The following is a 115,343-nucleotide window of genomic DNA, read 5'->3' as shown; positions in this document are numbered from 1 at the left end:
GAAAAGAATAAAAAGGAAGGACAAAATTGCAATGAGGATCTTTTTTCCCTTAGATAGATTGTATTTCATGATTGAATTTTCGAGTCAGTTTAAAGATAACAGAATACAAAGTTAAAGAATAAAGCTTATCCTGTAAAGATAAATATCTTGAAAAATTCTGATTTTTATTAACTTAGATAAATCGAACTAATCCTTTTAGAATGCAAGAATACAGTCGTCGATCAATTCGATTGAAAAATTACGATTATTCACAAGAGGGCAAGTATTTTATCACCATTTGTTGTCAGGATAGAACCTGCCTGTTTGGCAAAATAGATAAAGGCGAAATGATATTGAATGAGGCGGGTAAAATGATCGAAAGCGAATGGTTGGCATTAAAAAGTCGGTTCCCCAATATAGTATTAGACGAATTTGTCGTGATGCCCAACCATTTTCATGGGATATTGGGTATCGTTGATAAAAACGCGGTTGTCCCAACGAATAATAACGTAGAGACGCCACTCGCGGGCGTCCAAAATAATAAAACGGGGAAACCGGATATAGGGCAACCGCAAGGGTCTGCCCCAACCGGGATTACCCCAACGATAAAAACCAACCCGACCGTAGGAAATATTATAGGGGCGTTTAAATCGATAACCAGCGTCGAATATATTAAGGGGATAGAAACCAAAAATTGGAATCAATTCAAGAAACGATTATGGCAGCGGAATTACTGGGAACACATCATCCGAAACGACGGGGCATTTGATAGGATATCAGAATACATTCAGAATAATCCACGAAAGTGGAATGAGGATAAATTAAATTAATATCATTGGAATAGCAAAAGCCGTCAGAATCAATATTCTGGCGGCTTTTATAATATTACTCCTGCGAATTTACAATCTGCAGGTATCGAGTTAGAGATTGCAAATCCGGGCTAGCAAGCTTGCATTTTTTGATGATTCGCAATCACTAATCACTAATGGTCAATTTCAACCACCACAGGACAATGATCCGAATGCACTACATCGGCAAGAATTGAAGCGCCTTTTAGCTTCTCTCGCAAGCTTTCGCTCACCATATGATAATCGATGCGCCAGCCCAGATTTTTACCACGAGAACCCGCTCTGTAGCTCCACCACGAATATTTGTCGGCCGACTGATCAAAAACTCTGAAACTGTCGATAAATCCTGAGGCGATAAATTCAGAAACCCATTCCCTTTCTTCAGGTAAGAAACCCGATACGCCTTTCTTTTTCTCAGGTTTATTGATATCAATTGGCTTGTGACAAATATTGTAGTCACCAGCAATGATCAGGTTTGGAATCTCCTTTTTCAATTCCTGAATATAGCCATGGAAGTAGTTCAGCCAATTCATTTTATAATCCTGACGAATACCTCCCGTTGTTCCAGAAGGATGATAGGTTGACATCACTGAAAAACCATCGAAATCGGCACGGATAGCACGTCCTTCCACGTCGAATTCCTCATTATCAACACCAATATAAATATTATTCGGTTTGATTTTAGTCAGAATACCCACACCTGAGTAACCCTTCTTCACTGCTGAATGCCAATAGCAATGGTAACCCAGCTCCTCAAAAAGATGAGACTCGATTTGCTCTGGCTGCGCCTTGGTTTCCTGAATGCATAGAATATCTGGATTTTCGGCCTTTAACCAGCCTACTAAATCTTTACTAAGTGCGGCACGTATGCCATTTAAGTTATAGGATATAATCTTCATAATCGGATGATAATTTTATCAGACAAAGCCCATTTTGAACCTCATATTGAATTTACAAAAGCTAAAAGTAAGAAAAATAGATCGAGATCGAAATACAAATAAGTATTAAGAATAAGACCTTAAATTTTAGCATAGATTTCGATTATCAGTTATCGCTGAGCATAGTAGAGATATTGCCTTGGAAAACCACAAACTCACTCCTTCATTAATTCATAATCAGCTTTCTTTACTTTCTTTGTGAGATGAAGTCAAATCAATACGAAATGATTCTTGATGCCATAGAAAAAATGGGCATCTCTAAAACGGATATCGCCAGAAAGCATACTTCTGCTTACGATGAATTTCATGTACGTGGAAGAGCAGTAAGTGAAGAACTTTTTTTCCAAATAGAACTGATAAATGATTCTCAAGTCTTGGATTTGGGGTGTGGCTTGGGTGGTACTTGTCGAATGCTTGCTGAGAAATACGATTGCATGGTTCATGGAATTGACTATTCTGAACAACATATCAGTACAGCGAAATCTCTATCAAAACTGACTGGTTTCGAAGCCAAAACTGAGTTTATTCAAGCTGATGCCACACAAATGCCCTACTCTTCTGATCATTTTGATTTGGTCATCACACAACATGTACAAATGTGCATAGCTGATAAGGATAAACTCTACTCAGAAGTTGAGCGAGTACTAAAAAAAGGGGGCCATTTTATCTACTACGATGTGCTTAAAAAAAGTGATGAAGCCCCGACCTTTCCCCAGCCTTGGGTGGATAATAAAGTGTACAGTTTCCTGATTTCGTCTCACGAATTAGAAAATAAACTTTGTTCACTCGGCTTCAAAAAAATCGCATCAGAAGACCAAAGTCAAAAAGGCTTAAACTTCCTGACTAACTTTTTAACTCAAGCAGAAGAGAAACCAGCCATACTCACTGGTCAGAAAATCCTAATGGGCGACAATTCCATTGAGAAAATCACGAATCTTTATCAAGCCTTAAAAGATGGAATTATTGGTTTGGAAAGTGGGACTTATGAATTATAAATTTAGAATTATAAGTTATGAATAAGATAATCTGAGAGAATATCTTCTGACTTTTTGACCTTTAGGACTTTTCGACTCTAAATGAAAAAAGTGGTGCATGCATCAAGCAAACACCACTTTGGTATTTTATTTATTTAGAAGGATCAATGAGCTTCGAGCCAGTTCTCTCCTACTCCCATTTCTACGGTTAATGGAACGCTAATTTTAACTGCATTTTCCATTTCTTCACGAAGAATGCCTTTCATTTGATCAAGTTCAGATTTTAAGCAATCAAAGTTCAATTCATCATGTACCTGAATCAGCATTTTAGACTTCATACCTTCAGCTTTCATACGATTACTGATACCAATCATCGCCAACTTAATCACATCAGCTGCAGAGCCCTGTACCGGTGCGTTAATGGCATTACGCTCAGCAATCGATTTCATCATACCATTGCTTGAGTTGATGTCTTTTAGATAACGACGACGCCCTTTAATAGTCATCACATATTCACTCTCGCGCGCATCATTAATTGATTTATCCATAAAGGCTTTAACGCCTGGATAAGATTCAAAATAACCATCGATTAAAGCCTTACCTTCCTTACGTGATATTCCAAGATTCTCAGCCAAACCAAAAGCTGAGATACCATAAATAATACCAAAGTTTGCAGATTTGGCCTGTGAACGCATGTCGCTAGTCACCTCCTCAATGGGAAGTTTAAATATCTTAGCCGCTGTGGCCTGATGGAAATCGGCAGCGAGATTAAAGGCATCAATCATGGCCTGATCCTGACTCATATGCGCCATTAGACGCAACTCAACCTGAGAATAGTCAGCCGAAAGGAAAACATGGTTTTCATCAGATGGAATAAAAGCCTTTCGAACGTAACGGCCTTGGGGCGTACGAATCGGAATATTCTGAATATTCGGATTTATAGAACTTAAACGACCAGTTGCAGCTTCAGCTTGCTTAAAGGATGTATGAATTCGTCCCGATTTCTCATTAATATAAGTTGGCAGAGCTTCCACATAGGTTGAAATCAGTTTTTTCAATCCACGGAAAATCAGAATTTTTCCAATAATAGGATGTTTGTCTGTCAGCTTGCTTAGCACTTGCTCCGAAGTAGAATACTGCCCCGATTTGGTTTTCTTGGCCTTAGGATCGAGTGCCATTTTCTCAAAAAGAACCTCACCCAATTGCTTAGGCGAAGCCACATTGAATTCCTGACCAGCCATCTCAATAATTTCTTTCTCAATGCCATTCACTTCGATATTCAATTCAACGGCGTAGGCTTTAAGCATAGGCACGTCAATTTTCACACCCGTGAACTCCATATCGGATAGAATCAACAAAAGCGGCATTTCCATATTATAGAACAAATCCAAAAGTCCCGTATCTGTCAATTCATTTTCCAGGGCTTCAACCAATTCTAGATTAACTAAAGTCTCTTCGCAATATGTATCGTGCTTGATCGGTTCGGGTTCCAACATCAGACTCAGCTGAGCTTGCTTCTTCTTCTCAGGCTTCTCCTCTTCCATTAATTTGTAATGGATCGTGTTTTCGGTAATATTCGCCAAATCATGTTTTAATTCAGGTTGAATTAAATAATGAGCAATCATAGTATCGAAAATCGCACCTTTCAATTCTACACCGCACCAGCGCAAAGCCAAAATATCACGTTTGATGTCGTGAGCAATTTTCAGAATTTTTTCATCTTCAAAAATGAATTTGAATTCCTGAGCCACTTTTTTTGCTCCAGCAGCATCCTGTGGAAATGGAACGAAAAAAGAACGGTTATTTTTGAAAGCAAAGGCTAATCCTAGAATTTGTGACTGATTGGGATCAACATCACTCAAAACGGTTCTAAATGAGAAGGATTTTTGCACACATAAATCGGCTCTCAAATCTGCTCTAACTGCCGCATTATCAAGCACAAAAAACTGAGAATTAAGATCTTTAAGCTCTCTAAGAATAACTTCTTTCTCTTCTATCGTGCTCTTACCCATAGATTTCGCACTGTGAGATGAGACCATATCGATATTTTCTATCGATTTGTTATTTGCATTTAGTAAAACCCTTTCCCTCAAAGAGAAGAACTCCAATTCAAGAAAAACACGTCCCAGAACGTCTTCGTCAATATCTATTAATCTGAATTTTTCTTCAACATAATCGATAGGCACATCCAATGCGATTTGAGTTAAAACTTTCGAAAATCGTACTTGCTCTTCTGAATTCACGATATTTTCTTTCTGCTTCCCTTTCAGCTTATCGGTATTTTCATAAATCCCATCGATAGATTTAAAAGTAGCCAACAACTTCTGAGCTGTTTTGGGACCAATACCTGGACAGCCTGGAATATTATCGGCAGAGTCGCCCATCAACCCCAAATAATCAACAATCTGCTCTGGCGTTTCAAGGCCAAAATTGGCTAGAATTTCCGGGACACCTAAAACTTCCGTTTCGTTTCCCGATCGACCTGGCTTATACATGAAAATATTCTCACTCACCAATTGGGCATAATCCTTATCAGGCGTCATCATATAAACAGTGAATCCCTGCTTCTCAGCTTTCTTGGCCAAAGTTCCAATCACATCATCTGCCTCATAGCCTTCAACCTCAATTTCAGGAATGTTAAAGCCTTTAATAATTTGTTTGATATAGGGAAGCGAATTTCTTAAATCATCTGGCATGGGTGGTCTATGAGCCTTATACTCTTTAAACATTTCGTGACGAAAGGTTTTACCTGCCGGGTCGAAAACAACGGCAATATGAGAAGGCTTTTCTTTCTCAAGTACATTCAAAAGCGTATTGGTAAAACCCAACATCGCCGATGAATTAATTCCCGTTGAAGTATAACGTGGATTCTTGATAAAAGCGTAATAAGACCTGTAGATCAAAGCAAAAGCATCAAGTAAAAATAGCTTTTTCTTAGGATTACTGTGTGATGAGTACATATTTTGTATGTGTGTTAATGACTACCTATTCTCTATTAAGACCAACAAAAGTACGAGAATTATTTTGAGGCTTCGTTTTGAGCAGAAATATTATTGAATCTCTTTTAACCAGTCTTCAATCTCTTGAAGAATCAAATTTTGTTTTAATTCTTTTCTGCAGAATTGACTTGCAAACAGAACAAGTTTTTTAGAATTTGATAATTCTAAATCTGCAGCACAAAAGTTACCAAATCGAAAAGCATCAAGAGTTAAAGCATCTTTCAAAATTCTAAATGAGAAAATGGCTTCATCCTTATCTTCTATCTGATATTGATTCATTTGATTAGGCATATCATCGATACTCAAAGTATGGCTCTCAATTAAAAATCGGCACAAATCGTGCTGAAAACTTTCTTTTCCTAAGAACTTCTTCTCTCTTATTTTGTTATAGGATTTAAGTCCTGGGGTCTGCCCCATCAGTTTTTCTCCTCGACCAATATCCAGAACCAAGGCGCTGAATTTGAGTGCTTGACGAAGTTCATCACTAATCTTTTCAAAGTCGCAAATTTTATGAACCAACTTAAAAACTCGATAGGCGTGCTCAATGCCATATATCCCCTTTGGGAAAAGTGCGAGTAAAGGATTAATAGGTTTTATCTGATCGAAATTAAAAGGGCCTGCAATCATCTTGAAATAAATATTAAAAAAAACGGGTACAAAAAAGTCCGGTTTTGTACCGGACTTCAATTTATATATTTTCTTTCGAATTAGTTATCCTCTGCAAACCATTCAGCAAAAGAAGTTGCTGTCTCGTGCAGTTTTAAAGAATGTAAACTCACATCTACTGGTAATCGCTTCATGATTCGCCCAGCAAAGTCAGCAATCATATTCTCACAAGTTGGTTGATAATCGAAAACAAAGAATCTTTCAAACATCTGAGGAATATTAAGTTGCTCGAGCATGGGTGTTTTATCACTTAAAACAACAGCATGATCCAATTTATCTACAATCTCAACATTCACGATTCTTTTCAAATCGCCGAAATCCATAACCATCCCAAGTTTAGGATTATTTTCATCGGCAATCGGTTCGCCAATTACAGTTACATATAAGATATAGGAATGTCCGTGAATATTTTTACACAAGCCATCGTAATTCCATAGCGCGTGCGCCATCTCGAATCGAAACTCTTTAGTTAGTCTAACTTTTGCCATTCTTTAAATCATAAAAAAAACCAGGATTATCTGGTTTTTAATTTCTATCCATGTGTACAATTGCTGATACAATCAACAATATTACTTAAACTACAGTGTTTTAGGAAATAATAAGTATTCTTTCCTTCACGTTTTGATTGTAAAACGCCCTTATCTTTAAGAATACCTAAATGATGTGAAGTTGTTGATTGTTCAATATTCAACAACTCATGTATCTCAGTGACCGTTAGCTTCTTACCATCATCAAGATAGCCTAAAATTGCAATTCTCATTGGATGAGCAATTGCCTTTAGCATATTGGCTGCTTGTTCTAATTTTTCTGGTTCTAATTCACTAATTTTCATACACTAAACTTAAACTTGTATCTAATAACTATGCAAATATATAAATATATTCCGTTAAGAAAGAACAGTCTCATATCGAAATAGTTAAATTTGTTACTTTGATCCTAATTTATGGGTATTCTGAATAGGATTTCAACTAAAATGTGTTGTATAATACTTTTTATCATGATTCTGTTATCTAGTTTTAAAAGATATATTTTGAGGTTTGAACTTATTTAATATCCTTCTCGATAGAAATATATCTATATTAGATTCTAGAATTTTTCCGTACCCATTACCATACATCTATATTCCAGAATACTATTTGCGAGAAAGCTATGAGAATTGTTTTTGCCCTATTACTATGTCTTAGTTCCTACATGAGCTTGGCTCAAAACTACAGAGTTAAAGATTTTGATCTCCCTTTTAAGAATCCATACGCTAATCGTGATTCCATGGTTTATGAAGTAGGTGACAATCTTAAACTCACCTATTATAAACCCCGGCTTACTGACATTTTCGTCAATTTCGCTCGTGATATGCGTGATTTCAGTCATGTAATTACACGAAAAGAAACGCTGCCCTGGATGGCAGGTATTGCTGGAACGACGGCACTTATGGTTGTTTCAGACAGACAAACACTGAATACTAATCATGATTTCATGAATTCCATAGGAATAGATGGAGAAAAAAAATATGGAAAATCAATTAAGCTTGGGGGGGCCGAAGTTCTTCAAATCCCTAATAATTTGAACACTTTTCTCTATATGATTGGAGAAGGACTTCCCAGCATTCTGATTGGGGGTGGATTCTATATAAAAGGAATGACAAGCAAGGACTACAGAGCCTTGCAAACGGCAAATCAGTTGATGGAAGAATTTCTTTCAATGGGCGTTACCTGTCAGCTAATCAAGCATGCAACCGGACGACAGAGCCCTTGGCGAGCCTCCTCAGGAACAGGACGCTGGGATTTGTTTCCCAACCAGAAAGATTATATGAAAAATGTATCCAACTACGACGCTTTCCCCTCTGGTCACATGGCAACCATGATGTGTACTGTTACTATTCTCTCATCAAATTATCCTGAATACAAACTGATTAAGCCTATTGGTTATGGTATTATGGGAGCTGTTGGTCTGGCTATGATGCACAACGAAGTACACTGGTTAAGTGATTATCCATTGGCAATTGGCATTGGTTATGCTATGGGGAAAATCATCTCGCAACGTGGTCGAAGAGTGGAATATAAGAATAATAAATACTCTGAATTCCTTAATAAAATTTCGGTATATCCTAGCTATTTCAGCTCGAAGTCATTTGGAGTAAAATTGGTATATCATATTTAAAATGTGAGAGCCTGTAGTTATTCTATTTCTTTTAAAGACTTCGACATCTGAAAATTTACATTTATTTTTAGTTGTTGATTGCTCTAAATTTTTACCTTTGGTTGCTATGACAAAAGCTTCTACACTTAACACGATTAAGGCTCCTATTAAAAAAGAGTTAAAAGAATTTGATCCCTATTTCCGCGATGCTATGCGAACTAAGGTTCGTCTGCTTGATATTATCAATCAATACATCATCAAACGAAAAGGTAAAGAGATGCGACCTATTTTGGTGTTTCTAGCTGCTAAACTATGTGGAGAAATCAATCAGTCAACATATATAGCTGCCACGCTTACTCAACTTTTGCATACAGCAACTTTAGTACACGACGATGTTGTTGACGAAGCTTATGAAAGAAGAGGGTTTTTCTCGATCAATGCCCTATGGAAATCGAAAGTTGCCGTTTTGGTTGGCGACTTTCTTTTATCTAAAGGCCTGTTAATTGCTTTGGATAATAATGAATTTGATCAACTCAAGTTTGTTTCTGAGTCAGTAAAAGATATGAGTGAGGGAGAGCTGTTACAAATTGAGAAATCGAAAAAGCTTAATATTACTGAAGACCTCTACTTTGACATTATCTACAAAAAAACGGCTAGCCTGATAGCTGCCTGTACACAATTGGGCGCACTATCGGTAAATGCAGATGTTGAAAGCCAAGAAAAAATGAAACAATTCGGGGTTTATTTAGGGATTGCTTTCCAAATTAAGGATGACCTTTTCGACTACGACAAACAAGCTGCCATTGGAAAACCGACAGGTAATGATATTAAGGAAAGAAAGCTGACTCTACCCCTTATTTATGTTTTAAGAAACTGTTCTCCTGATGACAGAAAATGGGTGCTTAAAAGCCTTAAAAAACACAATAAGGATAAAGCTCGGGTTCAGGAACTTATCAAGTTTGTAAAAGATAAGGGTGGTATTGAATATACCCGAGAAAAGATGTTGGAGTACAAAGCGAAAGCAGATGCTATCTTAATGACTTTTGCAAATTCTGAAGTTAAGGATGCAATGATAGCTTTGGTTAATTATACCATTGAAAGAAAAAAATAAAGGTAACTTATTTCTTTGGAACTGTGAATGAGAAGCAACTTCCCTTTCCCCCTTCGCTTTCAACCCAAATTTCACCATTATTAATATCTATGAATTCCTTACAAAGAATCAAGCCGAGACCTGTACCTGTTTCCATTGCTGTACCTAGACTTGAGTACTGATTATCCAAATGGAAAAGTTTTTTTTGGTTATTTTTGCTTATTCCTTTACCATCATCTTTTATGGAAACACAATAGTGTTTCTCTTTCTCAATCAGAAAAACATCAATATTTCCATTCATATATGTAAACTTGACTGCATTTGCTAATAAATTTCTGATGACTGTATCAATCATATACTTATCGGCAAAGACATATTGACTTGTTTCTGCCTGGAAATTTAAATGAATCTGTTTTTTATGAATATTGGCTTGTATTAATTTGATATTTGAATCAATTAATTCTACCAGATCAAACTCCTGAGGTTGCCATTTTATACTTCCCCTTTGCGATCTTGACCACTCTAAAAGATTTTCGAGCAAATCATAGCCTTGACAAGCCGATGCATGAATAATCTCTGCAAATTCCTGAATTTCTTCTTTTGTAAGATCCTCAGAGTTTTGTAAATACTCAGAGAGTGTTCTTAAAGATCCAAAAGGATTCCTAAGATCATGAGCTATAATTGAGAAGAACTTATCCTTCGTTTTCAAGGCTTCTTCTAAAGCTTTTTCACTCATTGTTCGCTTTGATACATCGCGAGCAACAGCCAACAAATAGGGTATTTCATCTTCTGTATCAAATTCAGGAATAAGCTGCCATTCAAAATCAATATCGCGTCCTTTTGCTTGAATCGAAAAATCAATAACATCGGTAATACCTGATTCAAAAACCTTATCCATTTCTTCTTCCCACAATAAACACAAATCGTCAGGAAATCCCATTTCCTGGTGTGTTTTGCCAATAAAATTTTGTGGAGGAATACCTAAAACTTGCTGAGAAGCGGAGTTTACAAATACGTGACGATGTTCTCTATCGAAACGCATCACTAAATCATTTGCATTTTCAACTAAAGTACGAAAACGAATCTCACTTTCCAGAAGCTCCTTCTGAGCATTTAGACGCTCTTCAATATTTCTGAAAGTAACAAAAAATACGGTTTTACTATGATACCTTATTGGAGAAGAGCTAGATTCAACAGGTATTAGTTTGCCAGATTTAGAAATTAAATCTGTTTCAAATATAGCTCCTTTATCTCTTTTTATCTGACAAGCTCTTTCATCAAAAGAAAGTGAATTTGTTGGGTCATCAATATCGAAAATCGTCAATTTTGAAAATTCTTCTTCAGAATATGAGAGCATCTCACATAGCTTTTTTGTAAATTTCAAAATACGACCCTTACAATCTATGATCAGAAGCGCATCTCCAGTCGACTCAAAAAGTTGTTCGTAAAAGAGATCTGTTTCTTTTAAAGTCAACTCAAAGGGTTCTATAAGATTTGCAGGAGTAATAATGCTCCTATTACAAGGTCTATTTTTATTTGAGAGTTGTGGCTGAAGAAAATACCAAACTAATTTATTGGTATTGTCAGTAGAAATTGTACAGCCATCACAAGGCTGATTCAGGTCACGAAACGCAGAATAACATTTCTGTACTTTAAGTTTATTTTGGGGCTTACCAATAAAATGATTCGATTCATTATTTACTGAAAGCAAATTAAAGTCACTATCAACAACTCCAAACAGTTCTGAAAATGACTTGTAGTCAGAAGAATGAGACAGCTTTACAGATCCAGCTTGTGCTAATTCTAGCCTTTGCTTGAGCTCAAGAATCTCGTCCTCTAACATTCTGATTTTACTTTCTTCTTTCAGATTTATATCTAATTTCATTAGATAGAAAATTTATTCAAACAACTTAAATTATTTGATTTTTAAACAGTTCGTTATTTACTCATCGATATAACAAAATTAATCAGTAATAGTTAGAATTATTACATCTTAAACGGATTAACTATTTACTATAAGCTGATAAATTTTAAAGATGAATAGACATATTTAAATGCTAAACTGATATTTAAACCAAGAATGAAGTTACATAATATTTCACAAGAAGCAAGTTTTCAGTTCAATTATTTTGTTAAGACATAAAAAAACCGGAATTATCCGGCTTTTATCTCAATTTACATAAGTGTCAGAATTAGAAATACTTAATCTCCTTTTCTTCCCCTGTCTCCAATTTATGGATCTCGGTCAACAGACTATTAGCTAGACTTGAAGCTCCAATTCTAGACCATTTATTATTCAACCATGCCTCTCCTAAGTTGTTCTTAGATATGGCGTAAAACTCAATAGCATCCTTAGCTGTTGAAATTCCACCAGCAGGCTTAAAACCAACCATACGGCCTGCTTTTTCATAATACTCAGTAATAGCTTGAGTCATGATATAAGCTGCCTCCAGAGTTGCATTAACAGGTACTTTACCAGTCGAAGTCTTGATAAAATCAGCACCAGCCTCCATTGCTAGAATAGATGCCTTACGAATATTCTCTGCAGTCTTAAGTTCTCCTGTTTCAAGAATAACCTTCAAATGTGCATCGCCGCAAGCTTCTTTCTGAATAGCAATTTCATCAAATACCGTTTGATAATGTCCTTCAAGGAAAGCACCAATTGATATCACAATATCGATATCGTTAGCTCCCTTTTCAACGGCCATTTTACATTCCAATGCTTTAACTTCAACGTATGATTGAGAAGATGGGAAAACACCTGCTACAGAAGCTATTCTAACGCCCTCAGCTTTTAAGTTTTCATTCAATGTAGGTACCTGGTATGGATATACACAAATAGCGGCCACATTTGGCATGTCAAAATCATTCTGGAAGTTATTTACATTGTCAGCAAAACTTTTAGCCTTTGCGTGCGTGTCTGTCGAGTTCAGTGTCGTTAAATCGATCAAAGAAAAATTCTTCTTAAGATTCTCAACTGTGTATAAAGATTTGTAATCTCTATCAACAATTGTTTTGACATTTGCCTTAACTTCTGCATCGCTAATCTTAAGATCGTATGATTTTAAGATTTCTAAAATGTCTCTCTCCATAATGTATATAAATAATTAATAACCAGTTGCGAATCGTTATTCGCTGATTTTTCCATTAATACTCTCAGCCTAAACGGCATAGAATATTTTCTTTCAAGTCACAAAAATAGGATAATTTTAGTTGATCCCCTATTTCTATTAATTTATTTGCAATTCGCAAGTTTATTTAAGCTTATCATTATTCAGATGTCGGGTCTTATCCCGATTCGTTTTCTTTTCTATATTCTTTTTGAAAGCCTCGGTCAAATCAACCCCAGTCTGGTTGGCCAAACAGATCAGTACCCAAAGCACATCTGCCATCTCGTCGCCTAAATCCTTATCAGCATCACTAGCTTTAAAGGATTGATCACCATATTTCCGTGCAATCAAACGTGCCACTTCCCCAACTTCTTCTGTTAGAATAGCCATATTAGTCAACTCGCTAAAATAACGCACACCGTATTTTTTAATCCAGGCATCGACCTGCTCTTGTGCTTCTTTAATACTGACATCTTTCATGAGTTATGAGTTATGAGTTATGAGTTATGAGTTATGAGTTATGAGTTATGAGTTTATAGGTGCAAAGTTCGGATTTCATGGGCAAGTTTGAAACTGATTCATATGAAATTTCGTATTTACTGCAATCAAGCCCGACCGCACACAAAGCTATGTATCAGCAATTTAATGTATTGTCATGTTTTTCACACCATCACTTTAACAAATTGCCAGATCAGCTAATCATCACATCATCGAATCACCGCATCAACTATTCTTTGTTTTTGCTATCAATCGTTATGGTCACAGGGCCATCGTTAATCAAAGCCACTTGCATTTCGGCACCAAACTTTCCTCTCTGAGGTATTTTGCCACTCTCCTTCTCCAAAGCTGATAAAAATGATTCGTATAAGGGAATTGAAATGTCTGGCTTTGCGGCATTGATATAGGAAGGTCGATTGCCTTTTTTGGTGCGGGCATGCAGGGTAAACTGACTAATGGCTAAAATATCGCCTCCTACTTCTATAAGTGATTTATTCATAACGCCGGCTTCGTCGTCGAATATTCTCAGACCACAAATCTTCTTGCACAACCAATCGATATCCTCTTGTCCATCGGCATTTTCTATCCCTACCAGAATTAGAAGGCCCTTCTCTATTTCTCCGATTATCTGGTTCTCAACTTCTACTGAAGCCCGATTCACTCTCTGTATAACAACGCGCATTTTCTAAATTTTAAATTCTCGTTTAGCAAAGTTAAATTTTTGCTGATTTATAAATAGAAAAAGAACATAAACCTACTATTAAAATCAAATCTTAATAAAGACAATCCGATTTTATTGAGCATATTTGTAATAAGTAATCGAAAAAATATGCTTGATGATTTTGGACTTCCTTACTACTTCTGAATCCAAAATCAGATCTCCAAAATTATAAATACGACATGTTCTACTATATCAGCAAAAGCAATCAAGCCGCCTTCAATCAGGCAACAGAAGAATACTTTCTTAAAAATTTCGATGAGAGCTTCTATATGCTCTACCGCAACAAAGCGGCAATCGTTATTGGTAAACATCAGAATGCTTTAGCTGAAATCAATTTGGATAAATGTGAAGAAGAGGGAATAGAAATTGTTCGTCGTCTTTCAGGTGGTGGGACTGTTTTTCATGACGAAGGAAATTTAAACTATTGCTTCATCAGCAATGGAAAAAAAGGCGAACTCATCAATTTCAGAAAGTATTCACAACCCGTCATCGATGTGCTCCAGACTTTAAATGTGAATGCTAAATTCGAAGGAAAGAGTGATTTAACCATTGATGGCTTGAAATTCTCAGGGAATGCCTCCCATATCTACAGAAACAAGGTGATGCAACACGGCACCATGCTTTTCTCAAGCGATTTGAGCCGCTTAAATAGCCTGTTGAAGGTTAATCCACTAAAGTTTCGTGACAGGGGTGTTCGTTCCATTAGAAGTCGTGTAACAAACATCAGTGATCACCTCTCCACTCCTCTAAGTATTGAAGAACTGCAGAACAAAATTATTAATCACGTTCAAAGCCAATTCCCAGAAGTTAAGCCCTACGAACTGACTGAAGAAGATCATCAAGCTATTCAAAAGCTGATGGAAGAAAAGTACCTGAAGTGGGAATGGAATTTTGGCTACTCCCCAAAATACAAATTCGAAAGACTCATCAGTTTCCCCAACGGCAATATTCTGGAAGTGGAACTTGATATAGAAAAAGGACGCATCGTCAGATCTGAAATTCTGGGTAATTGTATTAAAATGGGAAATATTAGCGAGCTGGAAAATAAACTACTCAATATCCCCCATCACAAGGAAAGTTTGCTTCTGGAACTGGAACAAATCGATCTAAATGAGTATTTCTTAAATTTAGAACTTAACGAATTAATCAGAGCCATCTTTTAGCCAATTATTTACTGGCTAAAAATATCATTTATTACTGCAATTAGAATATCCTAATTAAAATGTTTCCAGAGCTTTAAGGCTTTTGCTTTACCTATACATTTTTCAAGATCCTCCAAACTCGATTTTTTGATATTTTCTACCGATTTAAAGGTCGCAATCAAGCTTTGCTTTGTTTTTGGGCCAATTCCAGACACTTCATCCAGTTCAGAGGTAATAAAAGCCTTCGATCTCTTCTGTCGATGAAAGGTAATGGCAAATCGGTGAGATTCATTTCGTAAATGCTGCACCACTTTCAAACTCTCTGAATTCTTATCGAGGTACAAAGGATAAGGATCGCCCGGGAAGAAAATTTCTTCAAGACGCTTAGCAATACCTACGATCGCAATTTTTCCTCTTAAGTCTAGTTTTTCAAGAGCATTCAAAGCAGCTCCCAACTGCCCTTTCCCACCATCAATCACGATCATCTGAGGCAATGACTTCTCCTCTTCTAACAAGCGCTTATATCTTCGGTAAATGATCTCTTCCATGGAAGCAAAGTCATTGGCACCAACGACTGTTTTAATATTAAAATGTCGGTAATCTTTTTTGTAGGGCTTTGCATTTCGAAAAACCACGCAGGATGCCACCGGATGAGTCCCCTGAATATTCGAATTATCAAAACACTCAACATGAACAGGCAAGTCTTTCAAGCGAAAATCCTTTTTCATACCTTCCAATATTCTGTCGGAATGTTTCTTTGGCAGTATTCTCTCCTGCTGTTTCAACTTCTCCTGTCGGAAATATTTTACATTACGCAATGACATGTCAAGAAGCTTCTTTTTATCGCCCCTTTGCGGAACTGTAAATCCAATATTCTGCATAGACATATCCAGATGGAAAGGCACGATTATTTCTTTTGCCGTACTTATCATTTTTTGTCGAATCTCTATGATTCCCATCAATAAAAGTTCCGGATCACTCTCATTCAATTTCTTTTTAATTTCAATGGTATGAGCCTGAATAATGGCACCACTCACGACTTTTATAAAATTGACATAAGCCGTATCGTCATCGGATAAAATTGAATAAACATCAATATTATCAATCGTAGGACTTACAATCGTTGACTTGCTCTTATACTTCTCCAAAAGATCTAACTTCTCCTTGACTTTATGAGCGTCTTCATATTTGTAATCGGCAGCTAGGATCTGCATCCTTTCATTCAGAAAATCAGTAACCACTTTAATATTCCCTTTGAGAATATGGCGAATCTCTGCTATAGTCTGACGGTATTCTTCGAATGATTCTTTACTTACACAAGGTCCCTTACAATTACCAATATGATATTCAAGACAAACCTTAAACTTACCTTGGGAGATACTCTCTTCACTCAATTTAAGATTACATGTTCTTAACTTATATAGCGAACGAATTAAATCCATAAGGGTTCTTACCATGCGAACACTGGTATAGGGTCCAAAATATTCAGATCCATCTTTCACCAACTGTCGGGTGATAAAAACTCTAGGGTAAGTTTCCTTTTTTATACAAATCCAGGGGTAAGATTTATCATCCTTTAGGAGGATATTGTAACGAGGCTGATGCTTTTTAATTAGGTTATTTTCCAGAAGAAGCGCATCCTCCTCCGTTTCCACAACAAGGTGTTTGATATCTGCAATTTTCTTTACCATCACATTCGTTTTGGCAATATCATGCACCTTATTAAAATAAGAAGCGACACGTCGTTTTAAACGCTTGGCCTTTCCTACATATATGATCTTTTCCTGCTCATCGAAAAACTGATAAACGCCTGGCTTCTCTGGTAAGGCAGCAACCAACTCTTTTAAGCGAACAATGTGTTTGTTTTCTATCACAGATAATAATTTCTAATGAATCCGCAAGCAATATAAACAAGACTATTCACAATACAAATCAATCAATTTAAATTGCTCAACATCAAATAAGCCTTTATCTGAAAGTTTCAATTTAGGTATAACAAGTAAAGACATAAAAGCCAGCGTCATAAATGGGGAGTGGAAATCACTTCCAAAGCTTTTCGTAAAATCAGACAAATCTTTATAGTTTTCCAATAAATCTTCACCTCTTTTGTTCGACATTAAACCTGCTACATCAAGCTGGACTGATTGACATTCATCATGCTCGCAAGCAACCATCCCACCCTTCATAACAATTAGTTTATTTAAGGCTTTTAACAGATCAGCATCATTCGTTCCTACAGCAATAATATTATGACTATCGTGGGCAATACTTCCCGAAATGGCGCCCTTCTTAAAAGCAAATCCTTTAGCAAAACCGACAACTGGCTTATCATTACTATATCTACTCATCACGACAATCTTGAGCAGATCCTGCTCCGTATCCGAAACAAACTTTCCATTTTCAGTTTTAGGGCGTCCATTTATCCAGCCAGTCAAGAGATCTCCGTAATTAACTGTCATCACATGCACATCGCAGTCTCTCGCTTCAAGTTGAATATCCTCGAGTTCTATTTCTTTACGATAAAAATTGTTTAAAAGGATCTCATTGTGGCTATCGAAGAACACTTCTCCTTCTTTATAGATACATTCTCCTTTCATATAAGAAGACTTCACTTGAAATGAATCAAAACTGTCAATTACAATGAAATCTGCAGAGTCTCTCACTTGAAGTAATCCTAAATCAAGGCCATAATGTTTGATGGCATTATAAGATCCTGCACGTAATAAATTAATTATATCACAGCCTTTCCCTAAACCCATACGAATTAGATTATCCATATGTCCCTTTTCGAATAAATCATCAGGATGGGTATCGTCCGTACACAACATGACACGATCAGAATGCGTTTCAATAAGAGAATACAAGGCTTCAAAATCTTTTGCCGCACTTCCCTCTCTAATCTGTATCATCATACCAAGATGAATCTTATTCAGAGCTTCTTCTAAGGTGGAACACTCATGGTCGGCAGAAACGCCAGCGGCGACATATTTTCGCAAATCTTCACCATTAACACCAGGCGCATGCCCATCAATTTTCTTCCCTAAGCGCTTGGTGGCGACAATCTTTTTCATGACATCCAGATCGCCTCGAATCACACCAGGATAATCCATAACTTCCGCCAAGCAGACCACCTCTTCCCTTTTCAACAAACTCTCAACCTTATTAGGTCCCAATTTAAATCCAGATGTTTCAAAGGGTGTCGCAGGAACACAAGAAGGAACACCAAAACGAATTTCCAGTGGTGTTTTTGCTGCGTCATTTATCATGAAGTCAATCCCGATCTCTCCCAATACATTTGCAATTTCATGGGGATCGGTCACAATGCCTAAAGTTCCTTTCCTCACAACCAAATCTGCAAATCGACTTGGTATTAAAAGTGAACTTTCAATGTGAACGTGGGAATCAACTAAACCAGGGAGGATGTAACAATCCGGAGCATCCTCAAGCTCATTAATTGAATGAATCAGGCCATCTCTGATTTCTAATTCACCCTTAAATATTTTCCTCGACACAACATCGACAATATTCCCTGCTATAGTAAAGTTTGATTCAGCCATATCTTTCAGTTTTCAAATTACAATACAAGATACTCAAGTATCCAATTAAAAAAGAATAGGAATTAAAATACGCTTGATATTTTTCATACTAATCCTTTATACTAAAAGCTCGAAAACACCTATCTCATAATAAAGACGAGGCGTTTTCGAGCTCTCAGAGGACATTTCTTTCTCAAACACCCTATGCGTTCCACGTGGAACATTAGCGCCCCATAAGGACTAAAAGCACGTTGATATCACTTGGAGAAACCCCTGGTATACGTGAAGCCTGACCTATGGTTTCAGGTTTAATTTTATCTAATTTTTGACGCGCTTCTGTCGATAAAGATTGCAAACTTGTATAGTCAAAACGATCCGTAATAACAATTCTCTCAAGTCGTATCAGCTTATCGGCAATTAGCTTTTCTCTCTCTATATAACCAGAATACTTTATCAGGACTTCTGCTGCCTCAACAATCTCATCTCTCCTATTGGGGATTGATTCCAAAAGCTCCCTTAGAGGAAGAATAGTATCAATAAAATCAATAATATGAACCTGTGGTCTTAAAATGACATCATAAAATTTCATGCCTTGCTTAAGCGGACTCGTTCCCAAATCTTCAAGAACGGCATTTATATATTTGGGTTTCACACCAAATTCTTTACAGAAGTCGATAAGCTTGTTTCTAAATTCAATTTTTTCAGTCAATAAATCCATTCGTTCCTGACTAGCCAATCCTAATTCAAATGCACGTGGCGTTAATCTCACATCTGCATCATCTTGTCTCAGGAGAATTCGGTATTCGGCTCGTGAGGTAAACATACGATAGGGTTCATCCACGCCTTTAGTTACCAAATCATCAATCAAAACACCAATATAGGCTTCATCACGTTTTAAGGTAAATGGATCACGATTTTGCACCTTTAAACTCGCATTTATACCTGCCATCATACCTTGTGCTCCTGCTTCCTCGTAACCTGTGGTTCCGTTAATCTGGCCTGCAAAGAAGAGGTTCTCAATCAACTTGGTCTCCAAAGTGTGAAACAACTGCGTTGGAGCAAAATAATCGTACTCAATAGCATAACCAGGACGATACATTTTCACATTCTCTAAACCAGGTACTTTTCTTAGGCCATTTAATTGAATGTCCCAAGCTAAACTTGAAGAGAAACCATTGATATAATATTCATGTGTGGTTTCACCTTCTGGTTCAAGGAATAAAAGATGCTCCTTTTTTTCTGCAAAGGTGGTCAACTTCGATTCAATACTCGGACAATATCGAGGCCCTGTACTCTGAATGGTTCCATCGTACATTGGAGATTCTTCAAATCCGAGTTCTAACTCTGAATGAACTTCAGGATTGGTATAAGTAATATAACAAGGTCGCTGAATGAGCTCCTTATCTACATGATTAGTTAAATATGAAAACTGATGGAAATCCTCTTCCCCATCCTGTCTCTTCATCACTGAAAAATCGATACTTCTTGCATCAAGACGAGCTGGTGTTCCTGTTTTCATTCTACCAACTTCGAAACCAATAGATTTTAACTGCTCGCTAATTCCCAATGAAGCTGGTTCTGAAGAACGACCGCCCATTTCTTGTTTACGCCCAACATGCATCAAACCATTCAAGAAAGTTCCATTGGTTAAAACAACTGATTTCGATTTGATATCGATTCCCAGTTTCGTTTTAACACCAACCACCTTTTCATTTTCAAAAAGAAGACCTACTACGGCATCTTGCCACATGTCTAAATGATCCGTATTCTCAACAACCCTTCTCCACTCGGCAGAAAAAACCATTCGATCGCATTGTGCTCTTGGACTCCACATAGCAGGCCCTTTAGAACGATTCAGCATTCTAAATTGGATGGATGATCTGTCAGTGACAATACCTGTATATCCTCCCAGTGCATCAATCTCTCTCACAATTTGCCCTTTAGCAATACCACCAATAGCAGGATTACAAGACATTTGAGCAATCTTATTCATATCCATGGTGATAAGAAGCACCGAGGATCCCAAATTGGCAGCTGCCGTTGCGGCCTCACAACCTGCATGACCAGCACCAACTACAATAACATCATATTCTGCTAACATATACGCTTTCAGTATTTTACGACTATAATCCTCATGAGGTCATGGGGTAATACATTATATATCAACTCTTTAAACATCAAACAAAGACAGTGTAAAAAGCTAATAATCAATTTTTTAATTCGAAAATTTCACAAACTTAATGAATCTTGGAAAGTAAAGCTAATGATTCATCTTCCTTTTGGGTCATTATTTCCTGATCCTCATCGCACTTATCATCAATCCCTAGCAAGTGTAATACACCATGTACAATCACTCGGTGCAGTTCTTCGAGAAAATCAACCTGATATTCTTCAGCATTATCACGAACGGTATCAACAGAAATAAACAGGTCTCCCGAAATGATATCCGCAACTGTATAATCAAAAGTGATGATATCAGTGAAGTAATCATGATTTAAATGCTCACGATTCATCTCCAACAAATAATCATCGGAACAAAAATAATAATTAATCTCCCCTATCTCGCATTCGAAATTCTCTACGACTTGAGAGATCCACAAACTGATTCTTTCCTGATTGATTTCAGGCATTTCAGTTTCACATGTACTGTAACTTATCTGCATTGATTATAGATTGAAAACCATTTTAACATGTCTACCCTCAGCACTATAATGTACTGAATCGGCTAAATGATTCATCAAAAATACACCTCTTCCATGGATTTTCTCAAGATTTTCGGGAAGAGTTGGGTCTGGAATGCATAAAAAATTAAATCCATCACCTTCATCTTTAATAACACAGGATATACAGCGTTCACTTACTTGAAAGCGGATAGATACATTTTTTTTATGATCGAGCTTATTGCCATGTAAAATGGCATTGTTCACAGCCTCAAGAACTGCTAATGAAATTTTCTCGCGAGCATCGGGGCTGATTTTGTAATGTGACGACAAGTTACTAATTAGATTCTCTACGCGTTTCAAATAATCAATGCGTGAAGGAAGCTTTATTAAGTTATCTGCTTTTGCCATCGTTTAATCGAATAAGGTAGTCTAAGTAAATTTTGTTGTAGTAGTCTATGAGTTTCACGTTCGAATCATTAAACAAATCATCGAACTCAGGATCTATTTTCTTATACTTAAAAATTGCTTTAGGGTTACTCAATTTATGATTTAACCCCGATTTACTTTCTCTTTTCTTATCAAAATCTTTCTCTCGCGACGAATTTTCAGCTTCCAACAATCGTGTCATTATCTTATTCTGACGAATAAGAGTCTGCTGATTAATTGAGAAATTAGAAATTTCAATTTCAGTTTGCTCCATCATTCTCATCACTTCTCTCAAAACTTTTTCTGTTTGTTCACCATGCCCACCATGTTGAATCATTTCATTCATCTTTTGACGGAACATCTCTTGCTCACGCAAATATTTCCCCATCTTCTCACCCTCTTGTCCAGGTTTACCTTTTCCATCTTTCATGCCCTGAATCATCTGTTCAAGCATCTTTTTTAGAGATTCCTGCTGAGATTTCATACCAGAAAATGAAGGCTGATTACCTTTCTTATCTCCCATTTGGCTACCTGGCATACCATTGGCCATTTGCTCCATAAGCTGCTTCAGAGCCTCTGACAAGAAAACTGCCAGCTCATTTATTTCTGTCATAGACTTCTGCTGAGTCACCCTCGCTTGATAGACCCTACGACTATTCAACTCATCAAGACTTTGATTCAATAAATTCTCCAAATCAAAAATTCTATTACCGATTAGAGCAGCAACCTGAGGTGTACGGCTCGACAAAGACAATAAAGAATCTTGTAATAATTGATACTCTTCTTTCAAAAGCCCTTGTCTATCTATGATACTGACATATAATGGGTTCTGATAGTTGATTTTTTGCAAATCTAAAATAAGCTTTTCTTGTTGAAAAGAAAAATCTATTAGGTTATTAAGTAACTTACTTAACATATCAGAGTCTATACTCATCTGCATAGACATGCTTCCAGCCATCGCTTTTGAGAGTTTCTGAGCCATCTGAGATTGTTTCTGGGAGCTTTTATTCAGACTCTTTCCAGCCTTACCCATATTATTCTCACGAAGTTGATCCAGACTTTCTTGCATGCTCTTCTGAATCTCATCTTTTTCACTTTCGAGATCACCAAGCTTATAAGGTTTTTGGATTTCGGAATTTTTCTTCATCATATCATCCAAATCCTTTTCAATACGCTCCCATTTCATTTTTGCACTAACTTGTTCCCGAATTGCAGTCTCTTTATCTTTCCTCTTAAATTGAGAAAGTGCTTTTTGCTCTTCAGCTAATTTTTCTAATCGGGCAGAAAGTTGCTTCACACCCAATTCAATTTCGTAGCGCTCTAATAATTGTAGATTTCGATCAAGCTGTTTCTGAAAATCGTCCATAGACATTTTCAATTGATTTCCCAGTTTATTCATTTTTTCTCTATCCAGCTCTTCTGCCAATTTATTGAACTCATCAAAAAGATTTTTTAATTCGTCATCCAAAATTTTCTCCATTAGCTCTTCAATCTTCTTTTGTTTGTCGAGAAGCAAGGAATCTTGCAATCCTGCCGCTTTCATAAGCTGATTTTTACGGGCATTATCCTTCTTAATCTCTTTTAAGAGATTCTCAAGATGGTTTTTCTGTGCTTCAATTTCCTGAAACATCTGATTTTGTTGCCATTGATCACTTGAATCATCCAATAAACTCTTCTGTAATTTATGGACTTCCTGCTGAATAGATTGACTAATTTCCTTTCCTTTCTCCATTTTACTAGTCAAACTGTCCTGAATGTGAGAATTCAGTTCAAAAACCTGTTCAGCGTTTGGCAAATAGTAATTTAGAAAATCAGACTTTGTACTTTTAGGTTTATTGATGGCATCGTTATCGAACACTTCAAAATAATATTGCACTCGACTTCCTTGGGCTAAATTGGCAGAAGAAAAATCGAAGGCAAAATAAAATTCCTGGCGATTTATATTTTTTTGAATCGGCACTGATAAAAATTTAGCCGACTCTCCTTCGACTTCATAAGCAAAACGCAATTTGCTAAAACCATAATCATCTTTTATCACCCCCTTAAAATAATAGGCAGCTGCATTCAAAGAATCATTTTGCATACTGATACCAATACTTGGATATTGATCGGGTAAAGCTTCCAATTGATAACGAGCATATATCGCATGATCATACTCACTATTGGCAAGAGATATTTCGTAGGTATCAGACTCAAGAATCGTTTCGGCGAACTGCAATTTAGAATCAGCTTGAGCAATAGATTTATCCATTTTCATAAAATGGAGACTAAGCGTATCTGCATCGTAAGCCTCTATAAGCCATTCTAATCTCGATCCGACAGGAAAGCTTACATCACCAATTTGGCTTTCAATACGAGAAGATAAACCGGTATAAAATGGCGGATTGATCTTAATTTCCAACTTATCTAATACTGGCTTCGATTTTACACGTAATTGGTAAAAAGGTGATTTCGTTTTGCCAGATTGAAGTGCGAATGAAATTTCAGAATTAATATTACGAAACTCATAAGTAAAAACACCAGAATCGTTATCTAGCATCAAATATTTTTGTCCTCCAAAAAGCAATTCTACTGATTTAGGATAATATTTCCCTTCCGTTCGAACACGCAAAAGATAATCCTCTCCTTTTTCAGCAACCAAATCGCTCTCAACCAAAAAATCAAAATCGGCAGGAGCCTTAAAATTTTCTCGAAAATGGACGAGGCGCTGACCACTAGATGGATAAAAGTCGGGAAAAGCAATGTAAATAATCACGGAAAGAATCAAAACACCAATAAGGTACTTGAAATAGATATAAGCATCCTTAAAAGAGATACTTTCTCGAAAAGACAAAAGTTTTAAGCTCGAAATTCGTTGGTTGATACTGGCAATAAGCAGTGCATTATCTTCAGGATTCTGCAAAGCATTTTCGTTTAGCTCATAGGTATTTAACAGACGATCTTCCAATTCGGGGAAGTGAGCAGAAATGAGAGAAATAGCCTTGCGGTAAGAAATTCGAGAACCTTTATTTATGAGTCCCCTCAATGGGAGGAAAATCAATCTAACAAAAACAATGAGTTGTAAACTAGCTCCTATAAGAACTAAAATCGTTTTTATTCGTGCAGAAAGATAGAGATGGTATTCGAAAACACTTAAACTCAGATATAGCACAATCAAGAAGAGAATTGTAAGTAGGAGTCCTCTTAATATTTGAAACTGATAATACTTCCGGATAAAATTATCCAGTTTTTCAATAAATATATCTTGATTGGATTCCATTCACTTGAAAATAGTTAAAAATATTAAGGGGCGAAAATTAACTACTTCTTTAAAAGCCAAACAGAAGGATTCAACTTATTTGTTTCCTTCCACATCTGAAATTTCAATACGGTTTGATTTTCATTTTCATCCGTATAGATCACACCAATTGATTCTTTAGCTGCAACATAGTCACCTTTCTTAACGGTTACTTTAGCTAAATTAGAATAAACCGTCATATAATCGCCATGCTTAATGATAACAACCATATTCAATCCGGGCATTGATAAGATATGAGTGACTTCACCCTTAAAAATTGATCGGCAAATGGACTGAGGTTTTGTCGTTATATCAACGCCATCGTTGTTTACCCTTACATGTTTTAATACAGGATGAGCATGTTGTCCAAATTTCTGAGAAATGAAACCAGTGGCTGTCGGCCAAGGCAGATTTCCCTTATTTTGGCCAAAATTAGCACCTAAGGCTTTCTCTTCTGGTGTTAAACCATATTCACCTCCAATATTTTTTTTCTTTTTTGCTAGTCGAGCCTGTTCTGCGATGATATCACGGATCATTTTCTCAAGCTTCTTATCATTCTTTTGCTGAGTCGCCAAGTTCTTACGAAGTGTTTTCTCTTTCTTTTTCAATTGAGAAAGCACATCCGATTGTTGCCTTTTCTGAGATGATAAATTTTTCGAGGCTTCTGTATTTTGAGTTAAAAGAACCTGCTTCTCTATTTTAGCAAGTTTTAATCTATCTAGCTTTATATCTAAGTCAACTTTAGTTTCAACCAATTGCTCACCTCGTTTACGAGTAAATTCAGAGAATTGTTGCAGGTATTTATACCTCATATAAGCTTGGTTGAAATCTTTTGAAGCAAATAGAAACATGAGCTTATCACGAGAATTCTTTTGACGGTGAGCGTATACAATTAGCTTCTCGTACTGAAGCTTTAAATCATCGTACTTCTTTTCTAGACTTGAAATTTCCTTATTCGTTTTACCAATTTTAGAGTCTGTAAAATCCAATTCTTTTTGGATATTAAGAATCAGATCCTCTTGAAGCTTAATCTTCCTATTGAGGACCGATAAGAGTCCTAAACTAGATTTCTGCTGCTGCTGAGTACTTTGCAAAAGCTTTTGCGTATAGGCTATATCCTTAGCATTCTGCTCCTTTTGCTTCTGAAGTTTGGATATATCTTGCGCCTTTACTGAACCATTCAGCAGTAAAAAAAAGATAATGAAAAATAGAATTGACTTCTGACGTTTAAGAAATCCCATAGTTTATTCTGGATAGATTCTTTTAAATTTGCTTGAGAGCTTAAATGGAAACTTAAGGTCTTGATTCAATACAAGCTTATTATATTTCAACTTACAAGATAAGGATTGTGTTGAATCCTTCACCTTAAAAACTAATTCACTTGGAAATTTTTGTCCTTCCACATTGATAAAGTCACGATATTTTAAGGTCATATCCCTTTCCTCACCAAACAGTCTGACCAAAACATCAGTAATTTTCATTAATGATGGATCTATTTCGAAGCGTTGATAATTGAACTTATAAAGCTTTTCATATTTATCTTTTCTCAATTTTCTTTCAACCTTCGAGGCCTTATCAGAAATAAATACATACTTATCGTCGATCACTTTTCCTTTAAAGTTCCTGACAAAAGGACGTCGCTTCTCATAAAGCTCATTGAGTTGAAAGATCTCATTTGTTAGAATACTTTGAAGGGTATAAAAATCAACATCCATATTAAGTTTATCCGATAAGTACAGGAAATCACTTTCCATATACTCCTTCTTTAAACGATCTATCATTTTGACAGAATCAGGCGTAATATACATCCTAGCGACTTCAAGGATTCCAGTTGGTGCATTTATTTGCACCATGATAATACTGTCTCTTAATATTTTGATTGACCCTCTTACATTCTGACTCTTTCCCTTTGACTCATAATGTGCAGAAAAGCGCTTTATAAAGAGTGTTTTGTATAATAAACTACTATCCTGAATCAGACTATAAAGCTTATTATCACTCATCCCATGTGCTCGTTTTTGACCCAGGTCATAGGTCGATTTACACGAGAACTGCAGGAAGACTAAAAGCAGAAATGCAATACCAAGCAGGCTATTTTTTGTGCGGAATATGCTCATCATACTATTCTGGAATTACCCCTGTTTTAATCTTTTCTGATAATTGCTTTGATCCTTCACCAATCTTTTTAGCATTTTGCCATTCGGTCATGGCCGCTTCCTTCTCTCCTAAACGAAATAGAATATCACCATAATGCTCAACAATTACAGCTGACTCACGTCCTCCAAATTGAAGGGCTTTTTCCATAGCTCTTTTAGCATCAGAGAAAGATCCTAATTTAAATAAAACCCATGCATGAGTATCTAAGTAAGTTGAATTCTCTTTCTCAATTTCAACACATTTAAAACTCATCTCCTTGGCTTTTTCCAATTTCAGGTCAAGAACTGATAAATAATAGCTGTAATTATTTAAAACGATCACATTATCAGGATCAAAAAGTAAAACTTCATCATAAGCCTTAAAAGCTTTCTCGGTATGACCAAGCTCGTATTGTGCATCTCCCAAATAGGTTAAGAACTGAATTCTCATGGCTATATTTTCACCAACGTAGTTGAAGCCAGTCGTCAAGGATTTAACGGCTGTTTCATAATCCTTCTTTTGTGCTGCAGCAACACCATTAAAAATATAAAGCATGGGTTGAGTAGGGAAATATTTTATAGCCTCAGCACTATCATCCAACATACTATCAAAGTCTAATAATTCATTATTAATAAACATCAGTTCTTCCCATACAACGTAATTACTTTTATCCTGCTGAAGGACTTTTCGAAGAAGTTTACGTGCTCCAGCACTATCCTTCTGACGGCGCAGATAATCGGCATAAAGTGCATTGACATGAATGTGTTCAGGATGAACCTTAAGCAATAGATCTAATAACGATTTTAGATTCTCATCAGACAACTTATTTTCTGAATCCACCATAATAACCCCCATCAAATATTGAATCTTTTTATCGGGGTTAACCATATCACTAGCAAAAGCTTTTTTTAAAGAGTTCAAAGCCATCTCCTCTTGCTTATCCTTACGGTAATATTCAGCCAAATAGAAATGGACTAAACCATTTTCAGGAGCAATTTCAACAATCTTTTGATACTGAGCTAATGCCTTATCATCTTCGCCATCTTGGAGATACATATCGGCTAAAAGACCATAATTTTCAATTTTGAAAGGAAATTTCTTCACTAATTTATTCAACTCAGCATAGGCATTTTTTCTTTTACCTAAACGCAGATAAAGAGCATGTTTATTAATACTTATTTGCTCATGAACGCCTAGCTTCTTTTCTAGTTTCTGATACACCTCAAGAGCTTCTTCAAATTTCTCAACAGAGGCATATAATTCAGCTTGTATATGATAAAAATCATCACGTTTAGGAAATTGGGAAGCCAATTTTTCATAAACACCACAAGCTTGTTCAATCATGCCCTTAGCCTTGTAAATACCCGCTAGCTGAACCTGATACCACATATTTTTTGGCTGGAGGGCAACTGCTCCACGAGCCAATTCAAGTGCCGAATTAAAATTCTCCTGACTGATATAAATATTAGCCAATTCATAGCGAACAACAGCACTGGTTTTATCCAACTTAAGGCAGGTCGCAAACCAAGAAATAGCTTTTTCATATTCGCCGAGCACAAGAGCTTTCTCACCTTCATGAAACGCATAATCAAACTCAAGACGCTTCTGTTCAGTTAGCTCTACTTTACTCTGTTTTTTATCCTTTCCCTTCTTTTGTCCTAATGCAGCAAAAGAACCAAACATTAGTACTCCAGCAAGCATATAAACTATAAATTGTCTTCCCATCATTAATTTATGTATTTCAATTCGATAAAGCTCTTATATACAAATCGATTCTGAGACCTGAATTTACAGACCTCAGAATCAAGACTTTTATCCAATTAATTAGCAATTGGTATAATCACCAACGCTGTATTCTTTTGCTTCCCCAGTGACTTCAACAAAATTTCCTAACATAGAATTTTTGATATGACCACCAGCAATTTTTGTATTAGTCTGAACGATAGCATTAGAAACCAAAGAGTTCTCAATTAGAGAATTATTGCCTAAGGATACGTGAGGTCCTACTACAGAATTCTTGATCACCACATTTTCTCCAATATAACACGGAGGAATAATCACTGAATTTTCATTTACGAAAGTGTCAGCAACTAATTTATCATCTTTATGATATTCAAGTATACGTTGATTTGTATTGACAGTTGCATCTTTATTGCCACAATCCATCCACTCAATCACCTGGCCAGGAACAAATTTAAGCCCTTTATTCTTCATATTCTCAAGAGCATCAGTTAACTGATATTCTCCATTTACAACGACCTTATTATCTAACAAATACTGAAGTTCTGATTTCAGATTTGCACCATCTTTAAAGTAGTAAATACCAATAATAGCAAGGTCTGAAACAAATTCTTGTGGTTTCTCAACAAAGTCCGTAATACGATTATTATCGTCCATTTTAATCACTCCAAAAGCAGATGGATCCTCAACCTTTTGTACCCAAATTACTGAATCAGCTTCATTATCTAAAACAAAGTCAGCTTTAAATAAAGTATCAGCAAAAGCAACAACAACCTTACCATCAAGAGAATCTGCTGCACAGTGAATAGCATGAGCCGTACCTAAAGCTTCCGTTTGATAATAGATGCTTGCCTTAGCATTTAGGTCAGAAGCAATCTCCTTCAATTGATTTTCAACTTCATCACCAAAATGCCCAATGATATAAGCGATTTCTTCAATTTCTTCACCAGAAACCTTGGCAATTTCTTCTAATAAGCGTTGTACAATTGGTTTTCCTGCAATAGGAATAAGAGGTTTTGGTACCGTTAAAGTATGTGGGCGCATGCGCTTTCCCATTCCTGCCATTGGAACAATAATCTTCATATTCTTTCTTAGTTTTTTTTATAATGTTTTAATTATGCCAACCCCAAACCACACAAAACAGGGGTGATATAAAGGCAAAATCAAAGTTACTGAATAAGTTCTAGTAAAAATGAGCATTAATATTTATTAACGCTTGCTTGATTAGTAATCTACAATTAATGATGATCGATTAACAATTGGTAATTAGAATAAGACTGAGAAACAGCTGGATTGCTAAATGGTTTAATTGATAGAATACTAAATACATCGCATCCCCTCATTACCACATCATCACATCCCTTAATCAACACATTACTCTTTACCTGTATGTCCGAATCCACCAGCAGCACGTACGGTTTCTTCCAGCTCTTCAACTGCTTCCCATTCTACTGTAGCATGGGCTGCAATAACCATTTGGCAGATACGATCGCCATCATTAATCTCAACCATTGAGTTAGATAGATTCGCTAAAATTACTCGAATTTCACCTCGATAATCTGCATCAATCGTACCAGGCGTATTCAAAACAGTAATGCCTTCCTTCAAAGCCATACCGCTTCGTGGTCGAATTTGAGCTTCATAACCAGCAGGCAACTCAATAAACAAACCTGTAGGAATTAAAGTGCGCTCAAGAGGTTGTAATATCACCTTTTTGCTAATATTAGCTCTCAAATCCATACCGGCTGACAAAGCTGTACTGTACTTCGGTAAATCGTGCTTCGATTGATTAATGATTTTAACCTTCATCTTTATATTTGTTTAGTTTTTAATTTATCATCCAACAGATTGCGCTAATAAACGCAGATCTTTTAAAAGTTTCGCCTTTATTCCCGATACTCGGACCCAGCATAGCTGGCCTATCCTTTTACCCTCCTCACCACATGCCATAACTTCTCTTTCTGGAAAACAACAACTAAAAATAGAATAATTAATGGAGTTTTAGCCAACATTTTTAGCCAATGGTTATCGAAAACAATATGGGTACTCACAAAATAAAGGGACATACCCAAAGCAAAATAAGTGACAATTCGCTTTAAATCGTAAGGTATAGGATAATACTTTTGTCCAAGAATATAACTCGTTATTGTCATAAAAATAGAACAAACCAAAATGGCTACAGCCGCCCCATAATAACCAATCTTTGGCACGAGAATAATATTCAAAGTCAATGTTATTGCTGCTCCTCCAAGAGCCATATAAGCTCCAAATCGAGTTTTATCGGTAAGCTTGTACCAAAGTGATAAGGAAAAGAAGATGCCCAAAAAGAAATTGGCTAAAAGAACCATAGGTACGATGTCCAAACCATCACGATACTTAGGACCGATTAGTATTTTAACAATATCGATATAAAAAATAACCCCCATGAAAATGAGCATTCCCAATATCACAAAATACTTCAGCACATCGGCATAGAGCTTCTTGCTATTTTCATCTTTGTTCTGGGAAAAGAAGAAGGGTTCGAAAGCAAAACGAAAGGCTTGAATAAAAAGAGTCATAATGACTGCTAACTTGAAATTAGCACCATAAATACCCGTTTGAGACAAAGCCTCACTGGCATCAGAAATCAGCTTTGGCATTAGCATTTTATCCACATTCAGATTAATCTGTGCAGCAATACTTACCACCAAAATTGGAGACGTATAAGTAAGCACTTTACGAAGCAAGGCCGCATCGAACTGCCATTTGATCTTGACCAAATCGGGTATTAGTAGGATCAAATTAAAGAGCGATGACACAAACCATGCAATAAAGATATAACCAATACCAATCTCTGGATTCCATATTCGAGTCACACCCAATTCAGGAAACCAAGCATTTAGCTTTGGACAAAGCAGAAGAAAGAATAGATTCAAACCTAAATTTATTCCAATATTACAAAACTTGATAAAGGCAAATCGCAGAGGTCGCTTCTCTTGACGCAACTTAGCAAAGGGCAATGATGTTATGGCATCAAAGGCCAATGTCAAGGCTAAAAGAATGACATAGTAAGTTCTATTAGGTACATTTAGAAATGACGAAATAGGGTCCATAAACAAAAGAACTGCCCCTAAAAAGATTAGGCTAGTTGTCAATACAGAGAAAAATGTGGTTGAATATACTTTAGCCTTATAGGTATCGTCATTGGCAAACCTAAAATACCCCGTTTCTAAACCATAAGTTAGCATGACCAGAGTTATGGCAACGTAGGCCATTAGGTTTGTCACAATACCATACTCCTCTGTAACGAATAGAATGGTATAAAGAGGCACTAAAAGCCAATTTAGCAGTCTTCCGAGAATAGAGCTTACGCCATATATGGCCGTTTCACCTGCAAGTTTCTTTAATGGATTCAAAATATCTTCTTTGGAGTTAAAATCATCTTTATTTTTAAAAGGTATTGCCTCAGTCAATCAGAACAAGATACTGAACATGATAATCTTTAGAGCAAGCTTTACAAGAAGACAAATATAGCGAAAATAAGGATTGTTCTAGATTGAAATATAGAATTGGAATAATGAAGCTGTAGCCCTTTTAGATTGAAGAAAGTTTTGAATCGTTTAGTTCGTAAACAAAACCCCCATCTAAGAATTTTGTTCACCAAAAGACTCATAATAACCAACTAAAAATTGCTCCACGTGGAGCAATTTTTGAAAAATGAATCAGACTCATAAGTCGTTATTTAAATTTTATATAAATAACGTCGCAGCAAACGTTTTCGGGAACACTCTATAACGTTTGCGCCCATATCTGCCTGAAAATCACTTTCAAGAACCATATTTAATACTCATCTTTGTGGTGTACGCGTTTAAGGAACGTTTATGTTAGTGTTTGTTGTTTAAGTATTTTGTGAACATCCCGATTGGTACTCCCAGTCGGGATGTTTCATTTTATATTACTCATACCTCAAGCTATCCACTGGATTCTGTCTCGCATTTCTTGTGAAATTTATGATGGTAACAAGTGCAACTAACAATAGAATAATCAAGCTACAAATCAAGAATATTCCCCAATGAAGTGGTAATTTATAGGCAAAATTCTGCATCCATAAACTGGCTGTTAACCAAGCTCCAATAGCTCCAAGCATTACAGCAGGAATTGCAATTACCTCAACATCCCACAAGAAGACTTTTAAAATATTCGAAAATTTAGCTCCGTTTATTCTTCGAATAGCCAATTCTTTACGCCTTCTCACTGCCTCGTTGGTAGTGTAACCCAATAGACCAATTATTGTAATTAATAAGATAATAGCACTTCCTGCCATCATCGCATTTCGAAATCCACGTTGCTGTGTATAACCCTTTTCTTGTTCTATTTCAATGCTCTTGATATTGGCATCTTTAAAAAGAAGTGCCTTGTTAAATACCTCTCTTATTATATTCATCATTCCAGCTTGAGTATCAGGATATATTTTTACCAATATATTGAAGGAATAGGATGGGTATTTTATAGCTCTCTTAATAAAATTCGATTCAGATAGATAGAAAAATACCGCAGGACGCGTATCCGGATTAGCCTTAGAATTCATTGTAAAATCAGAGAATACCCCTTGTATATTTTTATTCTTATTGCCATGCCCGGTAATTGCGATCTGTTTACCAATAACCCCATCTTTCAAAATATTGTGAAATTTCAACATATCAGCACATTTCTTACTTATAAGCATGTCGTCTCCTAGCGTCTTCCCATTCACGAAACCATCTCCTTCGATAAGAGGAATTTCTAATATGGATAGATAGTTGGCATCAATAGAATAGAAATCTGCTACATTAAATAGCTCCCTCTGATTATCCATAGACCGAATATTGTTTCCCGATTGAAAAGAAATAGGTAATTCCTCACCAAGTCCCACAGTTTGTATTTCAGGCATCGATCTTAATTCATGTAAGACTCTCGCTATTTTACTCCCATCCATACCACTGGTTGATCCATAAAATATACCTTCGGCCTGATAACCGTGAGAACTGTTTTTCATATTAGAATATTGCAAGCTTACAATAACAAGCATGGAGAGAATGAAAGAAGCGCCGACAAATTGAAAGGATAATAAAATCAATTTCCATTTATTCTTTTTCTGCTGATAATGACGAAAGGCATTGGCTACAGGAATACGAGAGAAAAATCGAGCTGGTAAATAACTCATCAGTATCACCATAAGCATTAATATCCCCATAAGCGGCACAACTACATAAGGGTTTAATACGGACACTAATTTATGGCCAACCTGTCTCTCGGCTGCTGGTTGTAAAACCATAATCATAACAAAAGCAGCCAATAAGGATATCAAAAATAAAAGCACTGATTCAGAGAAAATAATCTGTCGTAAATGCCTAGCATGAGCACCAAAGGTTTTATAAATAGCCGATGATTTCGATCGTTCAACCAAAACACTTAAAGTCAATAAAATATAGTTAAGTAGAGAAACAAACAGAACAGCAAAAGCAATGGTACTCAGAATTAGAATTATGTCTTTTAAGTTCTCGGTATAAATTTCCTTAATGGGTTTGAATGTGTATTTCAAAACAAATCCATCATTTTGTTCCTCAATTTTAACAATATCCTGATGGACTTCTTGCATCTTTCTAACTGCGGGAGCAAGACTTTCGGGCTTAACTCCAGGGGCCAATTTCATACAAGCATAATAACGATCGTTACCCAGCCAATTGTTTGTGCCATCACCCATAAAACACGCTGTTGAAACCATCGAAATCAAAATATCGTATTTGTAATTTGTATATTCTGGCAAGGCTTCAAACACACCTTCAATAGTCAATTTCTTACCTGGATATTCCTTTAACTCTATGACTTTTCCAATTACATTATCTCCGATATTTTCAGCAATTTTACTTGAAATCATACAAGTCATGGGCGACTTAAGAATTTCTTCAGGATTTCCTTTAATCATTGGTCTGGGAAGAACATCAAAGAGATACTCATCTGCCAAAACAAACTTAGCCTCATAGCTTTTTTTATCCTCTGTGTAAAAAACTGAAGAACCTATAGCATTTAGACGCGTTGCTGCTTCAACTCCCGGAACTTCAGCTTTTAATCCAGGGGCTATTGCACCACTCACATAATGGCGAGATTCAATTTTTTCAGATGATTTATCCCTTTTAAAATTTGAATCCACCACATAAATACGGTCTGAATCTGGATAAAAACTATCAAAACTGTAATAATAGAATACCTCCGATAAAAGTAAAATACCAAATGCCAAACCTGTGGCTAATGATATGATACGAGCCGCACTATGCTCCCCTTTACCGAACAAACGACGAAATGCTAATTTTAAAAAAATCATAAATAATATTTCTTTAATATTTGAATTATACAATCTCAACCTATTACTCATACCTCAAACTCTCAACAGGATTTCTCGTTGCCGCTCGCCACGATTGAATCGAGACTGTTAGCAGAGCAATTCCCATAGCTATAAGCCCGGCTAACACAAAAACCCACCAACTAAGTTCTGTTTTATAGGCAAAATTCTCGAGCCATCTACTCATGGCGTACCAGGCAATAGGACAAGCAATGATAAAAGCTATCAACACTAGATTAAAGAAATCTTTATTGAGCATTTTAATGATTTCATGAGTTTTAGCACCATTGGCTTTTCGCACTCCAATTTCTTTAATTCTTTGTTTGCCAATAAAAAGAGATAAGCCCAACAGGCCAAGACTAGCAATTAATATGGCAATAAATGCGAGCATCCCAATTGTTTTAGAAAAACGGATATCTGATTGATACAATTCGTTTAGTGCATCATCCGTAAAAGTAATTTCGAAAGGATGACCATTTTCGAATGATTCCCATGTCCTTTTTATTTGAGCAATGGTGTAGTGAATATTTTTTGTTGAAACACGAATGATCATTTCTCTGCCCGAAGAAGGAGATAAGCTCAACAGCATAGGCGGAATTTTTTCTTTTAATGAGAACATATGAAAATCGGCAATAAGCCCGTGTACAATTCCAAAGCTTGTTTTTTCTCCAATAATATCGGTTAGTCCCAATGCTTTGGCTGCAGATTTATTCACCAAAACTCCTGATTGGTGCTTGTCTACCTGAAAATCTTCGCCCATAAGTAGCTTAATTCCCATAGCCTTTGCAAAATCATAATCAACAAATAATCCAGAAACAGAAACGTCCTCATCTGGTCGATCAACTCGTTTGACACCAACAAACATTTTATTGTTTGTTGGGGGAAGCCACATGGCAGAACTAACAGATTTTACTAACGGAATCTTCAGCAACTTTTGCTTTAATATGTCTTTATTACGGTTTCCAATATCTACACTTACCAATTCCTCTTTGGCAAAACCTAAATCGATATTAAATGCATATCGTACTTGTTTTTGGATAACGATGGTGCAGGAGAGTAAAATGATAAAAACCAGTATTTGAAATACAATCATTCCTTTTTGCAAAGTGAATTTTTGGTTTTGACCTTCTTTTGCACCCTTAAGCATATGGGTTAGCTGCGATTGTTTGAACCTTAAGAATGTGGCAAATGCAGTAATTAAACCGGTAACTAAAGTTAAGGCTATAAGAATACCGAACCCTACAAGAAAGTTTGAATCGATTTGTAGCTGATAAGATTTTCCAAGCATCTCACTAATTACGGGTAGAGCTATTTGAGCAAAAACAATAGCAATTGGCAGGGCAATAATCGACAACGAACAATAATCGATTACTAATTGCTGAAGGATATCTTTTTGAGAAGCGCCATAAGTTTTTCTTACTGCAAAGCTTTTTAGTCGTGTAATGGCCTGAGCTAAGGCTAAATTCAGATAATTTATGCAGGCTATAATTAAAATCAGAATACCTATAGTACCCAATATAAAGAGCATTTTTAGATCTCCAGAGTCGGTTCTATGATTGTCGATATATCCGCCTGACTTAAAATAAACATTGTTTAACGATTGAGCTGATAGCGTATATTTATTTTTACTATTTGAATATTCCTTTCCTAATTTTAAAAGCTTCTCCTGAAATAGAGGAATTGAAACAGAAGATTCTAATAAGAAGTAATTGGTAAAGAACACACTTGCCCATGCCTCTTTCATACTTTTTAAATCCACTTCATCTTCGCTGGTAATAATGTTTTTTTCTAAATCGTCAAATGCAATATCTGTATTTACTATAAAATCTGATCTAACGCTTGTGTTGTTGGGTATATCCTTAAAAATAGCAGCAACTTGCATATCATATATCAGGTTGTTTAATTTCATTTTTAAAGACTTACCAATAGGATTTTCACGACCAAAGTATTTTTTCGACATCGAAGAGCTCAATAGTATATGATGCTTGGTTTCTTCAAACCCATGTAAATCTCCTTGCAAAATATCAATGCCAAAAACAGTAAAAAACGAACTATCGGTTCCTATTACTGATTGTTCCTCGATGTACTCCTTATTTTTCTGAAATTGTGTGTTATGAATGTTATACTGATGTGTAGCAGCTTTTACTTCCGAAAACTTTTCCTTTGCAAGTTGCCCAATCTGATATGGTGTAGTTGCCCAGTATTTGTTCTCAATCTTATTATAATTTAATACTCTATAAATACGATCTTTATTTTTGTAATAACTATTGTAATTCAATTCGTTTAGGATGAATACCAATACAATTGTCACAATACTTAAAGCTAATATCAAACCCGTTAGGCTGATAAGTGTATTTACTTTTTCTGATTTAAACCGTCTTAGGCTAATCATTATATTTTGATTGAATCTCATAATCTTATCATTATTTTATTGCTTATTCATACCTCAAACTCTCAACAGGATTTCTCGTTGCTGCTCTCCACGATTGAATCGAGACTGTTAACAAGGCAATTCCCATAGCTATTATACCCGCCAAGGCAAATATCCACCAAGAAAGCTCTATTTTATAGGCAAAATTTGCCAGCCATTTATCCATGACATACCAAGCTATTGGAAAGGCTACAACAAAGGCAAAAACTACCCATTTAAGGAAATCTTTATTAAGCATTGTGATGATTTGATAGGTTTTGGCTCCGTTTACTTTGCGAATTCCGATCTCTTTGGTTTTTCTCGAAATGGTGTTTAAAACCATTCCTAGCAAGCCCATAATTGACAAAACAATGGCTAACAGAGAGAATGCACTGATCAACTGAATCTGCTGTTGTTCCTTTTTATAGAATTGTTTGACCTGGTCGGTTAGTGTATAAATATTTACAATCACATCTGGCGATATCTTTTTGAAAAATTCAGCCATTTTTTTTCTAATTTCATCATTGTTGAGTCCAGTCGTTTTAATGGCAAGCAAGCTCATATTTTGAGGATGTTGCTGAAGAATGACCATAGGCTCAACCTGAGAATGAAATGAATGACCGTTGAAATCCTTAACAATTCCGCGCACTTTAAACCCATTAAACACTTCGCCCACTTTTAGATTATATTTTTTTGCCGCAGACTCGTTAAATATTATGTTGTTTTTACGATATTCATTAAAGTCTTGTCCATCAATAAATTCGATTTTGAGAAGATCCAACATTCCTTTTCCAGTTAATAAGCCATCAAATTGAACTTCATTGTTTTCATACATAAAACCAATTGATACGTTTGTCATGTTGGGAGGAATCAAAAGGGAACCCGCTGTAGATATAACACCAGGTATTTTTTCAATTTCGTTGGTAATTGACTGATGTTTCTTACTTAATTCACGAGAGTTAAGTTCACAAATAATAATATTTTCAGTTTCAATATTCTTGGAACTTGTCTGAGCATAATGCAACTGTTTCTTTATTGTTAGAACACCAGTAACAAGAATAATAAAGATTGCAAAATGTATACTTAGAACTGAATTAGTCCAACCTTTCCTTTTCGATGAATTCAATTTTATTCCTTTAATTAGATCAACTGAAGATCGTCTTGTAATAGTTAAGCCGATTATAATACCCGAAATTGACCCTGTTACAATCACAACCAAGAATAACAACAACCATGATTGCCATATCATAAAAACGTCTACGTTTAAAGTACATTCAAGCGTCTCATTTATAAAAGGAAATCCAAGAATAACAACCAAGGTAGCAGGTAACAAACTGATGACTGACAGCATATTTGATTCCAACAAAACTTGTTTAAGAATACATTTAATTGAAGCACCCATAGCTTTTTGAACCCCAAAATCTTTCAGGCGATTTTCCATTTTTGCTTTCGTCAGAAACACGTAGTTCACAATGGCAATCAGTAGAATAAATAGGGAAATGACAAGTAAATATTTCAGTTGCGTAGGGTTTCCTTTTCGAGTTTCAATTCTTTCATTTAAATCAGATGATTGCAGGTAGATATCAGTAACAAGTTGTAAATCGTAATCCTGCTCCTTCCTCGTTTCATTAACAGTTTTGTTTTTATATGTTTGCATATGACGCAAAACGTTTTCAGGCTCAGATTTTTCATTTAATAGAAGGTAGGTTTCAAATAAAAAATGATCCCAGTCTTTAAAAGACTCAGAAGAACGTCTGTATTCCTCTAAATGTCGTTGACTACGCCCAATGGATTCTATTATTAAATCTAAATGACAAATGAAATTGGGATATAATCTAGAATTTTGAGGGAAATCTTCATACACCCCGCAAACCGTTAGTGATAAAAATTGATTGTTGATCTTTACCTGAAGAATCTCATTAATGGGATTAACCTTTTTAAAATACCTATTGGCTGTTGAAGCAGAAATACAAATTTCTCTTTCAGAGCGGGAGGCGTATCCTTGAATAATTCTAATACCTAAACAAGCAAAGAGAGAAGTATCAGCATAAGCGAATCGTTTGTCCTTCACCAAGTCATTTTGAGCGTTTTTTAACTCCACATCCGAATCCTGGAAATACCTAAAGTAGTTATCAACAAGGGGTATTTCCGCTTGTACTGTACTACCCAATGGGTAAGAAGTTAGACTCTCAGATCCTTGCAAAACCCGATACAAGTTCTCTTTTTTAGGAATATAGTTATCGAAAGAATTCTCGTGAATATAAAGTAAACTCAATAAGAAAACGCAACCCAAACCAATCCCTAATCCAAGTATACTGATGATAGATTGCACTTTGTTCATTAGGATACTACGAATCGATAATTTAAGGTTAATTGACCAGTTCATATAAAGTATTTAATCAGTTAGTGTCGTGATAATATTTTACTTCAATTCATTTTATTCATACCTCAAGCTCTCAACAGGGTTTCTTGTGGCTGCTCGCCAGGATTGAATAGAAACCGTCAGCAAAGCAATACCCATGCCTATAAGCCCTGATAAGGCGAAAATCCACCAACTGAGTTCTGTTTTGTAGGCAAAGTTTTGCAGCCATTTATCCATGACATACCAAGCTATTGGGCAAGCTATGCTAAAAGCTACAACAACCCATTTTATAAAATCAGTATTAAGTAATCGTAGTATTTCTAAAGTAGATGCCCCATTTACTTTCCGTACGCCAATCTCTTTAATACGACGATGCGACGAGTAACGCGCCATGCCCCACAATCCTGCAATGGTTAGAAAAAGAGCAATACCCATTGTCCACAAGGCAAGTATTCCTGATTGTTCTTCGTCCTTGTATAGAGCTTCGTAATCTTTATCTAAAAATCGATATTCAAAAGGATAATCTGTTTCATTGGCTTCCCACTGTTTACGTAGTATGTCTATAACTACTTTCATATCTCTCCCTGTAGTTTTTACCATGAGAGGCATGCCAGCCCATATATCACAGAAACGGACATAAACCTGAGGGTCAATTTTTTGATTGAGCGATTTGGTGTAAGCATCTTTTACCACACCAACAATAGTCATCGGTTTTCTAAATCCTACTTTAATGGATTTTCCGATATAAGGTTTTTCTAAATTCAACAATTCAGCTGTTTTTTCATTTATCAAACAATCAGAACCAAAACCTTTGCCAAGTGCATCGCTCAGGGTGTTTTCACCCTCAATCACCTGCAAGCCATAAACCTTAAAATAGTTGTGTTGCATTTGTTTTATTTCTGCTACAACTTGTTCGTCAGGCGTTTCGGCTTTAGAAATAGAATTGCCTTGCCACCATTGCAAAGTCGTACCATTAGAGACGCAGGTTGCTTTTACAAAAGGGCTTCTTTCCAGCTCTTCTTGTATACTGCTTATTTTATTTACATAAGACTCTGGAATATTGATATAAACCAATTGTTCCTTATCAAAACCCAAATCAGCATTGTTTATAAACTGAATTTGCTTGTTGATGAAAAAGACTCCAGTAAGCAAGGCCATTGAGACTGTAAATTGGATTATTACCAAACTTTTTTGTAGCGCAATAATACGTTGTCCTTTAAATCGTCCTTTTAAACTTTCTAAGCTGTTAAATCCCGACATGTACAAGCCTGGTATTGCGCCTGAGAAAATACTTATAAACAGTCCTACTCCTAACAACATTATCCAAAGTTTACTATCTGAAAAATCCAGTAACAAATTATAGCCGATAAACTGACTAAAATAGGGCAATACAGCATGAATAATCAGCAATGCCAATACGCTAGAAAAAAAAACATACAAAAAGGTTTCACCCATAAAATCCATGATGATATTTAAGCGTTTAGCCCCATTTACTTTTTTTAAACCAATAGCCTTAGCTCGTAAAAATGAAGCAGAAATAAAAAGGTTTATAAAATTAACACAAGCTATTAGTAAAATAACAATACCAATAATCAGGAAAGTAACCAACATAGAAGCATTAGTCGTTCGAACACCAGATTCTGCTTCAAACATAAAACCTGATGTTAGGTGAATAGCTTGCAATGGCTGTAAAAAATAGTCTATATCCCCTTCTCTATAGAAATCGCACGAAGTCACACTATACTGCTTAATTTTTTCACATAAAAATGCTTGATTCGTATCCTTAGCCAACTTAACATAGGTCATGTAATTATCTCTATTTCCCCATTTCCCATTGTCAATTTCAGGGATGCTCTGTATAGGAATTAAAGCATGAAATTTTAAATGCGTATTAGATGGTAAATTTTTTAATACTCCAACAACTTCGCGCTCTCCCATATAGGAAATTACTCTACCTAATGGGTTTTCGTTTGGAAAAAATTGATTTGCTGTAGTTTCATCAATAATAATGGAGTTGGGGTTTTGAATAAAAGCATGGGCACTTCCTTCTTTAAATTCATAATTGAAAAAATTGAAGAAGCTAGTATCCACAACATTAATATACTTTAAGAAATGTTTTTTACCACCATATTTCACCAATTCCCCTTTTTCACTAATAATTGGTGAGATACGAACCGCCTCTATAACTTCAGGAAATAATCTCTTGATGTTTTTCCCTAAGGGGTTAAACTCACTACCCAATATTTTAGACTCGCTACCTAAAAGAATTTTTCGGCAAACTCGGTAAGTATTATCCGAATCTTTATGAAATTTGTCATAAGATGTTTCGTTTACATACCATAAACCAATAAGCAAACTCACGCTAATACCAATAGTTAAACTGCCAACTCCCAATAGAAGACTTACTTTATCTCGAAAAAAAACTCTTATGTATGTTTTTATTTTATTCATTTCGTCTCATTTAACAATTTGTGGATTGTGTTTTTTTTAATTGCTCTATCTATATGGTAGATAAATATTTTACTAATCCAATTAATTAAATCCCTAGCTCCAATTAATTCGATACTATATCAACTAGCAGCAGATTAACTAGCCACACATTGACTAATTATCCATACCTCAAATTCTCCACATGATTTCTCGTAACTACCCACCACGACTTAAGCGAAACGGTTAAAAGAGCAATTCCCATGGCAATGAATCCTGCCAAAGCAAAAATCCACCAGCTAAGTTCTGTTTTATAAGCAAAGTTTTCAAGCCATTTGAGCGTGCTCCTCAACCAAAACCTCTTCAGTAACAACCTTTCCATCAAATAAATTGATAATTCTATGAGAATAACCCGCATCTTTTATAGAGTGAGTTACCATAATGATAGTCGTCCCTTCTCTATTTAGTTCAGTCAATAATTGCATCACTTCCTGTCCATTTTTAGAATCAAGATTACCTGTAGGCTCATCGGCAAGTATTAATCCTGGGTTAGAAACTACGGCTCGAGCTATAGCGACACGCTGTTGTTGTCCTCCTGAAAGCTGTTGTGGGTAATGTTTTGCACGATGACTCATATTCATTCTATCAAGAACCTTGGTTACCATCTCCTTGCGTTGCTTGCTACTAAATCCCTGATAAACTAAAGGCATTTCAACATTCTCGAACACATTCAGCTCGTCAATCAAATTAAAACTCTGGAATACAAATCCCACATTACCTTTTCTTAAGTCGGTGCGCTGTCCTTCTTTTAAACCAGCAACTTTGGTGTTATTGAAAGTATATTGGCCTTCAGAAGGATTATCCAACAAGCCTAAAATGTTTAGGAGGGTGGATTTTCCACAACCCGAAGGGCCCATAATGGCAACGAACTCCCCTTTTTTGATCCTCAAATTGATGTTATTCAGAGCTAATGTTTCTATTTCACTTGTCTGAAATACCTTCGATAAATTTTCAATTGTTATCATTTTTTTATTTTTTAGAATAAGCGTATATAATTATGGGATTTTAATAATTCGTGTTAAATAACTTTATCAATTATTAAGCAATACATTCATGATAAAAGAACAAATATGTTCTTGGCAATCTTTAATCACAGGCCAGAAACTTGTTGTTTCTTTCAGCCTTTTTTCACTTTAACCTTTATCCTTACTTCACTTTATACTTGAGTTATTTAAACTCAATTCTATCGTTATCACCAAAGCTATCGTAATTATTTCTTATCACTTTTTCTCCAGCTTCTAAACCTTCCAATACCTCGAAGTATTGAGAGTTTTGTCTGCCAATTTTTATGTGACGTTTTGTAGCATAAGTACCCGACTTATCTAGAACAAAGACCCATTGACCACCAGTACTTTGAAAAAATCCTCCTCGAGGTAATAAAATGGCTTCTATCGGCTGTCCCAACTCAAGTTTTATATGATAGGTCTGCCCTGTTCTAAGATTCTCAGGAGACTCTCCATCGAAAATGAGATCTACTTTAAAGCGACCATCTCTAACTTCAGGATAGACTTTTTTTGTAATCTGCTTGTATGTTTTTTCATTTCGTGTGAAGGTACTAGAGAGCCCTCTTCTAACTCTATCGATATAATGCTCATCGACATCAGCCACAATTTTAAAATCGTTTAGAATATGCAACTGACCAATACGTTGTCCACGATTTATCGATTGACCAATTTCAACTTCCAGGCTTCCTAATTGACCATCGGCAGGCGCTTTGATATTCAAATTTTCCAAGCGTTGCCTTACCATTTCCAAGTTTTGTTTCATATTCTTCAAACTACTGTTCATCTGCAGTTTCTGATTGGCTCTAAAGATGGAATCCTGAACCATACGCTGGTATCTCAAATCTCTATCCCGACGCGAAAAATCATAATTTTCTTTTGAAATCAGGAAATCCTCCTTGGAAATAAAACCCTTTTCAAAAAGCATTAGATTCTGTTCATAACGTCGCTTTTGTTTGATAATGTCAGTATCGATACTAAGCAATTGCTGTAGGTTATTAATCTTCTGTTGCTCCATACCTATAAGCGTATTTCGCAGCTCGTTCGACTGATAAGCTAAGGAAGATTCTGTATTAAGAATTTGCAGCTTAAGATCGTTGTTGACCAATTTGACAATCACATCACCCTTTTTTACTGTTTCACCTTCATCAATCAGTTTTTCGATAACCTTACCTCCTTCTTCTAAATCCAAATAAATAGTCGTTTTAGGCTCTACCATTCCAACGATAGAGATATAATCCTTAAAACTCCCTAGGCTAACCTCAGCAATATCAAGTTTATCTTCTTCAGCTCGAAAGGTTGAAGATTCCGCACCAAATATCATTTTAATCGACAATCCTAGTACTAAAACAACAAGCAAACTAATATAAATATGCTTGGCTTTCAAGCCTTTTTTCTTTGTGATTTTTCTATCCATCGACATACTTAATTCCTCTTTTAATTAACCAATCTAAATATCATATTGATTTACATATTCACTCAATACCAATCTTGTGCCAAGTCTTATAACTATTGCTCAATTAGAACTTTATCTCAGTTATCATTAATTAAGGTGTCAAATAATTAGACAGAGCTTGTCCAATTTTTTGAAAAGATTTCTACTTTAGATAAAAATTTGAAGATGTTTTATAGAAAACACGAAAATCATAGCCAGAATGAAAGAAGCTAAAATACTAGTTGTTGACGATAATAAAAGAATACTCTCTGCTTTAGATTTATTGTTATCAAATTCCTGTAAAAAATTAAAATGCATAGCAACTCCCAATATTTTGGTATCCGAATTGAAATTAGATAATTACGATGTTGTGCTTTTGGATATGAATTTTAAGGCTGGCATTAATACCGGTAATGAAGGTATATATTGGTTGAATCAAATTTTGGAATATAATTCAGGCATAAGTGTGGTGATGATTACAGCTTATGGTGATGTTGAGTTGGCAGTAAAGGCCGTTCGTTCTGGTGCTGTCGATTTTGTATTGAAACCCTGGGAAAATGAAAAAATGTTAGCCACTATACAAATGGCTTGGAGACTTAGTCATTCAAAAAGAGAGGTGAAAAAATTACGCCTAAAGGAGAATGAACTCATTTCAGAGATAAATCGAACTAAAAATCAACTGATTGGGAGTTCTTCTGCATGGAAAACAGTGATGGATTTGGTTGAAAAAGTAGCCATCACAAAAGCAAATATATTGATTACTGGTGAAAATGGAACCGGGAAAGAACTCGTTGCAAGAGAATTGCATCGACTCTCCAATCGGGGTCAAAAAGTAATGGTCACCGTCGATATGGGGTCCATTGCAGAAACTCTCTTCGAAAGTGAATTATTTGGTCACAAAAAAGGCGCCTTCACCGATGCCCACAGCGACAGAATGGGAAAAATTGAAGCGGCTAATGAAGGGACACTTTTCTTAGATGAAATTGGTAATCTATCACTTCCTATGCAAGCCAAACTTTTATCGGTATTGCAAAACCGATCGTTAACTAAACTGGGTGAGAACACGCCCATAGATGTCGACTTACGGCTAATATGTGCAACAAACTGCAAGCTTAATGAAATGGTAAATGAAGGAAAATTCCGTCAGGATTTACTCTACAGAATGAATACCATACAAATTGAACTCCCCCCCCTTCGAGATAGAAAAACAGATATTCCAGAGTTGGCAAGATATTTTACCAAATTGTATGCCGACAAATACAACAAAAAAGGTGTGAGCATCTCTTCTTCTGCCATTAATAAATTACAAAATTACGCCTGGCCTGGTAATATAAGAGAATTGCAGCATGCCATCGAAAAGGCAGTTATTCTTAGCAAGAATCACGAAATAGGATCTAACGATTTTATTTTTAAAATAAATGAGTTCACTAAAGTAGAAGCCTATGGAGGAACGCTTGAAGATATGGAAAAAAAACTCATTGTAGCGGCCATTGAAAAACAGATTGGTAACCTTAGCGCAGTTGCATCACAACTGGGGATTACCCGCCAAACCTTATATAATAAAATAAAGAGATATGGCATATAAATACTACAATAGCATTCTCTTTCTATATCTAATTGGGCTGATCATTTTCGCTGGAGGAATAGGTTATAGCTTCGCAAATCAGAACTACTATACTTTTACTTTAGGACTAATGATAGAGCTGTATATAGCTTGGAAGTTTATTCACTTTCTGAACAAAACTCATAAGCTAATGAACTATTTTATTCATGCCATTAAAAATAATGATACCACGCTACATTTCCCTAAAAAATCAAATAATAGAATTATAAATGAATTACATCAAAGCCTCAATGAACTCAATACAATCTTACATGATGTACAAGCCAAAAGCAAGATAAAAGAGACATACTTCAGTGAGATTCTTCAGCACATAGCCACGGGAGTAATCGTTCTCACCGACAAGGGGTTTGTAACTGAGGTCAACTCAACAGCTCTCGAACTAACAGGCTTACAAACCTTAACTCATATTAGTCAGCTTAAGCGAATCGATTCAATATTTATGAATGCCCTATCTGACTTAAAAAATCACCAAAAAAAAGTACTGGATCTAATCACAAATAATGAGCGTATTCAAGTAATTACAAGGTGTACCATTATACGCTTAGAAAATGAAGATGTGAAACTCATCACGATGCAAGATATCCGTGGTGAATTAGAACGTAAAGAGATCGATTCCTGGGTAAAACTGATTCGTGTATTGAGTCACGAAATTATGAATTCTCTCGCACCAGTCACCTCTATATCACAATCGTTGAAACGTATATGGGAAATAAAACACCGAACAGAATCCAATAGTCCCTTAGATATGGATGTACAAAAAACCGTGGATGGATTAGGCGTAATTTGCCAAACCAATGAAGATTTAATTCATTTTGTACAATCGTATCGTATGCTTTCAAAGGCTCCTGAGCCACAACTAAACAGTATTCAAATACATGCCTTTTTCGATAGATTAAATATTCTACTTTCTCCAATTAAAGAAAGTTTTGTTGGAGAACTTAAACTACAAAGACCTAAGGCTGATTTTAAATTTATTGCCGATGAGCAAATGATGGTTCAGGTTATTATTAATCTGGTTAAGAATGCTGCGGAAGCCTTCATCCAGAATGATTTTCCACAAGACAACACTGCTAATATTATAGTTAATGCTACCAAAAAAGGAGAGAAAACTGAGATAAAAATCAGTGATAATGGCTCTGGTATTCCTGATGAGATTTCAGACGAAATATTCATTCCCTTTTTCACAACTAAAGAAAATGGATCTGGTATCGGCTTAAGTCATTCCAGACAGATTCTTCGAGCTCATGGAGGTAGTCTACTGTGTCAATCTAAGATTGGAGAAACGGTATTTACAGTGAGGTGGTAAAAAAGAAGATTAGTGATTTTCAATTAATAATTGATAATCACTAATTCAGATATTATCTTAGTGATTTTCCAAAAGGAGTTAAGGCAAAACCAGCCAACTTAATATGTTGAGCCGCAAATGGAATACCAATAATTGTGATCGCAAATAGAATAGCAAATACCAAATGAGTTAAGGCAATCCAAAAACCACCGAAAATCAACCAAAAAATATTTAAAATAATACTCAAACAACCTCCAGCGCTCTCATTAGGCACAACCTTTTGTCCAAATGGAGCTAAGCCAAGTACGGATAATTGAATAGCCTTTAGACCCAAAGGAATTCCTACAATAGTACAACACATCAGTACACCCGCAATAATATATTCCAAGAAGATAAAAATACCTCCAAAAATAATCCAAATAATATTTCCTATAATACTCATGATGTTTACGATTAGTAATGAACAATTAGTGATATGTGATTAATGAATGTTCTGATATCTGTTGTAGGTTTTTAGTCAAGCTAAATTAAAGTTTGTTCAAAACCTGCTAAAATTTTAAACTATGAATTTATCCTGTTCGCGAAATTCCTTTAAAACTAATGAAATGTTTTTTTACAAGCTATAACTCAAACCCAAATGTAAAACAAAATCTGGTGAGGTATTAATTTTTACATCTTCAGCAAAGCCCCCCGTTAAAATCATTTTTTCACTCAGAATGAAATCAGAACCCAAAAGAAATTGCATTCCATAGTCGCCTAGTTCTTGAGTTAAGGAGTTCTTATAAAACCGGGAATGATAATCGAGCTGCATTTTAGGAGCTAACCATTTATTTACTTTTACCGCCAAGCCTAATGAAGCAAAAGCGATATCATTTATTTGCATATCCTCCAATAAGGAGCCTCCTCCAACACGCAAATAACCAAATGAATAGAAAAAGTAAGCAGGTCTGGGACCGACACCAATAGCTTGACCTGCAAACTGCACAGAAAAATCAAGGGTTCCACTGCCAAGTAACTTAAATTTATCAGCATTATTCATCTTTAAGTAGGCACGTAAGGCCATAGAATGTGATTTCTGATCCAAGAGCTTAAAACCCAACTCAAAAGAGACATCTCCTACTCCAAAAGAACTTTCATTGATATTAAAGAGTGATTTACCATCCTGCATATAAGCATAAAGTATCCCATCTACTGGGGTATTTGCACGCGCTCCTCCTGTCAATCCAAGAAAATCATGAAATCCATTGATACTTGAATCCATAAAACCTGTGGAATGGTTAATAAAAGGCACATTCAAACCAATCTCGAATCGAGGACTAATACCATAACGTGCTTGCAAATCAAAACGTGCCATTTCACCATCAAAGTAGACTATTTCGTTTGAACTGATTGCATTAGTACTATTACTCGACAAATTAAATATGGCCGAAATTGAGAGTTTATTTTTAGAAACTATATGCCCCTCTTCTGCGTTAGGGATGCAAAAGTAATGAATTAAAGGACTCTGATTATGAGAGGGAAAGGGTTTAATATTCGTCTGTGTAAAACCAACTAATGAACTCAAACAAAAAATAAAAAAGCATAGTAATCGAGTCATAAGGCAACAAATCATTTTGATAAAACACTAACAAGATAAAATAATATCCTGAATGGCTTAATAATCAAAAAAGGAAAAAATTTGAGTAGACAAAACAAATCCTCTGTAAAAATAACCAGAGGATCTGCAGTTTAGCTAGTCGTGTCTTAATTATAGTCTTAGTTGTTATAGAAATTTCAATTTAGAGATTTAATAGTATAATTAATAACAATGTTAATTTACGAAAAAATAATAAAACATAAAAATTAAATACATAACAAATATCCTTCCTGCCAGATCACGTCATATAAGCTAATCATAAAATCAAGTTTTCAAAAAAAAAATAATTTTAGATAATGAAGCCATATTCATTTTTTATAGACTTAAACTAAATATACAAAACAATTTTCTCTATCGTATGTATTTAAAGTGTGATTTATCCAAAAAATAATTGCAGTTTAGAATCGATAAAATCTAATCAATAACATATTGAAACTTAATTTTAAAATACAAAATCAATTTACAAACTGGGGTTATAAAAGAAACATTATCACAAAATACATCAAGTATTTAAGTCTGAAATTCATCTACAATATTTACATCTAAACGACACATGAAATTTACAAACAGAAATAAAATTAGAATTCAAAACATTGTGATGAGTGTTCAATAATCATAGATTAATAAACAATTTAACTTGATAAATTTAACATTGAACCATTTTTTTTTTATATTTAGCATTGAAAAATCAAAGTCTAAAATTCTAATATGAACAAAATTACACTTCTCAATATTGAATATTTACGTCCTCAAAGAAGAATCGAAACCTATGAATTGTTGTTGAAAGACGAGAAAGAAATTTGTTACGTTTATAATTTTGAAGATAAATACTACCGTTATTTTAGAACAATCCGATCACTGACCAACTATTTAAAGGATAGAATCGAGCCAAAAGTCAAATTTAAGGAAAAGACTAAACTGACAGATTACCTATTACATAAGAGTATCGTACCAATTGAAGAGATTCATAAAGAGCTCTATTCTGCAGAGGAACTCTTAATGCCCATTTGCGAAAACTAAGGCTGCTGATCCCATGACACCTGCATTGGTCTCAATGGATGAAAGTTCAAGTTTCATTTTACCTTTTAAAACTGAAAGAAGGTTCTCCTCCATATGATAATAGGTTGGTTTCAAAATTAAATCACCTGCTCTGGCTAATCCTCCTGAAAGAAATATGGCCTCCGGATTATTCATTGCTGCAATATTGGCAAGAGCTTTTCCTAATAATCGCCCTGTATATTCGAATGACTCAATCGCAAGCTTATCACCACCATAAGCAGCAATAGCGAGTTTTTTAGCCGATATTTTATTATAAGGGATATCTCGAAGGACTGATTTTTCATCATACTTAGCTAGAAACTTACTCACGGTCCTTTTAATCCCAGTAGCCGAGACATAAGTCTCCAGACAGCCTTTTCGTCCACAAGAACATGAACGCCCCTGATCACGGATAATAATATGCCCCATTTCACCAGCATAGCCCTCGTTCCCAATATAAATTCTTCCATCCATCACTATACCACAACCCAGGCCTGTACCAAGAGTCACTAAGATAAAATTGGTCATTCCCTTTGCTCCACCGTAATACATTTCACCCAAGGCTGCTGCATTGGCATCATTAGAGAGTATAACCGGTAGCTGCAAATGATCTTCTAGGAGTTTAGCTAAAGGAAGATGTTTATCCCAAGGCAGGTTGACAGCATGCTCAATACAGCCTGTAAGAGAATTCGCATTCGGAGCGCCGACACCAGCTCCAACCAATTCGTATTGATCTGAAAAAGCACTAAAATTAGACCTAATATGCAAGGAGAGTTCGCGAACAAAATTCTCGAAAATAGGGTAATTGGGGGTATAAAAAGAAGAATGAAAAAGGCAAACACCAGCCTCAGTTACGAAACCGTAAACGGTATTCGTACCACCAATATCGATCCCAACTGCTAGTTTTTGCATAACCTAATCTTACGTTCCCAACTAATTTAGATTAAAAGCGTGAGATGAACAAAGGAAAACAAGGATAAAGTATCGAAACAATAAAGTGTAAAGGATAAAGGAGGAAAAGGTTAAAGAGTTGAAAATCCAGACACCTCAATCATACAATCGAAACAATTCAGCAAGTCAGCCCTGTTAGAAATGACCCATCGCTGATTACTAATTGTCAATTAATCATTTAACCACGTGTTCCTTCAAAAGTGCCTTTAATGGATTAAAAATACGCTGAAGTAAACGTTGATCCTCAGTAATAATTTCGGCAACTCCTTCAATCTTTTGAGCGAATTTTAATTCTTTTCCATAGCTAGTTATAAGCCCATTAGTTAACTCAACGTCTAAGCTATAATTGTCGCCATCAGGAACCTCAGAAATTGAGCGTATACTGCCTTCGAGCATGCCAAATTCCATATAGGGGTAGTTATTAAGCTTAATATTGACACGTTGTCCGAGTTGTACCTTACCAGAACGATTCATTCCTAAATCAACACGAACTATAATTCGAGTTGAATCCGATGGAAGTACTGTAAAAACCTTTTCACCTTGTTTCACATTTTGGTTAGCTGACCAAAATCGATTGAAACTAACTGCACCTGTAATTGGTGATTTAAGCAGATAATTCTGCTCCCATATATCAATCTGAGCAGTCAAATTATCATAGGCATGCAAAATCTGATCAAGCAATTCCTTTCTTTTATTTTCTTCATCCAAATCCAAGTCAATAATCGATTGATCCACCTCATTAATCTGAATTTGAGTTGAGGAAAGGGTTGAACGTGAACCATGAAAGGCATAGCTTTGTTGTAGATATTCCTTCTCCGATTGCTGATAATTGGCTTTTGAAATCACTCCTCGGGTATAGAGCAGAGAATCCCGATGGAATTCTTTATACACAATTGCCAACTCCTTCTCTAAAATATTTCGCTGTTTGTATTGACGATTGTAATACATGCGATAGTTACTTCTTTTCTGAATCAAAGAAGCTTTCTTTTTTTCGTGATATTGAAGATCGACAAAACGGCTATAATCTGTACAAGCCTTTAGATAAGCGTTAAATGGAGCTTGCACCTCACCCAAACGATAATTTTTATCGACAAATTCGGGTGTCATTTCATTCTTCCCATCAAACTGAGGAATCTGATTATTAAGCTGTTTACGTAATGAGAAAACATCTTGCGAATTCGCTGGGTTTTCAATAACAGCCAACAAATCACCAGCCTCAATCAGCTGATTATCGCTCACTTTTAAATCTATAATCTTACCATTTACACGAGCAATCAACTCTGCAGGAGGATTCTCTGTCGTTAAAACAAGCTTCGAGCTGATAATCTCCGGATAAGAGAAAAACCAAGAACCGATTACTAATATCAGCACGACAAGAAACACTAATCCTGAACCTACACGAACGATCCATGATGGCATTTTCCCTAGAATCTCTTGAACGGACTCCGAGCGCAATTCTATATTTGTATCTTGTTCCATATTCAACGGTATACTGGTTTCAAAAAGCGATGTACAATTAGTGATTATCGATTAGTGATGAGTAATTATTAATCACTAATTGAAAATTACTCATCATTAATTAATCTTGGTTTTGTTCATATTCAATCTTGATGTCTCAATGATCTTATAAAGTATCTTAAGGATACTCTCACAATCCTCAATCAATGAATCGAACATGACAACATCAATATAATCAGTATCCTTTAATAAACGCAACCAATAATGCGTTTCGCGAGCCTCCTTGTACGATATATTCAATTTGACAACGAAATCTTTCTGAGAACTCCCTCCAATAGCTTCTTCGGTATTAGCACCAATTGAGGTACCACACCTTAAAATTTGTTTCGAAAGAACATACTCCTTCTTTTCATTTTTAAGATATTGATAGAGCTTAATAATCCGAATACTAAACTGATAAGACTTCTCCTGTATTAAATTCTTTTCCATGAATATAGTATTGATCCATAACCACTAATTGATAATTACTAATTGCCCAGTTCTAGTTGATTCTTAACCAATTCGTAATAGCGACCTCTCAATTGAGTCAAATCCTTATGGCTACCATGTTCCACAATTTGTCCTTTATCCAGAACAATGATCTTATCGGCATTTCGTACCGTGCTTAAACGATGGGCAACAACAACAACCGTACGTCCCTGATTGAACTCATCCAGATTTTCCATGATAGCCCTTTCATTATTGGCATCAAGAGCATTGGTCGCTTCATCAAAAAATAAGAATTCCGGATTTTTATAAACGGCACGAGCAATTAATATGCGCTGTTTTTGTCCCTGACTCAATCCATGGCCATTAGCCCCAATCTTGGTGTTGTATCGCAATGGCAAACTGTCAATAAACTCATGAATACAGGCGACTTGCACCGAATAAAGCAATCTTTTTTTATCAATGACTTCATCACCAACCGCAATATTCTTAGCAATAGTATCCGAAAAGATAAAGCCATCTTGCATAACCACACCACAGTTCTGACGCCACATGGCTGAGCTGTAATTTTGAATGGAAACCCCACCTAAATTAATCTTCCCCTTGGTTGCTGGATAGAATCCCAACATAAGCTTAATCAAAGTTGTTTTACCGGAGCCAGAAGCACCAACAATAGCCGTTGTTTTACCTTTTGCCACGTGCAGATCAACCTCATTCAACACCATTTCGGAATGTGGTCCTTCGTATTGAAAGCTTACTTTTTCGATATGAATGGATTTATCTTCAGGCAATTCAATTAACTTTTCATCCTTATCCAATTCCTCATCGTCCATTTCATGTATCTCTCCCAAACGTTCAAGAGAAATCTTAGCATCCTGCCAGGAATGAATGAACTGAACCAAATTATCAATTGGCGAATTCAATTGACCAAGAATGTACTGAACCGCCAGCATCATACCCAAGGTCATACTACCATTCACCACAGCTTGCGCTGCTAAAAAAGTGATAACAATATTTTTGGTTTCATTAAAAAAGACCGAACCCGATACCTGATACTGGTTCAATGCCAGTCCTTTGGTACGCACCTGAAAGAGTTCAGCCTGAATCTGTTCCCACTCCCATCGCTTCTGCTTTTCGCAGTTGTTCAGCTTGATTTCCTGCATCCCAGTAATCAACTGAACCAATGAATTCTGATTACTCGATAGCTGTGCGAAACGCTTGCCATCCAACTCCCGACGCTTTTTCAGGAAAAGGTTGATCCAAATAATATAAAGACTAGATCCCAAAAGGAAAACAGCGAAAATAGTCATGTTATAAATAGCCAATACCACACCGAATATCAACAAGTTCACCATGGAGAACAGAATATTCAGAGTCGAGGAAGTCAGGAAATTCTCGATACGTGTATGGTCTTGTATACGCTGTAAAAGATCACCAATCATCTTGATGTCAAAGAAACCAATAGGCAGCTTCATCAGCTTGATTAGGAAATCGGAAATCAGAGAAATATTTATGCGGGTAGAGATATGCAAGAGTATCCAGGAACGAATAAACTCAACCGATATACGAGAGATAAAAAGCACCATCTGTGCAATCAGCACCAAATAAATAAAACTCAGGTTCTGCGTATTAATCCCGATATCCACCACCGACTGCGTGAGGAATGGAAAAATAAGCTGCAGCATACTTCCGAAAAGCATGCCCAGGAACAATTGAAAAAGGAACTTTTTGTAGGGCTTAAGGTAGCGTAAAAGAAAAACCAGGCTCTTTTTCCTGCTCTTGCTCTCATCCTTGGCTTTATAAAAATCAGGTGTAGCCTCCAACAATAAACACAAGCCTTTCAATTCACCATCAACCTTAGTCGAAGCCCAAGCCTTAATAAACTCTTCCTTAGTAAATTTCAATAAACCCGAAGCTGGGTCCGCAACATGAACGATAGTTTTATTCTTCTTTTTCTCGATTTTATGAACCACCACAAAATGCGCTTGGTTCCAATGACAAATAGCAGGTAGTGTTGCCTGCTCGGCCAACTGCTCAAAAGTAATTCGTACCCCCATACTACGAAAACCAATACTCTCAGCCGCATCGGCAATACCCATCATCGATACCCCTTCACGGGTAATGTAGGATTTATCGCGCAGCGATTGCAAGCTATATGTTTTACCATAAAACTTCGATATCATGCGCAGGCAAGTGGGCCCGCAGTCCATGGCATCGAGTTGACGAAAGTGAGGGAATTTTTTTTTCATAGATCAGGACCAGTCTTTTACAAATCAATTGATTATAAAAAACATGTGTTTAGTAAAGCTTAAAAATATAGCTGAAAATTGAATTTCCAGCTATAATTTAGAAAGTATTTTATGGTCAAGTTCAAAATCTGATGGATAAACAAGCCTAACAAGGTGGTAAAATCATTAATGTCTAATAAAAAGAGAATCTGGCAAAGGTTTAACTCCAATTTCTACTCTAGCCTTATTGGTTTTCTCTTTATCATCTATATGTGGCATGCCAAATTGAGAACCATACATAACTCGCTTTGAGTTTTTTGCCCAATAGTATTTATCCAAAATAGTCAATAAAATTCCTTCTCCTAATTCCCCTTTTTCAACTAAATCAGCAAAGAAATTCAGATATTCTTCATTGTTTACAAGCATGTGTGGGTTATGCAGCATCACTGCAAAGAAAGCTGACTGGACACATTCTCTTTTGTAATTATTCTTACCCAGCAATTTATCACTTGGCATGCCATGTGTTTTAACAAACTCAAAAATGCGATAGAAATTTGAAGAATCAACGCACTGTATCAAACGCATTTTATTCTTGAACCCCTTAGAGGTTCGCATTCCTTGATCGAGACCATAAATTTGTGCTAACTCAAATGCTAAACTATCCTGAATAGCCACAATACTATCACTTACATATTCCGATTTTTCTCTATCACTAGCCTTCCCCTTAATACCAAAAGATAGTCCAAGGATCGCGGCAAATAATATAAAAAGGGAAACTCGACTTGTTATTCTATTAATTTTCATTTCTCATCAGAATTTCGTCAGCATATTAATGGTATAAATATGCGTGTACAATCTGTTTGTATTTAATTTTTCCCAAAAGTAATCCTTACTCTTGCTACAAATTGCCTTGGTCTGAGGTTAAACTCGTTATACACCATACTCAGGCTTGAGTCGTAGGTAGAATAGACATATCTATTATTAAAGATATTTCTGCACTCAAGCAAATAACTTATTCTACTTCCTTTGGGAGTATATGAATAGGTTAAATCGGTAAATAAAGCCTCTTGAGTATCATTTACTGAGTGGTTAAGAACAGAATACTCAGGGCGAAGCTCTATCCATTGTCGGGAATCTAAATAATAACAAATCCGGGCTTTGTGTTTTTGTTCTATCGACTTTGTTTCATTGCCATTGCTTGCCTGCTTATTGGTACTTAAGGAAAAGTCGTAGTCTAAAGCTAAGAATTGCCACTTATCAAAACTCATTTTGAAAGAATTGCTATACATATTTATGTCAAAATCCTTTAGGTCACCACTCAACAGATAATTCGATTTCTGTTTCATGAAAGAGCTTTTATAATCTAAATTCAGATGCATGTTATGCCAGTAATAAGATATTTTTCCCGATATCAGATCGCTAGTAGAACGATTGGCTTTAGCTATTAGACTATAAGAAAATACACCAGGAGAAATAATCTCTGTATCTGTCATAAAATCTTTGTCGGTTTGTTTTTTGTTATAAGATAGGTTTGCAAATACACCACTTATAGAATTTCGATAGCTTATATAAATGTTTGCTGATTTCCTTTTATCACCATCTATTTGTGCCACTCGGCTTCGCATTGTTCTATGGTCGTATACAACATTGCCTTGCATCATTCTATTAGGGTCGCCAATGCTTTCAGAACTTCTTAGGTTTATTTTACTTGAGATATATGAATTCCATTGATAACTTATAAATAATCTTGGTTTGAATAATAAGTCATTCTGTTTTATTCGAGATTTGTATTGTTTGTCTTCAAAATCCAGATAGGAGTAATCTAAGGGCAAATCCAGAGTCATTTTCAGCTTTCGTCCTTCGTATTTTATGCTAGGCTCGAATAAGTAATTGGTCTTATCCCACAATATATTATTCTGTAATAAATTGTAGTCTAATAAATCTTGTCCCGAAAACATAGATGTTTTTAAATCCTGTCTTTCGTAATTGAATCCTATTTTTGATTGGAGTACAAAAGATTTCACCGATCGCCCAAACTGAATATGATTCCTGCTAACAATACTAGTATTCTTTAAATTCTGATGACTTACAGACAAATCATTTCCATAATCTAAGACGTTGGGAAAAACAGAAGGACTAAAAAACAAATCTTCGTCGCTTTCGTTAATATCCACTGAGGAGAAAACGGTGGCAAAATTCTTTTCAAAAGGAATGGTGCAGTCAAAAATATTATACAAGCTTTTATGAGGTGTTTTAGCTTCAATAATTTGTTGCTGATCACCTGTAATAATCGCCTTGGCTTTATCTCTGTACTGAATATAGCCTAGTTTATTATTCAGATAGATGGAAGATAAGTTCCTCTTTAGATTTAGGTCGGCAAAAAAAGATCTATTCTTAAAGTTGTTCACAAACTTTTCATTAGTCGTAAACAAAGCATCATCTAAGAAATAAGTCGTTTTGTTTCTCTTTTGTTCTTCGATATGATCAGCTAGATAAGCTGTATTTATTTTTAATTCCGACTGATTATCCAATTTTCGAAGCGCATTTATGCTCACAAAATTGGCATCGTTCATCAGAAACCTACTTTTGTTTACTTTGGGATAGAATAAGGCGGGGAGCCCCAAAAAGGTAGATCTATGCTTTTCCATCCCTTGTAACTCTCCGTCTTTAAAGCTAAGCGTATTGATATTACTTGAAAGATCATCGCCAATATCATTGGACTGTATTGAGCCTATGAACTGATACTTTTTAGAGAACATCATAGGCGTTATATTGACATATCGCCCCAATGGTTTGTAGGCAGCACCTAGTTGTGCTGTACCTGTAAAAGCAACCGATTTTTTTAGTTTGATATTTATTGAAGTTTGATCCGTAGAGATCTTGTTCTCAAAAACCTTTTTACTCTGGTGATTATGCAAGACCTCTACAGCAGCAACAGCCTTATGAGGTAAATTCCTATTAGCTAAACTATAGCGCTCTTCTAACAAATCAGAACCTTCTATATAATACTTCTCAATTTCTCGTCCCTGATAGGTGATTTTACCATTGCCAGCCAAATCGAAACCAGGCATACGACTTATAACATCGCCAATGGAGAAATCTCTTTTCTGAGCAAAAACGCCAGCAATATAAGTCGTCGTATCGCCTTTGCTGAAAATAGGCGTAGAGCGCACACTCACCTCTTTTAGTTTCTGAATTTGCGCTTTTAGTTTAATATGATACGCTTCCTGTTTGTTTACCAGAAGAATGCAAGTGTCCTGATAGGAAAGCGAACGCATACGTAAAGTCTTTCCTATATAATCTTCCGAATAGTTCAATTCAAAATACCCCTTAGTATCGCTAATGCAATAAGTAAGGAATTTTTTGCTGATAGAATCATTATGCAGGCTGACAATTATTCCTTCAACAGAGTTCTTTTTATCCGATTCTAAATAGCCTTTAACAGTAGACTGAGAGAATACAAATGAACTAATAACTAATAAAACGAGAGAGAGTAGAATCCTTATCATACTATACTAATATCTTTCTATAAAATTATTAGTAGCTCTAATATTTCTTAACATTCTTGACTCTCCATCAGGACTACTATGTTGAAGATTAGGATTGCCTCCATATTTCATATATAGACTATTCACATATCGTTTAAAAGCTTTGGTGAATCCTTTAGCAGTAGTTTCAGATAAATAATTATCCTCTATAAAAAACATTTCACGATTATTTCTTGAGTTTTTCACTTTATAAAGCTGAAAAATATGTTCCTTATGGGTATCAGCAATACGTACAATCAAGCCAGGAAGACCTAAAAACTTATAAGGTCCATCGCTTATTGGTATCTCAGGAGTATACCATGCTATATAGTCTCTACCCCCATAGCTACATATAGCTTTTTGGCAAGCATAGCTTAATATGGTCGTATCTCCCTTAATATGTTTCCAATTAAATGAGGGCGTTTCAATTACACTTAATGAAGTTTTTGAGTCTAAATCGCCTATAAAATTAACTTGCCCTATATTTGGCTGATCTTTATAAACATAATACTGACATAAGATTCCAGTAGAACTTCCTTTGATTCCAGAGGCGACTTTAGTAACCGCTAATCTGAGACTGAGATCTTTAAATGCAATCATTAACGAATCTTTTAAGAGCTTGTTAACACTAGTAAATTTTGAGTGCCTCTTACCTACTTGGAGTACCATTTCTTGATATTTCTCACTACCAGAATCAGTAGAGTCTTGCTGGTAGTTATAATCGTAATAAAACTCGTTTGCTATGGTATCCATGCTAATGCGAACAAAACCAGGATCATTAGCTTGAGAAAAGCCAAGGCATGGCAATAAGAATAAAGCAATTTTAATAAAAAATCTTATCATATTGTATCAATATCTTTCTATATAATTATTTTTCGCACGTATGTTTCTTAAGGTTTTCGATTCACCATCTGGATTTGAATAGCTTATATCTGTATTACCTCCATATTTTCGATACATATCTGCAATATAAACCTTCATGGCTTTTGCAAAACCTTGCGGTGTTGAATTCTGATATTGATCCTCAACAACATTGATTATAGAAGTACCAGCATTACTATTTTTCACCTTGTACAACTGAAAAACATGTTCTTTTTTAGTGTCTGCTATACGAACTATTAGGCCAGGTAAACCCTTAAATTTATAGGGTCCATCACTAATAGGTATCACCATTGTATACCAAGCTACGTATTTCCGTCCTCCAAAATTACAAGTAGCTTTCTGGCAAGGATATTTAGCAATAATAGTGTCTGAATTGGTTTGTAACTTCCAATTAAAATTTATTGACTCGTCAACCATAACATTCACTTTCGGACCCAAACCTCCCTTAAAATGGATATTCCCTTTATTCGGATAATTTTTAAATAATGTATACTCACAAAAACGATGAACTCTTAAGCCACTAATTTTGGTCCATATTTTTGAAAACCCGGCAGCACCTAAATCTCTAACAGTATAAAGCAATGAATCTGTATATAAGATATTAACACTTGTGAATTTTGAAGAATGCATACCAACTTGAAGTACCATTTCTTGATATTTTTCACTATTAGAATCGGTTGAATCTTGTTGGAAATTATAATCGTAATAAAATTCAGTCAACACACTATCAATTTTTATATATTTCTGAGTAAATACCGTGCTTGATAATAATATCAACCACACTAAAACTGCATATTTTTTCATATCTAAACTATTTGAATAGAGTTAAAGAATCCTTATCATATTGTATCAATATCTTTCTATATAATTATTATTGGCACGAATATTTCTTAACATTTTTGCTTCGCCATCGGGGCTCGTATGCGTTATACTATTATTACCACTATATCTTCGATACAAATTGGCAAAATGAACTTTCAGAGCCTTAACAAAACCCCGTGCAGTTGAAGTTTGGAATTTATCTGGTTTTGTATAAATTAAAGCCTTATTACTCATACAATTTTTAACGCGATGTAGCTGAAAAACATGTTCCTTTTCGACATCGGCAATTCGAACAATTAAACCAGGTAAACCATTAAATTTATAAGGTCCGTCACTAATTGGTATTTCCATAGTATACCAGGCTTCATAATTTCTTCCTCCAAAATAACAGGTAGCTTTTTGACAAGTGTACCCCAAAATACTAGTATCTCTAACTTCTTCTAATTGCCAATCTAATTTTATTTCCTCATTTACCCCTAAGTTTATTTTTGAACCTAATTTTCCAATAAATTGAACACTTCCTTTTTGAGGGTAGTTTTTATAAATAACATACTTACATAAACTACTTGTTACGAATCCACTGATTTCAGGCATGATTTTAGAAAGTGCAACCATTGGATCTAAATCTTTATACACAAAGAGTAATGAGTCTTTGTAAAGGGTATTTGTACTCGTAAATTTTGTATGTTTTTTGCCTACTTGCAATACCATTTCCTGATATTTTTCACTGCTAGAATCGGTCGAATCTCGTTGGAAATTATAATCGTAATAGAATTCCTTTACAATAGTGTCTACTTTGACAAAATCTTGTCCAAAAACAGAGATCGACAATAATAGTGACCATACTAAAACACAATACTTTTTCATACCTAAAATGGTTTTAAGAGAGAGAGAGTTTCTCTTTAGTTATTTCAATTAATTACAAACTGCATCGAGAAGAACTTCCAAATCCCCCATAACTTGTACAACAGATCCTCAGGTCTTAAGAGTAGTATCTCCTAATACATATACAGTTCTCAATATTAATACCTTTCTATAAAATTATTTTTAGATCTGATATTTCTCAAGGTTTTTGACTCACCATCGGGATTTGAATAGCTTATATCGGGATTACCTCCATATTTTCTATACAAATCAGCAAGATACACTTTCACGGCTTTTGCAAAGCCCTGAGCAGTGGTTGTTTGTAGTTTTTGGGCTTTTCCATACATAGGAGTCATATCTTTACTATAATTCTTGACCCCATAGAGCTGAAAGATGTGTTCTTTTTCGACATCGGCAACTCGAACAATTAAACCTGGTAAACCTTCAAATTTATAAGGACCATCACTAATAGGAATCTCAATGGTATACCAGGCTTCATAATTTCTCCCTCCAAAGCTACATGTCGCTTTTTGGCATGTGTATCCCAAAATACTAGTATCTCTAACTTGTTCTAGCTGCCAATTAAAATTTATTTGCTCATTCACCATTATAGTTGTTTTTGCACCTAGTTTACCTACAAATTGACTATTCCTTTTTTGGGGGTAATCTTTATAAACAACATACTTACATAATATATTTTCCCTTAACCCATTCATCTGAGGCCATACTTTAGAAAACCCCACACCTGCTTCTAAATCTTTAACTGTGAAGAGTAACGAGTCTGTTAAAAGAGCATTTACACTTATAAATTTTGAATGGTTAGTACCTACTTGGAGAACCATTTCCTGATACACTTCACTTCCCGAATCAGTGGAATCTTGTTGAAAATTGTAATCGTAATAGAATATACTCTTAATTGTATCTATAGTGATACGTTCTTGGGCTGACACACAACATGTAAGCATTATTAGTATTAATGCTAAAATAGACTGTTTCATAACTATCTATTAATAATTTAATTTTCAAAAAGGAGTTGTTTATGTAGTTAAAACAACTCCTTTAAAATTTACTTATCCACCACAAATGACATCAGCCATTTCCTTTGCATTATCGGCCATTTCTTGTCCAGAATCTCCACAAACCAAACCATAACCACCTTTACCACCTCCACAGTCAACACTTGCCGTGATACAAGCTGCATTAGCACTTTTAGTAGCTCCTAAACTTAAAAAAATGATTCCAACAACACATAACATTTTTAATTTCATAACTTAAATAATAAATCAGCATAGCTCCATTTCCCACACAATTGCCAATTGTACGAGTCATCTCATTTTAGTAGCTTTGCCTTTGTTAAGAGCTGCAAAGCTTACCAAGTCGCTTCCGGGTTGAGAATTGATTTAGATCTATTTTCCCGGGGCGGCTTTTTTATTTATATGTTACAAGAAAATTACTGGTTTAATTAATTATCTGTGCACAGACCGTAATACTATTCATAACACATAAACATTCGATTATTTTAAATCGTGAACGAATATATGATAAACTAATTTAAAATCAAAAATCCCGCCCCCCATAATATTTACCATACAAAAAAGCTTATTTATCAGCATTAAAAGTGCATTAATCATACACAGGGCAGTAAAAACAGCGTCTTCAGGCAAAGGATAATAAGTCTTAACTGAAAATAAAAATACAGCTTCAATATTTAATTTATATTAAATACAGGTAGCATAACAAAAAAACATGTTTCACAATACTGATAAATATCATATTTACTTATTATGAATCACATCTTGTAGTTTATTTCGAGAAACTATAAGCCATAAAAAAAACGGACTAAGCTTGTTGTCTTAGTCCGTTTTAATCGTATAATATTGTAGAATCACAAGAACAAGGAGCCCATTTCAAAAAAAACACGTCCCATCGGAAATTAATAGCTCCCATCGGGTTTCGAATGGCGTATATTGGTCAAATAATGGCGTCCATCTCACTTTTGTACCGCCCATCGGGTTTGGAATGGCTCCCATCGGGTTTTTAAGCCTCCCATCTCGATTCGACTCAACCATCGCGGGGCTTCCAGAGGTTTTAAGCTTCCTGTGCTTCCTCTTTTTTATTCTTTTCACGAATTGCTCGGAAATAAGCACTAGCATACTGCTCTGCTTTCTCTTCATCTTTCCAAAACAAGAAACGCCCTGCTTCACGAATGGCATCAACAGCCTCTTTAAGATGTGTAAAGGCACGATCGCGCATGTCTTTATCAATTTTAAGATTATCGTCTCTGTCACCATTTACTTTACCCAGCAACAAACCACCTTGCTCAGCCAATTCCGTGGCTCTATCAAGCTTTAATAAATCGAAACTCACACCTTCCAACTGTGTCGGATTATTTTTACCCAGCATGGCAAGCTCCGATAAATCCTGAATCATATCTGCATTTGTCGATCCTTCGGCAATTCGGTGTACAATATCCATTAAAGCACTATCCTTTCGATAAGCATATCGGCAGAAATGCAACAGTTCGTCGCGCAGTTCAAATCCCTCCGCCGATATCAGGCTCCACTGCTTTTCAATTTCCGATTTTGCTGCAAAAACCTGGGTCCAGCGAGTCTGCGAATAACGCAAGCCACCTACTCTAATGGGTAAACTCTCAATTAATGTAATATCTACATCAGTGCTCGCAAACTTGTCTTTGTCGCGTGTCGCAATTTCGTACAAATACATGGCTTCGTTGTTAGCTACATCAACAGGTAGATTAGGCTGTTTTATTGCCTCTTGGCTAATAGCATCGTAAATTAGCTTAAGACTGTCAAAATTTTCTTTATCACTCATTTTAAATAGAATTTTGGGTTAAAAAATATTTTTATGACAACTGAAAATAATCATAATAAACATACAATCCAAAAAACAATGATTCTAAAATAATTTTAATGATTTGATAATGGGGCTATAACATTAGGCATCTGTTACAGCCCTTGCATGCATTTGATAACCGTATACAGACGTTCATGCATTTCATAACCGTATACAGACGTTGCATGCATTTCATAACGTATACAGACGTTGCATGCAACGTCTCTAGTATTTATTCCAATTTTTGGGATTATCGATAATATATTTCGAAATACGATCGTACGCGCCATCATCTCTAATAATATGATCGTGAAAACGGCTCTGCCACTCAAAATTGGGATTCACTTTTCGGGCATCGCGGCTTACCGCCGATTTATAGGAACGAATGATGCTGGCCAGGGAACCTCGCTTGGGCGAAATGGCTGCCATCCGTACAGGCGTTGCATGCAACGCCTCTCCAGTAATATCTGCATGCAACGCCTCTGTAGCGGAATTGGCGGGATTGGGGGAATGGGCAATTTCGATAATCATATGCACATGATCGGGCATCACCACAAAGGCATGCAACTTTACAAATGGAAAATGATCGGGAATTTCGAACCCATACTTTTCTGATAACAGGCCAATCTTCGATAAATTCATTTTTCTATCGGACACGCTGCCAAAAAAACGCCGCCTATTATGGGTACAAATCGTAATAAAATAGAAACCTTCGTTGGAATAATACCACCACCTTGCTCTGGCTGATGGTATGCGATATTTGTTTTTAAACTTATCCATATATTCAATGTGATATGTGTTCAAAAAGAATTGACAATAGATCGAAGCTATTCTTTTCGAATCGGATAACTAAAGTTAAAACTTCCCCCTTTAAACACCTCATATAAAAAAAGCATCATCTTGATAAGATAATGCTCCTTTTTGCCTTTAAAATTTCACCTGAATTATTGCTCCATAAACAGATCTTCTTTCAGCCTTTCGATTCTCGATTTTGAGAAGTCACGAATAGATGCTGATAATAGATCAAGTCCTTTCTTCTCATCTATATTATCAAACACTTGCTGGTAATATTCCAGAGCTTCTTTCTTTCTGTTTAGAGCATCGTATTGCTCAGCAATTAAAAACAAGTAGAACTTCTTTTTGGGATTGAGTTTGTGAGCAATTAAGTAGTTATCTAATGCCTTCTGATGTTGCTTTTTATCAGCGTAAATAACACCCTTCTCTTTATGAATAATCGAAAGAATAGACGAGTCGGCTTGCATCAATTTCAATGATTCATCAAAAAGCTCCAAGCCCTTTTCAGGCTTAAAAAGATGCGTCTCTGCCATGGCCAAATAAAAAACGACCTTCACATCGGTACTATCTATCTGATAGGATTTATTTAAAAGCTTTAGAGCCTTATCAGATTTCTGAAACTTTTGAAAAAGAATACCTGCATTACGCATGGTATTTAAAGTAGAGTCTCCCAAACTTAAAGCTTTGCTATATTGGTTGAGCGCTTCTATTTCCTTATCCAATTTAATAAAAGCCGATGCAGCAATTTGGATAAAGCGGATATTCGTAGAATCTTTTTCTAAGACTAAATCACAAATATCGAGAGCTGATTCAGGATCGACTTTCAAATAAACACGAGCTAATTTACTATTGGTCTCATAGTCTAATGGGTTCATGTCCATAGCCATTTCGTAAAACTTAATCGCATCGTCGTACTCACCTAAATGATTGTAATTATCACCTAAATGAATCCAATAAAATATCTGGGAAGCATCGTTATTTTTCCCTCTATGTAAGAGGTTAATAGCAGCCAGTCGTTCTTTAGAGAATTCATGAATTAAAACCCTTTGTTCGAAAGTCCTAAAATCAGGTCTTTGTTCTTTAAGCAAGGTATCTAATTCGCTTTTAGCCTGATGATACATGCCCTGCAAAAAATAAAGATTTGCCAATTCACTTCTAATCTCCAGCTTGTTTTCACAAGATTTGAACGCCGCTTTTAAAACCTCTAAGGCATCTACATTCTGACCTTGCTCAACTAAGGCATATTGTTTCCAATAATAGGCTTGGTAATTACTTTTATTAGCTTGTATCTGCTGGCTAGAGGCAGTAACTAAGGTCTTCCAATCTTTCTTTTGCCAGAGCTCCAGTAATTCAGTAGTCTGAGCAAAAAGTGAGAATTGAAGGCAGCTTAAGATGATTAATAAGTTTAGGGTCTTCTTCATGATAATTAATTGGGTAGTGAGAATTGGGTTAACAAAATCAAATCTACTACTTTTGTAGTAGAATCAAAATTCAGATAACATTTTTTAACATAGTTTGAGAAGTAAGAAAGAGAAACGAGTGAAGAAGTGAAAGTGTAAAAAAATGAAGAAAATACATAAAAGGGAAAGAAACCACCCGCAACTTGATACTTGATACTTGATACTTGATACTTGATACTTATTAAGTAAAAGCACCATCCGAATAAACGAACAGTGCTTTAGTATATTTTGGGCTTATGTATATCTGTGAACTAAAAATTTACTCTTAAATTGTAAATCGATAATCCTTAATCACTAATTAGTAAACGCCTCCAACTCTTTTGAGAGAGCGAACATCAACAATCTTAATTTTTCTGCCTTTAATCTCTATGAGACCATCGTTCTTAAATTCTGATAGCAAACGGATGACTGATTCGGTAGCAGTACCTACCATATTGGCAAGTTCTTCGCGAGTTAATGAGATTTGAAGCGTATTGTCCTGAGCTAAGCCAAAGGTTTCCATAAGCTGCATTAAGACCTCAGCTAAGCGCTCTCGAACCGATTTTTGTGCAATATCAGTAATATAACTATTGGCTTGTCCAAGCTCCTTACAAGTCATCTTAATCAACTCCAATGAAAAATCAGGGTTTTGTTGAATCAACTTGGTTAAAGTATCGCTAGGAATAAAACAAACTATTGCATCCTCAATTACCTTTGAGGATGTACAGGCTGGTTCCTGACTCAAGGCCGATCGAAAGCCTATAATATCGCCAGACTTTGCAAAACGGATAATCTGTTCTTTCCCTTCTAGGCCCGTTTTAAAAACTTTTAATACGCCTGAATAGACAAAATAACAGCCACGTGCAGAATCCCCTTCGGCATATATGACCTTACCCCTTTTCAGCAATTCACATTCCTCTTCCCAAAAAAGAAGATTCATCTGATCGCTACTCAAATGCTTAAATGTTTTTGCGAAACATTCGGCTAATTGATCACAATTGGGGAAAGTTTGATTCTGATTCATTTTCAAAGCTATTAAAATCTAAAAAACTAAATTTTCAACACACTCAAAAAAGCCCATTAAACATACAAATTAGGGATCTGAAAGATCATTTTAAAATGGCATTTCGAGTCCTAAATGGGCAGATAAATATAGCAATTTAACTTCGAGAAAAACAAGCTCGAAAACTTTACTTAAAAAAAAATCCCGAAAGCTTGTAAAGCCCTCGGGATCTATATATTATGATTATGTATAGTCTAGAAACCTGCCGCAGAAAATTGCTCAAGGAAACGAATATCATTTTCAAAGAACAAACGGAGGTCCTTAATTCCATACTTCAACATGGTAATACGTTCAATACCCATACCTAAAGCAAAACCAGTGTATTTCTTACTGTCGATATTGTTAAGATCCAGAACATTAGGATCAACCATACCACAACCCAAAATTTCTAACCATCCTGTACCCTTACATACATTACAACCATCACCTCCACAAAGCGAGCAAGTTACATCAACCTCGGCCGATGGCTCCGTAAATGGGAAATATGATGGACGTAAACGAATCTCTGTTTTTTCTCCAAAGAACTCTTTGGCAAAATAACTAAGCGTTTGTTTCAAATCTGCGAAAGAAACATTCTCGTCGATATACAAACACTCAATTTGATGGAAAATACAGTGAGCTCGAGCCGAAATAGCTTCGTTACGGAACACACGCCCTGGAGTTAAACAACGAATTGGCAATTCCATTTCAGACATATCATGAGCCTGAACCGATGATGTGTGCGTACGTAATAAAATATCTGGATTCTTCTCGATAAAGAAAGTATCCTGCATATCACGTGCTGGATGCTCCTCTGGGAAATTCAAGGCTGAGAAATTATGCCAATCATCTTCAATTTCTGGTCCTTCAGAAATAGTAAAACCTAAGCGAGAAAAAATCTCTATAATTTCATTCTTAACCAAGGACAATGGGTGGCGAGAACCTAACTTGACTGGATCAGCAGGAAGACTTAAATCTAAACCCGACTTGTCAAAATCAGAATTTGTAAAACTATCTTTCAGTTCATTTACCTTATCAAGAGCAGTGGTTTTCAACTCATTTAAGAGTTGTCCAACAGCCTTCTTTTCTTCATTTGGCACATTTTTAAAATCGCCAAAAAGAACAGCAATTGTCCCTTTTTTACTTAGATGTTTAATTCTGAATTGCTCTACCTCGTCGAGATTAGTCGCTGTAAAAGCTCTTAATTCCTCTAATAATTCATTTATCTTACCTACCATCATTGTATTGTTTAGTCAACCAAATAGGGCGGCGAAGTTACAAAAGATTGTTGAATTTTAATAAAGTACAAAGCTAAGTCTCGACATAGAAATCAAGATAATGATAGAAATATATAAGCTGAAACAAATTTAGGTGTGAAAAATGACTTTCAATATTGTAAAATTCGAACCTTCATTTTCACATCCAGATTGGGTCTATCGTATTGATCCGTTTTTAAATTTGCAATTTTATCCATCACATCGAAACCCGAAATAACTTCACCAAAAACCGTGTAGTTTTTGTCTAAATGAGGTACACCACCTACTGTTGTATAGGCTTTTTTTTGAGCCTCAGTAAAAATTAACTTATCGGTTGAGCTTTCGAAATCAAAACTAATGTTTGACTTGATTTTATCTGCAATCTCTCTAAATTCCTCAACCTTTTTCAACTTCTTTAGCGAGTCGAGTAACTGACGCTTTTTAGGTGTTAGATATCGCTTAACAATCTGTTTTTTCAAAGGTACATTTACAGCTTTTTCCATAGTCGTTAATTCTTCCATAGTGTAAACTCTACCGTGAGTAATATAGAATTGAGAAATATCCGATTCTTTAAATACATTAACCTTATCAGGCTGACGAGCGGCTGCCAATGCACCCTTTTTGTGAAAATATTGCGGAGAGAATTCTGACTCAATGGTTCTATTCGAACTTCCATAACCAATCTGTCTACCAGGCGCAGCATTCCTTGAATCCTGAGAACCTCCCTGAAGTACAAATCCCTTTATCACCCGATAAAATAAAGTTCCATCGAAATGCTTATTTTCGATCAACTGCAAAAAATTCTTACGATGCTTAGGCGTTTCCTTGTAAAGCATCAATTTCATATTACCCAAATTCGTTTCGATCAATACAATTGAATTTGTACGATTATCCTGAGCAATTAATTCTCCTTTTGAGCAAAAAATGAACAATAGGACAGTTAATAATAATATTTTCTTAATCTGAGTCATGCCGAAATTTAACTTTGTCAATCCAAAAAAACAAAAAAGCTCCGAATGTTCGAAGCCTTTTCCAAATTTATAATCGCAAATTGTTTATTGAACAATCGTAACCTTCATTTTCATATCCTTTAGTGGACGATCATTACCATCAGTTTCCTCAGAAGCAATCTTATCAATAATATCTAGGCCCTCAATCACCTCCCCAAAAACCGTATAGGCTTGATCAAGGTGAGGAATTCCCCCAACCGTGGAGTATGCTTCCCTCATTGGATCAGTTAAAACAAGAATTTGAGATTTAGAAATTGAATCAATGTTATGCTTCATCTCCTCCATTTTAGTGTTGAATTTATCAAATTCACCATCCTTCTGTAACTGAGTCAACTCATCCTTATATTGAGCTCTTTGATTCTCAAAAATAGCATTCGCCCGTTTCTTATTGATACTAACAACCAGTGCCTCCAAAGCTTCAGGCTCATAAACTTTTCCTTGAGCGATATAAAACTGAGATCCCGAAGATTCCCGTTTAGGATTAGCACTATCGCCTTCGCGTGCAGCAGCAATCACGCCTTTTTTATGAAATAAGTTAGGGTGGAATTCAGCTGGAATATCATAACCTGGTCCACCTTCGCCTAACATCGTACCAGGTTTTGCCCCCTTAGAGTCAGGATCACCACCTTGAATCATAAAACCATCAATAACTCTATGAAAAAGAGTTCCATCGAAAAAACCTTGATGAGCCAGCTTGATGAAATTATCACGATGACCAGGTGTTTCATCATACAATTGGATTTTAACAGCACCGTATTCCGTATCGATCTGAACAATGCGATCTTTTTTACCAAGCTTAACAGGAGTTTTACAAGAATAAGCTCCTGCCAAAAGAAAAATGAAACTTAGAGTGATGAGTTTGTTCATTGTTTAATAATTAATGATTGTGTTTGTGAGAATTTAAGATCCAAGATAAGCGTTCTCTTTGAAGTATTCTACAATAGACGACATCAAAAGTAATTCTTCTTTCTCCTTTGAAAAAGGAGGTATCATTTTATTTTTTTTGAAGATTGGCCACTTATCTTCATCATAGCCTTCTATCGAGTAATAGTTCCATTTCATCAACAAGCGACAAGTTGCAAGATTAATTAGAGCCATTTTATCATCTTTCGAATAAGTTTCTTTGAAGCCTTCTTCACGCTCCTGAATGCCAATTAGCAGTAAAGTTCCATTTAAATCGGCATCAACATTAAAATCTTCAGAAATTTTATATAAAAGTTTATTCCAGTCACTTTCTAAATTATTATCCATCTAATCAATTTTTTATGAGTCCTAAAAGTAGAGTTTTTCAACAAAAACCAAGGGTTCAAGAGACCTTTTTTTAATTTATTTTCATTTAGGGCTTGCGTATGAAAAAATTCCCTCCTATATTTGCATCGCAATTAAGGGAAAGGGCGATTAGCTCAGTTGGTTCAGAGCACTTGGTTTACACCCAAGGGGTCATAGGTTCGAATCCTATATCGCCCACAATTGTATAACATACACACAGTCTTCTCGGGCGATTAGCTCAGTTGGTTCAGAGCACTTGGTTTACACCCAAGGGGTCATAGGTTCGAATCCTATATCGCCCACAATTGTATAACATACACACAGTCTTCTCGGGCGATTAGCTCAGTTGGTTCAGAGCACTTGGTTTACACCCAAGGGGTCATAGGTTCGAATCCTATATCGCCCACACCGAGAAATAAAAAGGAAATTTTCGCATGAAAATTTCCTTTTTTTATTTTACACTCTCTAACAAATATGTTTCTTGAGTCCAGAATAATTCCCCCTTCAGCTTAAAGCCATAAATCTCAAAAAAACTTAATATCAAATTAAAGCAATGCATGTGCCCATAACACTGGTTAGCCTTTTAAATATTTATGTCAATATGAGAAAAGGATTTATCCATTTATCAAAAACTATATTTTTTTTACATATATTTACATTCACACAAATAAAACAATAATTCATCCGTATTTTAAACAACTTCGTCACATATTTGTTGGGTAATATATAAGTTGTTTTTTCAATCATATTATGTATAAATTACAGAAAAAACCTAATTTTTAATTATTTATAACAGATTGATAATTCGAATAATACAAGCGTTAATTAATTAGTTTTTATTTTTTTTTCGTTTTACTGGGTTACTTTTTGCAAAAAGAAGGAATAAAGAGGTAGATAACATGGATTACACAACAGAAGCAATTCTAGAAGGAATTGGAATGAGCAATAATGATGTATTGAATTACATCTATCGCAAGTTCTTTCCTGATACTTGCAGATTCGTTGAAAATAATAGTGGAACCAGTGAAGACGCACGCGATCTTTTTCAGGAGGCTATCATTGTAATCTTTCGAAAGATGAAGAAAGCACCTATAGTGCTGACTTGTAACTTTAGAACGTATATCTACTCTGTATGCCGACTATTGTGGTTAAAAAAACTTGAGAAAAGGAATGATAATCTTGACATTATCCAATCAGACGTAGTACTCGACCAACAGGTTGATGATGTAAGTTTATCTTACGAGCAAACTGAAAAGTACCGTCTGTATCAGAAGCATTTTAAACGTTTGCCAGCTGATTGTCAGGAAATCATGAGACTTTATCTTGAGAAAGTATCTGCAAAAGAAATTGCAAAAAAAATGGGCTTTGCCGGAGAAGATTACGTGAAATCTAGGAAATATAAGTGCAAGCAAACACTTATAATGAATATTAAAAGCGATAATCAATTTACCGAAGTATGATGGACGAAAAAAACTTTGATCGCATAGATAATTATCTAGACGGTCTGCTTAACGAAAATGAAATCTTAGATTTTGAAAAAGATCTAATGGATGATCTTGACCTGGAGATGGAACTAAATCTTCATAACGAGATTAACGAGGCAATTATGGAAGAGGATGTCATGGAGCTTAGAAGCAAACTTGAAGCTATTGATATTCCTGCTCCTATTGAAAAACGCAAAGCGAGATTCCAAGGTAAATGGAGGATTGCTGCTGCTTCTATGATTCTTTTTATTGGTATGGCTGGCATATATTCTATGCTTGGCAACAAACCATATTCCAATGAAGAAATATTCAGAAACTACTACAAGCCCTACGGTATTGTAATCAATACTCGTTCCGCTTCTGATGCTGATAATGCAGATAAAATTCTGGAACAGGCTCTTAAATCCTATGAGTCTAAAAATTATCGTGCTGCTTTATCATTATTCCAAACCATACTAGATAAAGACAGTACCAATTTAACGAGTAACTTCTATTCCGGTATTTCTAATATTCAAGTACAAGAATACCCCAAAGCGAATAAGAATTTTATTCGAGTATTAAAACACAAAAATAACCTGTTTATAGAGCAATCTGAGTGGTATTTAGGAATTTGCTACCTAATGACTAACGAAAGAGAAAAGGCTAAGGAAACTTATAGTGCTATTGCCAAAGGGAATAGTTTCTACAGAACAAAAGCCAAAGAGATTCTCAACAAACTGGAATAAATCGATTCGTCATACTATCGTTAATATACAAGGATTGTTCTTTTCAGAACAATCCTTTCTTTTGTATCCGACTTATTGAGATTGGTGTTTTAATAAGCAAATAAGCCGTTTTATCGAAGCTTTAAGTAATAAGGTCTCAGTCTATAAATTAATTCTTCTAGGAGCTTAAAAAGAGAAGTAAATAGATTTTAAACTAAATCGAACTCATCCAGAGTTTGTTCGTGAATATTTTTAGAAGACGAGCGTTGCCAAATGAAGTAAATACCTCCAAATAGAAGAGATAGTCCCAGAAACATCAAGATCTTATGAATCATACTGAATCTGAACAAGGTTTCTTTATCACCAATAACAACATAGCCCGACCAAAAGTAAGGATGCGATTTAAATGCATCAGCTGTTTCAAGATATTCCAGTTTAGCTTGCTGGAGAGCAACGTCCTTAGGAAAACTTTGAGCCAAGTACTTATAAAATGAAGACATTAAAGTCGATCCTGATAAATCTTCCACAGTCCAAAGTGTCATGATTAAACTTGGACAACCCGAATAGAAAAAACCACGTGCCAAACTCATAATACCCTCTCCCTTAAGGAATTTTCCGTTTCCTGAATTACAAGCACTCAAGACAATCATCCTGGCTTTAAGGTTCATATTGTAAATCTCATGAGCATTCAATAAACCGTCATTAAAAGTATCTCCTGTTTGAGTAAAAACCAATTTTGAATACATGGGATTATCATCATCTAAAATGGTATGCATGGCTAAATGAAGAATGTCAAAATCCTCAGCTTTTTTCTTAAAATTCGTCTCAGAAGCAAGCTCATCAGTATAAGTCTCACCTGCAAATATCTTAGAAATATTTTCAACCTCTACTTTAGCTCCAGGTAAAGGAAAAAGATTGTTGTTACGAATATTTCTGGTTGTTAGAATTGAATCGCTCAAATTATTATAGGACGGAGCAAATGCCAAATGTCTTTTTGATGATGGTGTTGAAAATCCTTTATTAGGTCGCTTGTAAGCAATCGTAGCTGAGTTTTGATAACTAATAGGATTATGACGTATCAGGTAATCCAAATCACGGTAATTCAAACTCTCAGGGTCTCCTTTTTGCTTCAACAATACACCAAAGGGGACATAGGCCATTTTACCTTCGGGGACTATGATTAAATGCTTATTCAGAATAACATCTTCATAAGGTTCGATTACAAATTGATAAAGCTTATGAGCTGCAGAAATATAATCCTGATGATATTTCATACGATTACCAAAAAAATCATTGGTCTTTAAACAGCTTAGAATATTAGTGATACTTTTCTCAAACTCACCTTGTTTTAGGCTCACTTTTTTCATTTCGAAAAGATCAGAACCAATAGCAAAAGAATACAAAGTTGAACCAGATAAGGCATATTCAAGCAATATTTCATCTTCTTTCAGCTGCTTTTGCAGTTCTTCTACAGAAATGCCTGCACTAGAGTATTTAATGGCATAGTAGCTTGGGTGATCTGTCTCAAAACGCTTCACCATTTTCTCATAGTCGACATTCAGACCAAATAAAGTATAGCGCCAATTAGCGACAGAGTCTTGCCTAGGATGAAACTGCTTTCTCTCCTGATAAATCTTATCACGGTAATCTGCAATATCTTGTTTTAATTGATGCTCCAAGTTTTGAAGATCAATAGGAATACCCCCAATTAATTTAGCGTCGACATCATTTAGAAAGTGACGTAAACTAGATGCCTTAGCGCTTTCCGAATACCTAAAAGCTTTCTCCTTATAAATTGGATTACCCGTGATTTCAAACAAATCTGCAGCCACCTCAATAGCTGAAGAAAAGGTTTCATTCTCGTTGGCACTCAGTGCCAACTTTGATTCTTCATCCTGATAAGCAATTCGAATTTGATCAATAATATCAACACACAAATCGAATGTATTCAAGGATGCTTTAAGATACTTGACTTGTTTTGATTCAGCATACAGCTTCTCTAATGTTGTAGCCTTGTCATTTATAATATCAAATGTCGATAACTGACCATCAATTTGCTGTATATTGGGATTCTGCTCAAAACCTTCTCCATGAAAGTCATAGGTGCTTGACACAAGTGCTTTTTGGTAATACTCTAGGGCTTTAGTATAGTCTTTATCCTTGAAGTACAAGCCACCCAAATTTTTCAAACAATGAGCCGTGTCAGGGTGCTTTAATCCAAACTTATCTAAATAAATTTTGTAGGACTTATTTAAATATTCTTCAGCCAAAACTCCATTTTCCTTAGAAGAATGAAATATGGCATAATTCAAATAAAAGTTAGCCAAATCGGAATTACCATCCCCATTTAATTTAATCGATTCATCAATACTCAATTTAAAATAATGATTAGCCTCTTTATCGTAACCCAATTCCTTATAACAATTACCAATATTAGTGTAACTCACAGAAAGATTTGTAGCATTCCTTGCTTTCTTAATTTTTAGTCCCTCAAATAAATATTTGAGAGCATTATTATAGTCCTTATTGTTCTTTGAAACCAGACCAAGGTTATTCATTATTGGATCTTTCCAGCGTGAAGCCGAGGGATTCTTTTCGATAATAAAAAGAGCAGCCTCATAAAATTTTTGTGCCTTTATATTATCTTTCAAATTAAGATAAATATTTCCCACATTGGCATATACAGGAGCTAGTTTACCTGATAATTCTCCATAGTTCTTTTTACAAATAATCTCAGCTGAATTAAAAGAAACCAATGCATCTTTAAATTTTCCTAATTTTCGAAGTGCAACTCCATAATTGACTTTATATCGATATAAAAGCTCAATATTATTCAACTCACTTTCGTCAATACCTTCTTCAGCTTCTTTAAAAAAGATCTCCGCCCCCTTATAATTTTGAGAAAGCAATTCATTTACGGCCTTATTTAGTATAACGAGTAAGGAAGAATCTGCAGATGTTGTCACATCTGATTGAAGAGCTTGAGATGGTTTTGATGCTTTTACGTGAAAATTGAATCCGCAACACATAAAAAAGCATGCAGTAATCAGTATATATCGAAATATTTCTTGTTTGATTCTCACTTTGGGGGAGATAGTTTAAAAAACTGAATACGTAACAAATAAGTTCGTGAAATTATGAAAAACATAGAACTTATTTATGTTTTTGAAATAAAACTTTCTGTTTCTGGATTACTTCTACTCTTCCAAAGAAATAAAGAGACGAAAAAGGAAGGCAAACTCATACTTTTTACTGAGAACTATGAGTAACTGGTTTTAATCTTATTCTGCTATCAACCTTTTTCACTTGCCCATAGGCTATTCGAATTTTTCATCTTTTCAGTAAGTTAATGGCAATTTTGATATGTATGGCGAATATTTCTGAGGCCTTTCCTACTCTCTTTCTTGAAACATCCTTGAATATAGTAAGATCCAAAATCTAATAATGTTTGTTCTCAATTCGCCAACGATAATGGACTCCCCTTGTAATTCTTTTATTTTTATTAATAAACCTGATATTTAATATTTTGAGGCGAAAAGTGACTTAAATAGGTTTTATTCTAAGTTCATGATGTCAAGAGTTTGTTCGCCAGTCTTTTTAGATGTCGAACGTTGCCAAATGAAATAAATGCCTCCAAACAATAAAGTAAGCCCCAGGAACATCAAAATCTTATGAATCATACTGAATCTGAACAAGCTTTCAGTATCACCAATGGCAACATAGCCCGACCAAAAGTAAGGATGCGATTTCAAAGCATCGGCAGTATCCAGATATTCCAGCTTGGCTTGCTGCAGAGCAACGTCCTTAGGAAAACTTTGAGATAAGTACTTATAAAATGAAGACATTAAGCTAGCCCCTGAAACATCTTCCACAGTCCAAAGTGTCATGATTAAACTTGGGCAACCCGAATAGAAGAATCCACGAGCTAAACTCATAACACCCTCACCTTTAAGAAACTTACCATCTCCCGAATTACAGGCACTCAAAACAACCATTCTGGCTTTAAGATTCATATTATAAATCTCATGAGCATTCAATAAACCGTCATTCAAACTATCACCTGTTTGGGTGAAAACTAACTTTGAATACATCGGATTATCATCGTCTAAAATAGTATGCATGGCTAAATGAAGTATATCAAAACTCACTGCTTTAGCCTTAAAATTCGTTTCAGAAGCCAATTCATCCAGATAGGTTTCACCATTGAATATTTTAGAAATATTCTCAACCTCAATTTTAGCTGCAGGCAGAGGATAAAGCTTGTTGTCATGAACTTGTCTGGTTACCAGGATTGAGTCGCTCACATTATCATAGGAAGGCGCAAAAGCCAATAGTCTTTTGGATGAAGGGACAGAAAAACCCTTTTCAGGACGCTTGTAAGCAATGGTAGCTGAGTTTTGATAGCTTATTGGATTGTGACGTACCAGATAATCCAAATTACGATAATTCAAGCTCTCAGGGTCTCCTTTTTCCTTAAGCAATACGCCAAAGGGTACATAGGCCAATTTACCTTCAGGAATAATAATTAAATGTTTATTCTCTATAAGCTCTTCGTAAGGCTTAATCATAAATTGATAAAGCTTATGAGCTGCAGAAATATAATCCTGATAATATTGCATACTATTACCGGAAAAATCATTGGTCTTTAAACTGGTTCGAATATCAGTAATGCTTTTCTCTAATTCCCCTTTTCTTAGAGGTATTTTTTTCATTTCGAAAAGATCAGAACTTATAGCAAAAGAATACAGGGTGGAATCCGATAAGGCATATTCAATCAGGACTTCATCATCTTTTAATTGAGCTTGTAGCTCTTCTACAGAAATACTTGCATTATCATACTTTAAGGCATAATAGTCTGGATGTTCCTTTTCGAAACGCTTCACCATTTGCTCATAATCAGTATTCAGTCCAAAAAGAGTATGTCGCCAACTCGATATAGAATCCTGAACCGGTCTAAGCTGTTTTCTCTCCTGATAGATCTTATCACGATAATCAGCAATATCTTGCTTTAATTGATGCTCCAAATTTTGCAGATCAATAGGAATACCTCCAAATGTTTTAGCATCGACATCATTTAAATAGTTACGCAAACTAGATGCCTTAGCTCTTTCGGAATATCTAAAAGCTTTTTCTTTATAAATCGGATTACCTGTAATTTCAAACAATTTGGCAGCCACCTCGATAGCGGAAGAAAAGGTTTCATTCTCATTGGCACTCAATGCCAACTTCGATTCTTCATCCTGATAAGCAATATGGATTTGATCTATAATATCAACGCACAAATCAAACGTCTCAAGAGACAATTTTAAATACTTAATCTGATTTGTAGTACCATACAACTTATATAAGGCGGAGGCTTTATCATCAATGATATCAAAAGTGGTCAATTGACCGTCTACTTGCTGGATACTAGGATTCTGATCACATTCTTCACTTTCAAAGTCATAGGTGCTAGAAATAAGCGCTTTTTGATAATATTCTAATGCCTTAACATAGTCCTGGTCTTTAAAATACAAGCCACCTAAATTTTTCAAACAATGAGCCGTGTCTGGATGCCTCAATCCAAATTTATCTAAATAAATTTTAAAGGATTTATTTAGGTATTCTTTAGCCAATGCTCCATTTTCATTAGAGGCATGAAAGATGGCATAATTCAAATAAAAATTTGCCAAATCAGAATTTCCCTCTCCATTCAATTTGATGGATTCCTGTACACTCATTTCGAAATAACGATCAGCTTCCTTACTATCCCCTAGTTTATCATAACAATTGCCGATATTATTATAGCTGGAAGAAAGATCTTTCACATTTCTTTTTTTCTTTATGTCAAGACTTTCTAACAAATATTTGAGTGCTTTAGTAAAGTCTTTATTGCTCTTTGAAACCAGACCAAGATTACTTATTATTCGATCCCTCCAGAATGAGGCTTCTGGGTTTTTATCAATAATAAAAAGAGCCGCCTCATAATATTTTTGTGCTTTTAAATTGTCTTTTGAATTAAAATAAATATTCCCCATGTTTATGTAGACTGGAGCTAATTTACCAGAGGATTCTCCAAAATGATTCTTACAGATACGTTCTGCCGAATTAAAAAGGGGAATTGCATCTTTAAAGTTCCCCAATCTTATAAGAGTAACCCCATAATTAACTTTATATCGATATAAAAGCTCATAATTCTTTAAGTCACTTTCACTAATCCTACTTTCTGCTTGCTTAAAGAAACTCTCCGCTCCCTTATTATTTCGAGCACGTAATTCATTGACAGCCTTATTTAGTATAATGAGCAGAGTCGAATCAGCAGATGTTGTCACATCTGATTGAAAAACTGGTGATGGTTTTGATGCTTTTGCATGAAAGGTCGATCCACAAAGCATAAAAAAGCATGCCGTAATCAGCAGATATCGAGATATTTCTTGATTTTTTTTCACTGTAGAAAAATAGTTTTAAAAAGCTGAATGTGTGATAAATAGGCCCTGCAAAATTATTCAAAACATAGGACTTATTTATGTTTTTGAAAAAAAACTTTCACTTTCTGGGTTACTTTTTATCCAAAAAGGGAATAAAGGGATGTAAAACGATTCCAATATTCACTTTATAATTTAAATAACCATGGAAAATTTTGAAATTCTTAACACACAGCAATTATTAGAAGTAAAAGGTGGTCATAATGAGCTAACTCAGAAAGATATTGTTGAAGAAGCTATTGTTTAATTTTTTTATTAATTTTCCAAAACATACTATGATGAATAATTTCGAGATTATTAGCGCAGAGCAATTACTAGAGGTAAAAGGTGGACATAATGAACTAACTCAGAAAGATATTGTTGAAGAAGCAATTGTCTAGTTAACCTTTTGAATAAAGTGATACCCTTATTATCACAAACTCTCACAATAAAGTACCATTAGAAAAGATTCCTGAATGGATAAACGTCCGACTTACTGCGAGCTTGAAGAACAGTTAGCAGAGGCATTACAAAGAGCAGAAGGAGCAGAAGATATAAAGAATGCTTTCCTTGCGAATATTTCACATGAAATACGCACGCCCATGAATGCCATCATTGGAGCATCGGACATCCTGAGAGACGAGTCACTAACTAATGACGAACGAAATGAATTTGCTTCTATCCTGAATATTAGCAGTCGTTCACTTCTCGATTTACTCAATCGAATTATAGATTTATCACAACTGGATTCGGGCATTATGCAAGTCGAGGAATCCGAAATTGATCTGGAAGCTCTTATCATTAGGTTATATACCCTCTACGAAGAGAAGATAAAAGTTCTAGGTAAAGACATTACAATTAATTATCAAGTCAATTGCATTAATCCCAATATACTAATTGATGGTGAAAAGCTGGAGAAATCAATCAGCTACCTACTGGATAATGCCATTAATTTTACTCAATCTGGAGAAATCCAACTTTCTTGTTCCTTGCAAGACGATCAGAAGATTAAAATCTTTGTGAAGGATACTGGCGCTGGGATTAGTTTAGAACAACAGCAATCAATCTTTGAAAGATTCAATCAGGTTGATAATTCATATACACGTAAGCAATCTGGTGCTGGCATTGGTTTAAGCCTATGTTCTCGTTATATGAAATTGATGAAAGGTTCTATAAAACTTGAGTCCGAATTAGGTAAAGGCTCAATTTTTCACCTAAATGTTCCCAGCCAATACAATTCTGAAGAACTTGAAACTGTAGAATCTACCTCGAAAATTCAAAGCAAAAATACGTTTTTAAAATAATCAAAAGCAACACACATCCCTTCTATCCTACCTTTTTACTAATCGGTTCATATTACTGAACTGGAATATTTAATACCTCATTATCTGTACATCAAATTTCTTATCTTTAATTTCTAAACGAGATTAAATAGAGAAAACATGCCTAATAAGAAAAAACTTGTCGTACTTTCCGGAGCTGGAATTAGTGCTGAAAGTGGTTTAAGAACTTTTCGTGAAATGGGAGGCTTATGGGAAGAGTACGATGTTATGGAAGTCGCAAGTCCTCAAGCCTGGGAAAGAGATCCCGAACTGGTTACTCGCTTCTATAATGAAAGACGAAAACAACTTCTGAATTGCCAGCCCAATAATGCTCACCTACTTCTACATGAGCTTGAAACGTATTTCGATGTTGAAATCATCACGCAAAATGTAGATGATTTACATGAAAGAGCAGGCAGTTCAAAGATTCTGCATTTACACGGAGAACTCAAAAAAGCAAGAAGTACGATAGATCCTGATCTTATTTATGAATTAGATAACTGGGAACTGACATCAGAAAGTCGATGTGAAAAAGGATCTCGCTTAAGACCTCACATCGTTTGGTTTGGAGAAGCTGTACCTGCCATAACAGAGGCTTCAGTTCTCGTTTCTAAAGCTGACATACTTGTCATTGTTGGTACATCAATGAATGTATACCCCGCTGCTGGTTTAATTGATTACGCACCCTCTCATTGCCCAATTTATATTATAGATCCTAATGAAGTTAATATGTCTTCATATGGTCAACGCACTTTCATAAAAGAGAAAGCAAGTATTGGCATGAAAAAACTATTCAAGTTGATAGTCTCACAATCTGCTTCGAAATAATTATATATATTAAAATGAGAGCTGTTCATAAATATGAACAGCTCTCATTTTTAGTAGTAACTTAATTTATATTCTATAAATTAATCCTGATACTCATCTTTATTTGAAGTAGCAAAATCACGAGCAGACTTTAGAAGATTCCCTGCATATAATACCAGATTCTTAGTCTCACTTAGGACTCCTAAGAATAGAACCGAATTTCTTGTTCCAACCTTCTCGGCCTTAATTCGCTTAATTTGTTCCTTTCTGAACCTCTTAATTGATTTCAATAAGCCTTCTTGTTCTTCAAGTACAGAGTCAATATTTACTAATCCATAATCCCTATCATTAATAATCGCGTTAATATGCGTAAAGAATTGAGATAATTTTGCTTGAATAACATTCAATTCTTCAATTTGTTCAGCCTCTAAAGCTTTATGGTTATTATCGATATACTCGTAAACAGGTTCCACAATAAAGCTTATTGCATGGGCCATCTCACGAAGATAATCGATTAACTGAACATAGAATGCTCCCGAATAGACACTGTCTGCTCGAAGAATTTTAACCATAGAAGGCACCTGATTTTTAATTTTCTTGACTTCAGAATTTAACTTATTCACCTTCTTTGAACATGCCTTAAGATTTGCTCTATCTTCATAAGCCAAACCCGTAATCATCTTACCAAAAATAGCTGGGATTTTAGCAGTCAAAGAAGAAACAGCATAAGTACATTGCTCTGCGGCATCGCCTTTTATAATTAATGAATCGTTGTCTACAGAATCATTTGTCTCATTTTTAAGCTTATGAGCCCTATGTGAACGAATAACAAAGAATATAGCAAGAACTAATAATCCAAAGATTGCATAAGCACCAAACCAGTTTATCAAATTTGCAAAGATAAAGGCAGCAGTGAAAGCACTAAATGCAGTAAAGAACCAACCTCCGATGACTGTAATCACACCTGTAATACGATAAACAGCAGAATCACGTCCCCAGGCTCTGTCAGCCAATGACGTACCCATCGCAACCATAAAAGTAACGTAAGTCGTAGAAAGGGGTAATTTTAAAGATGTACCAATTGCAATCAAAATACTCGCTACAGTCAGGTTTACTGAAGCTCGAATCATATCAAAAGCTGGAATATCCTTTTTATCAATATTAGCAGCAGCTGCTGGTTGTACAAAACTCTTATTAATGCTTCTTTGAATACGCTCTGGTAAAATACCTCTCAAATGACTATTGGCTGATAATGAACGACGTACTATTAAACGACCAAAATAAGAAGAGCCAAAACGCTCATCGCCTTCATTTTGATTACTTAAACTCAATTCAGTCTCAGTTACTGTTCTTGCTTTCTTCGAAAACCAAAGAGTAACTGTCATAACTAAACCAGCAATTAGCAAAAGATAAGTTTCGGTTTGAACTTTTCCCGTTAGCATTTCCATAGTAAAGCTATATGGATCACCAGAACCACTTGCAACGAAAGCCTGGAATGATTTAAATCCTGCCAATGGGACTCCAATAAAGTTAACCAAATCATTACCTGCAAAAGCCATAGCCAAAGCAAAAGTTCCTACTAGTACAATAACCTTAAGGATATCTAGACGAACTAGCCATACCAATAGTTGCAAGATAACGCTCCACCCTACAAAACAAAAAGCTAAAATTGTAAATGTATTCGACTTGATCCAAACAAGCGCATCTTTCGATATAAATGAAGATCCCTTTGCTCCTTTAATCAAGATAAAATAGGTGATAGCAGTAATAGCAAATCCACCAAAAATAGCTCCGAAGTATTTAAACCTCTTATCATATTTATAGGTAAAAATAATTCGAGTAATATATTGAACCAAAGCTCCGGCAGAGAAAGCTATAACAACACTCAAGAGTATACCCGTTATAATGGCTAGCGCTTTCGCAGAGTTAATATAGCTACCCAAATCTGCTAGGGTTTGATCAGAGTTCATAATTTTTACCAAGGCAACAGCAACTGCAGCACCAAGCAATTCGAACACAATAGAAACCGTTGTAGATGTTGGTAGACCAATCGTGTTATAAAAGTCTAAGAGAATAATATCCGTTAACATGACGGCAACAAAAATGATCATGATTTCAGCAAAGTAAAACTGATCTGGGTGAAAAATACCCTTTCTAGCCACTTCCATCATACCACTAGAAAATGTTGCTCCAACAAGAATACCCAAACTGGCAATTATCAGGATTGCCCAACGTGGAGCTGCTTTAGAACCGAATGCCGAATTTAAGAAATTGACCGCATCGTTACTCACCCCAACAATTAAGTCAGAGATCGCTAGCGCAAAAAGCACAACAACAAGTATTAAATAAAAATTATCCATGTTTTTCGATTTGTAAGTTCGATACAAATCTACAAACAGTTGAAATGAAGGGTGTTTCCTAAATTTTACCTTTGTGTTAATTTAAGGTTAACAGCAAGATATAACTACATTTTTAAGGACAATAAAAATTAAGATAGAATCCAATCAACAGCAGCTTTTTCCGTACTAAAAGGCTCTGATATATAACCTTCATCTTTTGTTTTAAACAAAATAGGTATTACAAGATCTTTAGGATCAACAGAGATTAATGCAAGCTTAGTCCCTCTAAAAACATCAATATGTTTCTTGTAAAAATTTGATATATCGACAAATCTCTCCACTTTAAAATTAAAAGTTGATTTTCTAAAGTCAAGAATAAATCCCTTAATATCACATGGAATTATATTATTGTTAATAGCATGCTCCCAAGAAGAAAAAATATCTTCTAAGCTAATTGGTCCATAGTAATACTTATAAAGAATATTTAATTCTTCGTTAAATTCATATTTATAAAAGTCCTTCATTAGGGGCTGGGGTTAGTCATTTGGTAGTAAGTAATAAGTTCCCAATAAACGAAAAAAAGCTCACAATAAATCAGTTTATTGGGAGCTTTTAAAAAACTTTCACAAAGAATATTTTATCAAAATTCAATCCAAATTAAACTTCTTTATCTCTTTCTGTTTTATTAAGTTCAACCAAGAAATCTGCGGTCGCTAAATTCAAGGCAATGGGCACATTATTTAATACAGCTGTTCTGATTAAAGTCTGAATATCGTGCTCATGACCGTGTGGGGTTTCAGCATCAATCAAGAAAATAACTTCATCAACTTTACCTTCTAGTATCTGAGCAGCCAAAAGAATATCTCCTCCATTGGGGCCATGACCAAATCCTTCAACTTCAAGATCTAAAACAGAATTCAATAATTTTGAAGTATTTGTAGTCCCAATTAATTTGTGCTTTTTTAATTCGTCCATATGACGTTTCACCCAAGCTAACATTTCACTTTTTTTTTGGTTATGAGCGACTAAAGCAATTCTTTTCATACGTTATATTATTAGTTTTTTGAATTTATCGAATATCGGGTTTCAAATAATAAACTTATCTATTTGAAAACGGATGATGGTTTTAATTTAAACTTTAAAATGCCATCCAAAAATAATTACATTCCGCATAAAAATAGATATTCTAAAGTTAAATAATGATTATTATCGCTTTGGGGTTTAGCGAAATCTCTTATATTTGTTAATAATTTGATTTGCATTATATTAAATTTGCATCCATATGAATACAAAATATAAGATCCTATTTATTACATTCCTTTGTTTAACTATTGGGATGAGTGCCTGTAAGGAAGAAAAGAAAACCTTAAAAAACCCAAAGACGACAAAAAAAATCGTCAAAGCTAAGACAGAACAGAAAAAGCCTACTGAGAAAGTTGTTCCTAAAGAAGTCGTTAAAAAAGCTATCAATAAATATTTCTTGATTTCGGCAAGTTTTAAAAGTCAAGCTAACGCAAAAAGAATGCAATCTAAGCTTCAGCAAGAAGGTTATGATTCTCGGATAATTCCTGCACCAAATAATTTTTACCGTGTGTCATATAAAGAATTTTCTAATCGTACCGAAGCATTCAAAGAATTGAGAATAGCACGATTGACCGAAGGACGAGAAAGTGTTTGGTTGCATATAAAGCATTAACTATATTTAATTCTATGAAGTCGTTAAAATACAGCTTAATTTCACTTATATTAATCCTATCAGCTTGCAGTAAAAAAGAACTGACAAAACTTGATGGAACTAATATTGTTGAGCTTACGGCAAATAGAAAAGTACCTAAAGCGCCTTCGCCCGAAAGTCAACAATTATCCAAAAAATTCTCGTTAACTCAAATTCTTGAGAACAGAGCCTTGTTCAACTACCATATTGTTGGAGGAAGTAGTAAGAGGAAAAATACGGCTCTTAATTTAAGCCAGCAGCTTTATAAAAAAGGATACCCTTGTAGGGTAATTGAAACAAATGGTAAATACCGAGTTGTTATCCAATCATTCTCCAATAAAAAGGTAGCCGTTAGGGAATTAAAAAGATTAAAGAAATTGAATCACAAACCTGATTTGTGGATTTTAAAAGAATAATAAAGAGCTCATATGAGCTCTTTTTTTTGTGCTTTGATTTCTCAATATTAAATTCCTATTGAAACAAGAATGTCCCCCCGACTACTACAAATCCTAAAAGAAAACCTGCATAAATTTGAGTTGGCTTATGTACTTCCAATTTCAAGCGTGAGAAGGCTAAAAAACCTGCTGCCAAAATAGCCATCATAAACATGCTGCGTAGCGAAGTAGAAAAACGGATGGAGAATGTAAAGATTAAAGCACATAAACCACCAATACCTGCCATATGCAGACTTATCTTCCACCAGTAAGAGATTATCAACAGTAAGGTCAAACTAATTATACCTGCAAGCTGTAAACGTGCGAATATATTTGTTCCAGGTAGCTTCATCAAAAGATAAAAACCCAAACTATAGGATAAAATAGCCAAAGCCAAAGGAATCATTCTATCCTTACGCTCGGTCAAACTATAACTACTGATAAGTGAATACGATTTTAATAGAGGCAAACAACTAATCGGTAATAATATGGTCGTAATAAAAACAATCATATATATAGCCTTTACCAATGTAAATGGTGTAAAATCGAGGAAAGTATTGGAATGAAAAATTAAATAGATGGCATATAAGGGCATTAGCATAGGATGGGCAAGCCCCAATATAATTCTGGAATAGTTCATGGAATTCAACTGTTTTTTTAGAGTTCTTTTCTTAATCGCGCTACAGGAATATTCAACTGTTCGCGATATTTAGCCACTGTTCTTCGAGCAATTAAGTAAGATTTTTCTTTAAGAATTGCAGCCAGCTTATCATCGGTAAGTGGTTTTTTCTTGTCTTCATTATCGACACACTCTTTAAGAATATTCTTAATTTCACGAGTAGATACTTCCTCACCTGTATCAGTTTGTAAACCTTCAGAAAAGAAATATTTTAATGAAAATATACCAAAATGTGTTTGAATATATTTAGAGTTTGAAACACGAGAGATCGTTGAAATATCCAAAGAGGTTAGCTCTGAAATATCTTTCAAAATCATCGGTCTTAATTTCTTTTCGTCGCCCTCTATAAAATACTCACGCTGAAAATCTATAATGGCTTTCATGCTCAGCATTAGTGTGTTCTGACGTTGACGAATGGCATCTATAAACCATTTCGCAGAATCGAGCTTTTGTTTGACAAACATCACAGCCTCTTTCTGTTCCCGTGACTGATTATCCTTATTGGTAGAATAATCGTGAATCATATCAGCATAAGATCGATTGATATGCAAATCGGGAACGTTGCGAGAATTCAAACTCAAATTTAATTCACCGTCTTGCTCCTCGAGAATAAAATCAGGAATAATGGTAGGTGAAGGCTTAGACATAGGGTTGACAAAAGCGCCACCAGGTTTGGGATTTAATTTTAAAATCTCATCTACAGCACATTTAAAATCGTCATCATCTAAATTTAAACGATTCTGAATTTTATCGTAGTGCTTGCGAGTAAATTCATCGAAATATTTTTTAAGAATCTGATGAGCTATTTTCACATCTGGATTGTGAGAGCCCTTACGTTTGATTTGAAGCAGTAAACATTCCTGTAAATCGCGAGCACCAACACCAACTGGATCAAAATCCTGAATTATATGTAGTAACTCCACCAATTCTTCAAAACTTGTATTTATACCTGTTGAAAAAGCCAAATCATCAACAATACTATCAATATCGCGACGCAAGTAGCCATCTTCATCTATATTACCAATCAGATATTCGGCCAAAGCAGCTTTTTCAGGTGTTAGTATTCTTAACCCCAACTGAGATACTAATTGTTCATGAAAGGTTGTCCCTCCAGAGAAAGGTATATCCTCGTGCTTATCGTCTTTAGAATAGTTTTGAGCTGCTAATTTATAAGAAGGGGTGTCATCATCGTCCATATAATCCTCCAATGAGAATTCTTCCTTATCCTTGTCTTTTACTTCATGCTCTTCTTCCTGATAATCCTCCTGAACGGCTTCGTCACTTCCACCTTCGTCAAGAACAGGATTTTCTTCCAACTCTTTTTTTATTCTTTCTTCAAGTTGAAGAGTAGGAAGCTCGAGAAGTTTGATCACCTGAATTTGTTGAGGTGATAACTTTTGTAATAATTTTTGTTGTAGGCTCTGCTTCAGCATATATGTACTTAACTGTTGTCTATAATATAGGATATTTATAAATTGTAGATTGTTTATACAAATATCAAACCACAAAAGATAAATGAATTAAATAAAGGTAAATATACAAGCAGAAAGACTGAATAAAAAGACTTTTAACAGAAAAGTTTAACACAAAAAAAGTCGGCTCTAAAAGAACCGACTTGAATATATGCTTGTGCTATATTTTTAAAATTCAGCATTTTTTGGTGTACGTGGAAAAGGAATTACGTCGCGAATATTACCCATACCTGTAACAAACAGCATCATACGCTCAAAACCTAGTCCGAAACCTGAGTGTGTTGCCGTTCCGAAACGACGAGTATCTAAATACCAATCCATATCTTCAGCAGGAACACCCATTTCTTTCATACGAGTCGTTAATTTATCGTAATCTTCTTCACGTTGCGATCCACCAACAATTTCGCCTATACCTGGGAATAGAATATCCATAGCCGCAACGGTTTTACCATCATCATTCTGTTTCATATAAAATGACTTGATCTCTTTTGGATAATCAATCAGAATCACTGGTTTTTTGAATTTCTTCTCAACCAGATAACGCTCGTGTTCCGATTGAAGATCAGCACCCCAACCATCAATCACATATTGAAATTTCTTATTCTTGTTTGGCTTAGAGTTACGCAGAATATCGATAGCTTCAGTGTAAGTTAAACGAACAAAGTCATCCTCCAATACAAATCTCAACTTCTCGATCAGTTCCATTGATTGCTCATCCGCTTTTTTGCCTTTTTCTTCTTCCTGAAGACGCTTGCTTAAGAATTCAAGATCGGTCATGCAGTTATCTAAAGCATATTTAATTAGATACTTCAAAAACTCCTCGGCCAAATCCATATTGTCAACGATATCGTAAAACGCCATTTCTGGCTCAATCATCCAAAATTCAGCAAGGTGACGGGTTGTATTTGAGTTCTCTGCACGGAAAGTAGGACCAAAAGTGTATATTTCACCCAAGGCCATAGCGCCTAGCTCACCTTCCAGCTGACCAGAAACCGTAAGATTAGTTTCCTTACCAAAGAAATCTTCCTTATAATTAATGCTTCCATCCTCGTTTAAAGGTGGATTTTTAGGATCTAAAGTTGATACTCTAAACATTTCACCAGCACCCTCGGCATCAGAACCGGTGATAAGAGGTGTGTGCATATAGAAGAAACCCTTTTTGTTGAAAAACTCGTGCACAGCAAATGCCATAGCATGACGAATACGGAATACCGCTGAAAAAGTATTAGTACGGAAACGTAAATGTGCCTTTTCTCTTAAGAATTCTAAAGAATGTTTTTTAGGCTGCAATGGGTATTTCTCAGGATCCGATACACCTAAAACTTCAATTTCAGTTGCCTCTAATTCTACTGATTGTCCACTACCTGCCGATTCAATTAATTTTCCATTAACCGAAATAGCAGCACCCGTCGTAATCTTCTTTAACAAGTCCTCATTAAAACTAGGAACATCAACAACGATCTGAATATTATTAATAGTAGAACCGTCATTCAAAGCAACAAAATTAATTTGCTTATTACCACGCTTGGTTCTTACCCATCCTTTAACATTTACTTCACTGCCGTACTCTTTCGAAACTAACAGATCTTTGATCTTAATTCTTTTCTGTTCCATTTTTATTCTGACTTAATGAGATAATACGCATCGGCTTAAAATAAGAAAACCGATAACAAGGCTACAAAAATATAAAAATGCATTCAATTAAGCTTAGTTACATAGAATTAAATCATAAAAAGCTTAGGTGAACAAGTCTCCTTAAATAAAAACAAATCCGAATATTAAAGATAAATATCACTAAAAGGAAAGATTATCTAAATGATTGATTTATTGAATCTAATTTGAGACTTAGTAAAATTTAATATGGCTAAATCTTGATTTTTTAATCAGATTAGTACCTTTAGAAACTTAGAACTATACATTAAACCTATGATTCAAAACAAGTTAATCCATTCCATTAAGGAAAGTATTCAAAATAACTGGGAGTCTCCAGCCTTTACCAACTACCAAAAAGATAGCCTGAGTTTTAAAGAAGTCGCTCAGCATATCCAATGGCTTCATATTCTCTATAAAGAGATGGGCATAAAAAAAGGAGATAAAATTGCGCTTATTGGTCGTAACCTAAACAATTGGGCAGTTACTTATCTGGCCACTGTCACTTATGGTGCTACCATTGTTCCAATTCTCCCAGATTTTAACTCTGGGGATATTCATCACATCATCAATCATTCTGAAGCATCTTTACTTTTTGCAACAGAGAATATTTTTAATAAAATTGATGATTCAAAGATTAAAAAGATAAAAGGGATTCTCTCATTAAACGATTTTTCGCTACTCTGTACTTCTTGTGATAAATTAGAGAAGACTTTGAAAATTGCCCATGAAAAAGCAAGCAAAAAGATTTTAGATAAGAATCAGTTGGAATATGCCGATCCTAAAGAAAATGAGATAGCAGTTCTCTCATACACATCAGGAACATCTGGTTTTTCAAAAGGCGTTATGCTAACTTATCGAAGTTTACATTCCAATGTACAAATTGGTTTCGATCATATCGATTTGAGACCACAGGATAAGGTTGTTTCATTTTTACCATTGGCACACGTTTTTGGTTGTATGTTTGAATTCCTTACCGAGTTTTGTTGTGGGTGTCATGTGGTTTTTCTATCACGCGTTCCTACCCCACAACTTATAACCAAAGCTTTTCAGGAGGTTAAGCCTCGACTTATTTGTTTGGTGCCATTAATCATGGAGAAAATATATAAGAAACGTATTTTACCTGCTTTAGAGAGTCGTCGTGTAAAGCTAATGCTAAAAGTTCCTATACTGGAAAAGAAGGTTTATAAAAAAATTAGAAATTCACTTATAGAAACTTTTGGCGGCCAATTTATCGAAGTTATTATAGGTGGTGCTGCCTTAAGTAAAGAAGTTGAAGATTTTCTTAAAAAGATAGATTTTCCATTTTCCATTGGCTATGGAATGACAGAATGTGGTCCATTGATTAGTTATAGTCCTAGTGGTAAATTTCGCCCCCATTCATGTGGTCATGTCGTCGATAGAATGCAAGTGCGAATCGATTCAAAAGACCCCTTAAATATCGTTGGTGAAATACAAGTTAAGGGCGATAATGTAATGACAGGTTATTACAAAAATACGGAAGCCACAGCCGAGGCTTTAACAAAGGATGGCTGGTTAAAAACAGGCGATTTAGGTGTCGTTGATCAAGATGATGTAATCTATATTAAAGGCCGAAGCAAAAACATGCTTTTAGGTCCATCGGGGCAAAATATCTATCCTGAAGAAATAGAATCTATATTAAATAATTTACCTTTTATACAAGAGTCAATTATCACCGACGATAAGGATCACAAATTAATTGCTCTGGTTTATCCAGATTATGAAGTTTGCGATGCAGAAGGTTTAACAAAGGAGGAAATTCAAGAAGCTTTCGAATCAGACCGAAAAATTTTGAATAAGAATCTTCCAGCTTATATGAACGTATCAAGGATAATTCTTTTTCCTGAAGAGTTCGAAAAAACACCAAAACGAAATATTAAGCGATTTCTTTATACAGAGATGTATCACTAGAAACTAAATTCTAATCGTTTTAATAAGCAGCTGCATTTTAAATGTAGCTGCTTTTTTTTACCTTAAAAAGGGATAAATATTAAAATCTAAAATGTATTGAAAAATTTAAAAAAACTCAAAGATAAATGCAACCTTTTTATTTAAAACAAGTATAAGCATTCATAAACCTTATTAGAATTATACATCAGAATATGGTTAGTATTAAAGTTAATAGAGAACATTGAGTATCGTTTTTATTTTTTCATGCAATAGAGTACATATGATTCTAATAAGCAAGTATTTACAACAGTTTTTGAAGAAATCAACAGTTTTGTTCACATTTAGTTAACATACTGTTGATTTTTTCTTATTAAATATTCGAAACAATTCTTAGGATATTTAATTAAGCATTTCCTATGAAAAAAATATCCCAACTAACCAATTTTACTTTTAAGTACTGAAATTAGATCTTCCAACAGCTTATCAACAATCTGTTAATAGTAAACTAGCGAATTCTTTTCAGAAAAATACGTTATCAACAGATTGTTCATAACACCCATAAAACGCTCTAAAACAAAAGCCCTATATTAACAACCTATGTTAATAGCCTGTTATTAGACTTATTTACTCCTAAAATCCTATAAAAGATGTTTTCAATTACCAACATTATCAACAGGATATTATAATCATCATATTTTTTAGAAAAATTAAAAAAAAGATAATAATATAATAAGTGTTGATAAAGGGATAAGAATGGTGAATAAAGTCAAATTTGAAAAATTGAGGTTTTCTCCAAATTGAAAAAATAATAAGCCCCAAAAAAAGCTTTCTAAAATCAGTTATATTTGAGGTGAAACTAAATTGAGAAATTGAATTTGAAAAAGAAATTTATATTGATGAATTTAGTATCTTGCATAACACTATTCTAAACTGAACAAAAGAATGAGCTGGGAAAATAGAAACTTTAGATTACTATTGGTGGAAGACAACAAACTGAATCAAATTGTTGTGAAGTTTAGTTTAAAACGATTTGGTTACGAAATTGTAACTGCCAACAATGGTATTGAAGCTATAGAGGAATTTAACCAAGGCGAATTTGATTTTATTCTGATGGATGTAATGATGCCTGAAATGGATGGTTTAGAAGCAACCGAACACATCAGAAAACTTGAAAAAGGCAAAGATATTCCAATTATTGCCCTTACTGCTGATGTGATTACAGCAACTGCGAATAAATGCAAAGATAGTGGTATGAGTGCTCATATGTCAAAACCTTTCGATGTAGAGAAACTTTTTGAAATCCTGGAAAGTTTAAATCTATAAATAAATAACACGGATAATTTTTATCTCATTTGTGATTTTATATCGAACAAATGAGACTATTTTTGTGCTTTGCAATATACAGTTTGCTAGCTATTTTAAACTGCTTTTATACAACACTTATAAAATGGATGATAAGCTCGACATAAGAAATCAAGACATTAAGGATAAGGAGATTGATGTCGATCAACAATTAAGACCCTTACGTTTTGAGGACTTTAGTGGACAACAAAAGATTGTTGAGAATCTTGACATTTTTGTGAAAGCAGCTAAAATGCGTGGAGAAGCTTTGGATCATGTTTTACTTCACGGACCTCCAGGTCTAGGTAAAACAACTCTATCGAATATTCTTGCAAATGAATTGGGAGTTGGCATTAAAATCACATCTGGTCCTGTTTTAGACAAACCTGGAGATTTGGCAGGACTTTTAACCAATCTCGATGAGAATGATGTTCTTTTCATCGACGAGATACACCGTTTAAGCCCCATAGTCGAAGAATATCTGTATTCCGCAATGGAGGACTTCAGAATAGACATTGTGATCGATAAAGGACCTGCAGCGCGTTCAATTCAATTGGAATTAAATCCATTTACCTTGATTGGTGCTACGACTCGTTCTGGCTTATTAACATCACCTCTTCGTGCTCGTTTTGGTATCAACTCACACTTAGAGTATTACGATATGTCTATCTTAACACAAATTGTAAAACGATCAGCTAAAATTCTGAATGTTGAGATTACACATGAGGCTGCTGGAGAAATTGCTTCTCGAAGTAGAGGAACACCTCGAATTGTAAACGCATTACTGCGTCGTGTACGCGATTTTGCACAAGTGAAAGGAAATGGATCTATTGATATCGAAATTACTCGTTATTCACTTGAAGCCTTAAATATTGATAAGCATGGTTTGGATGAAATGGATAATCGAATTTTAACGACCATTATAGATAAATTTAAAGGTGGACCAGTGGGGATTACGACCATTGCAACTGCTGTAGGCGAAGACAGTGGTACGATTGAGGAAGTTTATGAACCTTTTTTAATTAAAGAAGGTTTTATAAAAAGAACGCCTCGCGGAAGAGAAGTGACAGCACTTGCTTATTCGCACTTAGGTAAAAATCGTTTCGATGAACCTAATACCCTTTTTTAAACCAAACAGGTAATTACATAATAAAAAATAAATTGATGTCTAAAATACGCTCAATTCTTTATACTTTGGCAACTATATTAATTATTATAGGTGCTCTTTTTATTTTACAAGATGATGCTTTCGGTATTATTTTTCTTGGTTTAGGATTGGTTTTAAATATCGTTTATAGAGGGATAAATTTAGATCTTAAAAAAGTCGCTTATTTTCATTGGTTAGAACTTCTTAAGCTTGGTAATATGATTTTTATGGCTGCAGCTTGCTTGAGTTTTGTTTTTGAATCAGAACAAAAATTTAATCTTTTGATACTTTCAATTGTCTTAGATTTATTGGTGAATATGAAAGAGATTTCTTTTAAAAAGAAAATTTAATTATTTGTGTATTTACCTTCTCAAAGAATATTTAAGCATTAAAATACAGCGGGAGTCTAGTCAGTTTATCTGATTATGACTCTCTTTTTTTTTTGCTAATTATTGGGAGTCTTTTTTATATGAAATTATCAAAACACCTTCAATCATTATTAATAAATAAGCATTAATTTAGAAAGTCTTGTTTATTAAATTAAACTTCATGATGGTTTAAATAATATAATCTTAACCATTACTTAATATAACAAATGCAAATGCTCATTTATTAATTCTAATATTTGTGTCAGAAAAGATTCTTAATATTATCTTTATTTTATATTGACATTAATCTGATTTTAGACTCATTTATGCAAATAATATCTTCTAAAAAAGTCAATTTATTGATGACACTTTCCAGTGCTATTATCATCTTAATTGAATTTTTACTTTACACATATATCGAAGATAAAGCTTTGGTACTTTTCACCAGCTTGGTTCTTTTAAGCGGTTTCATGTTTCTCATATCTCGCTATTTAATTCGCCGATTTTTATACTCAAAAATTAGAATCCTTTATAAAACAATTCATGATACTCAATTTATAGATAGGGAATTTGTTGACAAAGTGAAGACGATTGATATTATTTATGAAGCTGAAAAAGAAGTTAGAGAGTGGAGTGAAGGACGTGGCTCATTACTCATGCAAATGAAACGCCAGGAAGAATACCGAAAAGAGTTTATTGGAAATGTATCTCATGAATTAAAGACACCTATTTTTAATATTCAAGGTTATATTTTAACACTACTTGATGGTGGTTTGGAAGATAAAAATATTAATCGATTATATCTTGAAAGAACAGAGAAGAGTATTAATAGAATGATTGGGATTGTTAAAGATCTTGAATCTATTTCGAAGCTTGAATATGGAGAGTTAAAATTGATACCTGAACGATTTAATATTATTGATTTGATAAATGAGGTTGTGGAAACACAAGAAATGCGTGCGCAAAAGCATAAAATTAAAGTTGTATTTTCTCAAGCAAATGCTATTCCAATATATGTAAATGCGGATAAAAAAGAAATATTTCAAGCCATGGTTAATCTCGTTGTAAATTCCATAAAATATGGAAAGCAAGGTGGTAAAACACATATTGAAGTGATGGAGATGGGCGATAAATATTTGATTGAAGTCAGAGATAGTGGAATAGGTATCGAGAAAGATAATTTACCTAGAATATTTGAACGTTTTTATCGAGTAGATAAAAGTAGATCGAGAAATATGGGGGGATCAGGATTAGGTTTGGCTATCGTCAAGCATATTATTGATGCTCATGAGCAAAGCATTAATGTGAGTAGCACTTATGGTGAAGGCACCAGTTTTTCGTTCACACTAAATAAGGCAACAAATACTTAAGCATCTAAAATATTTGATATGGAAAATAGTGACTATAAAATTTTACTTGTCGATGATGAACCAGACATTTTAGAATTCTTAAGTTATAATATTAGGAAGGAAGGATTCCAGGTTGAAACAGCTAGTAATGGGATTGAAAGTATAGAAATTGCGAAAAAATTCCGACCCCATCTGATTATTTTAGATGTAATGATGCCCGAAATGGATGGGATTGAAACTTGTGATAAATTGAGAGAAATGCCTGATTTTTCAGATGTTTTGATTACATTTTTAACAGCGAGAAGTGAAGATTATTCTCAAATTGCTGGTTTCGATGCTGGAGCAGATGACTATATTAGTAAACCAATTAAACCTAAAGTTTTAATATCTCGAATTAAAGCCATGTTGAAACGTTCTAATCGATCTAATGCAACTGCACAGAATGAAGAAAATACTATAAAGCAAATTGGACCTATTGCTATTGATAAGGAACGTTATTTGGTTTTAAAAGATAATGAAGAGCTTTCTTTACCTCGAAAAGAATTTGAATTGTTGTGTTTATTATCATCTCGTCCACAAAGAGTTTTCACTCGAGAGGAAATTTATAATGGCGTTTGGGGAGAAAATATTATTGTTGGTGATAGAACAATTGATGTTCATATTCGAAAATTAAGAGAAAAATTAGGTGATAATTTGATAAAAACGGTGAAAGGTGTCGGTTATAAATTTGTAGATAACGAGTAGATTTTCCTGGGTAAATAATTGAAAACCTTAATTTATATAAAGATTAAAAATAAATTAAGGTTTTTTTATGCAATAATGTCAATTTAGGCTTGAGCCAGACAAGCGATACTGACTTTGATTTGATCTGTTTCTAATAACCTTTGAGCGCACGCTTCGAGAGTAGCGCCAGTTGTGACCACATCATCCACTAATAAAACATGTTTATTTTTTATTTGTTCTGAAGATTTTAAAGCAAACACATTTTTTACATTTAGCCATCTTTCAATTTTATCTTTTTTAGTTTGCGATTCCGAATGAATATTTCTTACGAGTACATCGACAAGTAATTTAGAATTCATTACTTCTGCCATGCCTTTTGCAATCATTTCTGATTGATTGTAGGTTCTCGCTTTTTTCTTTTTTGGATGGAGTGGGACAGGTATGATGAAATCAATATCTCTATACTCATCTGAATTCATTAAGGTATTTCCAAAATGCCTTCCAAGTTCAATACCTATTTCAGCTTGTCTATTGTATTTTAGTTTGTGTATGAGTTTTTGATATTTACTGCCTTTATTAAAAGTAAAAAATGCGGTGGCATTATTAATTTTAACACGGCCTATGAAAATTTCAAAAATGGGATTTTCTTTATGAAAATGAAAGTTTGTTTTAGGTAATTGAAAGAGACAAGATGTACAAATAACCTTTTCACCTTTAAATAAATAATTACCACAAGCTGCACAGTTTAGAGGGAAAAATAGGTTTAAAAAGTCCCACCACGTACTTGTTATATAATACCTGTATGCATTCCATTTTTTATAACGTGTTTTAGGTGGCATATGAAATAAGTTTCAAGCCCTTTTCATCGTTAAAAGACTTATTATTAGCCATAATTTAAAAATATTATTTAAATAAAAAAAATGGTTTTGTTGGTAATGCCCTGATAAACGCACTTTTAGCACCTTATTGATAATCATATTATTGTATTGATAGGAAGAGTTTTTACTTATAATATATTTAAAAGAGGCTTGATATCATTTTTATCAAAATTGCCTATTTCAACTAATCTTGATAGCTTTGTTTGATTTTAAATCTTAATCAGAATTAATAGAATTGGTGGCTAAGTCAGAATTAAATAAAGAAAATCAATACAGCTCAAATATAAGTGCCTGGGAGGAATTGAAGGACTACTTAAATCGTAATCGTTACGGATTAATGGGAACTTTGGCTTTTCATATGGTCTTACTTATTATTTTGTTATTATTTAAGCTTAATTCACCCATGCGTTTCGTAGAAACTGAAATTACCTTAGCCATTCCTGATGATATTGTGCAACAAATAGAACAGGAAAACAAACGGGTTGAGGAAGATAAAGTTGAGAAACAAAAAGATAAAATATCCAGTAGTGTTGATGAAATGCTAAAGTCAATAGCAGTCAATCAGGATTTAAAAACTGAGAATAGGAGAGAACGAACAGCGCAGGATATCGATAAAATGATTGATGATATCAAACAAGAGTTGGATGGTTATGAATCTAATGAATATGGTGCTAGTCAAAAAGATATCGATGCATTCAAGCGTGATAGTGCTCAAGTAGCTAAAGAACGCAAAGAGCAATTAAAATTAGATTCGCTAAAAAATATAGAGTATAGTGGACCGAGTAGTGTTTTTTATAGCTTGAGTGGACGACATAAATTAATTCTGCCGATTCCAGTTTTTAAATGTGAAAATTCGGGTAGGGTTCGCGTAGAAATTACGGTGAGTCGACAAGGTAAGGTGATAAAAGCTAAGGTTCTTGAAAAAGAATCGGATACCAGAGATGAAAACCTATACGAAGCTGCTTTGAATGCGGCTTATCGATCTCGATTTAATGCAGATAATAAAAGTCCTATCAAGCAAGTGGGAAGTATTACTTTCAACTTTGTTAAGCAATAAATAAGATTTCTATATTTGGACTTAAAAGTTTGTAATTTAGGCACTACATTTTTTGAAATTAGAACAAATACTTTTTTCATACTACTGAATCATTCTCTCAATAAATTGAGTATTTATAAGAAATGATTAAATTCGGACTTCATTCTTAACATCAAATAGCATAAAATATGGCTTTATTCCTTTCATCTAAACTTCGAAAAGCAGCAAATACTTCAATACTTGAAGAAAGAAAAAATCAGCTTTTGAACGACCACGAAGAATTTATTGCTTTTGAAGATTCTGAGGATTTACAGAAATATATAGAACTTGAAAAAGAGGTTAATTCCGAAGATTTTAAACAAAATAGAAAACAAATTGAAGCTAAAAGCTTTAAAGGTAGTGAGCTGGAAAGAAAAGAAAAGGAGCTTAAGCGTCTTTTAAAATCGAAACGCTATAAAATTTATTCGTCTGTTAACGATGGATCTGAACTTTTATCTTTTGAAAAAATGAAAGAGTCAGAAGATCTTGTAAGATATATGGAATTACAAGCTGATGTTAACTCTGGGAAACTGACAAAAAAAGAAGATAAAGAAACTTGGTTACTTTATAAGAGTTTAAAAAAGTCATCAGAAATAAGATCTTATTTTAAATTTAAACACTCAAATAAGCATAAAATTTACTTTGAGGTTTTAGCTTCAAATCTATTGCAGGAGATTGAAGATTTGAAAACCGAATTAGCTTCTGAAGAATTTGTATCAGAAAAGGATTATTTGTTAGATAAGAAGCGATTTGAAAAATCAGAGGCTTTCAATAAATTGATTACTTATAAAGAATTGAGTGAAACAGAATCATTAAAAAAATATTTTCAATTCAAAAAGAAGAACGATTTTCATTTGGTTAAAGAATGGGAATTGACTTTTTTTGAAGATTTTGAAGGTACTGAGCTAGATAAGGACAAATGGATGACTCGTTATTATTGGGGTGATGTATTAATGAATGATGATTACGCTTTACCAAGCGATGCTCATATTTTTTCTGAAAAGAATATCAAAATATCAGACTCTGTAGCTCGACTTGAAACTCGAAAAGAGAAAGCTCAAGGCAAAGTATGGGATGCAAAATTTGGTTTTATACCAACTGAGTTTGATTATACTTCAGCCTTAATTAGTACAGGGAAATCTTTCCGTCAGAAATATGGTTTATTCGAAGCTAAAATTAAAGTGAGTGATATTAAAAATGTGATGCATGCATTCTGGATGCTTTCCGATACAAGCTTACCACATATTGATATTGCAAGAACTGGTAGTTGTGGAAAATTATTTCCAGGGCAAATTACAGGATCTGAAGAGAAACCTTTGGTTAAGCAAGCAAAAATTAAAGGTCTAGACTGGACAAATGATTTTTTCATTTATTCTTTAGAGTGGGCTCCAAATAAATTAGTTTGGAAAATAAACGATGTGGTTGTTTACACTCAAACTGAAAATATTCCTCAAGATCCTATGTATCTTATTCTGAGTTCGGGTGTTATTAATCCAAAGTCGGATATCAATTCAGTTATGGAAATTGATTGGGTTAAATGTTACCAGAAGTTTTAATATTGGATTTATAATCTACTAGAATATAAAATGCCCAAAACTCAAACGAGTTTTGGGCATTTCTTTTTATTCTATATAGACTTATTTTTGTCTTTTTTCAGCTAAACGATAAAGTCTGTGTTCAACCTGAGTTGAAATTCTAAACATCACAGGTGCAATAATCAATGTAAGGAAAGTGGCAACGGTTAAACCGAAAATCACAGTCCAGGACATTGGTCCCCAAAATGCAGTACTATCACTACCGAATGATAGTTGTGGATCGAATTCACTAAAAAGGGTTAAGAAATTAAAATTCATACCAACTGCAAGTGGTAATAAGCCTAATACTGTTGTAATAGCTGTAAGCAAAACCGGACGTAAACGCGTTTTACCTGCTTGAGCAATACAATCAATTTCTTGTTGTGGTGTCAAATATTTTCTACCTTCTAAGTCGGTATTCGCTTTTTTCTCTTTTCTTAGCAAATCGATATAATCGACCAGAACAATTCCGTTATTAACCACAATACCTGCCAGAGATATAATACCAATACCTGTCATTAAAATAACGAATGGCATTTGGAAAGTACCTAAACCAAGGAATACACCAATGGTACTAAAAAGAACTGTAATCATGATGATTAAAGGCTTAACAGCTGAGTTAAATTGAGTTACTAAGATTAATGTAATCAATGCTAAAGCAATCATAAGAGCTTCCGCCAGGAAGGCTGATGTCTCATCTTGTTCTTCTTGCTCACCCGTTAGTTTAAATGAATAAGACTTGGGCATATTGTAGTCAGCCATTAACTCTCTAATACGAGTATTAATAACATTGGCATTAAATCCTTCAACAACATTAGAATAAATAGTTACAACACGTTTGTTTTCTATACGGTTGATTCGTTCATATGTTGATCCATATTTATAGGAAGCAACCGATGAAATAGGGATCTGTATAAATTTATTATTTACAGGACTCATCAGAGAAATTTTTTGATTCATTAGAGCTGGAACATCGTATCGATATTTATCGCTTAAACGTAGCATGATATCAAACTCATCCTCACCATCCTTAAATTTAGAAACCTCTAAACCATATAGTGAATTACGAAGTGCACTTGCAACTTGACTGGTTGATAAACCAAATCGACGAACCTTATCTCTATCGATATTAATCAACATTTCAGGTTTTCCCTGATCCAAATCTAATTTTAACTCTTCAATACCTGGAATTTTATCAGCATCAAGCATTTGTTTGATGTCATTTGAAATAGTCAATAACTCTTCAAAATCATCACCAGAAACTTCTAAGTTAATTGGATTTCCAACTGGAGGTCCACTATCATCTTTTTCAACAAATATCTTCGCACCAACAAACCCATTAAGATTTTTAGATATGAGTTTCATAATTTCAGATGTACTGTGTCCTTTTCTATCTTTAAATTCAACAAAAGAAACTGTCGTTAAAGACTTGTTTGCAGCGCGACTTGATTCAAACATACCACCTTTACCTGATCCAACATTGGTTGCTACAGAACGGATTATATCCTGATAAGGCTCAAGAGTATTCTTGACAATTTTCTCTACTCTTCCAGAAATCTCATCTGTTTTATGAATATCAGTTCCCAAAGGCAATTCCATTGTTACATAAACAGATTTAGGATCATTATCTGGAAAGAAAACAACAACAGGGTCACTTCCAAAATAGAAAGATATTGATCCGACCATTAATACAAATGTGGCAAAAAAGAAAAGTAGAGGACGGTAGCCTTTAAGAGCAAATCGCAAACTATTCTCGTATACATTTTCAAGTGTTACCAACATTTTTAATTGGAACCAACGCGCAAAAGGTCTTAATGCTAATAAATTAAATAGCATGACAATTGCGATACAAACTAAAATATTAGCAACGAAATAACTTGTAGCAATATAGAAAGGTATTGAAATTGCGATAATAATAGAAGCAATTGTAATAACCCTTTTGTATTTCAATTTTGCTTTAATGTTATCAATCTTAACAAAAGTTGCTGTAAAGACTGGATTCAGAATTAAAGCAACAAATAATGATGATGTCAGAACAATAATCAAAGTAATTGGCAGATATTTCATGAACTCTCCCATAATGCCACCCCACATTAATAGAGGGAAAAAGGCTGCAACAGTTGTTGCTGTTGACGATATGATTGGGCCAGCAATTTCACTCACTCCTCTTTTAGTTGCCTCGAGAGGAGGGAGGCCTTCTTCGTGGAGTCGATAAACATTCTCGACGACGACAATGGCATTATCAACCAACATCCCTAAGGCCAGAATCAGAGAAAAAAGAATCATCTGATTAATGGTATATCCCATTTGACTTAGAACTATCATTGAGATAAACATCGACATAGGAATAGCTAAACCAGAAAATAATGCATTTCTTAATCCCATAAATAAATACAGAATAAGAACAACTAAAATCATACCCATGATAATAGAATTCTCCAAATCACTAATCATACCACGAACATCTTCAGAAGTATCGTTGGTAACTGTTACGGTTAAGCCCTCTGGTAAGAATCCACTTTCTTTAAGCTCAGCAATAATCTTATAAATCTGATCGGTAGCTGCCAGAAGATTTTCGCCACTTTTCTTACTCAACGAAAGTGAAACTACTGGGTTGTTATTTAAACGGGAAATTGAAGAAAGCTCTTCATACCCATCAACAACTTCGGCGACATCTTTAAGGTAGACTACTTTATTATTTGTGACTTTTACAATGGTATTTTCAATCTGTTTCATTGAGGTGTAGTCGGCCGATGTGCGAATACTTCTACGTGTATTATCGGTAATTAAAGTACCCGCACTCATGGTTACATTTTCGTCACCTATTGCTGTTTCTATATCTTTAAAAGCAATACCGTTGGCTTCCATTTTGTGCAAATCAGCGTTGATTTTAATTTCACGCTCATCAATACCCTTAATGTCAGCTTCTGAAACTTCAGCTAATGATTCAAATTTGTCTTGTAGTTCTTCAGCAAAATGCTTTAAGTCATCTAAGCCGTAATCTCCAGATAAGTTAACATTCAGAATGGGAAAATCAGCCATATCAATATCTGCAACAACTGGATCGCTTGGTAAATCATCAGGTAAGTCACTTAATGCTTTATCAACTTTATCTTTTGTGTCTTGTAAAGCTTGTTTAACTTCAATATCTGTATTAAACTCTACTATAATTAAACTCAGATCTTCAAAAGAAGCAGAGGATAATTTCTTGACATTTTTTAAAGATTTTAATTCCTTCTCAATAGGTCTTGTCACCAGGTTTTCGATATCGACAGGTGAGTTACCTGGATATGGTGTAGAAATTGAAATATTTGGAATAACGACTTCAGGGAATAACTCCCTTGGCATACCCATGTATGAAAATAAACCATACAAACATAAAAGACCAGTTAGAATAAAAATGGAATTCTTGTTCTTTAAGGCTGCGAAGGTTGGCTTAAACTGTCTTTGTTCAGTTTCGGCAGGTGTGTTTTTAGTATTATCGTTCATCTTTATATTATTGTGTACCGATAGGATCGGGATGAAATTCGAAAATTATTAATACGGTAATTATTTAATATTAATAAGTGTACCGTTAACGACTTGTGAAAAACCTTCAGTAATAATTAAATCGCCTAACATAAGTCCTGATTCAATCATAGAAAGGTTGTTGTAAGTTTTAGAAACATCAACGTAAACCTTTTTTGCAAACATTTTCTTATCCATTTTCTCAGCAATATACAAGTAGTTCCCTTCGAAATCTTTCTTAATAATAATAGAAGGCACGACTAATGCTTCGTTTTGAACAAAATCGCGAATTTTTATAATTGAGATAAGGTTTGGTTTAATAATCTGACCTGGGTTTTTTAAATTCACACGAACCTTAAAGCTTCTATTTGCAGGATCTATAACATTCGAAGTACGGTAAATCGGTGCTTCAGTCTGGTAATTAATAGCAGGAAAATCTAATTGAGCATTTCCACCAGCTTTTATAGAATTCAGATAAGTTTCAGAAACATCGCCTTCAACGTAAACGCGATTGATATTTACAAGTTGAGCCAGTGGGGTAGAAGGACCAGCCATTTCGCCTTTTTTCTGGTGAATTTCATCGATAATGCCATCGAATGGAGCACGAACAATGGCTAAATCTTTTTGAGCTTCAAGAGCACTTAGTTTACTTTTTTGTGCTTCCAAATTAGATTTAATAGTCAGGAATTCAACTTCAGAACCAATTTTTTGATTCCACAAACGTTCTTGTCTGTCGAATAGAGTTTTACTTAAAGCCAACTGCGTTTTTAATTCATCTATATCGTTTTGGAGTTTTGAGAAGTTTAGTTGTGCTATCACATCTCCTTGTTTCACATGCTGTCCTTCTTTCACATCAATTGAAATAATATTTCCTGATGCTTCAGGTTGAATGGTAATGTTTTTATCAGCTTCTACATTTCCTGTAATTTGAATGAAGTGCTCAAATTTTGAAACATTCAATTTTTCAATATTTACGTTTAGAGCAATTTCTTTCTTAGGTCCTTTCTTAACTTCAGATTCAAGTTTCGAAATTTTTTCTTTCAAAAGATTCAATTCAGTTTTGTATTCTTTTAGCTTTTCTGTTTTGTCTTTATTTTCGTCAACATTTTTGGCAGAACATGCAAACAATAATGGAATAAGACCTGCTATAATAAATTTTTTCATCGTTTTTGTATTTTAAAATCAGTTTTCAAACTTGAATAAGGATTCTGATTTTTTATAAGTGTAAATTGATTGTTAGATATTAAAGTTTGGAAACCTATAATTTCCCCAAAGCTTTATCGAATGCAACTTTTGAATTTAATAACTGAAGTGTTGATCCAATGTAAGCCGAATGAGAATTCAAATACTGTTGTTCATTATTCGAAAGTTCAGTGCTAGTGGAAACTCCTTCGTTAAACTTAACCAGAGTTCTGTCGTAAATTCGTTTGGCAATTTCCAAACCTTTCAGGTCGTTTTCGTAATTATCTTTAGCATTCATCAATGAGTTATACGAAATGCTCAAATCTTTTTTAAGACTTTGTTCTGTATTGTATTTAAGATCTTCAATTTTCTTATAGTTGATTTTCTCTTGTTTAATCTTAGAACGACGATTAAAGCCAGTGAAAATTGGCATGCTCATTTTTAAGCCAATCATTGATGATTTAAACCATGGCACATTGCTTTTATAGACATTAGAAGCATCAGTACTTGTATTTTTACCATAGTTGTAAAAAGCTGAAAGATTAGGAAGATAGCCTGATTGTTCGTTTCTAATGATTAATTTTTGAGCATTAAGCTGAGTGCTTACAATCCTATAGTCGATATGATTTTCGAGATCTAATTCGGTCGATTCTGTTTTAGAAATCAGAAGTGGGTTTATGAAAGCTTCTAAATCATTTTTAAGCTCAATCTTTTTCTCTATATCATAACCCATGGTAAATTTTAACATGATAAGAGAATTTGATATTGCTCTTTTAGCATCTGACAATTGATTTTCAGAGCGCTTAAGCATTAACATCACCTGATCGACATCCAATTCTTCACGAAAACCATTTTCGTAATAAGCTTTAGTTTCGAAATGAGTTTTCTTGGTGATCGTTACATTCTCTTCAATGGTTTTGTAATTTTCTCTAGCTATTAAAACATTATAATAGGCTTGTGCTACAAGATCTTTAACTTCAATTTCTGATTTTATTTTTGTGTTTTGAGATAATTGCACAAAAACCTTGGCAGCTCCAAGTCCTACAATATATGAACCATCAAAAATCTTTTGATCAACATTAATTGTAGCAGAACTCGCATAGGTTTGTCCGAACTTCACAGGAGTATATTCACCAGCTGTACCGCCAAAAATTTCAGCAGGCAATAAACTTACTGCAATATCCAGGTTTTTTGTATAGTCAGCGCTTGCTTTTACTTGAGGTAAACCAGTCGAAATCGCTTCCCACACTTTTTTCTTAGCCACTTTTAAGTCGTAATCGTTGCCCTTTACCATAAAGGAATTTTCTAAAGCATAGTTTTGGGCTTCCTGCAAACTAAATTTTGTGAGATTCTCAGTTTGGGCTTTCAGGCTCCAACTTGAAAATACCAACAAAAGAATGCTCGCAATTTGTAGGATATTCTTCATTTGTTGTTTCATTATTTTAGTGGTGATTTATTATCTTTTTAGTTAGTATTTATTATTCTGAAATTTTCTTCAGGTATTCAATACCTTTTATACTACAAATACCATGTAAATGATATAGGGTTAATTCTCTATGAAATATTCCTGAAAATTTATCATCTCCACAATAACTCTCCAGTTCTTTATTCCAATGATTTAGATAAAAACGAATTAATAGATTTGAGATGATATCGATATTAAAGTCATCTCGATACAAGCCTTCTTCAATACCTTGATTCAAGTTTATAAGTAGATCCGCCTTAAATAGATCTATTTTTTTTGCTTTGAATACTTTAGCAAGCTCCGGATGATATTTATTCAAATCGTATTCAAATGAATGATGTGGATTTTTTAAAATATCCAGAACAAATTGATGGAATTTCCAATAGCAGTCTATGGCATTTAAATCTTTATGTTGTTGAGATTGAAAATCGAATCTAGGGTTGTTTAAATCCCACTCTAATACGTGTTCAATTAATTCATTCTTGTTTTTAAAATATTGATAAAGTGTTTTTTTTGAAATACTTAGATTTCTAGATATATCATCCATGGAGATGCTTCTCGTACCACATTGAAAAAATAAGGCGTGAGCTGATACTAAAATTTTTTGTTTTAAACTTTCCATTCGGCAAATATAAAAACTAATATAAACTTGGGAAACTATTAAACCTCTTAAAGTTTCCTTGGTTTTGCATGAATATGATAAAATGAGGATATCATTTCTTATACAAACTCATATCCATAGTTCTAAGGATGTTATCTGAATGTGAAAATAGGAAGTATCTGAAAAATTATTTCACTCTTTTAGGTGAAAAGGGAATAATAATCGGTAAACGGGTTGAGAATTCTATTTTGTTAATCTAACTTTTAGTGAATTGGCCGTGTTCGTTACATTAAATCCTCTGGCTTTCCAGTTTTCGATCCCTTCTTTAAGGGCGAAAACCTTATGTGGATATTTTTCTGCGATTAACCAACTGGCTTTCTGACTTCGTTTTCCATATTTGCAATAAATTAAAATCGGGCGCGAAATAGGTATCGTATCTAAAATGGAGAACAATTTTTCAGATGTTTCGGCAAATATAGCACCTGGAATATGACCTTCCAGATGATCAATAGTTCTGCTGACATCTATTAATAAATGATTGTTATCCTTTAAAATTAGGGATTGAAATTTCCTAGCACTCACTTTTTCAAACTCAATTTTTTGTGCCTGACTTGTGAGGTTAAAAAGTAGCAGTAGAATGCCTATAGGTATTAAACGTTTTATAATGTACACGATTTGTTATGGCTTAGAGTTTAAAATGTCTTCAATCTTCTATAAAAAAGAAATCTGACATCACATCATTTGAGATAAAAACACCCTTGTCCGTAAGAATAATATGTCCGTTTTCTATCCTCACATCATCACTTTCAATAAATTTATCAGCTTTTTCCAGACAATTTCTATGGTATTGCTCACCAAACTCACTTTTCACGACTTCTAAATCTAATCCCCACATGGTTCTCAAGGATGTTAGTACATAGTCATTAAATTTATCGTTGAAACTGAGTTCTTCATATTCTGAATACTCCTCTCCTTTTTCAATTGCATTCATGTATTTTAGATTGTCGGATATGTTCCATTCCCTTCTGTTTATATTATAAGAATGTGCTGATGGGCCTAAGCCTAAATACATTTTTTGTTGCCAATAGCTACTATTGTGCTTCGATTCTAAACCTAATTTACTGAAGTTTGATATTTCGTAATGTTTAAAGCCGTGCTTCTTGGATTCAGAAATAAGAAGTTTATATTGAGCTAAACTGACCTCCTCGTCAACTTCCTTTATAATTCCTTTTTTCAGTTTGTGAGTAAATACTGTATTAGGATCATACATTAAATGGTATGAGGAAATATGCTGTATATTCAGTTCAAATACCTTTTTAAGATTCTCTTCCCATTTTTTTAAAGTCAAGCCTGGTACACCATATATTTGATCGACAGAAATATTATTGAAGCCATAATCTTGTGCTCTTTTAATTGCATCATATGCTTGTTGGCCAGAATGACGACGGTTCATCAATATTAAATCTTCATCGTGAAAAGATTGAATACCCACCGATAGCCGATTGACTGAAGTTTTTTTTAAATCTTTAAGGTAGTCGTGAGTTAAGTCATCAGGATTAGCTTCTAAAGTGATTTCAGCATCGTCATTTATAATAAAATGTCTTTCAATTTCGAGAATCAAAGATTGAATTTCCTCTGGCGAATAAACCGATGGCGTGCCTCCACCAAAATAGATACTCTCAATATTTTTTCCTTCTAGGTAAGCTTTTCTGTCATCTAGTTCTTTTTTTAAACAAGCCAGCATCCTCTCCTTAGCTTGTAGGCTAATGCTTTTATGAAAGGCACAGTAGTGACAGAGCTGTTTACAGAAGGGGATATGAAAATAGATACCTGACATATGGACTTGATTAAGAATTTTAAAATGAGATCGTTAATTTCAGAACGATTGCGAGTTTATTATATTGTATCAAATCAAATTTGAAACGATGGTGCAACATTAGTTAAAAAATGTCGTCTTTCAGATAGTTGATACCAACCAAATAAAGATTTTTTGTTTCAGCCCGATTGCTCGGGGTAAAAATATTTAGCATGAATAAGTTAAGAAATATCATGACAAGTCTTGTAGCATTACTATTGATTTTTGCAATTAGTACACCCGTTTTTGCTGATGGCGTTAAAGGAAATGGAAAGCTTAAGACTGAAGTACGAGAAGTAAGCGATTTTTCGGGTATTAAAGTGAGTGGTGCATATACAATCTATCTTACTCAAGACGAAAATTGCAGTCTTAAAGTAGTCGCTGATGAAAATGTTCAGGATCTCATTAAAACGGAGGTTCGAAATGAAGTTTTATACATTAAAAATGAAGACGATATTCACGATACAAAAAAAATGGAGTTATACATTGGCTTTAAATACTTACGTTTTATAAAAGCGAGTGGTGCAATTTCTTTAAAAAATGAAAACAGTTTGAAATTTGATGAGCTCGAAATTGAGATAAATGGAGCATCTTCTGCTAAGCTTGAACTTACAGCCAACAAGCTTTCTATTGACAATAGTGGGGCATCATCAATTAGTTTAAAAGGATCGGCTAAAGAACTAAATATTGATATATCAGGCGCAGGTAGTGTAAATGCAGTTGATTTAAAAGCGAGTGAAGCTCGAATTGATATTAGTGGTGTTGGAACAGGTAAAGTTTATGTAGAGGATAAACTTAAAGTGAGTATTTCGGGTATTGGATCCGTTAAGTATAAAGGTGATCCTAAAGTTACTAGTGATATCTCGTTCTTAGGAGTGCTTCGAAAGTTGTAAGAATTTTATAAAACTCCCTAAAGCCCCCTATGTTTAAAAAAGTTAAACATAGGGGCTTTTTATGCAAATGTTATTGGGTTTTGAAAATTCTTCAGCAACTTTATAGCTAACTTAATATAGAAGTTGATCATCTTAATCAAAACTGTAAATTTATAGTATGGGTATTAATCTGTTTATTCGAAATATTATCTGGGCAATTGTTATTTTTGTTTTATGCTCAGTACCTGGCGATAGCCTTCCCCATACCTCCATGATTGAAATCCCTCATTTCGATAAGATCATTCACTTTGGGTTATTCTTTATTATGGGGATATTTTTGATTGCAGAATTACGATACCAAACAAAATTAAATAGAATTAGTATTGCAATATTTACTTTTCTATTGATCGCTATTTATGGTGGGGCGATTGAGATATTACAAGAACGTTACTTTATTAATAGAAGTGGTGATATTTGGGATCTTTGCGCGGATGTTGCTGGAGGAGTTTGTTCTGTTTTCATGTTTCCGATCCTAAAAAAACAAAAGGACTTACTTTTGAATCGTAAGCCCTTTTGTAATTATTCTTTTCTTAAGAAAATCTTATAAACTGATATACTCTTCAGTTCCTTCAATTTCTGTAATTAGTTTACCAACAGTTCTGTCGTTAAACAAATCGTATAGCTGTTGACGAATACCACCAAACTGACCGTGAACCGGACATGGGGCTTGATTGTTAGTGTCTGTTTTACATGGACGCATACCAATTAAACAATTCTCAAACATATCAAGTCCGTCAACAATCTCAACGATATTCATCAAGCTAATTTCCATAGGATCCTTACCTAAACCAAATCCACCATGAGGTCCTTTGGTGGAACTTAGTAGTTTTTGACGAGCTAAGCTTTGAAGAATTTTTCCTAAAAAAGGAGTTGGAATGTCCAGATCTTCAGATATCTTTTTAATTCCAATTTTTTTACCATCCTGAGCATGTAATGCTAAATAGATAACTGATCGGATTGCGTATTTACAAGTATTCGATAACATTCTTATTCTTTTCTAATAATAGTTCACTAAACATGACAATTAAAAAGCGATATCTGCTTTTTTCCTTGTATTATGATTGAGTCATTTCACTTCTTTATATTAAGAAGAAATTACCCAGCTGGGCAAATATAGGAAAATTAAAAGATTAATAACGCATCTCTAACTCTGTAATTCTCAATTTATCATGATTCTTAAATCCTGACATCATAAAGGAATATTTATTTTACAGCAATTTTGTCAACTCTGTTTTGGTGTCGCCCACCTTCGAAATCAGTTGAAATAAAAGTTTTAGCAATAGCTTCTGCTTCTTCGTAAGAAATAAATCGAGCTGGCAACCCACAAACATTCGCATTATTATGCTGACGTGCTAGTTCTGCAATTTCAGCAGTCCAACAAAGTGCCGCACGAATGCCTTGATATTTATTAGCAGTCATTGTAATGCCATTACCACTTCCACAAATTGTAAATCCGAAGTTGAATTCCTTATTTTCTAAAGCTTTAGCCAAAGGATGAGCCGTATCAGGATAGTCCATGCTATCTTCTGAATGACAACCAAAGTCTTTAACTTCATGACCCATTTGGGTGAAAAATTCGACCAATTGGTTTTTATATTGAAATCCAGCGTGGTCACAAGCAATTGCAATTTTCATACTTTTTCTTTTGTATTTATACACTAATAAAACAAAATGAGGAATCTCCTAAGCTTTATTAGTGAACAAGATAGGTTTATTATAAATGATTGTTATTTAGATGGCAAAAGTAGTAAAATATGTATCAAGGTAGATGTGTTTGGTAAGCATTTATCTAATGAAAACCAATATTGGTGGATTTGTTGCGATTTAGAAACAATTAATATTGAATACCAACACAAATCTCTTGTTGAAATCTTTTTTCGAAATAGAGAAATCATTTAAGTCATCTTTCCTATTTTTGTTTCATGATTGATCAATCAACAGTACAAAGAATTTTTGATACAGCTCAAATTGACGAAGTCGTTTCTGATTTCGTAACCCTTCGAAAACGAGGCGTTAACTTTTTGGGACTGTGTCCTTTTCATAATGAAAAATCACCATCATTCACCGTTTCTCCAGCCAAAGGTATTTATAAGTGCTTTGGTTGTGGTAAAGGTGGAAACTCGGTTAATTTCGTGATGGAGCATGAGCACCTCGACTATGTTGGAGCTTTAAAATATCTTGGTAAAAAATATCATATCGATATTGTCGACGAAGAATTGTCGCCAGAACAAGAACAAAGAAAGAACGATAGGGAGAGTATGATGATTGTCAACTCTTTTGCGCAAAAATACTTTTCAGAGAAACTTTTTCAGAGCGAAGAAGGTATCGCTGTTGGGATGAGTTACCTGCGTGAGCGTGGTTTTCGAGAAGATATTATAAAGAAATTTCAGGTTGGTTTCTGTCTCGACAGCTGGAATGCTTTTTCGGAGCAAGCAACTCAGTCAGGTTATAAAAAGGAATTTCTGGTTAAAACGGGTTTAAGTATCGATAAAGAAAAAGGAATGATCGACCGTTTTAAAGGGAGAGTCATTTTTCCGATACATGGAATTGCGGGTCGAACACTTGGTTTTGGAGGCCGAATTTTAAAGAAAGATCCCAAAGCGGCTAAATACCTTAACTCTCCGGAGTCCGAAGTTTATCATAAAAGTCGTATTCTATATGGTATCTATCAGGCCAAAAAGAGTATTGTTCAAAACGATAAATGTTATTTAGTTGAAGGTTATACCGATGTATTGTCATTTCACCAGGCAGGAATAGAAAATGTAGTAGCTTCATCAGGAACAGCCTTAACTGCTGATCAGATTCGATTGGTTAAGCGTTTTTCTAATAATATGACCATTATATATGATGGTGACCCCGCTGGTATCAAAGCTTCGCTTCGAGGAATTGATTTGGTTTTGGAACAAGAACTAAATGTAAAGGTTCTCTTATTACCTGATGGGGAAGATCCGGATTCATTTTCAAGAACGATGGGTTCAACGGAATTGACACAATATATAGAGAAGAACGAAACCGACTTTATTGTTTTTAAAACCAATTTGCTTCTAGCAGATGCTAAAAACGATCCGGTGAAGCGTGCTAATCTAATTATTGATATTGTCCGTTCAATCGCCATTATTCCTGATAATATTGTTCGTTCTGTATACGTGAAAGAATGCAGCAACATTCTAAATGTTGATGAACGTGTGCTATATACCGAGATTAATAAGATTAAGGGACGTTTGCAGGAAGAAGCCTGGAAAAATGAAGAACGTTCAAATATTGAACTTCAGGCACAAGAAGATTCTATAGTCAATCAAAGTATTATCCGTGCTGATAATGATTGTGATTTGGAAGAAAGAGCCCTGATTCGTTTATTACTTAATTTTGGGAAAGAGGAACTGTTCACTCAGAAGAATGAACAGGGTGAGGAAGAGATAATTCTGGTTGGTAACTATATTGTCGATGAACTTGAACGTGATGAGTTAACCTCTGTAAATGGAGCTTACCAGCAAGTATTTGATGAATACATGAAAAATAAGCTAGATCCGAATTTCGAATCTAAAACCTTTTTTAGAGATCATACCGATTCTAAAATCGTTCAGCTTGCTGCTGATATTATGAGTGAGCCCCACCAATTGAGTGGGATGTGGACCCGTAAGGATAGTTATATCGAATCAGAGGAGATGAAGTTGAAGGAGATTGTTCCCAAAATTGTAAATGAATATAAAGGCAAAAAGGTGAAACTTCTGATTGAAGAAGTGGTACAAGAAATGCAAAAAGTTCAGGAAACTGGCGATTCTGATCGATTGATGGAGTTGATGAAACAAAAAATGGTCCTTGATCAAATTAAGAATGCTATATCAAAAGAATTAGGGAATAGGACTGTATTTTAATTGACGATATATAGGCTGGTATTTTTAAGATACTAGCTTCAATAAAACGAATATACTTATGAAGACTGTATTTATAGAAGATCAGGGGCAGATTGACGAAATTATAAAATCATGCGATCTTTGTCATTTAGGGGTTATCGATACTGAGGGAAGACCTTATGTAGTACCAATGAATTTTGGTTACCTAGATGGTTATATCTATTTACATGGAGCTAGCTTTGGATTGCTGATTGATTCATTAAAAAAGAACCCTGATGCCTGCCTAACATTTTGTACCGATACGGTATTAGCATATCAAAATGTAGAAGTGGCATGTAGTTATAGAGTAAAAGGTAAAAGTATAATTGCTCGAGGTACTATAGAGTTTATTAATGATTACGATCAGAAAGTAGATGCTTTAAATTCAATGATGGCCCAATTTACCGATAGAAAGTTCACTTATAACTCTCCTGCAGTTAAAAATGTTGAGGTTTATCGAATGAAGATGGATGACCTAACAGCAAAAGAATTTGGTAAGTTTAATGACCAAACTTTCCCCTGGATGAAGAAACATGGACGATAAACAGTACGGTTTATACGCTTCTGTTCTCATATTCAAGACTTAAGATTTTATTCTGAGTGTTTTTTAATTTGAGATAGCCTATAAAGCTAAAATAATACATACATGAGAATTGATTTTCTTTTTTAAAAGGGTAGACGCGAGTCCATCCTTTTCTTTTTTGATTATTTGTGTAATACATAGGCTCCCAACAGCGCGTAATTGTTAGAATTATTCCCCTGGGAAATCTTTTTTCAAATAATATTTACTGTCAGTCAGTCGCTTAAGGATTAATTCAAATAAACTTAAAAAAATCATTAGGAAAGTTGGGAATATAAAGTCTATATTTGCACTCGCTTTAAGAGAGAGGCGTTGATCTTTGAACCGTTTGTAAGTATTGTAAACACTGAGTAATCTTGGTAAAAAACAATTAAAAAATAAACGAAAAAAGATTTGCAGTTTAGGAATTAAAGTTCTTATATTTGCAGCCGCTTAAATAGCGAAAAAGTTCTTAAAAGTCTGGTAAAGGAAAACGACGAGAGTTGAAAAAGGGAGAGAAAATATTTCTCAAAATAAT

95 protein-coding genes and 3 tRNA genes (1 of these 98 running past the window's edge) are annotated in these 115,343 nt (G+C 34.8%); 32 read left to right on the top strand and 66 right to left on the bottom strand.

Annotation, left to right across the window (positions count from 1 at the left end):
* Nucleotides 1-69 carry the 5' portion of a DUF748 domain-containing protein gene (locus DWB61_RS00480; protein WP_125028840.1) on the bottom strand. 2,121 nt of this gene lie to the left of the window's left edge, so the window shows 69 of its 2,190 coding nt (coding positions 1-69); its start codon is at nucleotides 67-69; the stop codon falls past the left edge of the window.
* A 131-nt stretch (nucleotides 70-200) separates the two neighbouring features.
* Here DWB61_RS00480 and DWB61_RS00475 point away from each other — a divergent pair, with 131 nt between their 5' ends.
* Nucleotides 201-809: a transposase gene (locus tag DWB61_RS00475; RefSeq protein ID WP_125028838.1), complete on the top strand. Its 609-nt coding sequence runs from the start codon at nucleotides 201-203 to the stop codon at nucleotides 807-809.
* A gap of 152 nt (nucleotides 810-961) precedes the next feature.
* On the opposite strand, the gene DWB61_RS00470 is transcribed toward DWB61_RS00475, so the two are convergent.
* Nucleotides 962-1,726 (bottom strand): exodeoxyribonuclease III, encoded by a 765-nt coding sequence (locus tag DWB61_RS00470; RefSeq protein ID WP_125028836.1) that lies wholly within the window; start codon nucleotides 1,724-1,726, stop codon nucleotides 962-964.
* 242 nt (nucleotides 1,727-1,968) lie between these two features.
* Between DWB61_RS00470 and DWB61_RS00465 the strand changes: the two genes are divergently transcribed.
* Nucleotides 1,969-2,760 carry a class I SAM-dependent methyltransferase gene (locus tag DWB61_RS00465; protein WP_125028834.1) on the top strand — a complete coding sequence of 264 codons (792 nt, stop codon included), beginning with the start codon at nucleotides 1,969-1,971 and terminating at the stop codon, nucleotides 2,758-2,760.
* Nucleotides 2,761-2,903: 143 nt separating this feature from the next.
* Here the strand turns inward: DWB61_RS00465 and polA are convergent, their stop codons facing one another.
* The 4 genes from polA to DWB61_RS00445 form a co-directional block, all read right to left on the bottom strand.
* Nucleotides 2,904-5,699, bottom strand: coding sequence for a DNA polymerase I (gene polA, locus DWB61_RS00460; RefSeq protein WP_125028832.1), 2,796 nt, complete (start codon nucleotides 5,697-5,699; stop codon nucleotides 2,904-2,906).
* A gap of 90 nt (nucleotides 5,700-5,789) precedes the next feature.
* A complete protein-coding gene (locus DWB61_RS00455; protein WP_125028830.1) occupies nucleotides 5,790-6,365 on the bottom strand; it encodes an HD domain-containing protein in 576 nt (191 codons plus the stop codon).
* A gap of 80 nt (nucleotides 6,366-6,445) precedes the next feature.
* The gene (locus DWB61_RS00450) at nucleotides 6,446-6,892 is read right to left on the bottom strand and encodes a 6-pyruvoyl trahydropterin synthase family protein (protein WP_125028829.1); all 447 of its coding nucleotides are present in this window, start codon (nucleotides 6,890-6,892) and stop codon (nucleotides 6,446-6,448) included.
* 44 nt (nucleotides 6,893-6,936) lie between these two features.
* Nucleotides 6,937-7,236, bottom strand: coding sequence for an ArsR/SmtB family transcription factor (locus DWB61_RS00445; RefSeq protein ID WP_125028827.1), 300 nt, complete (start codon nucleotides 7,234-7,236; stop codon nucleotides 6,937-6,939).
* Nucleotides 7,237-7,553: 317 nt separating this feature from the next.
* On the opposite strand from DWB61_RS00445, the gene DWB61_RS00440 reads away from it, so the two are divergent.
* Nucleotides 7,554-8,561, top strand: coding sequence for a phosphatase PAP2 family protein (locus DWB61_RS00440; protein ID WP_125028825.1), 1,008 nt, complete (start codon nucleotides 7,554-7,556; stop codon nucleotides 8,559-8,561).
* A 106-nt stretch (nucleotides 8,562-8,667) separates the two neighbouring features.
* Complete coding sequence (locus DWB61_RS00435; RefSeq protein WP_125028823.1) at nucleotides 8,668-9,651, top strand: polyprenyl synthetase family protein; 984 nt, start codon at nucleotides 8,668-8,670, stop codon at nucleotides 9,649-9,651.
* A 7-nt stretch (nucleotides 9,652-9,658) separates the two neighbouring features.
* Here the strand turns inward: DWB61_RS00435 and DWB61_RS00430 are convergent, their stop codons facing one another.
* The 4 genes from DWB61_RS00430 to dtd all read right to left on the bottom strand — a co-directional run bounded on the left by DWB61_RS00430 (nucleotide 9,659) and on the right by dtd (nucleotide 13,920).
* Complete coding sequence (locus DWB61_RS00430) at nucleotides 9,659-11,515, bottom strand: PAS domain-containing sensor histidine kinase (protein WP_125028822.1); 1,857 nt, start codon at nucleotides 11,513-11,515, stop codon at nucleotides 9,659-9,661.
* A gap of 307 nt (nucleotides 11,516-11,822) precedes the next feature.
* Nucleotides 11,823-12,722: a deoxyribose-phosphate aldolase gene (deoC, locus tag DWB61_RS00425; protein WP_125028821.1), complete on the bottom strand. Its 900-nt coding sequence runs from the start codon at nucleotides 12,720-12,722 to the stop codon at nucleotides 11,823-11,825.
* Between the two features lie 162 nt (nucleotides 12,723-12,884).
* Complete coding sequence (locus tag DWB61_RS00420) at nucleotides 12,885-13,220, bottom strand: nucleotide pyrophosphohydrolase (RefSeq protein ID WP_125028819.1); 336 nt, start codon at nucleotides 13,218-13,220, stop codon at nucleotides 12,885-12,887.
* Between the two features lie 247 nt (nucleotides 13,221-13,467).
* Entirely contained in the window at nucleotides 13,468-13,920 is a 453-nt protein-coding gene (dtd, locus tag DWB61_RS00415; RefSeq protein WP_125028817.1) for a D-aminoacyl-tRNA deacylase, read from the bottom strand.
* Nucleotides 13,921-14,138: 218 nt separating this feature from the next.
* On the opposite strand from dtd, the gene DWB61_RS00410 reads away from it, so the two are divergent.
* Nucleotides 14,139-15,122: a lipoate--protein ligase gene (locus DWB61_RS00410; RefSeq protein WP_125028815.1), complete on the top strand. Its 984-nt coding sequence runs from the start codon at nucleotides 14,139-14,141 to the stop codon at nucleotides 15,120-15,122.
* Between the two features lie 50 nt (nucleotides 15,123-15,172).
* On the opposite strand, the gene uvrC is transcribed toward DWB61_RS00410, so the two are convergent.
* From uvrC to DWB61_RS00320, 18 genes are all read right to left on the bottom strand, one after another.
* Nucleotides 15,173-16,975 (bottom strand): excinuclease ABC subunit UvrC, encoded by a 1,803-nt coding sequence (gene uvrC / locus DWB61_RS00405; RefSeq protein ID WP_225423338.1) that lies wholly within the window; start codon nucleotides 16,973-16,975, stop codon nucleotides 15,173-15,175.
* 42 nt (nucleotides 16,976-17,017) lie between these two features.
* Nucleotides 17,018-18,658 carry an adenine deaminase gene (ade, locus tag DWB61_RS00400; protein ID WP_125028814.1) on the bottom strand — a complete coding sequence of 547 codons (1,641 nt, stop codon included), beginning with the start codon at nucleotides 18,656-18,658 and terminating at the stop codon, nucleotides 17,018-17,020.
* Nucleotides 18,659-18,860: 202 nt separating this feature from the next.
* Nucleotides 18,861-20,738, bottom strand: a complete 1,878-nt coding sequence (gene mnmG, locus DWB61_RS00395; RefSeq protein WP_125028812.1) for a tRNA uridine-5-carboxymethylaminomethyl(34) synthesis enzyme MnmG — start codon at nucleotides 20,736-20,738, stop codon at nucleotides 18,861-18,863.
* 136 nt (nucleotides 20,739-20,874) lie between these two features.
* Entirely contained in the window at nucleotides 20,875-21,300 is a 426-nt protein-coding gene (gene ybeY / locus DWB61_RS00390) for an rRNA maturation RNase YbeY (protein WP_125028810.1), read from the bottom strand.
* Between the two features lie 3 nt (nucleotides 21,301-21,303).
* The gene (locus DWB61_RS00385) at nucleotides 21,304-21,708 is read right to left on the bottom strand and encodes an ATP-binding protein (RefSeq protein WP_125028808.1); all 405 of its coding nucleotides are present in this window, start codon (nucleotides 21,706-21,708) and stop codon (nucleotides 21,304-21,306) included.
* Entirely contained in the window at nucleotides 21,692-24,985 is a 3,294-nt protein-coding gene (locus DWB61_RS00380; protein ID WP_125028807.1) for a DUF4175 family protein, read from the bottom strand. The genes DWB61_RS00385 and DWB61_RS00380 overlap by 17 nt, the downstream gene beginning before the upstream one ends.
* 41 nt (nucleotides 24,986-25,026) lie before the next feature.
* The gene (locus DWB61_RS00375; RefSeq protein ID WP_125028805.1) at nucleotides 25,027-26,244 is read right to left on the bottom strand and encodes a murein hydrolase activator EnvC family protein; all 1,218 of its coding nucleotides are present in this window, start codon (nucleotides 26,242-26,244) and stop codon (nucleotides 25,027-25,029) included.
* 3 nt (nucleotides 26,245-26,247) lie between these two features.
* The gene (locus tag DWB61_RS00370) at nucleotides 26,248-27,006 is read right to left on the bottom strand and encodes a DUF4292 domain-containing protein (RefSeq protein WP_158614339.1); all 759 of its coding nucleotides are present in this window, start codon (nucleotides 27,004-27,006) and stop codon (nucleotides 26,248-26,250) included.
* 118 nt (nucleotides 27,007-27,124) lie between these two features.
* Nucleotides 27,125-28,867 (bottom strand): tetratricopeptide repeat protein, encoded by a 1,743-nt coding sequence (locus tag DWB61_RS00365; protein WP_125028801.1) that lies wholly within the window; start codon nucleotides 28,865-28,867, stop codon nucleotides 27,125-27,127.
* A gap of 96 nt (nucleotides 28,868-28,963) precedes the next feature.
* Nucleotides 28,964-29,962: a sugar phosphate nucleotidyltransferase gene (locus tag DWB61_RS00360; protein WP_125028799.1), complete on the bottom strand. Its 999-nt coding sequence runs from the start codon at nucleotides 29,960-29,962 to the stop codon at nucleotides 28,964-28,966.
* Nucleotides 29,963-30,253: 291 nt separating this feature from the next.
* Complete coding sequence (gene dut, locus DWB61_RS00355) at nucleotides 30,254-30,688, bottom strand: dUTP diphosphatase (protein WP_125028798.1); 435 nt, start codon at nucleotides 30,686-30,688, stop codon at nucleotides 30,254-30,256.
* Nucleotides 30,689-30,798: 110 nt separating this feature from the next.
* The gene (locus tag DWB61_RS00350; protein WP_125028796.1) at nucleotides 30,799-32,274 is read right to left on the bottom strand and encodes a lipopolysaccharide biosynthesis protein; all 1,476 of its coding nucleotides are present in this window, start codon (nucleotides 32,272-32,274) and stop codon (nucleotides 30,799-30,801) included.
* Nucleotides 32,275-32,813: 539 nt separating this feature from the next.
* Nucleotides 32,814-35,219 (bottom strand): ABC transporter permease, encoded by a 2,406-nt coding sequence (locus tag DWB61_RS00345; RefSeq protein ID WP_158614338.1) that lies wholly within the window; start codon nucleotides 35,217-35,219, stop codon nucleotides 32,814-32,816.
* A 43-nt stretch (nucleotides 35,220-35,262) separates the two neighbouring features.
* On the bottom strand, nucleotides 35,263-37,650 hold the full coding sequence (locus DWB61_RS00340; protein WP_125028792.1) for an ABC transporter permease: 2,388 nt from the start codon (nucleotides 37,648-37,650) through the stop codon (nucleotides 35,263-35,265).
* A gap of 22 nt (nucleotides 37,651-37,672) precedes the next feature.
* Nucleotides 37,673-40,033 (bottom strand): ABC transporter permease, encoded by a 2,361-nt coding sequence (locus tag DWB61_RS00335; RefSeq protein WP_125028790.1) that lies wholly within the window; start codon nucleotides 40,031-40,033, stop codon nucleotides 37,673-37,675.
* A 51-nt stretch (nucleotides 40,034-40,084) separates the two neighbouring features.
* Nucleotides 40,085-42,460 (bottom strand): ABC transporter permease, encoded by a 2,376-nt coding sequence (locus tag DWB61_RS00330; RefSeq protein WP_125028789.1) that lies wholly within the window; start codon nucleotides 42,458-42,460, stop codon nucleotides 40,085-40,087.
* A gap of 302 nt (nucleotides 42,461-42,762) precedes the next feature.
* The gene (locus tag DWB61_RS00325) at nucleotides 42,763-43,461 is read right to left on the bottom strand and encodes an ABC transporter ATP-binding protein (RefSeq protein ID WP_125028788.1); all 699 of its coding nucleotides are present in this window, start codon (nucleotides 43,459-43,461) and stop codon (nucleotides 42,763-42,765) included.
* A 202-nt stretch (nucleotides 43,462-43,663) separates the two neighbouring features.
* Nucleotides 43,664-44,914: an efflux RND transporter periplasmic adaptor subunit gene (locus tag DWB61_RS00320; RefSeq protein ID WP_125028786.1), complete on the bottom strand. Its 1,251-nt coding sequence runs from the start codon at nucleotides 44,912-44,914 to the stop codon at nucleotides 43,664-43,666.
* A 238-nt stretch (nucleotides 44,915-45,152) separates the two neighbouring features.
* On the opposite strand from DWB61_RS00320, the gene DWB61_RS00315 reads away from it, so the two are divergent.
* Nucleotides 45,153-46,517 (top strand): sigma-54-dependent transcriptional regulator, encoded by a 1,365-nt coding sequence (locus tag DWB61_RS00315; protein WP_125028785.1) that lies wholly within the window; start codon nucleotides 45,153-45,155, stop codon nucleotides 46,515-46,517.
* Nucleotides 46,507-47,862 carry a sensor histidine kinase gene (locus DWB61_RS00310; protein WP_125028783.1) on the top strand — a complete coding sequence of 452 codons (1,356 nt, stop codon included), beginning with the start codon at nucleotides 46,507-46,509 and terminating at the stop codon, nucleotides 47,860-47,862. Before DWB61_RS00315 ends, DWB61_RS00310 begins: the two co-directional genes overlap by 11 nt.
* 52 nt (nucleotides 47,863-47,914) lie before the next feature.
* On the opposite strand, the gene DWB61_RS00305 is transcribed toward DWB61_RS00310, so the two are convergent.
* Both DWB61_RS00305 and DWB61_RS00300 read right to left on the bottom strand, forming a co-directional pair.
* Nucleotides 47,915-48,283, bottom strand: a complete 369-nt coding sequence (locus DWB61_RS00305; RefSeq protein ID WP_125028782.1) for a YccF domain-containing protein — start codon at nucleotides 48,281-48,283, stop codon at nucleotides 47,915-47,917.
* Between the two features lie 171 nt (nucleotides 48,284-48,454).
* Nucleotides 48,455-49,438, bottom strand: a complete 984-nt coding sequence (locus DWB61_RS00300) for a DUF3187 family protein (RefSeq protein WP_158614337.1) — start codon at nucleotides 49,436-49,438, stop codon at nucleotides 48,455-48,457.
* A 747-nt stretch (nucleotides 49,439-50,185) separates the two neighbouring features.
* Between DWB61_RS00300 and DWB61_RS00295 the strand changes: the two genes are divergently transcribed.
* Entirely contained in the window at nucleotides 50,186-50,497 is a 312-nt protein-coding gene (locus DWB61_RS00295) for a hypothetical protein (protein WP_125028778.1), read from the top strand.
* On the opposite strand, the gene DWB61_RS00290 is transcribed toward DWB61_RS00295, so the two are convergent.
* The 19 genes from DWB61_RS00290 to DWB61_RS00200 all read right to left on the bottom strand — a co-directional run bounded on the left by DWB61_RS00290 (nucleotide 50,474) and on the right by DWB61_RS00200 (nucleotide 71,379).
* Nucleotides 50,474-51,427 carry an ROK family protein gene (locus tag DWB61_RS00290; RefSeq protein WP_125028776.1) on the bottom strand — a complete coding sequence of 318 codons (954 nt, stop codon included), beginning with the start codon at nucleotides 51,425-51,427 and terminating at the stop codon, nucleotides 50,474-50,476. The two genes, DWB61_RS00295 and DWB61_RS00290, sit on opposite strands and share 24 nt — an antisense overlap.
* Nucleotides 51,428-51,640: 213 nt before the next feature.
* On the bottom strand, nucleotides 51,641-52,945 hold the full coding sequence (locus tag DWB61_RS00285) for an HlyD family secretion protein (RefSeq protein WP_125028775.1): 1,305 nt from the start codon (nucleotides 52,943-52,945) through the stop codon (nucleotides 51,641-51,643).
* 96 nt (nucleotides 52,946-53,041) lie between these two features.
* On the bottom strand, nucleotides 53,042-53,413 hold the full coding sequence (locus DWB61_RS00280; RefSeq protein ID WP_125028773.1) for a four helix bundle protein: 372 nt from the start codon (nucleotides 53,411-53,413) through the stop codon (nucleotides 53,042-53,044).
* Between the two features lie 38 nt (nucleotides 53,414-53,451).
* Nucleotides 53,452-55,659, bottom strand: a complete 2,208-nt coding sequence (locus DWB61_RS00275) for a peptidase domain-containing ABC transporter (RefSeq protein ID WP_125028772.1) — start codon at nucleotides 55,657-55,659, stop codon at nucleotides 53,452-53,454.
* 165 nt (nucleotides 55,660-55,824) lie between these two features.
* Nucleotides 55,825-56,442 (bottom strand): hypothetical protein, encoded by a 618-nt coding sequence (locus DWB61_RS00270; protein ID WP_125028770.1) that lies wholly within the window; start codon nucleotides 56,440-56,442, stop codon nucleotides 55,825-55,827.
* A gap of 62 nt (nucleotides 56,443-56,504) precedes the next feature.
* Entirely contained in the window at nucleotides 56,505-59,147 is a 2,643-nt protein-coding gene (locus DWB61_RS00265) for a hypothetical protein (protein ID WP_125028768.1), read from the bottom strand.
* A gap of 6 nt (nucleotides 59,148-59,153) precedes the next feature.
* The gene (locus DWB61_RS00260; protein ID WP_125028766.1) at nucleotides 59,154-60,008 is read right to left on the bottom strand and encodes a GLPGLI family protein; all 855 of its coding nucleotides are present in this window, start codon (nucleotides 60,006-60,008) and stop codon (nucleotides 59,154-59,156) included.
* A gap of 6 nt (nucleotides 60,009-60,014) precedes the next feature.
* Entirely contained in the window at nucleotides 60,015-60,851 is an 837-nt protein-coding gene (locus tag DWB61_RS00255; RefSeq protein WP_125028765.1) for a GLPGLI family protein, read from the bottom strand.
* A gap of 45 nt (nucleotides 60,852-60,896) precedes the next feature.
* Nucleotides 60,897-61,736 (bottom strand): GLPGLI family protein, encoded by an 840-nt coding sequence (locus DWB61_RS00250; RefSeq protein WP_125028763.1) that lies wholly within the window; start codon nucleotides 61,734-61,736, stop codon nucleotides 60,897-60,899.
* Between the two features lie 155 nt (nucleotides 61,737-61,891).
* Nucleotides 61,892-62,731, bottom strand: a complete 840-nt coding sequence (locus DWB61_RS00245) for a GLPGLI family protein (RefSeq protein ID WP_125028761.1) — start codon at nucleotides 62,729-62,731, stop codon at nucleotides 61,892-61,894.
* A 72-nt stretch (nucleotides 62,732-62,803) separates the two neighbouring features.
* Complete coding sequence (locus DWB61_RS00240; protein ID WP_125028759.1) at nucleotides 62,804-63,001, bottom strand: hypothetical protein; 198 nt, start codon at nucleotides 62,999-63,001, stop codon at nucleotides 62,804-62,806.
* Nucleotides 63,002-63,821: 820 nt separating this feature from the next.
* Nucleotides 63,822-64,565 carry a hypothetical protein gene (locus DWB61_RS00235; RefSeq protein WP_125028757.1) on the bottom strand — a complete coding sequence of 248 codons (744 nt, stop codon included), beginning with the start codon at nucleotides 64,563-64,565 and terminating at the stop codon, nucleotides 63,822-63,824.
* Between the two features lie 246 nt (nucleotides 64,566-64,811).
* The gene (locus DWB61_RS00230) at nucleotides 64,812-65,366 is read right to left on the bottom strand and encodes a transposase (RefSeq protein ID WP_125028755.1); all 555 of its coding nucleotides are present in this window, start codon (nucleotides 65,364-65,366) and stop codon (nucleotides 64,812-64,814) included.
* Between the two features lie 164 nt (nucleotides 65,367-65,530).
* Nucleotides 65,531-66,802: a tetratricopeptide repeat protein gene (locus tag DWB61_RS00225; RefSeq protein WP_125028754.1), complete on the bottom strand. Its 1,272-nt coding sequence runs from the start codon at nucleotides 66,800-66,802 to the stop codon at nucleotides 65,531-65,533.
* Between the two features lie 337 nt (nucleotides 66,803-67,139).
* Nucleotides 67,140-67,844, bottom strand: coding sequence for a Crp/Fnr family transcriptional regulator (locus DWB61_RS00220; RefSeq protein WP_125028752.1), 705 nt, complete (start codon nucleotides 67,842-67,844; stop codon nucleotides 67,140-67,142).
* 233 nt (nucleotides 67,845-68,077) lie between these two features.
* Nucleotides 68,078-69,100 carry a phenylalanine--tRNA ligase subunit alpha gene (gene pheS, locus DWB61_RS00215; protein ID WP_125028750.1) on the bottom strand — a complete coding sequence of 341 codons (1,023 nt, stop codon included), beginning with the start codon at nucleotides 69,098-69,100 and terminating at the stop codon, nucleotides 68,078-68,080.
* Nucleotides 69,101-69,249: 149 nt separating this feature from the next.
* Nucleotides 69,250-70,089: a peptidylprolyl isomerase gene (locus DWB61_RS00210; protein WP_125028748.1), complete on the bottom strand. Its 840-nt coding sequence runs from the start codon at nucleotides 70,087-70,089 to the stop codon at nucleotides 69,250-69,252.
* An 84-nt stretch (nucleotides 70,090-70,173) separates the two neighbouring features.
* Entirely contained in the window at nucleotides 70,174-70,995 is an 822-nt protein-coding gene (locus tag DWB61_RS17915) for a peptidylprolyl isomerase (RefSeq protein ID WP_125028746.1), read from the bottom strand.
* 33 nt (nucleotides 70,996-71,028) lie between these two features.
* Nucleotides 71,029-71,379, bottom strand: coding sequence for a hypothetical protein (locus DWB61_RS00200; protein ID WP_125028744.1), 351 nt, complete (start codon nucleotides 71,377-71,379; stop codon nucleotides 71,029-71,031).
* Nucleotides 71,380-71,520: 141 nt separating this feature from the next.
* Between DWB61_RS00200 and DWB61_RS00195 the strand changes: the two genes are divergently transcribed.
* The 5 genes from DWB61_RS00195 (at nucleotide 71,521) to DWB61_RS00175 (ending at nucleotide 73,606) form a co-directional block, all read left to right on the top strand.
* Nucleotides 71,521-71,595, top strand: a tRNA-Val gene (locus tag DWB61_RS00195).
* 29 nt (nucleotides 71,596-71,624) lie between these two features.
* Nucleotides 71,625-71,699 (top strand) — tRNA-Val (locus DWB61_RS00190).
* Nucleotides 71,700-71,728: 29 nt separating this feature from the next.
* Nucleotides 71,729-71,803, top strand: a tRNA-Val gene (locus DWB61_RS00185).
* 493 nt (nucleotides 71,804-72,296) lie between these two features.
* Entirely contained in the window at nucleotides 72,297-72,857 is a 561-nt protein-coding gene (locus DWB61_RS00180; RefSeq protein WP_125028742.1) for an RNA polymerase sigma factor, read from the top strand.
* Nucleotides 72,854-73,606, top strand: a complete 753-nt coding sequence (locus DWB61_RS00175; RefSeq protein WP_125028740.1) for a tetratricopeptide repeat protein — start codon at nucleotides 72,854-72,856, stop codon at nucleotides 73,604-73,606. Before DWB61_RS00180 ends, DWB61_RS00175 begins: the two co-directional genes overlap by 4 nt.
* Nucleotides 73,607-73,794: 188 nt before the next feature.
* Here DWB61_RS00175 and DWB61_RS00170 read toward each other — a convergent pair whose 3' ends face one another.
* On the bottom strand, nucleotides 73,795-76,668 hold the full coding sequence (locus tag DWB61_RS00170; protein ID WP_125028739.1) for a CHAT domain-containing protein: 2,874 nt from the start codon (nucleotides 76,666-76,668) through the stop codon (nucleotides 73,795-73,797).
* A gap of 54 nt (nucleotides 76,669-76,722) precedes the next feature.
* On the opposite strand from DWB61_RS00170, the gene DWB61_RS17860 reads away from it, so the two are divergent.
* Entirely contained in the window at nucleotides 76,723-76,854 is a 132-nt protein-coding gene (locus tag DWB61_RS17860; protein WP_262701261.1) for a hypothetical protein, read from the top strand.
* A 285-nt stretch (nucleotides 76,855-77,139) separates the two neighbouring features.
* On the opposite strand, the gene DWB61_RS00165 is transcribed toward DWB61_RS17860, so the two are convergent.
* Nucleotides 77,140-80,013 (bottom strand): CHAT domain-containing protein, encoded by a 2,874-nt coding sequence (locus DWB61_RS00165; protein WP_125028737.1) that lies wholly within the window; start codon nucleotides 80,011-80,013, stop codon nucleotides 77,140-77,142.
* Nucleotides 80,014-80,194: 181 nt separating this feature from the next.
* Here DWB61_RS00165 and DWB61_RS17720 point away from each other — a divergent pair, with 181 nt between their 5' ends.
* The 3 genes from DWB61_RS17720 (at nucleotide 80,195) to DWB61_RS00155 (ending at nucleotide 82,178) form a co-directional block, all read left to right on the top strand.
* Nucleotides 80,195-80,296, top strand: coding sequence for a bacteriocin class II family protein (locus DWB61_RS17720; RefSeq protein ID WP_191984759.1), 102 nt, complete (start codon nucleotides 80,195-80,197; stop codon nucleotides 80,294-80,296).
* 208 nt (nucleotides 80,297-80,504) lie between these two features.
* Complete coding sequence (locus DWB61_RS00160; protein WP_125028735.1) at nucleotides 80,505-81,332, top strand: sensor histidine kinase; 828 nt, start codon at nucleotides 80,505-80,507, stop codon at nucleotides 81,330-81,332.
* 138 nt (nucleotides 81,333-81,470) lie between these two features.
* Entirely contained in the window at nucleotides 81,471-82,178 is a 708-nt protein-coding gene (locus DWB61_RS00155; RefSeq protein ID WP_125028734.1) for an SIR2 family NAD-dependent protein deacylase, read from the top strand.
* Nucleotides 82,179-82,258: 80 nt separating this feature from the next.
* Here the strand turns inward: DWB61_RS00155 and DWB61_RS00150 are convergent, their stop codons facing one another.
* From DWB61_RS00150 to DWB61_RS00140, 3 genes are all read right to left on the bottom strand, one after another.
* Complete coding sequence (locus tag DWB61_RS00150; RefSeq protein WP_125028732.1) at nucleotides 82,259-84,517, bottom strand: inorganic phosphate transporter; 2,259 nt, start codon at nucleotides 84,515-84,517, stop codon at nucleotides 82,259-82,261.
* Nucleotides 84,518-84,645: 128 nt separating this feature from the next.
* Nucleotides 84,646-85,020, bottom strand: coding sequence for a hypothetical protein (locus DWB61_RS00145; RefSeq protein ID WP_125028730.1), 375 nt, complete (start codon nucleotides 85,018-85,020; stop codon nucleotides 84,646-84,648).
* Between the two features lie 133 nt (nucleotides 85,021-85,153).
* A complete protein-coding gene (locus DWB61_RS00140) occupies nucleotides 85,154-85,540 on the bottom strand; it encodes a methylglyoxal synthase (RefSeq protein WP_125028728.1) in 387 nt (128 codons plus the stop codon).
* Between the two features lie 238 nt (nucleotides 85,541-85,778).
* On the opposite strand from DWB61_RS00140, the gene DWB61_RS00135 reads away from it, so the two are divergent.
* On the top strand, nucleotides 85,779-86,192 hold the full coding sequence (locus DWB61_RS00135) for an SPOR domain-containing protein (protein ID WP_125028726.1): 414 nt from the start codon (nucleotides 85,779-85,781) through the stop codon (nucleotides 86,190-86,192).
* A 14-nt stretch (nucleotides 86,193-86,206) separates the two neighbouring features.
* On the top strand, nucleotides 86,207-86,626 hold the full coding sequence (locus DWB61_RS00130; RefSeq protein WP_125028724.1) for an SPOR domain-containing protein: 420 nt from the start codon (nucleotides 86,207-86,209) through the stop codon (nucleotides 86,624-86,626).
* Nucleotides 86,627-86,681: 55 nt separating this feature from the next.
* Here DWB61_RS00130 and DWB61_RS00125 read toward each other — a convergent pair whose 3' ends face one another.
* The 3 genes from DWB61_RS00125 to asnS form a co-directional block, all read right to left on the bottom strand.
* Nucleotides 86,682-87,284, bottom strand: coding sequence for a PAP2 family protein (locus DWB61_RS00125; protein WP_125028722.1), 603 nt, complete (start codon nucleotides 87,282-87,284; stop codon nucleotides 86,682-86,684).
* A gap of 17 nt (nucleotides 87,285-87,301) precedes the next feature.
* Entirely contained in the window at nucleotides 87,302-88,756 is a 1,455-nt protein-coding gene (rpoN, locus tag DWB61_RS00120; RefSeq protein WP_125028721.1) for an RNA polymerase factor sigma-54, read from the bottom strand.
* A 207-nt stretch (nucleotides 88,757-88,963) separates the two neighbouring features.
* Entirely contained in the window at nucleotides 88,964-90,409 is a 1,446-nt protein-coding gene (gene asnS / locus DWB61_RS00115; protein WP_125028719.1) for an asparagine--tRNA ligase, read from the bottom strand.
* A 312-nt stretch (nucleotides 90,410-90,721) separates the two neighbouring features.
* Between asnS and DWB61_RS00110 the strand changes: the two genes are divergently transcribed.
* From DWB61_RS00110 to DWB61_RS00085, 6 genes are all read left to right on the top strand, one after another.
* Entirely contained in the window at nucleotides 90,722-92,377 is a 1,656-nt protein-coding gene (locus DWB61_RS00110; RefSeq protein WP_125028717.1) for an AMP-binding protein, read from the top strand.
* A 921-nt stretch (nucleotides 92,378-93,298) separates the two neighbouring features.
* Complete coding sequence (locus tag DWB61_RS00105; protein WP_125028716.1) at nucleotides 93,299-93,679, top strand: response regulator; 381 nt, start codon at nucleotides 93,299-93,301, stop codon at nucleotides 93,677-93,679.
* A 124-nt stretch (nucleotides 93,680-93,803) separates the two neighbouring features.
* Nucleotides 93,804-94,826 carry a Holliday junction branch migration DNA helicase RuvB gene (ruvB, locus tag DWB61_RS00100; RefSeq protein WP_125028714.1) on the top strand — a complete coding sequence of 341 codons (1,023 nt, stop codon included), beginning with the start codon at nucleotides 93,804-93,806 and terminating at the stop codon, nucleotides 94,824-94,826.
* A 35-nt stretch (nucleotides 94,827-94,861) separates the two neighbouring features.
* Complete coding sequence (locus tag DWB61_RS00095; RefSeq protein WP_125028712.1) at nucleotides 94,862-95,194, top strand: hypothetical protein; 333 nt, start codon at nucleotides 94,862-94,864, stop codon at nucleotides 95,192-95,194.
* Between the two features lie 380 nt (nucleotides 95,195-95,574).
* Complete coding sequence (locus tag DWB61_RS00090; protein WP_225423337.1) at nucleotides 95,575-96,582, top strand: sensor histidine kinase; 1,008 nt, start codon at nucleotides 95,575-95,577, stop codon at nucleotides 96,580-96,582.
* Between the two features lie 18 nt (nucleotides 96,583-96,600).
* A complete protein-coding gene (locus tag DWB61_RS00085; protein WP_125028709.1) occupies nucleotides 96,601-97,305 on the top strand; it encodes a response regulator transcription factor in 705 nt (234 codons plus the stop codon).
* 83 nt (nucleotides 97,306-97,388) lie between these two features.
* On the opposite strand, the gene DWB61_RS00080 is transcribed toward DWB61_RS00085, so the two are convergent.
* Nucleotides 97,389-98,123 (bottom strand): ComF family protein, encoded by a 735-nt coding sequence (locus DWB61_RS00080; RefSeq protein ID WP_125028707.1) that lies wholly within the window; start codon nucleotides 98,121-98,123, stop codon nucleotides 97,389-97,391.
* 277 nt (nucleotides 98,124-98,400) lie between these two features.
* Between DWB61_RS00080 and DWB61_RS00075 the strand changes: the two genes are divergently transcribed.
* Nucleotides 98,401-99,219, top strand: a complete 819-nt coding sequence (locus DWB61_RS00075; RefSeq protein WP_125028706.1) for a TonB family protein — start codon at nucleotides 98,401-98,403, stop codon at nucleotides 99,217-99,219.
* Between the two features lie 167 nt (nucleotides 99,220-99,386).
* The gene (locus DWB61_RS00070; RefSeq protein WP_125028704.1) at nucleotides 99,387-100,793 is read left to right on the top strand and encodes a glycoside hydrolase family 16 protein; all 1,407 of its coding nucleotides are present in this window, start codon (nucleotides 99,387-99,389) and stop codon (nucleotides 100,791-100,793) included.
* 81 nt (nucleotides 100,794-100,874) lie between these two features.
* Here the strand turns inward: DWB61_RS00070 and DWB61_RS00065 are convergent, their stop codons facing one another.
* From DWB61_RS00065 to hemW, 6 genes are all read right to left on the bottom strand, one after another.
* The gene (locus DWB61_RS00065; RefSeq protein WP_125028703.1) at nucleotides 100,875-104,300 is read right to left on the bottom strand and encodes an efflux RND transporter permease subunit; all 3,426 of its coding nucleotides are present in this window, start codon (nucleotides 104,298-104,300) and stop codon (nucleotides 100,875-100,877) included.
* Between the two features lie 60 nt (nucleotides 104,301-104,360).
* Nucleotides 104,361-105,482, bottom strand: coding sequence for an efflux RND transporter periplasmic adaptor subunit (locus DWB61_RS00060; RefSeq protein ID WP_125028702.1), 1,122 nt, complete (start codon nucleotides 105,480-105,482; stop codon nucleotides 104,361-104,363).
* Nucleotides 105,483-105,576: 94 nt separating this feature from the next.
* Nucleotides 105,577-106,926: a TolC family protein gene (locus tag DWB61_RS00055; RefSeq protein ID WP_158614336.1), complete on the bottom strand. Its 1,350-nt coding sequence runs from the start codon at nucleotides 106,924-106,926 to the stop codon at nucleotides 105,577-105,579.
* Between the two features lie 52 nt (nucleotides 106,927-106,978).
* The gene (locus DWB61_RS00050) at nucleotides 106,979-107,587 is read right to left on the bottom strand and encodes a TetR/AcrR family transcriptional regulator (RefSeq protein WP_125028699.1); all 609 of its coding nucleotides are present in this window, start codon (nucleotides 107,585-107,587) and stop codon (nucleotides 106,979-106,981) included.
* Between the two features lie 222 nt (nucleotides 107,588-107,809).
* On the bottom strand, nucleotides 107,810-108,238 hold the full coding sequence (locus DWB61_RS00045) for a rhodanese-like domain-containing protein (RefSeq protein ID WP_156190149.1): 429 nt from the start codon (nucleotides 108,236-108,238) through the stop codon (nucleotides 107,810-107,812).
* A gap of 31 nt (nucleotides 108,239-108,269) precedes the next feature.
* Entirely contained in the window at nucleotides 108,270-109,403 is a 1,134-nt protein-coding gene (gene hemW / locus DWB61_RS00040) for a radical SAM family heme chaperone HemW (protein ID WP_125028696.1), read from the bottom strand.
* A 191-nt stretch (nucleotides 109,404-109,594) separates the two neighbouring features.
* Here hemW and DWB61_RS00035 point away from each other — a divergent pair, with 191 nt between their 5' ends.
* Both DWB61_RS00035 and DWB61_RS00030 read left to right on the top strand, forming a co-directional pair.
* Nucleotides 109,595-110,314: a head GIN domain-containing protein gene (locus DWB61_RS00035; RefSeq protein ID WP_125028694.1), complete on the top strand. Its 720-nt coding sequence runs from the start codon at nucleotides 109,595-109,597 to the stop codon at nucleotides 110,312-110,314.
* A gap of 157 nt (nucleotides 110,315-110,471) precedes the next feature.
* Nucleotides 110,472-110,900 carry a VanZ family protein gene (locus DWB61_RS00030; RefSeq protein WP_125028692.1) on the top strand — a complete coding sequence of 143 codons (429 nt, stop codon included), beginning with the start codon at nucleotides 110,472-110,474 and terminating at the stop codon, nucleotides 110,898-110,900.
* Here DWB61_RS00030 and DWB61_RS00025 read toward each other — a convergent pair.
* Entirely contained in the window at nucleotides 110,895-111,338 is a 444-nt protein-coding gene (locus DWB61_RS00025; RefSeq protein ID WP_125028690.1) for an RrF2 family transcriptional regulator, read from the bottom strand. The genes DWB61_RS00030 and DWB61_RS00025 overlap by 6 nt on opposite strands.
* A 218-nt stretch (nucleotides 111,339-111,556) precedes the next feature.
* The gene (rpiB, locus tag DWB61_RS00020) at nucleotides 111,557-111,988 is read right to left on the bottom strand and encodes a ribose 5-phosphate isomerase B (protein WP_125028688.1); all 432 of its coding nucleotides are present in this window, start codon (nucleotides 111,986-111,988) and stop codon (nucleotides 111,557-111,559) included.
* 36 nt (nucleotides 111,989-112,024) lie between these two features.
* Here rpiB and DWB61_RS00015 point away from each other — a divergent pair, with 36 nt between their 5' ends.
* From DWB61_RS00015 to DWB61_RS00005, 3 genes are read left to right on the top strand one after another with little or no spacing between them, the layout of a single operon-like run.
* Complete coding sequence (locus tag DWB61_RS00015) at nucleotides 112,025-112,252, top strand: hypothetical protein (RefSeq protein WP_125028686.1); 228 nt, start codon at nucleotides 112,025-112,027, stop codon at nucleotides 112,250-112,252.
* Between the two features lie 23 nt (nucleotides 112,253-112,275).
* Entirely contained in the window at nucleotides 112,276-114,228 is a 1,953-nt protein-coding gene (dnaG, locus tag DWB61_RS00010) for a DNA primase (RefSeq protein ID WP_125028685.1), read from the top strand.
* Nucleotides 114,229-114,286: 58 nt separating this feature from the next.
* Nucleotides 114,287-114,790 carry a pyridoxamine 5'-phosphate oxidase family protein gene (locus tag DWB61_RS00005; protein WP_125028683.1) on the top strand — a complete coding sequence of 168 codons (504 nt, stop codon included), beginning with the start codon at nucleotides 114,287-114,289 and terminating at the stop codon, nucleotides 114,788-114,790.
* Nucleotides 114,791-115,343: the final 553 nt, after the last annotated feature.

The sequence above is a fragment of the Ancylomarina euxina genome (assembly GCF_003863355.1).
In the GTDB taxonomy this organism is placed as follows: domain Bacteria; phylum Bacteroidota; class Bacteroidia; order Bacteroidales; family Marinifilaceae; genus Ancylomarina; species Ancylomarina euxinus.
The sequence above is the reverse complement of the archived record's forward strand: the minus strand, read 5'-3'. Positions and strand labels throughout refer to the sequence as shown.

Coding starts and splice junctions, on each gene's coding strand:
- DWB61_RS00475 (WP_125028838.1), top strand. CDS start 201: ATGCAAGAATACAGTCGTCGATCAATTCGATTGAAAAATTACGATTAT.
- DWB61_RS00470 (WP_125028836.1), bottom strand. CDS start 1,726: ATGAAGATTATATCCTATAACTTAAATGGCATACGTGCCGCACTTAGT.
- DWB61_RS00465 (WP_125028834.1), top strand. CDS start 1,969: ATGAAGTCAAATCAATACGAAATGATTCTTGATGCCATAGAAAAAATG.
- polA (WP_125028832.1), bottom strand. CDS start 5,699: ATGTACTCATCACACAGTAATCCTAAGAAAAAGCTATTTTTACTTGAT.
- DWB61_RS00455 (WP_125028830.1), bottom strand. CDS start 6,365: ATGATTGCAGGCCCTTTTAATTTCGATCAGATAAAACCTATTAATCCT.
- DWB61_RS00450 (WP_125028829.1), bottom strand. CDS start 6,892: ATGGCAAAAGTTAGACTAACTAAAGAGTTTCGATTCGAGATGGCGCAC.
- DWB61_RS00445 (WP_125028827.1), bottom strand. CDS start 7,236: ATGAAAATTAGTGAATTAGAACCAGAAAAATTAGAACAAGCAGCCAAT.
- DWB61_RS00440 (WP_125028825.1), top strand. CDS start 7,554: ATGAGAATTGTTTTTGCCCTATTACTATGTCTTAGTTCCTACATGAGC.
- DWB61_RS00435 (WP_125028823.1), top strand. CDS start 8,668: ATGACAAAAGCTTCTACACTTAACACGATTAAGGCTCCTATTAAAAAA.
- DWB61_RS00430 (WP_125028822.1), bottom strand. CDS start 11,515: ATGAAATTAGATATAAATCTGAAAGAAGAAAGTAAAATCAGAATGTTA.
- deoC (WP_125028821.1), bottom strand. CDS start 12,722: ATGGAGAGAGACATTTTAGAAATCTTAAAATCATACGATCTTAAGATT.
- DWB61_RS00420 (WP_125028819.1), bottom strand. CDS start 13,220: ATGAAAGATGTCAGTATTAAAGAAGCACAAGAGCAGGTCGATGCCTGG.
- dtd (WP_125028817.1), bottom strand. CDS start 13,920: ATGCGCGTTGTTATACAGAGAGTGAATCGGGCTTCAGTAGAAGTTGAG.
- DWB61_RS00410 (WP_125028815.1), top strand. CDS start 14,139: ATGTTCTACTATATCAGCAAAAGCAATCAAGCCGCCTTCAATCAGGCA.
- ade (WP_125028814.1), bottom strand. CDS start 18,658: ATGGCTGAATCAAACTTTACTATAGCAGGGAATATTGTCGATGTTGTG.
- mnmG (WP_125028812.1), bottom strand. CDS start 20,738: ATGTTAGCAGAATATGATGTTATTGTAGTTGGTGCTGGTCATGCAGGT.
- ybeY (WP_125028810.1), bottom strand. CDS start 21,300: ATGCAGATAAGTTACAGTACATGTGAAACTGAAATGCCTGAAATCAAT.
- DWB61_RS00385 (WP_125028808.1), bottom strand. CDS start 21,708: ATGGCAAAAGCAGATAACTTAATAAAGCTTCCTTCACGCATTGATTAT.
- DWB61_RS00380 (WP_125028807.1), bottom strand. CDS start 24,985: ATGGAATCCAATCAAGATATATTTATTGAAAAACTGGATAATTTTATC.
- DWB61_RS00375 (WP_125028805.1), bottom strand. CDS start 26,244: ATGGGATTTCTTAAACGTCAGAAGTCAATTCTATTTTTCATTATCTTT.
- DWB61_RS00370 (WP_158614339.1), bottom strand. CDS start 27,006: ATGAGTGATAATAAGCTTTATAGTCTGATTCAGGATAGTAGTTTATTA.
- DWB61_RS00365 (WP_125028801.1), bottom strand. CDS start 28,867: ATGATGGGAAGACAATTTATAGTTTATATGCTTGCTGGAGTACTAATG.
- DWB61_RS00360 (WP_125028799.1), bottom strand. CDS start 29,962: ATGAAGATTATTGTTCCAATGGCAGGAATGGGAAAGCGCATGCGCCCA.
- dut (WP_125028798.1), bottom strand. CDS start 30,688: ATGAAGGTTAAAATCATTAATCAATCGAAGCACGATTTACCGAAGTAC.
- DWB61_RS00345 (WP_158614338.1), bottom strand. CDS start 35,219: ATGATTTTTTTAAAATTAGCATTTCGTCGTTTGTTCGGTAAAGGGGAG.
- DWB61_RS00340 (WP_125028792.1), bottom strand. CDS start 37,650: ATGAGATTCAATCAAAATATAATGATTAGCCTAAGACGGTTTAAATCA.
- DWB61_RS00335 (WP_125028790.1), bottom strand. CDS start 40,033: ATGAACTGGTCAATTAACCTTAAATTATCGATTCGTAGTATCCTAATG.
- DWB61_RS00330 (WP_125028789.1), bottom strand. CDS start 42,460: ATGAATAAAATAAAAACATACATAAGAGTTTTTTTTCGAGATAAAGTA.
- DWB61_RS00325 (WP_125028788.1), bottom strand. CDS start 43,461: ATGATAACAATTGAAAATTTATCGAAGGTATTTCAGACAAGTGAAATA.
- DWB61_RS00320 (WP_125028786.1), bottom strand. CDS start 44,914: ATGGATAGAAAAATCACAAAGAAAAAAGGCTTGAAAGCCAAGCATATT.
- DWB61_RS00315 (WP_125028785.1), top strand. CDS start 45,153: ATGAAAGAAGCTAAAATACTAGTTGTTGACGATAATAAAAGAATACTC.
- DWB61_RS00310 (WP_125028783.1), top strand. CDS start 46,507: ATGGCATATAAATACTACAATAGCATTCTCTTTCTATATCTAATTGGG.
- DWB61_RS00305 (WP_125028782.1), bottom strand. CDS start 48,283: ATGAGTATTATAGGAAATATTATTTGGATTATTTTTGGAGGTATTTTT.
- DWB61_RS00300 (WP_158614337.1), bottom strand. CDS start 49,438: ATGACTCGATTACTATGCTTTTTTATTTTTTGTTTGAGTTCATTAGTT.
- DWB61_RS00295 (WP_125028778.1), top strand. CDS start 50,186: ATGAACAAAATTACACTTCTCAATATTGAATATTTACGTCCTCAAAGA.
- DWB61_RS00290 (WP_125028776.1), bottom strand. CDS start 51,427: ATGCAAAAACTAGCAGTTGGGATCGATATTGGTGGTACGAATACCGTT.
- DWB61_RS00285 (WP_125028775.1), bottom strand. CDS start 52,945: ATGGAACAAGATACAAATATAGAATTGCGCTCGGAGTCCGTTCAAGAG.
- DWB61_RS00280 (WP_125028773.1), bottom strand. CDS start 53,413: ATGGAAAAGAATTTAATACAGGAGAAGTCTTATCAGTTTAGTATTCGG.
- DWB61_RS00275 (WP_125028772.1), bottom strand. CDS start 55,659: ATGAAAAAAAAATTCCCTCACTTTCGTCAACTCGATGCCATGGACTGC.
- DWB61_RS00270 (WP_125028770.1), bottom strand. CDS start 56,442: ATGAAAATTAATAGAATAACAAGTCGAGTTTCCCTTTTTATATTATTT.
- DWB61_RS00265 (WP_125028768.1), bottom strand. CDS start 59,147: ATGATAAGGATTCTACTCTCTCTCGTTTTATTAGTTATTAGTTCATTT.
- DWB61_RS00260 (WP_125028766.1), bottom strand. CDS start 60,008: ATGATAAGATTTTTTATTAAAATTGCTTTATTCTTATTGCCATGCCTT.
- DWB61_RS00255 (WP_125028765.1), bottom strand. CDS start 60,851: ATGAAAAAATATGCAGTTTTAGTGTGGTTGATATTATTATCAAGCACG.
- DWB61_RS00250 (WP_125028763.1), bottom strand. CDS start 61,736: ATGAAAAAGTATTGTGTTTTAGTATGGTCACTATTATTGTCGATCTCT.
- DWB61_RS00245 (WP_125028761.1), bottom strand. CDS start 62,731: ATGAAACAGTCTATTTTAGCATTAATACTAATAATGCTTACATGTTGT.
- DWB61_RS00240 (WP_125028759.1), bottom strand. CDS start 63,001: ATGAAATTAAAAATGTTATGTGTTGTTGGAATCATTTTTTTAAGTTTA.
- DWB61_RS00235 (WP_125028757.1), bottom strand. CDS start 64,565: ATGAGTGATAAAGAAAATTTTGACAGTCTTAAGCTAATTTACGATGCT.
- DWB61_RS00230 (WP_125028755.1), bottom strand. CDS start 65,366: ATGGATAAGTTTAAAAACAAATATCGCATACCATCAGCCAGAGCAAGG.
- DWB61_RS00225 (WP_125028754.1), bottom strand. CDS start 66,802: ATGAAGAAGACCCTAAACTTATTAATCATCTTAAGCTGCCTTCAATTC.
- DWB61_RS00220 (WP_125028752.1), bottom strand. CDS start 67,844: ATGAATCAGAATCAAACTTTCCCCAATTGTGATCAATTAGCCGAATGT.
- pheS (WP_125028750.1), bottom strand. CDS start 69,100: ATGGTAGGTAAGATAAATGAATTATTAGAGGAATTAAGAGCTTTTACA.
- DWB61_RS00210 (WP_125028748.1), bottom strand. CDS start 70,089: ATGACTCAGATTAAGAAAATATTATTATTAACTGTCCTATTGTTCATT.
- DWB61_RS17915 (WP_125028746.1), bottom strand. CDS start 70,995: ATGAACAAACTCATCACTCTAAGTTTCATTTTTCTTTTGGCAGGAGCT.
- DWB61_RS00200 (WP_125028744.1), bottom strand. CDS start 71,379: ATGGATAATAATTTAGAAAGTGACTGGAATAAACTTTTATATAAAATT.
- DWB61_RS00180 (WP_125028742.1), top strand. CDS start 72,297: ATGGATTACACAACAGAAGCAATTCTAGAAGGAATTGGAATGAGCAAT.
- DWB61_RS00175 (WP_125028740.1), top strand. CDS start 72,854: ATGATGGACGAAAAAAACTTTGATCGCATAGATAATTATCTAGACGGT.
- DWB61_RS17860 (WP_262701261.1), top strand. CDS start 76,723: ATGAAAAACATAGAACTTATTTATGTTTTTGAAATAAAACTTTCTGTT.
- DWB61_RS17720 (WP_191984759.1), top strand. CDS start 80,195: ATGGAAAATTTTGAAATTCTTAACACACAGCAATTATTAGAAGTAAAA.
- DWB61_RS00160 (WP_125028735.1), top strand. CDS start 80,505: ATGGATAAACGTCCGACTTACTGCGAGCTTGAAGAACAGTTAGCAGAG.
- DWB61_RS00155 (WP_125028734.1), top strand. CDS start 81,471: ATGCCTAATAAGAAAAAACTTGTCGTACTTTCCGGAGCTGGAATTAGT.
- DWB61_RS00150 (WP_125028732.1), bottom strand. CDS start 84,517: ATGGATAATTTTTATTTAATACTTGTTGTTGTGCTTTTTGCGCTAGCG.
- DWB61_RS00145 (WP_125028730.1), bottom strand. CDS start 85,020: ATGAAGGACTTTTATAAATATGAATTTAACGAAGAATTAAATATTCTT.
- DWB61_RS00140 (WP_125028728.1), bottom strand. CDS start 85,540: ATGAAAAGAATTGCTTTAGTCGCTCATAACCAAAAAAAAAGTGAAATG.
- DWB61_RS00135 (WP_125028726.1), top strand. CDS start 85,779: ATGAATACAAAATATAAGATCCTATTTATTACATTCCTTTGTTTAACT.
- DWB61_RS00130 (WP_125028724.1), top strand. CDS start 86,207: ATGAAGTCGTTAAAATACAGCTTAATTTCACTTATATTAATCCTATCA.
- DWB61_RS00125 (WP_125028722.1), bottom strand. CDS start 87,284: ATGAACTATTCCAGAATTATATTGGGGCTTGCCCATCCTATGCTAATG.
- rpoN (WP_125028721.1), bottom strand. CDS start 88,756: ATGCTGAAGCAGAGCCTACAACAAAAATTATTACAAAAGTTATCACCT.
- asnS (WP_125028719.1), bottom strand. CDS start 90,409: ATGGAACAGAAAAGAATTAAGATCAAAGATCTGTTAGTTTCGAAAGAG.
- DWB61_RS00110 (WP_125028717.1), top strand. CDS start 90,722: ATGATTCAAAACAAGTTAATCCATTCCATTAAGGAAAGTATTCAAAAT.
- DWB61_RS00105 (WP_125028716.1), top strand. CDS start 93,299: ATGAGCTGGGAAAATAGAAACTTTAGATTACTATTGGTGGAAGACAAC.
- ruvB (WP_125028714.1), top strand. CDS start 93,804: ATGGATGATAAGCTCGACATAAGAAATCAAGACATTAAGGATAAGGAG.
- DWB61_RS00095 (WP_125028712.1), top strand. CDS start 94,862: ATGTCTAAAATACGCTCAATTCTTTATACTTTGGCAACTATATTAATT.
- DWB61_RS00090 (WP_225423337.1), top strand. CDS start 95,575: ATGACACTTTCCAGTGCTATTATCATCTTAATTGAATTTTTACTTTAC.
- DWB61_RS00085 (WP_125028709.1), top strand. CDS start 96,601: ATGGAAAATAGTGACTATAAAATTTTACTTGTCGATGATGAACCAGAC.
- DWB61_RS00080 (WP_125028707.1), bottom strand. CDS start 98,123: ATGCCACCTAAAACACGTTATAAAAAATGGAATGCATACAGGTATTAT.
- DWB61_RS00070 (WP_125028704.1), top strand. CDS start 99,387: ATGGCTTTATTCCTTTCATCTAAACTTCGAAAAGCAGCAAATACTTCA.
- DWB61_RS00065 (WP_125028703.1), bottom strand. CDS start 104,300: ATGAACGATAATACTAAAAACACACCTGCCGAAACTGAACAAAGACAG.
- DWB61_RS00060 (WP_125028702.1), bottom strand. CDS start 105,482: ATGAAAAAATTTATTATAGCAGGTCTTATTCCATTATTGTTTGCATGT.
- DWB61_RS00055 (WP_158614336.1), bottom strand. CDS start 106,926: ATGAAGAATATCCTACAAATTGCGAGCATTCTTTTGTTGGTATTTTCA.
- DWB61_RS00050 (WP_125028699.1), bottom strand. CDS start 107,587: ATGGAAAGTTTAAAACAAAAAATTTTAGTATCAGCTCACGCCTTATTT.
- hemW (WP_125028696.1), bottom strand. CDS start 109,403: ATGTCAGGTATCTATTTTCATATCCCCTTCTGTAAACAGCTCTGTCAC.
- DWB61_RS00035 (WP_125028694.1), top strand. CDS start 109,595: ATGAATAAGTTAAGAAATATCATGACAAGTCTTGTAGCATTACTATTG.
- DWB61_RS00030 (WP_125028692.1), top strand. CDS start 110,472: ATGGGTATTAATCTGTTTATTCGAAATATTATCTGGGCAATTGTTATT.
- DWB61_RS00025 (WP_125028690.1), bottom strand. CDS start 111,338: ATGTTATCGAATACTTGTAAATACGCAATCCGATCAGTTATCTATTTA.
- rpiB (WP_125028688.1), bottom strand. CDS start 111,988: ATGAAAATTGCAATTGCTTGTGACCACGCTGGATTTCAATATAAAAAC.
- DWB61_RS00015 (WP_125028686.1), top strand. CDS start 112,025: ATGAGGAATCTCCTAAGCTTTATTAGTGAACAAGATAGGTTTATTATA.
- dnaG (WP_125028685.1), top strand. CDS start 112,276: ATGATTGATCAATCAACAGTACAAAGAATTTTTGATACAGCTCAAATT.
- DWB61_RS00005 (WP_125028683.1), top strand. CDS start 114,287: ATGAAGACTGTATTTATAGAAGATCAGGGGCAGATTGACGAAATTATA.